Origin of the sequence: Streptomyces sp. NPDC051183, assembly GCF_040682455.1 — a bacterium.
In the GTDB taxonomy this organism is placed as follows: domain Bacteria; phylum Actinomycetota; class Actinomycetes; order Streptomycetales; family Streptomycetaceae; genus Streptomyces.
In genome coordinates this window covers 56,330-166,600 of the sequence record NZ_JBFBBA010000001.1, presented here as the reverse complement: position 1 = coordinate 166,600, position 110,271 = coordinate 56,330, and the positions used below count along the sequence as shown (strand labels likewise).

The 110,271-nt window shown below is 73.2% G+C and carries 107 protein-coding genes and 2 pseudogenes (2 of these 109 only partly in view); 53 read left to right on the top strand and 56 right to left on the bottom strand.

Features of this window, described 5'->3' with window-relative positions; all coding sequences use genetic code 11:
- Positions 1–566 carry the 5' portion of an SDR family oxidoreductase gene (locus tag AB0M99_RS00790; protein ID WP_365916057.1) on the bottom strand. It extends 178 nt beyond the left edge of the window, so the window shows 566 of its 744 coding nt (coding positions 1–566); its start codon is at positions 564–566; its stop codon lies beyond the left edge, outside the window.
- Positions 567–759: 193 nt separating this feature from the next.
- Between AB0M99_RS00790 and AB0M99_RS00785 the strand changes: the two genes are divergently transcribed.
- Positions 760–1,836 (top strand): RNA ligase (ATP), encoded by a 1,077-nt coding sequence (locus tag AB0M99_RS00785; RefSeq protein ID WP_365916055.1) that lies wholly within the window; start codon positions 760–762, stop codon positions 1,834–1,836.
- 23 nt (positions 1,837–1,859) lie between these two features.
- Complete coding sequence (locus AB0M99_RS00780; protein ID WP_365916053.1) at positions 1,860–2,450, top strand: HD domain-containing protein; 591 nt, start codon at positions 1,860–1,862, stop codon at positions 2,448–2,450.
- 157 nt (positions 2,451–2,607) lie between these two features.
- Here AB0M99_RS00780 and AB0M99_RS00775 read toward each other — a convergent pair whose 3' ends face one another.
- Positions 2,608–3,921: an ROK family transcriptional regulator gene (locus AB0M99_RS00775; protein ID WP_365916051.1), complete on the bottom strand. Its 1,314-nt coding sequence runs from the start codon at positions 3,919–3,921 to the stop codon at positions 2,608–2,610.
- Between the two features lie 182 nt (positions 3,922–4,103).
- Here AB0M99_RS00775 and AB0M99_RS00770 point away from each other — a divergent pair, with 182 nt between their 5' ends.
- From AB0M99_RS00770 to AB0M99_RS00750, 5 genes are all read left to right on the top strand, one after another.
- A complete protein-coding gene (locus AB0M99_RS00770; protein WP_365916049.1) occupies positions 4,104–5,423 on the top strand; it encodes a sugar ABC transporter substrate-binding protein in 1,320 nt (439 codons plus the stop codon).
- A gap of 10 nt (positions 5,424–5,433) precedes the next feature.
- A complete protein-coding gene (locus AB0M99_RS00765) occupies positions 5,434–6,405 on the top strand; it encodes a sugar ABC transporter permease (RefSeq protein ID WP_365916047.1) in 972 nt (323 codons plus the stop codon).
- The gene (locus tag AB0M99_RS00760) at positions 6,398–7,282 is read left to right on the top strand and encodes a carbohydrate ABC transporter permease (RefSeq protein ID WP_365916045.1); all 885 of its coding nucleotides are present in this window, start codon (positions 6,398–6,400) and stop codon (positions 7,280–7,282) included. Before AB0M99_RS00765 ends, AB0M99_RS00760 begins: the two co-directional genes overlap by 8 nt.
- A complete protein-coding gene (locus tag AB0M99_RS00755) occupies positions 7,279–8,670 on the top strand; it encodes a GH1 family beta-glucosidase (RefSeq protein WP_365916043.1) in 1,392 nt (463 codons plus the stop codon). The genes AB0M99_RS00760 and AB0M99_RS00755 overlap by 4 nt, the downstream gene beginning before the upstream one ends.
- Positions 8,671–8,779: 109 nt before the next feature.
- Entirely contained in the window at positions 8,780–9,721 is a 942-nt protein-coding gene (locus tag AB0M99_RS00750) for an NADP-dependent oxidoreductase (protein WP_365916041.1), read from the top strand.
- A 52-nt stretch (positions 9,722–9,773) separates the two neighbouring features.
- Here the strand turns inward: AB0M99_RS00750 and AB0M99_RS00745 are convergent, their stop codons facing one another.
- From AB0M99_RS00745 to AB0M99_RS00715, 7 genes are all read right to left on the bottom strand, one after another.
- Positions 9,774–11,930 (bottom strand): discoidin domain-containing protein, encoded by a 2,157-nt coding sequence (locus AB0M99_RS00745; RefSeq protein WP_365916039.1) that lies wholly within the window; start codon positions 11,928–11,930, stop codon positions 9,774–9,776.
- 299 nt (positions 11,931–12,229) lie between these two features.
- The gene (locus AB0M99_RS00740) at positions 12,230–15,172 is read right to left on the bottom strand and encodes a poly(A) polymerase (RefSeq protein WP_365916037.1); all 2,943 of its coding nucleotides are present in this window, start codon (positions 15,170–15,172) and stop codon (positions 12,230–12,232) included.
- Complete coding sequence (locus tag AB0M99_RS00735) at positions 15,172–16,938, bottom strand: RNA ligase family protein (protein WP_365916516.1); 1,767 nt, start codon at positions 16,936–16,938, stop codon at positions 15,172–15,174. Before AB0M99_RS00735 ends, AB0M99_RS00740 begins: the two co-directional genes overlap by 1 nt.
- A 123-nt stretch (positions 16,939–17,061) precedes the next feature.
- A complete protein-coding gene (locus tag AB0M99_RS00730) occupies positions 17,062–17,724 on the bottom strand; it encodes an NAD(P)H-binding protein (RefSeq protein WP_365916035.1) in 663 nt (220 codons plus the stop codon).
- Positions 17,725–17,841: 117 nt separating this feature from the next.
- Positions 17,842–18,339 (bottom strand): hypothetical protein, encoded by a 498-nt coding sequence (locus AB0M99_RS00725; protein ID WP_365916033.1) that lies wholly within the window; start codon positions 18,337–18,339, stop codon positions 17,842–17,844.
- Positions 18,340–18,437: 98 nt separating this feature from the next.
- Complete coding sequence (locus AB0M99_RS00720) at positions 18,438–19,730, bottom strand: DUF418 domain-containing protein (protein ID WP_365916032.1); 1,293 nt, start codon at positions 19,728–19,730, stop codon at positions 18,438–18,440.
- A 25-nt stretch (positions 19,731–19,755) separates the two neighbouring features.
- Positions 19,756–21,390 (bottom strand): VanW family protein, encoded by a 1,635-nt coding sequence (locus AB0M99_RS00715; RefSeq protein WP_365916514.1) that lies wholly within the window; start codon positions 21,388–21,390, stop codon positions 19,756–19,758.
- A 382-nt stretch (positions 21,391–21,772) separates the two neighbouring features.
- On the opposite strand from AB0M99_RS00715, the gene AB0M99_RS00710 reads away from it, so the two are divergent.
- The 3 genes from AB0M99_RS00710 to AB0M99_RS00700 all read left to right on the top strand — a co-directional run bounded on the left by AB0M99_RS00710 (position 21,773) and on the right by AB0M99_RS00700 (position 24,238).
- Positions 21,773–22,795, top strand: coding sequence for an NUDIX hydrolase (locus AB0M99_RS00710; protein ID WP_365916030.1), 1,023 nt, complete (start codon positions 21,773–21,775; stop codon positions 22,793–22,795).
- 80 nt (positions 22,796–22,875) lie between these two features.
- A complete protein-coding gene (locus AB0M99_RS00705) occupies positions 22,876–23,406 on the top strand; it encodes an SRPBCC family protein (RefSeq protein ID WP_365916028.1) in 531 nt (176 codons plus the stop codon).
- Positions 23,407–23,503: 97 nt separating this feature from the next.
- A complete protein-coding gene (locus AB0M99_RS00700) occupies positions 23,504–24,238 on the top strand; it encodes an SDR family oxidoreductase (RefSeq protein WP_365916026.1) in 735 nt (244 codons plus the stop codon).
- 41 nt (positions 24,239–24,279) lie between these two features.
- On the opposite strand, the gene AB0M99_RS00695 is transcribed toward AB0M99_RS00700, so the two are convergent.
- Positions 24,280–24,681: a hypothetical protein gene (locus AB0M99_RS00695; protein WP_365916024.1), complete on the bottom strand. Its 402-nt coding sequence runs from the start codon at positions 24,679–24,681 to the stop codon at positions 24,280–24,282.
- A 240-nt stretch (positions 24,682–24,921) separates the two neighbouring features.
- Between AB0M99_RS00695 and AB0M99_RS00690 the strand changes: the two genes are divergently transcribed.
- From AB0M99_RS00690 to AB0M99_RS00680, 3 genes are all read left to right on the top strand, one after another.
- Positions 24,922–25,908: an XRE family transcriptional regulator gene (locus AB0M99_RS00690; protein ID WP_365916022.1), complete on the top strand. Its 987-nt coding sequence runs from the start codon at positions 24,922–24,924 to the stop codon at positions 25,906–25,908.
- Between the two features lie 64 nt (positions 25,909–25,972).
- Positions 25,973–26,479, top strand: coding sequence for a hypothetical protein (locus AB0M99_RS00685; protein ID WP_365916020.1), 507 nt, complete (start codon positions 25,973–25,975; stop codon positions 26,477–26,479).
- A gap of 62 nt (positions 26,480–26,541) precedes the next feature.
- Positions 26,542–27,444: an alpha/beta hydrolase gene (locus tag AB0M99_RS00680; protein WP_365916018.1), complete on the top strand. Its 903-nt coding sequence runs from the start codon at positions 26,542–26,544 to the stop codon at positions 27,442–27,444.
- 70 nt (positions 27,445–27,514) lie between these two features.
- Here the strand turns inward: AB0M99_RS00680 and AB0M99_RS00675 are convergent, their stop codons facing one another.
- Both AB0M99_RS00675 and AB0M99_RS00670 read right to left on the bottom strand, forming a co-directional pair.
- Complete coding sequence (locus tag AB0M99_RS00675) at positions 27,515–29,014, bottom strand: DEAD/DEAH box helicase (protein WP_365916016.1); 1,500 nt, start codon at positions 29,012–29,014, stop codon at positions 27,515–27,517.
- An 87-nt stretch (positions 29,015–29,101) separates the two neighbouring features.
- Positions 29,102–29,596, bottom strand: a complete 495-nt coding sequence (locus AB0M99_RS00670) for a MarR family transcriptional regulator (RefSeq protein WP_365916014.1) — start codon at positions 29,594–29,596, stop codon at positions 29,102–29,104.
- 120 nt (positions 29,597–29,716) lie between these two features.
- Here AB0M99_RS00670 and AB0M99_RS00665 point away from each other — a divergent pair, with 120 nt between their 5' ends.
- The 3 genes from AB0M99_RS00665 to AB0M99_RS00655 all read left to right on the top strand — a co-directional run bounded on the left by AB0M99_RS00665 (position 29,717) and on the right by AB0M99_RS00655 (position 31,090).
- Complete coding sequence (locus tag AB0M99_RS00665) at positions 29,717–30,085, top strand: HGxxPAAW family protein (RefSeq protein ID WP_365916012.1); 369 nt, start codon at positions 29,717–29,719, stop codon at positions 30,083–30,085.
- A gap of 171 nt (positions 30,086–30,256) precedes the next feature.
- The gene (locus tag AB0M99_RS00660; protein WP_250739345.1) at positions 30,257–30,463 is read left to right on the top strand and encodes a cold-shock protein; all 207 of its coding nucleotides are present in this window, start codon (positions 30,257–30,259) and stop codon (positions 30,461–30,463) included.
- A gap of 96 nt (positions 30,464–30,559) precedes the next feature.
- On the top strand, positions 30,560–31,090 hold the full coding sequence (locus AB0M99_RS00655) for a kinase (RefSeq protein ID WP_365916512.1): 531 nt from the start codon (positions 30,560–30,562) through the stop codon (positions 31,088–31,090).
- Here the strand turns inward: AB0M99_RS00655 and AB0M99_RS00650 are convergent.
- Together AB0M99_RS00650 and AB0M99_RS00645 are read right to left on the bottom strand one after the other, a co-directional pair.
- The gene (locus AB0M99_RS00650; RefSeq protein WP_365916009.1) at positions 31,087–31,662 is read right to left on the bottom strand and encodes a TetR family transcriptional regulator; all 576 of its coding nucleotides are present in this window, start codon (positions 31,660–31,662) and stop codon (positions 31,087–31,089) included. The two genes, AB0M99_RS00655 and AB0M99_RS00650, sit on opposite strands and share 4 nt — an antisense overlap.
- Positions 31,659–32,012: a DUF1304 domain-containing protein gene (locus AB0M99_RS00645; RefSeq protein ID WP_365916007.1), complete on the bottom strand. Its 354-nt coding sequence runs from the start codon at positions 32,010–32,012 to the stop codon at positions 31,659–31,661. The genes AB0M99_RS00650 and AB0M99_RS00645 overlap by 4 nt, the downstream gene beginning before the upstream one ends.
- Before the next feature lie 121 nt (positions 32,013–32,133).
- Here AB0M99_RS00645 and AB0M99_RS00640 point away from each other — a divergent pair, with 121 nt between their 5' ends.
- Entirely contained in the window at positions 32,134–33,141 is a 1,008-nt protein-coding gene (locus AB0M99_RS00640; RefSeq protein ID WP_365916005.1) for a DUF4872 domain-containing protein, read from the top strand.
- 78 nt (positions 33,142–33,219) lie between these two features.
- Here AB0M99_RS00640 and AB0M99_RS00635 read toward each other — a convergent pair whose 3' ends face one another.
- The 3 genes from AB0M99_RS00635 to tnpA all read right to left on the bottom strand — a co-directional run bounded on the left by AB0M99_RS00635 (position 33,220) and on the right by tnpA (position 35,312).
- The gene (locus tag AB0M99_RS00635) at positions 33,220–33,414 is read right to left on the bottom strand and encodes a ferredoxin (RefSeq protein ID WP_365916510.1); all 195 of its coding nucleotides are present in this window, start codon (positions 33,412–33,414) and stop codon (positions 33,220–33,222) included.
- 14 nt (positions 33,415–33,428) lie between these two features.
- Positions 33,429–34,679: a cytochrome P450 gene (locus tag AB0M99_RS00630; protein ID WP_365916003.1), complete on the bottom strand. Its 1,251-nt coding sequence runs from the start codon at positions 34,677–34,679 to the stop codon at positions 33,429–33,431.
- A 216-nt stretch (positions 34,680–34,895) separates the two neighbouring features.
- On the bottom strand, positions 34,896–35,312 hold the full coding sequence (gene tnpA / locus AB0M99_RS00625; RefSeq protein WP_365916001.1) for an IS200/IS605 family transposase: 417 nt from the start codon (positions 35,310–35,312) through the stop codon (positions 34,896–34,898).
- Between the two features lie 26 nt (positions 35,313–35,338).
- Here tnpA and AB0M99_RS00620 point away from each other — a divergent pair, with 26 nt between their 5' ends.
- On the top strand, positions 35,339–36,493 hold the full coding sequence (locus AB0M99_RS00620; protein ID WP_365915999.1) for a transposase: 1,155 nt from the start codon (positions 35,339–35,341) through the stop codon (positions 36,491–36,493).
- 126 nt (positions 36,494–36,619) lie between these two features.
- Here AB0M99_RS00620 and AB0M99_RS00615 read toward each other — a convergent pair whose 3' ends face one another.
- Positions 36,620–36,961, bottom strand: a complete 342-nt coding sequence (locus AB0M99_RS00615; protein ID WP_365915997.1) for a thioredoxin domain-containing protein — start codon at positions 36,959–36,961, stop codon at positions 36,620–36,622.
- A 78-nt stretch (positions 36,962–37,039) separates the two neighbouring features.
- Between AB0M99_RS00615 and AB0M99_RS00610 the strand changes: the two genes are divergently transcribed.
- Both AB0M99_RS00610 and AB0M99_RS00605 read left to right on the top strand, forming a co-directional pair.
- Positions 37,040–37,309 (top strand): hypothetical protein, encoded by a 270-nt coding sequence (locus AB0M99_RS00610; RefSeq protein ID WP_365915995.1) that lies wholly within the window; start codon positions 37,040–37,042, stop codon positions 37,307–37,309.
- Between the two features lie 83 nt (positions 37,310–37,392).
- Positions 37,393–38,013 (top strand): hypothetical protein, encoded by a 621-nt coding sequence (locus AB0M99_RS00605; RefSeq protein WP_365915993.1) that lies wholly within the window; start codon positions 37,393–37,395, stop codon positions 38,011–38,013.
- Between the two features lie 35 nt (positions 38,014–38,048).
- On the opposite strand, the gene AB0M99_RS00600 is transcribed toward AB0M99_RS00605, so the two are convergent.
- A complete protein-coding gene (locus tag AB0M99_RS00600; protein ID WP_365915991.1) occupies positions 38,049–38,426 on the bottom strand; it encodes a hypothetical protein in 378 nt (125 codons plus the stop codon).
- 248 nt (positions 38,427–38,674) lie between these two features.
- Between AB0M99_RS00600 and AB0M99_RS00595 the strand changes: the two genes are divergently transcribed.
- Both AB0M99_RS00595 and AB0M99_RS00590 read left to right on the top strand, forming a co-directional pair.
- On the top strand, positions 38,675–39,031 hold the full coding sequence (locus AB0M99_RS00595) for a YciI family protein (protein WP_365915989.1): 357 nt from the start codon (positions 38,675–38,677) through the stop codon (positions 39,029–39,031).
- A gap of 65 nt (positions 39,032–39,096) precedes the next feature.
- Positions 39,097–40,332: an RNA polymerase sigma factor gene (locus tag AB0M99_RS00590; RefSeq protein WP_365915987.1), complete on the top strand. Its 1,236-nt coding sequence runs from the start codon at positions 39,097–39,099 to the stop codon at positions 40,330–40,332.
- A 21-nt stretch (positions 40,333–40,353) separates the two neighbouring features.
- Here AB0M99_RS00590 and AB0M99_RS00585 read toward each other — a convergent pair whose 3' ends face one another.
- The 6 genes from AB0M99_RS00585 to AB0M99_RS00560 all read right to left on the bottom strand — a co-directional run bounded on the left by AB0M99_RS00585 (position 40,354) and on the right by AB0M99_RS00560 (position 46,580).
- A complete protein-coding gene (locus AB0M99_RS00585; RefSeq protein WP_365915985.1) occupies positions 40,354–41,835 on the bottom strand; it encodes a condensation domain-containing protein in 1,482 nt (493 codons plus the stop codon).
- 79 nt (positions 41,836–41,914) lie between these two features.
- Positions 41,915–42,316 carry a hypothetical protein gene (locus AB0M99_RS00580; protein ID WP_365915983.1) on the bottom strand — a complete coding sequence of 134 codons (402 nt, stop codon included), beginning with the start codon at positions 42,314–42,316 and terminating at the stop codon, positions 41,915–41,917.
- Positions 42,317–42,386: 70 nt separating this feature from the next.
- Positions 42,387–42,626, bottom strand: coding sequence for a hypothetical protein (locus AB0M99_RS00575; protein WP_365915981.1), 240 nt, complete (start codon positions 42,624–42,626; stop codon positions 42,387–42,389).
- Positions 42,623–43,270 (bottom strand): TNT domain-containing protein, encoded by a 648-nt coding sequence (locus AB0M99_RS00570; RefSeq protein ID WP_365916508.1) that lies wholly within the window; start codon positions 43,268–43,270, stop codon positions 42,623–42,625. The genes AB0M99_RS00575 and AB0M99_RS00570 overlap by 4 nt, the downstream gene beginning before the upstream one ends.
- Before the next feature lie 254 nt (positions 43,271–43,524).
- Positions 43,525–45,834: an FtsX-like permease family protein gene (locus tag AB0M99_RS00565; protein ID WP_365915979.1), complete on the bottom strand. Its 2,310-nt coding sequence runs from the start codon at positions 45,832–45,834 to the stop codon at positions 43,525–43,527.
- Positions 45,831–46,580: an ABC transporter ATP-binding protein gene (locus AB0M99_RS00560; protein WP_365915977.1), complete on the bottom strand. Its 750-nt coding sequence runs from the start codon at positions 46,578–46,580 to the stop codon at positions 45,831–45,833. Before AB0M99_RS00560 ends, AB0M99_RS00565 begins: the two co-directional genes overlap by 4 nt.
- A 180-nt stretch (positions 46,581–46,760) precedes the next feature.
- Between AB0M99_RS00560 and AB0M99_RS00555 the strand changes: the two genes are divergently transcribed.
- From AB0M99_RS00555 to AB0M99_RS00545, 3 genes are all read left to right on the top strand, one after another.
- Positions 46,761–47,591, top strand: coding sequence for a histidine kinase (locus tag AB0M99_RS00555; protein WP_365915975.1), 831 nt, complete (start codon positions 46,761–46,763; stop codon positions 47,589–47,591).
- Positions 47,588–48,295 carry a response regulator transcription factor gene (locus AB0M99_RS00550; RefSeq protein WP_365915973.1) on the top strand — a complete coding sequence of 236 codons (708 nt, stop codon included), beginning with the start codon at positions 47,588–47,590 and terminating at the stop codon, positions 48,293–48,295. The genes AB0M99_RS00555 and AB0M99_RS00550 overlap by 4 nt, the downstream gene beginning before the upstream one ends.
- Before the next feature lie 103 nt (positions 48,296–48,398).
- Positions 48,399–49,052: a hypothetical protein gene (locus AB0M99_RS00545; protein ID WP_365915971.1), complete on the top strand. Its 654-nt coding sequence runs from the start codon at positions 48,399–48,401 to the stop codon at positions 49,050–49,052.
- On the opposite strand, the gene AB0M99_RS00540 is transcribed toward AB0M99_RS00545, so the two are convergent.
- Positions 49,036–49,926: a LysR substrate-binding domain-containing protein gene (locus AB0M99_RS00540; RefSeq protein WP_365915968.1), complete on the bottom strand. Its 891-nt coding sequence runs from the start codon at positions 49,924–49,926 to the stop codon at positions 49,036–49,038. The two genes, AB0M99_RS00545 and AB0M99_RS00540, sit on opposite strands and share 17 nt — an antisense overlap.
- Before the next feature lie 71 nt (positions 49,927–49,997).
- On the opposite strand from AB0M99_RS00540, the gene AB0M99_RS00535 reads away from it, so the two are divergent.
- Entirely contained in the window at positions 49,998–50,852 is an 855-nt protein-coding gene (locus AB0M99_RS00535; protein WP_365915966.1) for an NAD-dependent epimerase/dehydratase family protein, read from the top strand.
- A gap of 87 nt (positions 50,853–50,939) precedes the next feature.
- Positions 50,940–52,016, top strand: coding sequence for a DUF2330 domain-containing protein (locus AB0M99_RS00530; protein ID WP_365915964.1), 1,077 nt, complete (start codon positions 50,940–50,942; stop codon positions 52,014–52,016).
- 19 nt (positions 52,017–52,035) lie between these two features.
- On the opposite strand, the gene AB0M99_RS00525 is transcribed toward AB0M99_RS00530, so the two are convergent.
- The 3 genes from AB0M99_RS00525 to AB0M99_RS00515 form a co-directional block, all read right to left on the bottom strand.
- Positions 52,036–53,655: a carboxylesterase family protein gene (locus AB0M99_RS00525; protein ID WP_365915962.1), complete on the bottom strand. Its 1,620-nt coding sequence runs from the start codon at positions 53,653–53,655 to the stop codon at positions 52,036–52,038.
- A gap of 73 nt (positions 53,656–53,728) precedes the next feature.
- Positions 53,729–54,634 (bottom strand): 5'/3'-nucleotidase SurE, encoded by a 906-nt coding sequence (gene surE, locus AB0M99_RS00520; RefSeq protein ID WP_365915960.1) that lies wholly within the window; start codon positions 54,632–54,634, stop codon positions 53,729–53,731.
- A gap of 85 nt (positions 54,635–54,719) precedes the next feature.
- Entirely contained in the window at positions 54,720–55,976 is a 1,257-nt protein-coding gene (locus AB0M99_RS00515) for an MFS transporter (protein WP_365915958.1), read from the bottom strand.
- Positions 55,977–57,632: 1,656 nt separating this feature from the next.
- Between AB0M99_RS00515 and AB0M99_RS00510 the strand changes: the two genes are divergently transcribed.
- Positions 57,633–58,247, top strand: coding sequence for a phosphatase PAP2 family protein (locus AB0M99_RS00510; protein WP_365915956.1), 615 nt, complete (start codon positions 57,633–57,635; stop codon positions 58,245–58,247).
- A 188-nt stretch (positions 58,248–58,435) separates the two neighbouring features.
- Positions 58,436–59,443: a LacI family DNA-binding transcriptional regulator gene (locus tag AB0M99_RS00505; RefSeq protein ID WP_365915954.1), complete on the top strand. Its 1,008-nt coding sequence runs from the start codon at positions 58,436–58,438 to the stop codon at positions 59,441–59,443.
- Positions 59,444–59,519: 76 nt separating this feature from the next.
- On the opposite strand, the gene AB0M99_RS00500 is transcribed toward AB0M99_RS00505, so the two are convergent.
- Positions 59,520–60,320, bottom strand: a complete 801-nt coding sequence (locus AB0M99_RS00500) for a phosphatase PAP2 family protein (protein WP_365915952.1) — start codon at positions 60,318–60,320, stop codon at positions 59,520–59,522.
- A gap of 114 nt (positions 60,321–60,434) precedes the next feature.
- Positions 60,435–61,409 carry an alpha/beta hydrolase gene (locus AB0M99_RS00495; protein WP_365915950.1) on the bottom strand — a complete coding sequence of 325 codons (975 nt, stop codon included), beginning with the start codon at positions 61,407–61,409 and terminating at the stop codon, positions 60,435–60,437.
- Between the two features lie 241 nt (positions 61,410–61,650).
- Between AB0M99_RS00495 and AB0M99_RS00490 the strand changes: the two genes are divergently transcribed.
- Positions 61,651–62,154 (top strand): ATP-binding protein, encoded by a 504-nt coding sequence (locus tag AB0M99_RS00490; RefSeq protein WP_365915948.1) that lies wholly within the window; start codon positions 61,651–61,653, stop codon positions 62,152–62,154.
- A gap of 96 nt (positions 62,155–62,250) precedes the next feature.
- Here the strand turns inward: AB0M99_RS00490 and AB0M99_RS00485 are convergent, their stop codons facing one another.
- The 5 genes from AB0M99_RS00485 to AB0M99_RS00465 all read right to left on the bottom strand — a co-directional run bounded on the left by AB0M99_RS00485 (position 62,251) and on the right by AB0M99_RS00465 (position 66,988).
- Entirely contained in the window at positions 62,251–63,285 is a 1,035-nt protein-coding gene (locus tag AB0M99_RS00485) for a zinc-dependent alcohol dehydrogenase family protein (RefSeq protein ID WP_365915946.1), read from the bottom strand.
- 54 nt (positions 63,286–63,339) lie between these two features.
- Entirely contained in the window at positions 63,340–64,221 is an 882-nt protein-coding gene (locus tag AB0M99_RS00480; protein ID WP_365915944.1) for a DMT family transporter, read from the bottom strand.
- Between the two features lie 94 nt (positions 64,222–64,315).
- On the bottom strand, positions 64,316–65,131 hold the full coding sequence (locus AB0M99_RS00475; RefSeq protein ID WP_365915942.1) for an alpha-L-glutamate ligase: 816 nt from the start codon (positions 65,129–65,131) through the stop codon (positions 64,316–64,318).
- A complete protein-coding gene (locus AB0M99_RS00470) occupies positions 65,128–66,144 on the bottom strand; it encodes a hypothetical protein (RefSeq protein WP_365915940.1) in 1,017 nt (338 codons plus the stop codon). Before AB0M99_RS00470 ends, AB0M99_RS00475 begins: the two co-directional genes overlap by 4 nt.
- A gap of 55 nt (positions 66,145–66,199) precedes the next feature.
- Positions 66,200–66,988 carry a hypothetical protein gene (locus tag AB0M99_RS00465; RefSeq protein ID WP_365915938.1) on the bottom strand — a complete coding sequence of 263 codons (789 nt, stop codon included), beginning with the start codon at positions 66,986–66,988 and terminating at the stop codon, positions 66,200–66,202.
- Between the two features lie 161 nt (positions 66,989–67,149).
- Between AB0M99_RS00465 and AB0M99_RS00460 the strand changes: the two genes are divergently transcribed.
- Positions 67,150–67,881 carry a hypothetical protein gene (locus AB0M99_RS00460; RefSeq protein ID WP_365915936.1) on the top strand — a complete coding sequence of 244 codons (732 nt, stop codon included), beginning with the start codon at positions 67,150–67,152 and terminating at the stop codon, positions 67,879–67,881.
- 435 nt (positions 67,882–68,316) lie between these two features.
- Here the strand turns inward: AB0M99_RS00460 and AB0M99_RS00455 are convergent, their stop codons facing one another.
- From AB0M99_RS00455 to AB0M99_RS00445, 3 genes are all read right to left on the bottom strand, one after another.
- Complete coding sequence (locus AB0M99_RS00455) at positions 68,317–69,042, bottom strand: zf-HC2 domain-containing protein (protein WP_365915934.1); 726 nt, start codon at positions 69,040–69,042, stop codon at positions 68,317–68,319.
- Complete coding sequence (locus tag AB0M99_RS00450; RefSeq protein WP_365915932.1) at positions 69,039–69,629, bottom strand: sigma-70 family RNA polymerase sigma factor; 591 nt, start codon at positions 69,627–69,629, stop codon at positions 69,039–69,041. Before AB0M99_RS00450 ends, AB0M99_RS00455 begins: the two co-directional genes overlap by 4 nt.
- An 83-nt stretch (positions 69,630–69,712) precedes the next feature.
- The gene (locus tag AB0M99_RS00445) at positions 69,713–70,711 is read right to left on the bottom strand and encodes a DUF1996 domain-containing protein (protein WP_365915930.1); all 999 of its coding nucleotides are present in this window, start codon (positions 70,709–70,711) and stop codon (positions 69,713–69,715) included.
- Positions 70,712–70,883: 172 nt separating this feature from the next.
- Between AB0M99_RS00445 and AB0M99_RS00440 the strand changes: the two genes are divergently transcribed.
- From AB0M99_RS00440 to AB0M99_RS00430, 3 genes are all read left to right on the top strand, one after another.
- A complete protein-coding gene (locus tag AB0M99_RS00440; protein ID WP_365915928.1) occupies positions 70,884–71,633 on the top strand; it encodes a DUF1838 family protein in 750 nt (249 codons plus the stop codon).
- Positions 71,634–72,068: 435 nt separating this feature from the next.
- Positions 72,069–73,838, top strand: coding sequence for a S8 family serine peptidase (locus AB0M99_RS00435; RefSeq protein WP_365916506.1), 1,770 nt, complete (start codon positions 72,069–72,071; stop codon positions 73,836–73,838).
- A gap of 222 nt (positions 73,839–74,060) precedes the next feature.
- The gene (locus tag AB0M99_RS00430) at positions 74,061–76,823 is read left to right on the top strand and encodes a LuxR family transcriptional regulator (protein WP_365915926.1); all 2,763 of its coding nucleotides are present in this window, start codon (positions 74,061–74,063) and stop codon (positions 76,821–76,823) included.
- 3 nt (positions 76,824–76,826) lie between these two features.
- Here the strand turns inward: AB0M99_RS00430 and AB0M99_RS00425 are convergent, their stop codons facing one another.
- From AB0M99_RS00425 to AB0M99_RS00415, 3 genes are all read right to left on the bottom strand, one after another.
- On the bottom strand, positions 76,827–77,744 hold the full coding sequence (locus AB0M99_RS00425) for a glycoside hydrolase family 19 protein (RefSeq protein ID WP_365915924.1): 918 nt from the start codon (positions 77,742–77,744) through the stop codon (positions 76,827–76,829).
- 195 nt (positions 77,745–77,939) lie between these two features.
- On the bottom strand, positions 77,940–78,350 hold the full coding sequence (locus tag AB0M99_RS00420) for a rodlin (RefSeq protein ID WP_365915922.1): 411 nt from the start codon (positions 78,348–78,350) through the stop codon (positions 77,940–77,942).
- A 288-nt stretch (positions 78,351–78,638) separates the two neighbouring features.
- Positions 78,639–78,833 carry a DUF5302 family protein gene (locus AB0M99_RS00415; RefSeq protein ID WP_365915920.1) on the bottom strand — a complete coding sequence of 65 codons (195 nt, stop codon included), beginning with the start codon at positions 78,831–78,833 and terminating at the stop codon, positions 78,639–78,641.
- Between the two features lie 141 nt (positions 78,834–78,974).
- On the opposite strand from AB0M99_RS00415, the gene AB0M99_RS00410 reads away from it, so the two are divergent.
- Complete coding sequence (locus AB0M99_RS00410; RefSeq protein WP_365915918.1) at positions 78,975–79,361, top strand: hypothetical protein; 387 nt, start codon at positions 78,975–78,977, stop codon at positions 79,359–79,361.
- 38 nt (positions 79,362–79,399) lie between these two features.
- On the opposite strand, the gene AB0M99_RS00405 is transcribed toward AB0M99_RS00410, so the two are convergent.
- Positions 79,400–79,840: a MarR family transcriptional regulator gene (locus AB0M99_RS00405; RefSeq protein ID WP_365915916.1), complete on the bottom strand. Its 441-nt coding sequence runs from the start codon at positions 79,838–79,840 to the stop codon at positions 79,400–79,402.
- A gap of 137 nt (positions 79,841–79,977) precedes the next feature.
- On the opposite strand from AB0M99_RS00405, the gene AB0M99_RS00400 reads away from it, so the two are divergent.
- The gene (locus AB0M99_RS00400) at positions 79,978–81,510 is read left to right on the top strand and encodes an MFS transporter (RefSeq protein WP_365915914.1); all 1,533 of its coding nucleotides are present in this window, start codon (positions 79,978–79,980) and stop codon (positions 81,508–81,510) included.
- 111 nt (positions 81,511–81,621) lie between these two features.
- Here AB0M99_RS00400 and AB0M99_RS00395 read toward each other — a convergent pair.
- A pseudogene (locus AB0M99_RS00395) lies at positions 81,622–81,729 on the bottom strand (formate dehydrogenase accessory sulfurtransferase FdhD); the annotation flags it as partial.
- Between AB0M99_RS00395 and AB0M99_RS00390 the strand changes: the two are divergent.
- The 4 genes and pseudogenes from AB0M99_RS00390 to AB0M99_RS00375 all read left to right on the top strand — a co-directional run.
- Positions 81,719–81,823: pseudogene (locus AB0M99_RS00390) on the top strand (succinate--CoA ligase subunit alpha); the annotation flags it as partial. The pseudogenes AB0M99_RS00395 and AB0M99_RS00390 sit on opposite strands and share 11 nt — an antisense overlap.
- A gap of 138 nt (positions 81,824–81,961) precedes the next feature.
- Positions 81,962–83,506: an aldehyde dehydrogenase family protein gene (locus tag AB0M99_RS00385; protein WP_365915912.1), complete on the top strand. Its 1,545-nt coding sequence runs from the start codon at positions 81,962–81,964 to the stop codon at positions 83,504–83,506.
- Positions 83,507–83,563: 57 nt separating this feature from the next.
- Positions 83,564–84,490 (top strand): MerR family transcriptional regulator, encoded by a 927-nt coding sequence (locus AB0M99_RS00380; RefSeq protein WP_365916504.1) that lies wholly within the window; start codon positions 83,564–83,566, stop codon positions 84,488–84,490.
- Positions 84,491–84,563: 73 nt separating this feature from the next.
- A complete protein-coding gene (locus AB0M99_RS00375; RefSeq protein ID WP_365915910.1) occupies positions 84,564–85,169 on the top strand; it encodes a HutD family protein in 606 nt (201 codons plus the stop codon).
- On the opposite strand, the gene AB0M99_RS00370 is transcribed toward AB0M99_RS00375, so the two are convergent.
- Complete coding sequence (locus AB0M99_RS00370) at positions 85,150–86,988, bottom strand: galactose oxidase-like domain-containing protein (protein WP_365915908.1); 1,839 nt, start codon at positions 86,986–86,988, stop codon at positions 85,150–85,152. The two genes, AB0M99_RS00375 and AB0M99_RS00370, sit on opposite strands and share 20 nt — an antisense overlap.
- A gap of 220 nt (positions 86,989–87,208) precedes the next feature.
- On the opposite strand from AB0M99_RS00370, the gene AB0M99_RS00365 reads away from it, so the two are divergent.
- Complete coding sequence (locus AB0M99_RS00365) at positions 87,209–87,868, top strand: DUF4360 domain-containing protein (RefSeq protein ID WP_365915906.1); 660 nt, start codon at positions 87,209–87,211, stop codon at positions 87,866–87,868.
- A 280-nt stretch (positions 87,869–88,148) separates the two neighbouring features.
- A complete protein-coding gene (locus AB0M99_RS00360) occupies positions 88,149–88,367 on the top strand; it encodes an acyl-CoA carboxylase epsilon subunit (RefSeq protein WP_365915904.1) in 219 nt (72 codons plus the stop codon).
- Between the two features lie 81 nt (positions 88,368–88,448).
- Here the strand turns inward: AB0M99_RS00360 and AB0M99_RS00355 are convergent, their stop codons facing one another.
- On the bottom strand, positions 88,449–90,083 hold the full coding sequence (locus tag AB0M99_RS00355; RefSeq protein WP_365915902.1) for an FAD-dependent monooxygenase: 1,635 nt from the start codon (positions 90,081–90,083) through the stop codon (positions 88,449–88,451).
- A 273-nt stretch (positions 90,084–90,356) separates the two neighbouring features.
- Here AB0M99_RS00355 and AB0M99_RS00350 point away from each other — a divergent pair, with 273 nt between their 5' ends.
- The 7 genes from AB0M99_RS00350 to AB0M99_RS00320 all read left to right on the top strand — a co-directional run bounded on the left by AB0M99_RS00350 (position 90,357) and on the right by AB0M99_RS00320 (position 95,708).
- Positions 90,357–91,550, top strand: coding sequence for a SchA/CurD-like domain-containing protein (locus AB0M99_RS00350; protein ID WP_365915900.1), 1,194 nt, complete (start codon positions 90,357–90,359; stop codon positions 91,548–91,550).
- A gap of 77 nt (positions 91,551–91,627) precedes the next feature.
- Complete coding sequence (locus tag AB0M99_RS00345) at positions 91,628–92,071, top strand: cupin domain-containing protein (protein ID WP_365915898.1); 444 nt, start codon at positions 91,628–91,630, stop codon at positions 92,069–92,071.
- The gene (locus AB0M99_RS00340) at positions 92,068–93,339 is read left to right on the top strand and encodes a beta-ketoacyl-[acyl-carrier-protein] synthase family protein (protein WP_365915896.1); all 1,272 of its coding nucleotides are present in this window, start codon (positions 92,068–92,070) and stop codon (positions 93,337–93,339) included. The genes AB0M99_RS00345 and AB0M99_RS00340 overlap by 4 nt, the downstream gene beginning before the upstream one ends.
- The gene (locus AB0M99_RS00335) at positions 93,336–94,574 is read left to right on the top strand and encodes a beta-ketoacyl synthase N-terminal-like domain-containing protein (protein WP_365915894.1); all 1,239 of its coding nucleotides are present in this window, start codon (positions 93,336–93,338) and stop codon (positions 94,572–94,574) included. Before AB0M99_RS00340 ends, AB0M99_RS00335 begins: the two co-directional genes overlap by 4 nt.
- A gap of 30 nt (positions 94,575–94,604) precedes the next feature.
- A complete protein-coding gene (locus AB0M99_RS00330) occupies positions 94,605–94,859 on the top strand; it encodes an acyl carrier protein (protein WP_365915892.1) in 255 nt (84 codons plus the stop codon).
- A 1-nt stretch (position 94,860) separates the two neighbouring features.
- The gene (locus AB0M99_RS00325) at positions 94,861–95,340 is read left to right on the top strand and encodes an SRPBCC family protein (RefSeq protein ID WP_365915890.1); all 480 of its coding nucleotides are present in this window, start codon (positions 94,861–94,863) and stop codon (positions 95,338–95,340) included.
- 35 nt (positions 95,341–95,375) lie between these two features.
- Positions 95,376–95,708 carry a TcmI family type II polyketide cyclase gene (locus tag AB0M99_RS00320; RefSeq protein ID WP_365915888.1) on the top strand — a complete coding sequence of 111 codons (333 nt, stop codon included), beginning with the start codon at positions 95,376–95,378 and terminating at the stop codon, positions 95,706–95,708.
- Between the two features lie 94 nt (positions 95,709–95,802).
- On the opposite strand, the gene AB0M99_RS00315 is transcribed toward AB0M99_RS00320, so the two are convergent.
- Positions 95,803–96,216: an LPXTG cell wall anchor domain-containing protein gene (locus AB0M99_RS00315; RefSeq protein ID WP_365915886.1), complete on the bottom strand. Its 414-nt coding sequence runs from the start codon at positions 96,214–96,216 to the stop codon at positions 95,803–95,805.
- 177 nt (positions 96,217–96,393) lie between these two features.
- Here AB0M99_RS00315 and AB0M99_RS00310 point away from each other — a divergent pair, with 177 nt between their 5' ends.
- From AB0M99_RS00310 to AB0M99_RS00300, 3 genes are read left to right on the top strand one after another with little or no spacing between them, the layout of a single operon-like run.
- Positions 96,394–97,644: a histidine kinase gene (locus tag AB0M99_RS00310; protein WP_365915884.1), complete on the top strand. Its 1,251-nt coding sequence runs from the start codon at positions 96,394–96,396 to the stop codon at positions 97,642–97,644.
- Positions 97,632–98,288 carry a response regulator transcription factor gene (locus tag AB0M99_RS00305; RefSeq protein WP_365915882.1) on the top strand — a complete coding sequence of 219 codons (657 nt, stop codon included), beginning with the start codon at positions 97,632–97,634 and terminating at the stop codon, positions 98,286–98,288. The genes AB0M99_RS00310 and AB0M99_RS00305 overlap by 13 nt, the downstream gene beginning before the upstream one ends.
- Entirely contained in the window at positions 98,285–99,100 is an 816-nt protein-coding gene (locus AB0M99_RS00300; RefSeq protein WP_365915880.1) for a hypothetical protein, read from the top strand. The genes AB0M99_RS00305 and AB0M99_RS00300 overlap by 4 nt, the downstream gene beginning before the upstream one ends.
- Here AB0M99_RS00300 and AB0M99_RS00295 read toward each other — a convergent pair.
- The 8 genes from AB0M99_RS00295 to AB0M99_RS00260 form a co-directional block, all read right to left on the bottom strand.
- Entirely contained in the window at positions 99,079–99,879 is an 801-nt protein-coding gene (locus tag AB0M99_RS00295; protein ID WP_365915878.1) for a class I SAM-dependent methyltransferase, read from the bottom strand. The two genes, AB0M99_RS00300 and AB0M99_RS00295, sit on opposite strands and share 22 nt — an antisense overlap.
- Before the next feature lie 31 nt (positions 99,880–99,910).
- Positions 99,911–101,335, bottom strand: a complete 1,425-nt coding sequence (locus AB0M99_RS00290; protein ID WP_365915876.1) for a GH1 family beta-glucosidase — start codon at positions 101,333–101,335, stop codon at positions 99,911–99,913.
- A 64-nt stretch (positions 101,336–101,399) separates the two neighbouring features.
- Positions 101,400–102,239 carry a carbohydrate ABC transporter permease gene (locus AB0M99_RS00285; protein ID WP_365915874.1) on the bottom strand — a complete coding sequence of 280 codons (840 nt, stop codon included), beginning with the start codon at positions 102,237–102,239 and terminating at the stop codon, positions 101,400–101,402.
- Entirely contained in the window at positions 102,236–103,195 is a 960-nt protein-coding gene (locus AB0M99_RS00280; RefSeq protein WP_365915872.1) for a sugar ABC transporter permease, read from the bottom strand. The genes AB0M99_RS00285 and AB0M99_RS00280 overlap by 4 nt, the downstream gene beginning before the upstream one ends.
- A gap of 6 nt (positions 103,196–103,201) precedes the next feature.
- On the bottom strand, positions 103,202–104,509 hold the full coding sequence (locus tag AB0M99_RS00275) for an extracellular solute-binding protein (protein WP_365915870.1): 1,308 nt from the start codon (positions 104,507–104,509) through the stop codon (positions 103,202–103,204).
- Between the two features lie 237 nt (positions 104,510–104,746).
- Positions 104,747–105,790 carry a LacI family DNA-binding transcriptional regulator gene (locus AB0M99_RS00270; protein ID WP_365915868.1) on the bottom strand — a complete coding sequence of 348 codons (1,044 nt, stop codon included), beginning with the start codon at positions 105,788–105,790 and terminating at the stop codon, positions 104,747–104,749.
- A gap of 101 nt (positions 105,791–105,891) precedes the next feature.
- The gene (locus AB0M99_RS00265; protein ID WP_365915866.1) at positions 105,892–107,442 is read right to left on the bottom strand and encodes a glycoside hydrolase family 64 protein; all 1,551 of its coding nucleotides are present in this window, start codon (positions 107,440–107,442) and stop codon (positions 105,892–105,894) included.
- Positions 107,443–107,462: 20 nt separating this feature from the next.
- Entirely contained in the window at positions 107,463–108,920 is a 1,458-nt protein-coding gene (locus AB0M99_RS00260; protein ID WP_365915864.1) for a glycoside hydrolase family 16 protein, read from the bottom strand.
- Positions 108,921–109,252: 332 nt separating this feature from the next.
- Here AB0M99_RS00260 and AB0M99_RS00255 point away from each other — a divergent pair, with 332 nt between their 5' ends.
- A complete protein-coding gene (locus AB0M99_RS00255) occupies positions 109,253–110,089 on the top strand; it encodes a serine protease (RefSeq protein WP_365915862.1) in 837 nt (278 codons plus the stop codon).
- 48 nt (positions 110,090–110,137) lie between these two features.
- On the opposite strand, the gene AB0M99_RS00250 is transcribed toward AB0M99_RS00255, so the two are convergent.
- Positions 110,138–110,271, bottom strand: partial view of a hypothetical protein gene (locus tag AB0M99_RS00250; RefSeq protein ID WP_365915860.1) — the 3' portion only. The gene runs 58 nt beyond the window's last position; 134 of the gene's 192 nt are visible here — the last part of the coding sequence; its start codon lies beyond the right edge, outside the window — the gene reads right to left on this strand; the stop codon is at positions 110,138–110,140.

Genomic DNA, 110,271 nt, shown 5'->3' with positions numbered 1-110,271 from the left:
ATGATGCCCGGCGCCACCGCGTTGACCCGGATCCGGTCCGGCCCGAGCTCCTTGGAGAGCCCGATGGTCAGTGCGTCGGTGGCCGCCTTGGTCGCGGCGTAGTGGACGTAGTCGCCGGGGCTGCCGAGGGTGGCGGCCGCGGACGAGACGTTGACGATCGCCCCGCCCCCTGCCCCGGCCATGTCCCGGGCGGCCCGACGGCAGCACAGCAGGTACCCGAGCAGGTTCACCTCCACGACCCGCCGCAGGTCCTCGGTCCTGGCGTCGGCCAGCCGGCCCAGGGGCCCGGTCACCCCGGCGTTGTTGACCAGGCCGGTCACGGTGCCCAGTTCGGCTCCGGCGATGTCGAAGAGCCGCTCTGCGCCGCACTCGTCGGCGGTGTCCGCGCGTACGGTCACACACCGTCCGCCGGCCGCCCGTACGCGCTCGGCGGTGGCCCCGGCGGCCGCCTCGTCGTATACGTAGCCGAGCACGATGTCATGCCCGTCCCCGGCGAGCCGCACGCAGGTCGCCGCGCCGATCCCCCTGCTCCCGCCGGTGACGACGGTGACCGGTCGACGTGCCATGTGAACCTCCTGTGTGACGCTGTCCCCCTGCCGTGCCCGCGCCCATGATCGCGAGTCCCGACCTCGAACGCCAGCCCGGTCCGCTGTGGCGGCCGGGCGGAGATTAGCAGTGCGATAAACGCTGGACCAGCGGAAATGGCGGAATGCACAGTGGCATCGATGCCGACCACGAAGATGTCCGAGGAGCCTTTCCATGTCGACCCTGCGCGTCACCGCCGAAGAGCTGACCGTCCACGAGCACCCGAACGCCGATGCGTTGGAGCTGGCCCAAGTGGGCCTGTACCGAGCCGTCGTGGCCAAGGGGGCCTATACGACGGGTGAGTTCGCGCTCTACATACCGGAACAGGCCGTACTGCCCGCCGGTTTGATCGAGGAGCTAGGACTGACCGGACGGCTGGCGGGCAGCGCCGCCGACCGGGTCAAGGCCGTCCGGCTGCGCGGCGAGCTGTCGCAGGGACTCGTATGCCGGCCGGCGGCGCTCGCGGGGGTGGACCTGGCGCAGGCCGCCAAGGAGGGCACGGACTTCGCGGAGCTGCTCGGCATCACCAAATGGGCCCCGCCCGTCCCCACGACGATGAGCGGCGACGTCGCGGCCGCGCCCGACCTGCTGCCGTGGGTGGACATCGAGAACCTCCAGCGCTATCCGGACGTCTTCGAGGCCGGCGAGCCCGTCGTCCTCACCGAGAAACTGCACGGCACCGCCTGCCTGTTGACGTACGTCGTCGAGGACGGGCGGGTGCTGGTCTCCTCCAAGGGGTTCGGCTCCAAGGGGCTCTCGCTCAAGGAGGACGAGCGCAACCTGTACTGGCGGGCCGTGCGCGGCCACGGCGTCCCCGAGGTCGCGGCCCGGCTGGCGGCGCGGCTCGGTGCGACCCGGGTCGGCATCTTCGCCGAGGTGTACGGCAGGGGTGTCCAGGACCTGGCGTACGGAACCGACGTGCGCACGGCCGAGGCGGCGCCCGGGTACGCCGTTTTCGACGTCTCCGCCGAGATCGACGGCCAGGTCCGCTGGCTGGACCCGGCGGCGGTGCTGCCGGACGGCGAACTGCCGCTCGTACCCCGGCTGTTCGAGGGGCCTTACGCGCTGGACACCGTCCTGGAGTGGGCGAGCGGCCGCGAGACCGTGTCCGGGCGGGCCATGCACCTGCGCGAGGGGGTCGTCATCCGGCCCGCGGCGGAGCGGTACAGCCCGGTGGTCGGCGGACGCGCCATCGCGAAGGCGGTCAGCCCGGCGTACCTGACGCGCAAGGGCGGCACCGAGTACGAGTGAGGCGGGCGGGTTAGCCTGGCGGGATGATCGCGAACGACGCGCTGTCCCGCGCCCTCGACACCCCGGGGGACCCGCGGGTGCGCCCGCTGCCGCCGGAGGTGGCCGAACTGCTGCGCGTACTGGCGGACCCGCCCCGGCTCGCGGCGCACCTGCGGCTCGTGCACGACGTGGCGTACGAGCTGGCCGACTGGCTGACGGGGTACTGCCCGGGCCTGGCCTTCGACCGGGAGGCCGTGTTGTTCGGAGCGGCCACGCACGACGTGGGCAAGGCGGTGCACCCCGCCGAGCTCACCGGCCCCGGCTCCGCGCACGAGCCGGCCGGGCGGGACCTCCTGCTCGACCACGGGTTCGGCCCGGAGCGGTCCCGCTTCGCCGCGACCCACGCCGCCTGGGCGGAGCCGGACGTGAGCCTTGAGGAGCTGCTGGCCAGCACCGCCGACAAGGTGTGGAAGGGCAAGCGGGTACCGGAGTTGGAGGACCTCCTGATCGGCCGCCTGGTGGGGGTGGCGGGCGGTGAGCGCTGGGAGGTGTACCTGCGGCTCGACGAGCTGCTCGGGCGGCTCGCCGAGGGCGCGGACGCCCGCCTGGCCTTCCAGGCCGCGCACCCCGTCTGAGTCGGCCTCCGTCTGAGCTCCCTGTCTGAGCCCCCGTCTGAGTCGGCCTCCGTCTGAGCCCCCCCGTCTGAGCCCGCCCGTCTGAGCCCCCTGTCTGAGCCCACGGCCGAACCGGCCCGGCCGGGCGTCGCGGCACGGTGGGGCCCCGGTCGCAGCGCTACCCCCGCCGTGCGGTGGCCTCGCCCCGGGTGTTCAGGGCCGTGCGCCAGCCCGGTTGTTCCGCCGGCGGTTCGGGGCTGTGGCGGCGCCGGCCGCCCGTGGCGAAGAAGGCCGACAGCGGCAGTGTGGCCGCGCCGACGGTGACGGCGTCCGGGCCGAGGGAGCCCATGTCGATGGTGACCCGGGCGGCGGGATGCCGCAGGGCGTACCGGGTCGCGTGCTCCCGTACCGCCGGAAGGATACGCGGGCCCAGCATCAGGCCGGCCCAGCCGCCGATCAGGATGCGCTCGGGCTGGAACAGGTTGATCACGTCCGACAGGCCCGCGCCGAGGTACTCCGCCGTCTCGTCCAGCACCTCCCGGGCCACCGCGTCACCGGCGTCCGCCGCGGCCAGCAGGGCGGAGAGGGCCTCCTCCTCGTCCACCGCGGCCCCCGCGCCCCCGCCCCGTTCCGCCCATCGGGCCAGCAGGGACTCCGCGCCCGTGTACGCCTCCAGGCAGCCCAGCGCCCCGCACCGGCAGCGCCGCCCGCGTACCGACACGGTCAGGTGGCCCCACTCCAGGGGCGTGCCTTCGGTGTTGCCGCCCTCGGGGGAGCCGTCGGTGATCAGGCTCGCGCCGACGCCCGAGCCGAAGAGGACCACGACCGCGTCCCGGGCACCCCGGCCCGCCCCGAACCACATCTCCGCCTGGCCGAGCGTGCGCGCGCCGTTGTCGATGATGTAAGGGACCTCGGGCGGCACGGCTCCGGTGGCACGCAGCAGCGCCTCCAGGGGGACCGCGTCCCAGCCGATGGTCTGCCCGTGCACGACGGCGCCGCCGGGCGCGTCGCGGTCGACGATGCCGGGCACGCCCACCCCGACCCCCAGCAGACGCTCCGTGCCGACTCCGGCCTCGGCGAGCACGGTGGCGATCCCGGACCGTACGTGGTCCACGATCGGGCCCACGTCGTAGCAGCCGCGCGGCTTCAACGGCATCTCGGTGCGGGCGAGTTCGGTGAGCGTGAGGTCGAACAGCTCGACGCGGACCCGGGTTTCGCCGACGTCGATCCCGATCATGTGGGCGCTGCCGGGCGCCACGCGCAACAGGGTGCGGGGCCTGCCGCCGTCGGAGTCGACGACGCCGGCCTCTTCCAGGAGCCCGTCGGCGACGAGCTCGCCGACCACGTTGCTGACGGACCCGGAGCTCAGCCCGGTGGCGGGGCCCAGCTCCTGACGGCTCATCGGCCCGCCGAAATACAGCCGCTGCAGTACGGCGCTGCGGTTGCCGCGCCGCAGGTCCCGCACCGTACGTCCGCTACGCCCCGTGGTCATGTGGCTCCTTCCGTGCTGACATCGATCGCAACATACCCCTGCGCGACCCCTTGACGCGACCCTTTCCCGAGGCTTAACTCACGTCCTAAATTAAGGCCTGGATGTAACGGGGCGACCGAGCCCGGGTGCTCGGACCGCATCACCGGCCTTTCTCCCGACCCGCCGAAAGGGACCGAGCCGCCATGCGCAGAACCCGAGCCGCAGCCGCCGCCACCGCCGTCTCCCTGCTCACCGTCGCCGCCACCGCCTGCGGAGGCGGCTCCGCCGACAACGCGGGCGGCTCCAACACGGCCCCCAAGGAGCTCACTTACTGGGCCTCCAACCAGGGTCCCGACATCGCGGCGGACCAGGCGACCCTCGGCCCGGAGCTGAAGAAGTTCGAGGAGCAGACCGGCATCAAGGTCAAGCTGGAGGTGGTGCCGTGGTCCGACCTGCTCAACAGGATCCTCGCGGCCACCGCCTCCGGCCAGGGGCCGGACGTCCTCAACATCGGCAACACCTGGTCCTCCTCCCTCCAGGCCACCGGCGCCCTGCTGCCCTGGGACGCGAAGAACTTCGACGCGATCGGCGGCAAGGACCGGTTCGTCGACTCCGCCATCGGCTCGGCCGGCGCCCCCGGCAAGGACCCGGCCGCCGTCCCGCTCTACTCGATGTCGTACGCGCTCTACTACAACAAGAAGATGTTCCAGGAGGCGGGCATCGAGAAGCCCCCGGCCACCTGGGACGAGATGACCGCCATCGGCCGGCGGCTGTCCAAGGACGGCAAGTGGGCACTGGGAGCCGAGGGCTCGAACCCCTCCAACAACATCCACCAGGCCTTCGTCCTCGCCAAACAGCACGGTGCGGACTTCTTCGACGCGGCCGGCCGGCCCACCTTCGACACCCCGGCCAACGTCGAGGCGGTCAAGCAGTACGTCGACCTCATGGCCAAGGACAAGATCATCGCGCCCGGCAACGCCGAGTACGACAAGAACCAGTCCCTCCAGGACTTCGCGAACGGCAAGACCGCCATGGTCCTGTGGCAGAGCGCGGCCAGCAGCTTCAAGTCCCACGGGATGAAGGAGGGCGACTGGGGCGTGGCCCCCGTCCCGGTGCCCGCCGGCGGCACCCCCGGCACCGGCAGGAACACCAACTCCATGGTCGCCGGAATCAACATGGCCGTCTTCAGGAACACCGACAACATCGACGGCGCGCTGAAGTTCGTGAAGTTCATGACCAGCGACGAGGAGCAGAAGCTCCTCAACAAGACCTACGGCTCCATCCCGCCCGTCAAAGCCGCCCAGAGCGACCCCGCCTTCGCGAACGACGACCTCACCGTGTTGCGCAACACCCTCGCCACCAGCGCCGCCCCGCTCCCGCAGGTCCCCGAGGAGTCCCAGTTCGAGACCGCCGTCGGCACCGCCGTCAAGGAGCTGTTCGCCGACGCCGCGGCCGGCCGGCCGGTGACCGCCGAATCGGTCAGGTCGAGGCTCACCAAGGCCCAGCAGCAGATGGCGAAGTGAGCGCAGCCCCATGACATCCGCGACCGCGGGGCGGGTGCGGCGTACCGCCGCCCGCGCGCACCGCACCGGACGGGTACGGCGTACCGCCCTGCCCTACCTCCTGCTCCTGCCCGCCCTGCTCCTCGAACTGCTCATCCACCTCGTCCCGATGGCGATGGGCATCATGATGAGCTTCCGGGAACTGACTCAGTTCTTCATCCGGGACTGGTCCAGCGCCCCCTGGACGGGATTCGACAACTACGAACTCGCCGTCGACGTCAACAAGCCCGTCGGCGAGGCCCTGCTCGGCTCCTTCCTCACCACCTGCGCCTTCACCCTGCTCTCCGTCGGCCTGTGCTGGTCCGTCGGCACCGCCGCCGCCGTGTTCACGCAGGAGACCTTCCGCGGCCGGGGCATCCTGCGGGCGCTGTTCCTCGTCCCGTACGCTCTGCCCGTCTACGCGGCCGTCATTACCTGGGCGTTCATGTTCCAGCGGGACAACGGCCTGGTGAACCACGTCATCCACGACCAACTGGGCATCGGCGGCGCCGAACACACCTTCTGGCTGCTGGGCGAGAACAGCTTCTGGGCCCTGCTGACCGTGTCCGTCTGGAAGGGCTGGCCGTTCGCCTTCCTGATCGTGACGGCCGCGCTGCAGAACATCCCCAAGGAGCTCTACGAGGCCGCCGCGCTGGACGGGGCCGGCGTCTGGCAGCAGATCCACCGGATCACCCTGCCCTCGGTCGGCGCGGTCAACCAGGTACTGGTCCTCGTGCTGTTCCTGTGGACCTTCAACGACTTCAACACGCCCTTCGTGCTGTTCGGCAAATCGGCCCCCGAGGCCGCCGACCTCATCTCCATCCACATCTACCAGTCCAGCTTCGTGACCTGGAACTTCGGCACCGGCTCGGCGATGTCCGTCCTGCTGCTGCTCTTCCTGCTGCTCGTCACGTCCGGCTACCTGGCCCTCACCACCAGGGGACGGAGGAACGCCGATGCCTAGCACCGGGGCCGGGCGCGCGAGCAAGGCCCGCAACCCGCTCGACCCGCCCGCCTCCTTCAAAGCGATCCGAGCGGTCTTCCTGACCCTGCTCTCCGCCTTCGTGCTGCTGCCCGTCTACGTGATGGTCACCAGCTCGCTCAAACCGCTCAAGGACGTGGCGGGACAGTTCCGCTGGATCCCCAGCGAGCTCACCATCCGCCCCTACATCGACATCTGGCACACTGTGCCGCTCGCCAAGTACTTCGTGAACTCCCTGATCGTGTCGGGCGCCGCCACCGTCTGCTCCGTGGTGATCGCCGTCTTCGCCGCCTACGCCGTCAGCCGCTACCGCTTCCGCGGCAAGCGCCTGTTCACCGTCACCGTGCTCTCCACCCAGATGTTCCCCGGGATCCTCTTCCTGCTCCCGCTGTTCCTGATCTTCGTGAACATCGGCAACAGCACCGGGGTGGCGCTCTACGGATCCCGCGGCGGGCTGATCCTCACCTACCTCACCTTCTCCCTCCCCTTCTCCATCTGGATGCTCATCGGCTACTTCGACTCGGTACCCCGCGACCTCGACGAGGCCGCCACCGTCGACGGCTGCGGACCGCTCGGCGCGCTGCTGCGCGTCGTCGTGCCGGCCGCCGTCCCCGGCATCGTCGCCGTCGCCGTGTACGCCTTCATGACCGCCTGGGGCGAGGTCCTCTTCGCCTCCGTCATGACGAACGACACCACCCGCACCCTCGCCATCGGCCTGCAGGGCTACTCCACCCAGAACGACGTCTACTGGAACCAGATCATGGCCGCCTCGCTCGTCGTCAGCATCCCCGTCGTCGCCGGATTCCTGCTGCTCCAGCGGTACTTGGTGGCAGGACTCACGGCAGGAGCCGTCAAATGACCCTTTCCGAAAGCCTCACCGTGACCGAACGCGCCGCCGTCGAGAACGTCATCGACCTCGCCGCCCTGCCGCGCGACTTCGTCTGGGGCACCGCGACCTCCGCCTACCAGATCGAGGGCGCGGTGGCCGAGGACGGCCGCGGCCCCTCCATCTGGGACACCTTCTCCCACACCGCCGGCGCCATTGACGGCGGACACAACGGGGACACCGCCTGCGACCACTACCACCGCTGGCGCGAGGACATCGGCCTGATGCGCCGGCTCGGCACCGACGGCTACCGGCTGTCCGTCGCCTGGCCGCGCGTCCTGCCCGGCGGTGACGGCCAGGTCAACGCCAAGGGCCTGGACTTCTACGACCGGCTGGTGGACGGACTGCTCGCCGCGGGCATCGCCCCCTCCGTCACCCTCTACCACTGGGACCTGCCCCAGGCCCTCCAGGACCGCGGCGGCTGGCCCGAGCGCTCCACCGCCGAGCACTTCGCCGCGTACGCCGGCCTGGTCGCGGAGCGGCTCGGCGACCGGGTCACCCAGTGGGCCACGCTGAACGAACCGCTCTGCTCGGCGTGGATCGGCCATCTGGAAGGCCGGATGGCCCCCGGCTGGACCGACCTGGCCGCCGCCGTCCGCGCCTCCTACCACCTCCTCCTCGGGCACGGCCTCGCCACCCGGGCCGTTCGCGCCGCGGCCCCCGGCGCGCAGATCGGCATCGTCAACAACCTCTCCACCGTCGAGCCCGCCACCGACAGCGACGCCGACCGCGCCGCCGCACGCCGGATGGACGGCCACGTCAACCGCTGGTGGCTCGACCCCGTGCACGGCCGCGGCTTCCCCGCCGACATGCGCGAGGTCTACGGCGTGGACCTGCCCGAACGCCCCGGCGACCTCGACGCCATCGCCGAGCCGCTCGACTGGACCGGTCTGAACTACTACTTCCCGCAGGTGGTCACCGCCGACCCCGGCGGCCCCGCGCCCCACGCCCGCATGATCGAGCGGCCCGGCGTCCCGCGCACCGGCATGGACTGGGAGGTCGACGCCGACGGGCTGGAGACCCTGATCATGCGGCTGACCGAGGAGTACGGCGCCCGGCGCATCCACATCACCGAGAACGGCTCCTCGTACCCCGACACCGTGGCCCCCGACGGCAGCGTGCACGACCCCCGGCGCACCGCGTACCTGACGGCCCACCTGGCCGCCTGCGCCCGCGCCGCCCGCCGCGGCGCCCCGCTGGCCGGCTACTACGCCTGGTCCCTGCTGGACAACTTCGAGTGGGCCTACGGCTATGACAAGCGCTTCGGCCTGATCCACGTCGACTACGCCACGCAGCGCCGAACGATCAAGTCCAGCGGCCACCACTACGCGGACGTGATCGCCGCCCACAAGGCCCTGTAGCCCCCGCGCCGCGCCGTGCCCGCCCGGCTTCCCCGGGCGGGCACGGCCTTTCGTGGTGGGATGGTCCGGGGGCGGTTCCAGCAGCTCAGCTCACGGAGAGGCGAGGCGCATGTCCGAAGACACCGAGGGCACCATGCGGGCGATGGCGTACGAGACGTACGGCGGCTCGGAGGTGCTCTTCGAGACCCGGCTCCCGGTGCCCAAGGTCGGCCCCGGCGAGGTCCTCGTCCGGGTCAAGTGCGCCTCGGTCAACCCCGTCGACTGGAAGATCATGGCGGGCGGGCTCGACGGCCTGATGGACGTCGTGTACCCCGTCGTGCCCGGCTGGGACGTGGCCGGAACCGTCGAGATCGTCGGCATCGACGTGCCCGAGTTCACGGCCGGAGACGAGGTCGTCGCGTACGCCCGCAAGGACTGCGTGCACGGCGGTACCTTCGCCGAGTTCGTCACCGTGCCCGTACGCGCCCTGGCGCCCAAGCCGATCTCCCTCAGCTGGCAGGAGGCGGCCGGCCTGCCGCTGGCCGGGCTCACCGCGTACCAGCTGCTCACCCGCCTCGACACCGGCAAGGACGACACCGTGCTCATCCACGGAGCGGCGGGCGGAGTGGGCACCCTCGGCGTACAGATCGCCCGCGCCCTGGGTGCCCGCGTCATCGGCACGGCCTCCCCGCGCAACCACGACCGGCTGCGCGAACTGGGCTGCGAGCCGGTCGAGTACGGCGAGGGCCTCGCCGACCGCGTCCGCGAACTCGCCCCGGAGGGTGTCACGGTCGTCGCTGACTTCGTCGGCGGCGTCCTCGACACCACCCTGGCGGTCCTCGCCGAGGGCGGCCGCCACGCTTCCATCGCCGACCACACCGTACTCGGCGCGGACGGCCAGTGGATGTGGGTCCGGCCCGTCGGCAGCGACCTCGCGGAGCTGGGCGGACTCGCGGACAGCGGCAAGCTCACGGTCACCGTGGCCAAGACCTTCCCGCTCGCCGAACTCCCGGCCGCCTTCGACCTCAGCCGCGCCGGACACGCCGCCGGAAAGATCGTCATGGAGCTCTGAGGCGGCCCGCGGGGCGGCCGGTGGCCGCCCCGCGGGCCGGCGGAGGGGCGGGTCAGGGGAAGGAGACGACGGTGGAGGGGATGGTCGAGGTGCCCGAGGTCGGTGCGCCCGTGGCGTTGATGACGTGCTCGTACTGGCCGTTGCCGCCGAGCGAGACGACCAGCAGGTCGTGGAACTTCACGCCCGGCTTCACCGGCGCCTGGAAGCCGTGGTCCTGACGGATCGTCGGGTCGACGTTGTAGTAGCAGTAGCTGCCCAGGCCCCAGCCCTCGTGGGTGGTGACCGAGTCGGCGACCTTGTACGCCGCGTACCCCTTGACCGGACCGTTCTGGATGGCCGCCTGGTTAGGGGCGTCGTAGGCCTTCTCGTTCTGGAAGAAGACCGTGCGCCCCCGGTTGCCGTTCCACTCGACGTCGTACTTGTTGAAGTGCTCGACGAAGAGCCCGGTGGCCAGTACGTCGTCGCCGTTGACCCGGAATCCGTAGTCGGCGCGGTTGGTCTCCCAGCCCACCCCGTCGCCGTGGTCGGCGCGCCAGATCCAGGTGTGGTCGACGATCGTGTCGTGGTTGTTCACCACCATGCCCACGGTGGCCCTGCCGGCCCCGGCGCCGCCGACCCGGATGAACACGTCCTGGACGGTGGTCGGGTTCGCGGCGTGGTCCGCGGTGGTCCCGGCGGGTCCGACCTCCAGCAGGCTCGGCGAGTTGACGGTTCCCGCATCGATCAGGAACCCGGCGAGCTTCACGCCGTCCACATCGGCGACCTTCATCGCGGTCACCCCGTTGTCCGGGACGATCGTGGCGAGGCCGAGGCCCAGCACCACCGTGTCGGGGCGGTCCACCCGGATGGTCCGGTCGACGTGGTAGACGCCCGGGGTGAAGAGCAGGTGCAGGCCCTGGGCCAGTGCCTGGTTGATCGTGGAGGCGTCCGCACCCGGCTTGACCACGTAGAAGCGGTCGAGCGGGATCGAGGTGCCCTGCGGTGCGCCGTTGCCCCAGGAGGTGCCGCGGGCGTTCGTGCGCTTGGCCGGCACGAACACCCTGTAGTCATTGCCGTCCAGGTACAGGAACGGCTTCTCGCGTGAGACGGGCGTGGTGTCGAGCGTGGTGTAGGGCGGGTCCGGGAAGCCCTGTGCGGGTGCGCCCTGGACGCCGGAGAAGACCTGGTTCCAGACGCCGTTGCCCCAGCTGCCGATGGAGCTGTCGCGGGTGTACCACTGCTGCTGCGAGTAGTTGCCGACCTGGCCGTCGATCCGGGAGTCGGCGATGTAGCCGCCGGACGCCCAGCCGTAGCCGGTGGGGGCTAGGTTGAGGCCGCCCTTGACGTGCATGCGGCGGAACGGTGCGGCCTGCGAAACGGCCCAGCGGTCGGTCCCGTTGACCGGGTTGAGCGCGAGGTTCTCCGCCGAACGCCAGAAGTTCTGGGTGGCGTTGCCGTTGAACCAGCCCGCGTCGACGGTCACGTCACCGTTGATGGTGGTGTCGTCCGGGCTGAGTCCGAGGCCGGAGACGGAGGTGTAGAAGCCGATCTGGGCGTTGAGCCCGTTGTAGGTACCCGGCTTGAACAGGAACTGGTAGCGGCCGGTGCCGAACTGGGCGGACTCCTGCTGCCTGAACACCTCGTCCAGTCTGGCCTGGATGTTCGGCGTCGACGGGTCGAAGACGATCACGTTCGGGCCGAGGTCCCCGCCGCCGGGGAGGGTGGGGCCGGTGCCCGTGGTCCCGTAGACCTGGAACTCCCAGAGCGAGTAGCCGTAGACGGTGGTGCGCTGGGTCCCGTACATCCGCACGTAGCGGGCGGTGCCGGTGATGTCGTGCGTGGCGGTCCCGCCGGTGCCGGCGGTGGTCGAGTGGGCGGTGGACCAGGTGCTGCCGTCGGTGGACAGCTCGATCCGGTACGCCTTGGCGGCCGCGGTCTCCCAGCGCAGGACGACCTGGCTCAGTTGGGCGGCGGCCCCGAGGTCGACCTGTATCCACTGCGGGTCGGCGAACTGGCTCGACCAGCGGGTGCCGTTGTCGCCGTCCACGGCGGCGCCCGCGGGGGTCCCCGCGCCTTCGAGGCTGGAGGCGGTGGCGGGCCTGCCCTGCGAGAGGAGCGTGGGAGCGGCGGTGGCGGCGGTGCCCGGGAGGAGCACCAGCAGGGCCGCGACCAGTGCGGCGGCGAGCGCCGCGACGGGGAGCCGCGGCGGGCGATCGGAGAGGAGGGGCATGCGGGGCACTCCTGACGTCATGGATCCGGGGGATCGAAGCGTGAGTGAACTGGCCCTGCACGGGGGCGTCAAGGGTTTCGGCGTTCATGAACTGAAGATCAAACACCATGTCAAATAGGCGTCAGGCCTGTGAACTTGGGGTTCTTTCAATCCTTGTGAAAAGTATTGACGAAAAAAGATGGCGGGACTCTACTGAGGCTCTGACCGCTCCGTCCCGCCATGCCCGCTGCGGCGGGACGGAGCTCAGTCCCGGTTCGGGAAGTGTCCGACTCCTCGGCCCCGTCGCCGACTTGTGTTCGTTAGTCGGAGGTGAAGCGGATCGCGCCGCACTCCGCCCACGTCACCTCGACACCCGGAAGGGTGGCCGACCACGGCGCGGTCAGAGCGGCCAGCCGGGCCGCGTCCGGCGGGTTCGCGCCGAGGCCCGTGGCGTAGCGGGCCAGGGTGTCGGCCGACTCGAACGGCCGGGGCCAGGCGTGCGCGTCCGCGACCCCGGCCTCGGACAGGGTGCCCAGAAGGGCGCGCAGGCGGCCGCGCATCCGCCCCCGGGACTCCTCCAACTCCCTTGCGCCCCCCGCCCGTACGGTGACCACGGCCCAGGCCGCGTGCCGCCGGTGCAGGGCCGGGGCCGTGCGGGGAAGCAGTGCCCCGGGGTCGGCCTCCACGGCCTCCCAGGCCGCGTACAGCTCCCGCCCGAGCAGGTCCCGCAGCCCGGGGCCCACCTGGGCCGTGCAACTGCGGACCGGCGCGGAAGGGGTGAGGACGGTGACCGGATCCGCGTCCCCGTACGGCGCCTCCGCGCCCGGCGCCAGGCCGACCGGGACGCGCCAGTCCCACGCCGCCCACGTCCCGAAGAACTCCCGCCGCAGGGCCTCGGGGGAGAGGTCCGCGGCCTCGCGCACCGTGCGCGCGGCCAGCACGGTCCAGGCCAGGCCGGGCAGCCCGCCGCAGGGCGCGGAATCCAGCCCCCGGGCGCGGGCCCAGGCCTTCACCTCGCGCGCCAGCCCGGCGAAGGCGGCGTGCTCCGCGCCCACGAACTCCCGTACGGCATCGGCATCGCTCACCGCGCTCAGCGCCACCGCGGCCGCCTCGCCCAGCTCGGCCCGCCGGGCCACCGCCCGCGCCGGAGCCAGGCCGCCCGTGGCCACCACGACCAGGTCCACGTCCAGCCCGGCCACCCGCAGGCGCAGGCCCGGGACCCGCGCGCCCGTCACCTCCCGCAGCCGCTCGGCCTCCGGCAGCGCCGCCGCCACCGCCGCCCGTACCTGCGCCACGCCGGCGGCCGTGCCCGGCAGCGCCGCCACCAGGTCCAGATCGGCCCCGGGCAGCGCGCAGCCCATCCGGCGGGAGCCGGCCACATGCACCACGGCGTCCGGCAGCGCCGCCGCGATCCGCGCCAGGACCCGCTCGGCCGTGCCGTCCGGGGCCACCTCGGCGGTCCCGCCCACCGGCTCGTCCGTACCCTCCGGCTCGTCCGTACCCTCCGGCTCGTCCGTACCCTCCGGCTCGTCCGTACCCTCCGGCTCCCACCGGACCTCGCCCGTACCCAGCTCCACCGTCGCCCGTACCCGCATCGGCCCGTCCCCGTGCCGCGACAGCACCGCGAGCGACCCGACCCGTGCCCGGACCCCGCGACCGTCACCGCCGAGCCGAGCGGCGAACTCCCGCACCGCCCGCTGCGGGTCCCGGCTGCGCCCCAGCGTCAGGTGCGGGGTGTAGCCGCCGGAGCGGCCCCCGCACCCCGGGAAGCGCCGGGCCAGCGCGCGCCACAACTCCTGCCACGCGGCGCCCGCCCCCGCGCCCGTCCCCGTCTTCGTACCCGAGTCGGCCGCCGGGTCCAGCCAGATCGTGGCGTCCTCCCGGTGCCCGAAGCTGTGCACGCCGGACAGCCGCGCCGTGAACGGGGCCGTCCCCGCCGCCACTTCGGCCAGCAACGGCAGGGCCTCCCCGAAGGAGGACTCCGGCACGAAGCCGAAGAGCAGGTTCACGTGTGCGGGCCAGCGGTCCACCTGCGGGTCGTGCTCCCGCCGCAGGGCCTCGACCGCCGGATCGTGCGGCGCCAGCCATGCCACCGCCGTCCGCGCGGTCGACCGTACGTCGAGCACCGCGGGCCCCGCGTCGGACGGAGCCCCGAGGTCCAGCGTCGCCTCGACCCCGTAGTGGTCGGAGATGAACAGCCCCTCCGGCCCCGGGGAATCGCCGCGCAGGGCCGCCCGGTCCACCCGGGCCCGCGGCGACCGCAGCAGGATCCGGTCCAGCCGCCCCGCCCGCCCGGACAGCGAGCCCACCGCCGCCAGCGGATTGGCCACCGGATCGAAGGTCGGTGTCCCGTCCCGCTCCCCGTGTACGTCGTTCCAGGCATCCCGGAGCCCCAGCGCGGCCGCCGGCCCCGCAGGGCCGGTCCGACCGTCGTTGAAGTCGCCGAGCAGCGCCACATCGGCCTCGACGCCGCCCAGCCCCTCGGCCAGCCGGGCCAGTTCGGCCGTCCGCCGTCCGGCGCCGTTCTCGCTGTGGTCGCTGGTCAGGTGCGTGGCCGCGACCACCAGGGTTCCGGCCGAGGTGGCCACGGTGACGGCGCTGACCGCCTTGTGCGGGCCCAGCGAGTGCAGGCCCGCCTCCCGCACCGGCAGCCGGCTCAGCACCAGCAGCCCGCTCTCGGCGACGTCCTTGCCGCCGGGGTCGGTGCCCAGCGTGTACCCGGCCCGCACCCAAGGCTCGGCGAGCAGCATCCGGAGCAGCTCGGGCTCCACCTCCTGGAGCGCGATGACATCGGCGTCGGCGGCCGTCAGCTCGGCCAGCAGCAACGGCCTGCGCCGGGCGGTGGCGATGCGCGGGGCGTCGTACCGGTCCCAGAGCGTGTTCCAGGTCAGCAGCCGCACCTGCGCGGGGCCCGGCGCGGCGGGTGCCGCGTCGGCGGGCCGCCAGGCACCGCCGCCCGCCGGGTCCCACGAGTACGGGGTGCGGGCGGTGAAGAAGGGCGCCCGCAGCAGCCGCGGTTCGCGGACCCGCCCGGCCGGGGTGCTGTCGATCAGGTCCACGCCCGTGGCCCGGTCCCACACCAGCTCGCCGTCCGCCTCGACGAACAGCACCCGGTGCCAGGGGATGTCGCCGCCGGGTACGAAGGACGGCAGCGGCACGCGCTTGGGTGCGGCCCCGCGCTGGAGCAGCCCCAGCACGAAGCGGGCGGGGTCGAAGCGGGGGTCCCAGCGGACCTGGTGGTAGAGCTCCTCGCTGGTACGCATCAGCCGTTCCCGTTCCCGTCGAGGGATCCCGCCGTGTCCTCCACCGCGCCGCCCGCGCCGACGTACCAGGTGCGGTGCGCCTGTCCGGGGTACGGCGGGCTGAACCGGTGCAGTTGCGAAGCCAGCACCTGCGGCGGCACCGGGTGCGCGCGCACGGTGTTGCGCCGGAGCAGCTCCGCCTCGTCGACCAGCACCACGGCGTGGGTCACCAGCGCGTCGCGGCGCCGCGCGACCGCACCTGCGAGGCCGCGCTGCCGGCCGGTGAGGGAGGTGGCGTCCCACACCACCGTGCCGCCGGTCCGCGCGGCGGCGGCCAGGGCGGCGTCCAGCCGGTCCAGGCCCTCGCGGAGCACGTCCGCGTTGGCGCTCTGGTCGGAGCGGGAACCCCGGGCCGTGCGCAGATCGTCGAGACTGATGTACGCGCCGACTCCGGGCAGGCCCCGGGCATAGGTGCTCTTACCGCTGCCCGAGGGCCCGCACAGCTGCACCAGGCGGGGGAAGGACCCCTCGCGCCACCGCCAGGTCGCGGCCACCGCCTCCTCGGCCGTGGCCACCCGGCTCTGCCCGAAGGCGTCCCGCGCCTGGGCCCAGCAGCGGTCGGCCGCGTCCGCGTCCAGCCCGGCGAGGGCCTCCCGCAGCCCCGACCGCAGCGCACCCAGCGGATCGGGTACGAGCAGTCCCGCCTCCTCGGCGCACAGCGCGGACCAGTCCACGCACTCCCGCCCCTCGGAGTCCCCGGTGGCCGTCGTGCCCGCGGCGAGCGCGTGCAGCACCCCGAGGTCCGCCGCGGCGGCCAGCCGGACCAGCCCGGCCCGCCGCTCCTCCTCCGGGAACGGCCGCCGCAGGTGCGGGGCGAGCCCCACGAGGTCGGCCACCCGCCGGGCGGCCGGCATCCCGAGCGGCCCGGCGGCCAGCGACGGGGCGAGCCGGGTCCGGGGCCGCCGGTGCAGTACCGCGGCCAGGGTTCCGACCAGCCGGTCCTCGCCCGTCCGGCCCAACCCGTCCAGCCGCGCCACGACTTCGGCCACGGTCTCCGCCTCGACCGGCTCGGCGGCTTCCGCCGCCTCCGCCGCACCCGCCGCGCCCACGGCGGCCAGCAGCCCCGCCACGTTCGCCTCGCCCCCCGACCGCACCGCCCACAGCGGAGCGGCCGGGCCCAGCCCGTTCGGCACCACCGGCGCGTACATCCAGTGGGTGTCGGTCTGCACGTGGCCGCCCCGTACCCACTTGGCCACGTACCGCCCGAAGTCGGCACGCGGGAATCCGGCCACGGTCCGTACGACGTACCCCTCCTGGCGCGCGGTGTCGAGCCGCAGCTTGCGCAGCGCGCGCTCGTCGAACGTCCCGCGCCACAGCACGCGCGGGCCCGGTATCCCGAGGCCGTGCAGGAACCGTACGGTCCGGTCCCAGTCCAGGCAGTGCTCCCCGTCCCACACCGAGAACCCGTAGAACCAGGAGTCGAGTTCCTCGTACGCGAGGGAGTGGCGGGCGTACAGGTTCTCCCCGCACACCCGCCAGCCCGCCGGAATCCCGGCGCCGATGCGGCCCTGGAGCCCCTTGACCCAGGCCCGCGACGGATGGTGCCCCGAGTCCAGCGAGCGCGCGTGCAGCCCGTCGGCGTACAGGGTGGTGTTCTCCCCGTCGAGCTTCTCGGTGACCACCACCTCCCGCCCGGCCAGCCCGGCGAGTCCGCTGGTCCGCACGTCGTCGGGGGCCGCCCCGGGCGACCACGGCAGGTGCGGGGTCCGGGGGTAGTGGGTGCGCATGATCCGCTCCTGCTCGACGACGTGGTGCCTCGTCACTCTAGGTATGCGGAGCAGGGCCATCCACCCATTAACGGGTCCCCGGCCCCTCGGGCCGTGCGGCTCCCGACCATGCCAGTCTGCTTGTCAGTAGCCGATCGTGAACCTCTGGCCCGCGTGCGCGTCGCGCTCGATCTCGTCGACCAGGGCCACGGCGTAGTCCTCCGCCGAGATCAGACTGCGGCCCGCGTCGTCGACGATCAGGGCGTCGTGCCCCAGCCGGTACATCCCCGTCCGCTCGCCCGGAACGACCTGCGCGGGCGGGCTGAGGCTGGTCCAGCGCACCTCCTCCACCGGCACGGTCCGCAGGAAGTCCAGCGCCTCCCCGTGGGCGTGCATGACGGCGAGGACCGCTTCCGGGATCCCGGCCCCGTCCCAGACCGGCGGGCCGCCGGGGGTGCGCAGCGAGCCCGCCCCGCCGACCGTGATCACACGTGGCCGGGCTCCGTCCGCGCTCAGCATGCGCACCCCGCCGATCAGCGACTTCACGGCGCTGACGAGCGCGGCCGGGTCCCCGGTTCCCGGCCCGAACGCGCTGACCAGCACGTCCTGGCCGACCGCCGCCCGGGCCACGGATCCCGGGTCCAGGACGTTCCCGCGCACGACGGTGGCGGCCCCCGGTCCGCCGCCGGCAGCGAGCCGGGCGGGGTCGCGGACCACCGCGGTGACCGAGTGGCCGCGTCCGAGCGCCTCGTGCAGCACTCTGGATCCGATCGTGCCGGTCGCTCCGAAGAGTGCGATCTTCGCCATGGCGACTCCCTGGGGATGGGGGCGGTACGGGCCCGGGTCCGGCCGTGCTCCGCCCATCCAAGCGAACCGCGCCCACCGCGCCCGGCAGCCGGGCCGGGGCCAGTCGGATGATCCCCGTCAGCCGCACAGCGCCACGATGGACGGGGACACCGTCCCCCGGGCGGCCGCACACAACTGGGCCATGTCGTAGCTCCGTTGCGGCGCCGACCGGGGCCCCGGCTTCGCGGGCGGCCGCTTGCGGCGCTCCGGCGCGGCCGGCTGGGCGGCCTTCGCCCCGCGCGGCGCCCGGTTCCCGCTCTGCCCCGACCCTCCCCGGCGGTGACCGGGCGCCGACGGCCCCGCCGCGGGAGGCCGGGCGGCCTCAGCGGCGGGGGCGGCCGGGGACGACGGCGCCGGCGGGGCGGACGGCGACGCGGGGGACGCGGGCGACGGCAGCGGCCCGAGCGGCCAGGCCCGGACCTCCGGTTGCTCCCGGGCGGCGGTCCGGGTCGCCCCCGGCACCTGCCACCCGGGCTCCGGCGGCTGTGTCGGGTGCACGGTCACACACCCGGCGGTCGTCACCAGCACGGCAAGGACCAGCATCAGGGGCAGGGCTGTCAGGCGGCGGTACGGCATCCGTCCACCCTGCCGTACCCGGGGCCCCGGAACCTACGTGCCGTCACGCGGACGGGTGAGGCGACGGGTGAGGCCACCGGTCACGGCACCCCGCACGCTCAGGCCCCGGCGGGCCCGCGCGTCACCAGCCGCAGGGCGTGCTCCAACGGCCCCCGGCGCAGCGGGCTGTCCGCCCAGAACCGCTGCCACGCCCACGCCGCGCCCAGCCCCGCTCCCGCGAAGGCGGCCACCGCGCCCCAGGAAGCGGCCCCGTTGGCCGGGCCGGCCAGCACCAGCGCGTGGACGACGTACGCGCTCAGCGCCATCGCCCCGAGCGCGGTCAGCGGCCGCAGCAGCCGGGCGCCGGTCCGGCTCCGCGCGGCGAGCACGAACAGCCCGAGGAGGGCGCAGCCGACGCCCGCGTTGCCGAGGGTCTCCAGCGGGGTCTGGCTGTACGGGTCCGCCAGGAGCAGCCACTCCCAGGAGGTGCTCGGCACGGCGCCGAACTGCCGGCCCAGCACCTCCCGTACGGGATCGGCCGCGCCCACGGCGTCCGGGTGGCTGGAGGCGATCACGCCGAGCAGTCGCTCGCGGCCGCCGAACACATGGGTGGAGAGCCAGGCGGCGCCGTACCCGGCGACTGCCGCCGCCGCGCCCCAGCCCGCCATCCGCAGGGCGACGGAACGCTCCCGCAGGTCGCACAGCCGGCCGAGGGCCAGGCCGACCAGGACGTACGGGAAGTAGGTGGCGAGCGGATAGGCGCCGGTGAGGAGCAGTTCGCACAGCACCCGGCCCGCTCCGTCCCAGCTCGCCAGGGCTCCGGCTTCGGGCACCAGGCCGCGACCGGAGGCCTCGTAACCGAACAGCGGGCCCAGCAGGAACGACAGGAGCGGTCCGGCCACCACGGACACACCGGCGACGGCGGTGAGCACCGGGGTGGACAGCCGGGTGAAGGGCTCGGCGGCCAGGAAGTACACGGCGAAGAAGGCCAGGATGACCAGGATCCCCGGCCACAGTGCGGCCAGCCCCAGACCGAGCCCGGCCAGTACCGCGCAGCGGATCAGCAGCGGGCGGTAGCGCGACGCCCAGCCGTCCGGCAGTTCACCGGCGGAACCGAGGCCCCGCTGGGCGAGGGCCAGAGAGAACCCGGCGAGGAGGGTGAACAGGGCCGGGGCCCGCCCGTCGGCCGCCACGATCAGGTACCCGGCGCCCTCGGCCCGCGGGGCCGGCCCGACGTGCACGGCGAACATGCCGAGGACGGCGAGCCCGCGCACGGCATCGACACCGGCGAGGCGGCCACTGCTCCGGACGTTGCCGCTCGGGAAGTTGCTGCTCGGGAAGTTGCTGCTCGGGAAGTTGCTGCTCGGGACGTTGCCGCTCCGGACGTCGCCGCCCCGCGCGCCGCCGCTCATGCGTACCTCCGCCCGGCGGTTCGGCTCATCCACACGTCACCGTGTCGCGCGGCGTGTAGCGGGTCTTCATCGTCTCCCGCTTGACCTCCGCACCGCCCTTGACGAAGACCCGGTCCACGGCGACGTCGAAGCCCTCCAGCGGTGACTGCGGCTCGCACTTGGGCCCGCTGCCGGTCCGTGTCTGCGGCTGCTTGACGTTCGTCCGCGGCCCCTTCACCGCACGTATCTCGTCGTACTTCTTCGTACCGAGGAAAGTGATGGTGATCGAGGTGTCGGTGGCCTCGGCCTGGATGTAGAGCGCCTTGCCCGAGTCGTTGGCGAAGCGCAGGTCCAGGCTGCCCCAGGCGACGGTGGCCTCACGGCCCTCCGGGTAGCGCTCGATGTAGAAGGAGTGGGCCCCGTACTCGACCGGTTTGACGCCCGCGAAGAACATCGCGTTGAACACGGTGGTCGCCACCGCCGAGACCCCGCCGCCCGCGGCCTTCTCGTACTGGCCGTTGTTGATGATCAGGCCGTCCACGAAGCCGTTCTCCTTCGTGCGCTCCCCGACGCGGCGGTTGAAGCTCCACGTCTCGTCGGGCATCACGAGGGAGCCGTTGATCAGCTCGGCGGCCCGGCCGATGTTCGTCGTCCGGTACGGGGCCCGCTCGAAGTCGACGGTGAAGGAGGACACCCGCTCCTTGATCCCGAGCTCGCCGGCCGTCTCCCGCGACAGCTTCGGCCGGACCGCCTCGGTGGCGACCTCGCCGGTACGGGCGGCTTCGCCGCTGCCGGTCAGCAGCGGCAGCACCGCCTTGCCGAGGCTCTGCCCGGTGACCTGCCGGCCGGCCCGGCCCTCCTCGGTGACGGCGACCCGGCCGTCGCCGTCGAGCCGCAGCTTCGCCTCGGCCGCGCCCGGGGCGGCCTGGCGCAGCGGCCCGGCCAGCGCGGGGTCGGCGAGCAGCGCCTCGGCGTCGATCCCGGGGGCCAGCCGGCCCCGGCCGTCGTCCTTCATGCTGAGGTGTTTGGAGAGGACGGCCGGGCCGACGGGTATCCGCCTGCCGTCCACGGTGAGGGTGACGGGCGCCGACATCGCGGGCCCGGCGAACTCCTTCAGGGCGCGGTCGGTCTCCTGCTGCCCGACGCGCGGCTCCGTACGCCGCACCGGGAGGTCCACGGGGTCGCCGGCAGCCCGGGGATAGGAGGAGCGCAGCACCTCCACCGAGCGGTCGACGTCGAGTTCGGTGCCGGTGACCGGGGTCACGGCCGCCGCCTTGCCCTTCTCGAACGAGACCGAGCCCTCCCGCGCCTTCACGGCCGTCTTCTCGCCGAGCCCGGTGAGAGCGGCGCGGGCCGCCGCCTCGTCGAGCCGGACCACCGGACGGACATCGGGGTCGCCCGAGGAGAACAGCCGGCCGATCACGCTGACCGGATCGGCGCCGGAGCGCGCGGCACGCCCGGCCGTGGCAGCGGCGTCCAGGGACAGGCCGAGGGACCCCGGCCCGGCCTGCTCGGAGCGGTCGCCCACGCGCAGGTCCAGCGGGGCCGCGGCGGACGGGCCGAGCTCCCGGTCCAGGACCCGCGCGGCCTCGGATCGGCTCATCCCGCCTATGTCGACGCCGCGCACCTTCGTACCCGCGGCGAGGTCCTCGCCGGCCAGGAGCAGACCGGCGACGTACATCCCGCCGAAGCCGAGGGCCGCGGCGCCGCCGGCCACGCCCGCGACGACCGGCACGGACCACCGCTTTCCGGTGGCCGCCCGGCTGCCGGTACGGGAAGCGCGTCGCATGTCTGGGTCTCTCCTCGGTCCGGCCACGTGGTCGGACCGACGGTTTTCAGGCCGGCAGTCCGCGCACGGAACGTAGCAAGGACGACATAACCAGGTAATAAGGAGGTATAGGGGCGGCAAAGCGAAGGTCTGCGGCCGACCGGCCCGCGCGCCCGGTCCACCGCCCCGTCGGCAGCTCCGTCCCGCTGCCGGGGCGCCGTAACCCGGGGGCCGCACGCGCTGTTGCACAGGCGGCGCCACCCACGGCGAACGCCCCTACGGCGAATGGAGTCCGATGCCACAGCTGACCGACGAGGCCGTGACCGATGACCGCGAACGGCCGGGCACCTGGATGACCCCGCAGGAGTACGGGGCCTCGCGCGCCGTCCTGTGGACCGGCGCCGTCGTACTCGTCACGGACGGCGCCGGCCGGATCCTCGTCCAGAGCGTCGACTACCGCCCCGACCGGCTGCTCCCCGGCGGCGCCGTGGACGCGGGGGAGTCGCCGTCCGCGGCGGCGGCCCGCGAGGTGTCCGAGGAGCTCGGCATCGAGGGCCACTACCCGCGCGGCCTCGCCGTCGACTGGATCCCCGCGGACACCCCCGGTATCCCGCCCGAGATGGGCTTCCCCGGCGAGATCCTCCACGTCTACGACGGCGGGACCTGGAGCGCCGAGCGGATCGATGCCGTCCGGCTCCCGGACCAGGAGATCACCGGCATCCAGTTCGCCGAGCCGGCCGACCTGGCCGCCCTGATGGACCCCGGCGACGCCCGGCGCGCCCTGTCGGCCCTGCGGGCCAGGATCAACGGCGGGGGCGCCGCGCTGCTGGAGGACGGCCGGCCCACCGCCCCCACCGCCCTGGACCGGCTCGGTGTCCTGCGCACCCGCCGCAGCCCGGACCACGGCACCTGGCACGCCGGACCGGCCCCCGAGCACCTTCCCGTACGGGAACACACGGGGTGGCTCTTCGCCCCCGACGGCCGGGTCCTGCTCCTGGTCGCCCGCGCCACCGGCACCGTCCACCTCCCGCCCCCGACGGCCGCTCCCACCGCGGGCGCCGTCCCGCTCGGCTACCGGTACGACGCCCGGGGCGCCCACCTCCGTACGGCCGCCCGGCTCACCGCACTGCCCCCGGCCCCGGACGCGGCGCACGCGCGGCTGCTGGCCACCCCCGAACAGGTCCGTGAGCTCAGCGACTGGGGGCCGGCCGGGCACGACGAGCTCGCCTCGCTCCACGCGGCCCGCGCCCGGCTGTGCCTCCCCGCCGCGACCCGCACCCCGCTGACGGAACTCCCGGACCACGGAACCCGCTGGTGACCGGGGCGCCCGCCGGGTGCGGCGGGCGCCGCGAGGGGCAAATCCGGCGTGAGCGGGGGGCGGTCCCGCAGCATGGGGGGATGAGCGAGACTGCGATCACCTACACCCTCTACATCCAGGCCGACCCCGCCCGGGTGTGGCAGGCCCTGACCGAGCCCGCCTTCACCCGCCGGTACTGGGGGCTCAGCTTCGAGACCGACTGGGCGGTGGGTTCGCCGATGGACTGGGTGGAGCGCGGGGCGCGGACCAGTGATCCCGCGCAGGTGGTCCTGGAATGCGTTCCGCACCGCCGGCTCTCCTACGCCTGGCACACCTTCACCCCGCAGTGGGCGGCCTCGGCGGGCATCGGCGAGGAGCTGCGGGCCGAGTTGGCGCGCGAGCGGCGCACGAAGGTGACGTACGAGATCGAGCCGGTGGGCGAGACCCTCGCCCGGTTGACCATCCTGCACGAGGACTTCGAGCCCGGCGGCACCTTGATCGGGATGTGCGGCCGGGCCTGGCCGCTGCTCGCCTCCAGCCTCAAGACGCTGCTGGAGACCGGCGCCGCGCTGCCCGAACCCGGTCATGCCACCGAGCAGGGCCACGGCGGATACGAGGCGCACGGAGCCTAGGGGGTGGCAGGTGCGGCCGGGGCGGATCCGCCCCGGCCGCACGGCCGATCCCCGCGCCTGTGATCATGGTGGCCGGCCACGAACCAGGAGCCCTGACATGCAACTCCGGCACCACCGTGTCGTCATCACCGCCGCAGGCCGCGACTTCGGGCGCACCCTCGCCCTGCGGTTCGCGGCCCTCGGAGCCGAGCTCTACCTCTCCGCCCGCACCCTCGAAGCCGCCGACCGCGTCCGCGAGGAGATCCGCGCCCAGGGCCACGACGCCGCGCGGGTCCACGCCTTCGCCTGCGACCTCACCGACCCCGCTTCCGTACGGGAGTTCGCGGCAGCGGTCGCCGCGCGGACCGATCACGTCGACGTACTCCTCAACAACGGCTCCCGCTACCAGCACGGCCCGGACCTGCTCTCGGCGTCCGACGACGACGTCGTCGACACCCTCGCATCCGGCGCCACCGGCACCGTCCTCGTCACCAAGGCCTTTCTGCCGCTGCTCCTGAAGTCGGCCAAGCCGGACATCGTGACGATGGTCTCCGGGTGCGGCGACGCCGGCCACCACCGCTCCGACGCGCACGATGCCTTCTACGCCGCCAAGAGCGCCCAGGCAGGATTCACCGAGATCCTGTCGCGCCGCCTGCGCGACCAGGGCGTCCGCGTGATCTCCCTCTACCCGCCGGACTTCGACAACCACGACCCGCTGTCCGAGGCGTGGGAAAGCGCCCCGCGCACGGCCAAGGACCCGCTGACCGCCCAGTCGCTGGTGGACTGCGTACTCTTCGCCATCGGCCAGCCCCGGGACTGCTTCATCAAGTCCTTCCACTTCGAGCAGGTCTGACGGCACGGAACTGAGCGAGATTTACGGCTACGGTGTGTCCGTCAGCAGGGCTTGGTGATCGAGCTCGCGTCCGAGGTGACGTTGCCCGAGTAGATCCAGCCGTACGGAGCCTCGCCTCCGACGCTGACGTAGTACCACTTGTTTCCGGACTCGTTGTACGTGTAGCACCAGCCGCCGAGCCGCGTTCCCACGGGGAGCGTGTAGCCGCTGGCGTTGCCGCAGCCCGCGCTGGGTCCGGTCCTGAGCCAGATGGCGTTCTTCACGCTGGTTCCACCGGGACCGTTCGTGCCGGGGTCGTAATTGCAGGCCATGGCTCCCGCATCGGCAATGCCCGACGGGATCCAGTCCGGTGCTTCGTTTGCTGCGGACGCCGCGGGCACGCCGGCCGCGGAGATGGCTGCGGCGAGCGACAGCGCGGCGAGCGCCGAACGAACCTTGCTCATGGGTGTGTCTCCTTCGGTAGTCGGTCTGCGTTCGGCATCCGACGGTGCCAGGCGTCCGGACCGCCGTTCCAGGGCCTCCCGCCGTCCTGGACAGGGCGGCCGGTGTCCTCGCAGGTCACAGGGCTTGTCCCGGTCGTGTCCCGGACGGACCGCGGGCGGCCGGGAGTGAGCCGCGTGCCCGCCGTGCGACGACCTGATTCCTCCTGGCCCGGTCCCGCACGGGCCCGGGATGCTCGGGGCATGCACCCCACGACGCCTCTCCCGGACCCGGACGAGGCCCGGAACGCCGCCGAGTTCATCGCCCTCGTGCGGCAGTTGCGGGAGCGGTCCGGATTGACCTACCGAGATCTGGAGCAACGGGCGGACCACGTCGGCGAGGTGCTCCCGCGCAGCACCCTGGCGACGGCCCTGAGCCGGGACGCGCTGCCCCGGCCGGAGCTGCTGAGAGCGTTCCTGATCGCATGCGGACACGAGGGGCTGGTCGAGGAGTGGTCGGCGGCGCGCGACCGGCTGGCCGCCGTGAGCATCGACCCAGAAGCCGGTGCGACCGATACGGGGACCCCGCATCCGGAGCCGCATCCGCATCCGGAGCCGGAGTCCCGGCCGATGCTCCGCCTCGTCGTGCTCACCGCCGGATCCCTGGCCGTTGCGGCACTGGCCGTCGGCGGCCACCTGGCACAGGCCGGCACGGGGACGAGCGACCGAGCCGACCCCGTCGCCGGCCCGAGCGCATCTCCCGGGCCGGTCGAGCCGGGTACGTACCGGATCCGGGTGGCCGGCTCCGAGCTCTGCCTGTCGGAGTCGCCCCACCGGGACGGCGGAGGCGCCGTGGAGCAGTACGCCTGCCCGGCGAGCATCCCCGTCTACCTCCTGGAGCCCGCGGGCGGCGACCATTACACGATCCGCTCCTTGCACCCCGTCATGGGACACGGCTGCCTCGGTGTGGACTCCGGCTCGACAACGGACGGAGCCCGGCTGATGAACGACTACTGCGGCCGCCGGGGCACAGCCGAACGGTTCAGGATCCTCGCCGCGGCGGAGGACGGCGGGCGCACCTTCCGGATCGTGCCGGTGCACACCGGCGCCTGCGTGTCCGTCCCCGGCGGGAACAGCACCCCCGGCACGTCCGTCGTCCAGCTGCCGTGCACCGGAACGCAGTCCGGTCAGCTCTTCGCCTTCGATCCCGTACCGGCTCCCACCGCCATCCCCGACATCCGGTCCAACTAGCGGCGGCGGGCCCGACGGGACCCTGGGCACCGGTCGTTCACCGCTGTCGTGTGGAATGGTCGCCATGGGGAGACGCGAGAACCAGATACGCCCGGCCGAGCGGTCGAGCGCGCCCGAGTACTGGCGCTACGCCCGGCACCTGGATTCCCTGGCGGCCGTATCGGGTGGGGCGGTTGAGGCCGAGGCGGCCGAGGCCGAAGCGGTGGCCGCGGTCCTGCGCGACCCGGACCCGGTGATGGCGGAAAGTGCCGTCGTCACCCACCTGGACCGGCGGGCGGCGCAGCTGCTGGCCGACGGGGCGTTCCCCGCCTGGGCGCACGCCATGGGCGCCGCGCTCGGCGGGCGCACCTTCGCGGCCCGCCGGCTGCGCGAGTGGATCCTGCTCAGGTCCATCGCCCGGGGCGAGCCCTGGGCGGTCGCCGACCTCACCGCCGCCTCCGACTGGTGCCAGCGCACGGCCGCCCAGTCGCTGGCCTCGGACGAGGCGCTGAGCCTGCTGGCCGCCGCCGCCCGCAGCCACAGCGTCCGCAACACCGCGGCGCGGCGTCTGCTGCGGCGTGCGGCGGTCTGAGGCCGGCGGCTCTTCGCCGAATCCGGTTGCCACGGCCGCGACGTGATCGTGAGGATGGCGCCATGCCTGTCTTAAGCGCACCCGACGGAACCGAACTCGCCTACCACGTGGCCGGCGAGGGCGAACCACTGATCTGCCTGCCGGGCGGTCCCATGCGGGCCTCCACGTACCTCGGCGACCTCGGGGGAGTGTCGGAGCGCCGCCGGCTGGTCATGCTCGACCTGCGGGGCACGGGCGGCTCCGCCCTCCCGGCCGACCCCGCGTCCTACCGCTGCGACCGGCAGGTCGGGGACGTCGAGGCCCTGCGGCGCCATCTCGGCCCGGAGCGGGTCGACATCCTCGCCCACTCCGCGGGCGGCGACCTCGCCCTCCTCTACGCGGCCCGGTACCCCGAGCACGTCCGCAGCCTCGTGCTGGTCACCGCCCGGGCCCGGGCCATCGGCATCGACTTCACCGTGGAGCACCGCCGGGAGGCCATGGCCCTGCGCGCGGCCGAGCCCTGGTACGCGCGCGCCCGCCCGGCGGCGGAGGCCGTGTGGGCCGGTACTGCCACGGACGCCCAATGGGAGGCGTCGGGCCCGTTCCACTACGGCCGTTGGGACGCCGCCGCGCAGGCGCACGCCGCGGCCGAGGCCGGGCAGTCCAACGAGGAGGCCGGCGAGGTCTACGCCTCCGCCGGAGCCTTCGAGCCGGCGCTCACGCGCGCGGCCGTCGCCGCCCTTGAGGTGCCGGTGCTGATCCTGGCCGGCGAACTGGACGGCGGTCCCCGTCCGCGCGTCGCCCGGGCCATCGCGGAGTGGTTCCCCAGGGCCGAGGTGACCGTCCAGCCGGGCGCCGGCCACTACCCGTGGGTCGACGATCCCGCCGCCTTCGCGCGGACTGTACTGGGCTTCCTCGACGCGGAGGAGGAACGAAAGGCCGTGCTCACCCGGGCGGCTGCGGCCCGTAGGCGCCCGCGCGGCTGACCGTGGGCCCGGGGCAACGAGAAGGCGCCGGTCCCCCCGTGTGAGGGGGACAGGCGCCTTCACGTACGCGTCACTTGCCTCGGCGCACCCGGGCCGCGGCGCGGGCCGCGGCCGCCTGCCGGGCCTCCACGGTCTTGCGGGACTCCTTGCCGCGCCCCGGCCGCCCGGGCCGGGTGCCGATCCCGCGGAAGCCGAGGTCCGAGCCGGACGGCTTGCCCTTGGCGTCGGTCGGCGCCGCGCCCGCCAGCGGGACCCCGGACGGGGCCTTCGCGCCGGTGATGCGGCTGAGCGCGGCCTCGCCGGAGCGCACCTGCGTGATCGTCGGCCGGATCTTGGCGTCGGCCATCAGCCGCACGATGTCGCGGCGCTGGTTCGGCGTGACCAGGGTGACGACCTTGCCGGACTCGCCGGCGCGCGCCGTACGGCCGCCGCGGTGCAGGTAGTCCTTGTGGTCCGCGGGCGGGTCGACGTTGACGACGAGGTCGAGGTCGTCGATGTGGATGCCGCGCGCCGCGACGTTGGTCGCGACCAGGACGCCGATCAGGCCGTCCTTGAACTGCCCCAGGGTCCGGGTGCGCTGCGGCTGCGACTTGCCGCTGTGCAGGCCCTCCGCCCGTACGCCCATCGCCCGCAGGTGCTTCACGAACTGGTCGACGCCGTGCTTGGTGTCCAGGAACATCAGCACCCGGCCCTCGCGGGCGGCGATCTCGGTGGCCGCCGAGACCTTGTCGGCCGCGTGGATGTGCAGCACGTGGTGGTCCATCGTGGTGACCGAGGCCGCCGACGGGTCCACGGAGTGCGAGACCGGGTCCTTCAGGTAGCTCCGGACGAGCTGGTCCACATTGCGGTCCAGGGTGGCCGAGAAGAGCATCTTCTGCCCGGCGTGGTGCACCTGGTCGAGGATCTCGGTGACCTGCGGCATGAAGCCCATGTCGCACATCTGGTCCGCCTCGTCGAGCACCGTGATCTTCACGCGCTCCAGGTGGACGTCCCGCCGCCCGATCAGGTCGCTGAGGCGCCCGGGGGTGGCGACCACGACCTCCGCGCCGGTGCGCAGCGCCGAGGTCTGGCGGCCGATGGACAGACCGCCGACGACCGTGGCCATCCGCAGCTTCAGTGCCTGCGCGTACGGGGCCAGCGCTTCGGTCACCTGCTGCGCCAGTTCGCGCGTCGGTACGAGGACCAGCGCCAGCGGGCGCTTCGGATCGGCCTGCTCGCCCGCCGTGCGCGCCAGCATGGCCAGGCCGAAGGCCAGCGTCTTGCCGGAGCCGGTCCGGCCGCGGCCCAGGATGTCCCGGCCAGCGAGGGAGTTCGGAAGGGTCGCCGCCTGGATGGGGAACGGCTCCGTCACCGCCAGCTCGGCCAGCGTCCGCACCAGCTCCGGGGGCAGGTCGAGCTCGGCGAACGTCTTCACGGGCGGCAGCGCCGGAGTGGTGGTCGCGGGCATCGCGAACTCGCCCCGCAGGGGAGCGGTCCGCGGGCTCTTGCCGCCCGCCTTGCCACCGCCCCTGGGGCCTGCCTTGGCTCCGGCCTTGACGCCGAAACGCCCGTGAGGTGACGGGTTCTTCATGCAGAACCTTCCGTGAAGACGTGAAAGGAGGAAATTTTACCATCGGGCCCGCGTCGCGACGGGGGCCCGGGGCCGCGGGGCACCGGGCTACGGGGCCACCGGACCCAGTTCCCCGGCCCGCACCTGGGCGAGGTGGGCGGTGATCTCGACCGTCGCGCGCCCGAACCAGTCGGCGATGACGGCGATCTCGTCGGAGGTGTACTGGGCGAACACCGCGCCCAGCCGCGCGTAGAAGGGCTCGTACACGGCGAAGATCCGTGCGGCGGTGTCCGCGTCGGCCACGACCCGCACCCGGCGCCGGTCGGCCGGGTCGGGCCTGCGGCTCGCGTAGCCGGCCCGCTCCAGGCGGTTGAGGACTCCGGTGACCGCACCCGTGGTGAGCTTCGTCCGCTCGGCGAGTTCACCGGCGGTGAGAGGGGTGTCCCCGGCGCCCAGGATGTGGCCCAGGCACGTCAGGTCGGTGACGTTGATCCCGAGCAGCTGCGCCACTTCCTGCTGGCCGATGAGGCCCAGCGCGATGTAGCTGTCCATGCGCGAAAGCGCCTCCCCGGCCGTGGCCGCGGGGCGGGGCTTGCCCTGCACGCGAATACTCCTTAGGATCTAAGAGGCTTAGTTCGTGAGATGTTTATCTTGCTGAATAAGTCATCCCGTTTCCGTTCCGAGCCTACTGCGGCCCGCCCCACCGTCCTGCCAGGGAGAACCATGAGCGCGCACGGCGACGTCGACCTCGGCCACACCGTGGCCGGCTGGACCGGCACCATCCTCGCCCTGCTGGGCTGCACCGGAGCGGGCGTGGCGTTCTGCGCCGCCTGGACGCCCGGCATCTGGCTCGGCCTCGGTGTCGTCGCCGCGGCCGCCCTCACCACCTGGCTGCTGCACCTGGCCGGCTGGGGCAAGCCGAGCGGCCCCCGGGCGCCCGCGGACTGGGACTGGCGCGTCCGGGACACCGCCGCCCGCGACGGGCACCCCGACTGCCTGGGCTGCCGGCTCAGCGGCCCGCGGCGCGCCGCCGCGGCGGCCCCCCGGCCGCGCCCCGCCGTGTCGCTGCCGGCCGCGGACAGCGGCGCGTAACCCCTGCCGAGGGATGTCGATCCCCCGTTTCACGGACGTGGCGACCAAAGGTTCGATTCATTCCGTACGCCCCGGTTGGCCGCGCTTGGCGTGTGGCGGGGGTGACCTGTGGGCAGGATCGAGACGGCCGCACGTGCGGCCCGCGTGGAACGTTGAGAAGGATCAGCACAGATGGCAACAGGCACCGTGAAGTGGTTCAACTCGGAGAAGGGATTCGGCTTCATCCAGCAGGACGACGGCGGCCCCGACGTGTTCGTGCACTTCTCCGCCATCCAGACGACCGGCTTCAAGGAGCTGGCCGAGGGCGCGAAGGTCGAGTACAGCGTGACCCAGGGTCCCAAGGGTCCTCAGGCGGAGCAGGTGGTCACCATCGGCTAGCGCCGCTTCACGAGTCCAGCCCGTGAGGGTGGGCCCCGCCGGATCTCCGGCGGGGCCCACGCGCGTACGGCCCCGGCCGGTAGCGTGGCCCGCGTGATGACGGGCACCCCGGACACCCGGTTGATCGTGCTGCGCGGCAATTCCGCCTCGGGCAAGTCCTCGGTCGCGGCGGGGATCCGCGCGCGCCACGGACGCGGCATGGCGCTCGTGGCCCAGGACAACCTGCGGCGCGAGGTCCTGCACGAACGGGACACCCCCGGCGCCGCGAACATCGGGCTGATCGGCAGCGTCGCGCGGTACGGGCTGGACCACGGCTTCCACGTGATCGTCGAGGGGATCCTCTACGCGGACCGGTACGGCCCGATGCTCGACGCGCTGCGGCGGGCGCACCGGGGGTCGACCCACTTCTACTACCTGGACGTGCCGTTCGAGGAGACCCTGCGCCGGCACGCGACCAAGCCGCAGGCCGCCGAGTTCGGGGAGCCGGAACTGCGCGAGTGGTACAGGCCGCTGGACCTGCTGCCGGGCGACTGGGAGAGCGTCGTCCCGGCCGGGGACTCGCTGGAGGACACCGTGGACCGGGTGATGCGGGAGGTCGGCCTCGACGGCCGCACCGAGCCGGGCTAACCCGCCCGGTGCAGGGCCAGGAGCAGCGCCCAGAGCCGGTCCGCGAGCTCCGCGGGATCCGCCGGCACCAGGCCGTGCAGCCAGTCCGCGAGCACCCCCGTGAAGGCTGCGGCCACCGCCGAGGCGACCAGGTCGGGGCGCGGCGCACCGATCGCCGCACGCTCGGCGCGTGCGCGGGCCCGCAACTCCCGGTGCAGGCGCTCGCCCAGCGGGCCGCCTCCGCCCGGCAGGAGCAGGCTGCGGTACAGCGGGGCCCGTTCGGCCGTGCCACCGAGGAACTCGGCCAGGGCGGCCGGCGGCCGGGCCGGGGCGCGCGATCCGGGGCCCGTCTGCCAGGTGTGCAGAGCGTCGACCGCCGCGTGCACCACGTCGGCGCACGCGTCCACGGCGAGCGCGGTGAGGTCCTCGTAGTGCAGGTAGAACGTGGCGCGCCCGACGCCGGCCCGGCGGACCACCGCCGAGACGCTGACCTCGGCCAGCGCCCGGTCCGCGCACTCCGCGAGGAGGCCCTCGCGCAGCCGCGCCTTGGTGCGGGCGGTACGGGGGTCCGTACGCGGGTCCTCGGCGCTCATCCGGCGAGCAGCGCCGCACCCAGGGCGAGGGCGCCGGGCAGGGCCTGGGCGACCAGGATCCGCCGGTTGGCGGTCGCGGCCCCGTACACCCCGGCCGCGATCACGCAGACGAGGAAGAAGACCTGCGTGGCGAGCGAGTCGATGACCAGCGACCAGACCAGGCCGGCGGCGAGGAACCCGTTGTAGAGGCCCTGGTTGGCGGCGAGCGGAGCGGTGAGGCGGGCGGTGTCCGCGTCGAAGCCGGACAGCGCCCGGCCGGGCGGCCGCTGCCACAGGAACATCTCCAGCACCAGGATGTACGCGTGCAGTGCGGCGACGGCGCCGATGAGGACCTGAGCGACCGTGTGCACGGCCACCTCCCTTGGGTTCCGATGGGTTCCGGTAACGACTTCCTGGACAACTGTACAGGAAGTCGGCCGCCCGGCAGGGCGCCCGGCCGGGCGGCCGCGACGGCACGGATACCCTGACCGCATGACCGTGCTCGTTTACGAAGACTTCGGCGCAGGCCGCCACCGCGAGAGTTCGCTGATCCGCCACGCGCTCGGCAGCGCGCACGACGAGGTGCTGGTCGCGGGCCTCGCCGGCGGGATCGGCTTCATGTACTTCGTCTTCGAGTACGCCGGCCGGCCGCCGATCGCCACGATCGTCGCGCAGGCCCACCCGCACCCCTGGGTGCAGACGGCGCTCGGGCGGCTGCACGTCCCGTACCTGGCCACCACCAGCGCCAAGCCCCGCCTGAACCGGGTGTACGGCGCGCTCGACGCCGGGCTGCCCGTGTTCTGCGTCGTCGACCGGTCCCTGCTGCCCTGGCACGCGGCGGCGCAGAGCCCCGAGATGGCCTCCGCCGATCCGTACACCGTGGTCGTCGCGGGGTACGAGGGCGACACCCTGTACGTCGAGGACGGGGCCGCCACCCCGTACCGGATCGACCGGGAAGAGTTCACCGCCGCCTGGTCGGGGCACCGCAAGGGCCGCCACCAGATGATCGTGCCCACCGGGCCGCCCACCGACGAGCCGGACCTCGACGAGGCCATCGCCGCGACGGTGGCCCGCCTCACCGGCCCGGTGCTCGGCAACCACTTCGACGTGAACTTCGGCTTCTCCGGCATGGAGAAGTTCGCCGCCCAGCTGCGCGACACCCGTACCAAGACGGGCTGGGAGCGCCGCTTCGGCTCGTCCCCGGAGGCCCTGGGCGCGGGCATGGGCCGGCTCCACTCCTGCCTGGAGGAGGAGTGGACGGCCCCCGGTGCGACCCGGCCGCTCTACGCCGACTTCCTGGACCTCGCCGGCCGGCCCGAAGCGGCGGACCTCTTCCGGGACTCCGGCCGGCAGTGGTCGCGCCTGGCCGAACTGGCCCGTACGGCCGACCCGGCGGCGGACGCCGAAGGCCGCCGGGCCCTCTTCGACGGGTGCGCGGACCTGGTGGACGGGGCCCTGGCCCTGGAGCGGCGGGCCGCCGGGCTCCTGAGCGGGAGCTGAACCCCCGCTCAGGCGGCGCGTCTCACGGCCGGGCGGCGCGTCTCACAACCCGACTCACGGCCAGGCTCACGCCCCCGCTCACGGCCCGGCCACGGAGATCGCGGAGACCGGGCAGGCGCGCGCGGCTTCCCGCACGAGCCGGCTCCCCCGGCCGTCCTCGTGGCCCGGGACCAGCTCGCTGAACCCGTCGTCGTCCTGGGTGAACACCTCGGGCGCGGTGAGGGCGCACTGGCCGGCGCCGATGCAGACGGCCGTGTCGATGTCGATGCGCAGTGACGTCACGCCCCTCACCAGGCCACGGGGAGTTCGACCATGCCCTGGATGGTGTCCCCGGACTTGAAGGGGATCCGGTCCGGATCGGCCGCCAGCCGCAGTCCGGGCAGCCTCCGGAAGAGCGTGCCCAGGGCGATCTCCATCTCGGCGCGGGCCAGATTCTGTCCGAGGCACTGGTGGATGCCGAAGCCGAAGGCCAGGTGGTGCCGGGTGGACCGGTGCCAGTCCAGCGCGTCGGGGTCCTCGAAGACGTCCCCGTCGCGGTTGATCACCGAGGTGGAGAAGACCACCCCGTCGTCCGGGCGGACCGTGACACCGGCGATCTCGATGTCCTCGGTGGCCACCCGCAGCATCCCGTCGGCGATGGACAGGAACCGCATCAGCTCCTCCACCGCCGCCGGGAGGAGCACCGGGTCCGAGCGGAGCTCGGCCAACTGCTCCGGGTGGCTGAGCAGGGTGAAGGTACCGAGGGAGATCATGTTCGCGGTGGTCTCGTGCCCGGCGATCAGCAGGATCGCGGCCAGCGACACCAGCTCGTCGACATCGGTCTCGCCGGTCTCCAGTCGCTGGGTGACGAGCTCGTCCAGGAGCCCGTCGCCCGGCTCCCGGCGCTTGCGCTCGATCAGCTCGCGCAGGTAGCCGTTGATCCGGTCGCGGGCGTCCTCCACATCGGCCGCCTCCGGCCCGCGCAGCAGCCGGCGCGACTCTCCCTCGAAGAACTCGTGGTCCTCGTACGGGACTCCGAGCAGCGCGCAGATCACCATCGACGGCACCGGCAGCGCGAAGGCGCTGACCAGCTCCGCCCGCGGGCCCCGGGCGACCATCCCGTCGATCAGCCGGTCCACGGTCTCCTGGATCCGGGGCCGCAGGGCGGCGGTCCGCTTCAGGGTGAAGCTGGGGATCAGCATCCGGCGCTGGGCGTTGTGCTCGGGGTCGTCCACCCCGAGCAGGGCGGTGCGCCGGTCCTTGAGGCCGGAGAAGCGCTTGCTGGGGAGCGGGAAGGCGGCGTTCTGCCGGTCGGCAGAGAGCCGCCGGTCGGAGAGCAGGGCGCGCGCCTCGGCGTGACCGGTGACCACCCACACCGAGCGGCCGTCGAAGAGGGTGACCCGCGAGAGCGGCCGGCCCGCCCGCAGGGGGTCGTAGGCGGTCGGCGGGTGGTAGGGGCAGGTCCGGTCCTGCGGAAAGTCGACGGGTTCGGGGACAAGGGGTTCGGGGACAAGGAGGTCGGGAGCAATGGATTCGGTGGAGACAACGGGTTCGGACATACGAGCACCTCGCAAGCGATGGTTCCGTCTCGCCAGCCCTATTACATGCCCTAGGCACCTATCCCACCTATGCCACTTTCGGCCAGATCGGGCATGTTCGCCCGGAGGGCCCATCCGGCCCCCGGGCCGGGCCCCGCGCGCTACCGGGACTAATCGCAGTGCATCGGGCTTTGGCCCGGTGGTGAAGCGATTCTCAGGACTGCTCTGACCCGCGCGTCACAGCGGGCGATTCTGCTGCTCGATGTACTGACGGACCATCGACAACGGGGCCCCGCCGACTGACCCGGCAAAGTACGAGCCGGACCAGAGTCGTTGTGCCCGCCAGTAGTGGCGGGCGAGGTCGGGGAACTCCTGGCGGAGTCGGCGGGAGCTGACGCCCTTCAAGCTGTTGACCAGCTTGGACAGGGCGACCTTCGGCGGGAGGTTCACCAGGAGGTGGACGTGGTTGTTCTCGCCGTTGAACTCGACCAGCTCGACCTCGAAGTCTGCGCAGACGCTGCGCATGATCTCTTCGCACCGTGTGAGGTGCTGGTCGTTGAAGCCCTTGTGCCGGTACTTCGTCACGAAAACCAAGTGGGCGTGGAGGATGAAAGTGCAGTGCCGACCTGTGCGGATGTTCTGATAGTCAGCCATAAACCAACCGTAGTACGATCGTTGGTATGCAGCTGCGGTACTCCTTCCGCGTGTACCCGCACGCCACCCAGCGCACGGCGTTGGCAAGGGCGTTCGGGTGCGCCCGCGTGGTCTGGAACGACGGGCTGCGTCTGCGGCAGGACGCCTACAAGCAGGGCCTTGACCGGCCGAAGGCGGCGGAGTTGTCGAAGCGGTTCGTCACCGAGGCGAAGAAGACCGAGGAACGTGCCTGGCTGTCCGAGGTGTCGGCCGTGGTCCTCCAGCAGTCCCTGCGGGACCTGGAGACCGCGTACTCCAACTTCTTCGCCTCGAAGAACGGCACCCGCAAGGGCCCGAAGACGGGGCCGCCGAAGTTCAAGAAGAAGTCCAGCCGCCAGGCGGTCCGCTTCACCATGAACGCCCGGTTCTCCATCACCGCCGACCGCAAGCTCCGGCTCCCGAAGATCGGCGATGTCAAGATCCGCTGGTCCCGTGAGCTTCCCTGCGCCCCGTCGTCCGTGACCGTGATCAAGGACGCCTCGGGCCGGTACTTCGCCTCGTTCGTGGTGGAGGCCGAGGACGAGTCGTTGCCCGAGCTGGACCTGGACACGACCGAGACCGGTATCGACCTGGGCCTGTCCACGTATGCGGTCCTGCGCGGCCGGAAGATCAGCTCGCCGAAGTTCTTCCGCCGCCAGGCCAAGAAGCTCAAGCGGGCGCAGCGCAAGCTGTCCCGTGCCAAGAAGGGTTCGAACAACCGGCGCAAGGCCAAGCTCGCCGTAGCGAAGGTCCATGCCCGCGTCGCTGATCAGCGACGCGACTTCATCGAGCAGGAAACCACCCGGATCACGCGCGAGAGCCAAGCCGTGTACGTGGAGGACCTGAACGTGAAGGGCATGGGGACGGCCAAGGGCAAGCGCGGCAAGTCCGTCCACGACCAGTCCCCCGGCATGTTCGCCCGCACCCTCGAAGCCAAATGCGCACGGTACGGGCGTACCTTCGCCAAGGTCTCCCGCTGGTTCCCCAGCACGCAACTGTGCTCCGCCTGCGGATCGATCGAGGGACCCAGGGGACTGGAAGGACTCAAGGTCCGCCACTGGGTGTGCTCCTGCGGAGCAGTCCACGACCGGGACGAGAATGCAGAACTCAACCTCCGCCGCGAAGGACGGCGCATCGTGGCCGAGGGACGCCCGGACACGTAAAACGCCTGCGGAGCCCACGTAAGACCCGGCATGCCGGGCAGCGGGTGATGAAACAGGAACCACCACGCACCCGCTGGAAACAGCGGCGGCACGGTGGGAATCTCCCGCCTTCAGGCGGGATGAGCGTCAAAGGTGCGCGTTCAGGAACGCCCGGAACTCCTCGCGGGTCATCGGTCCCGCCTGGCTCGCCACCGCCTCGCCGTCCTTGACGAGGACGACGGTCGGGGCGCCCGCCACGCCGTAGCGCCTGGTCGGCCCGGGGCAGCGGGTGATGTCCGTACGGACCGCCGTCAGCCGCGTCCCGTACTCCTCGGCCAGCTCGCCGACGATCGTGTCCATCGCCCTGCACGCCTCGACCGCCTTGGGCCAGCTCCCGCAGAAGTAGGCGAGAACCGGCCCGCCGCCGGCCATCGTGAGGATGAAGTCGAACTCCTCGTTCTCCAGCGGCTGGTGTACCCGACGTGCCATGAGTGGTGCTCCTGCTCCGTGTGCGCGGTGATCCGTACGGCGGACTCCATTGTCAGTGCCCGCTGCCAAGCTGGGCGCATGGACGACAGGATGCTCCGGCGCCGGGTCTACGGCGCCGACCACGACGACCCCGACCCCGGCCCGCGCCCCGGCCACGTCTACGGCGAGCTCGTGGGCGGTCCCCTCGACGGGCTCCTCCTGGACATCACCGGCTGGAGCGGGCGCCAACTGGCCGAAGAAGCCCGGCTCCCCACGGAGATAGGGCGCTACGGCGCGGGCGGCCGGGCCCACTACCGCCGCCGCGCGGGCGACGAGGACCGCTGGGACTGGGCGGGCGACAGCCCCTGACCGGACCCTGCCCGTCCGGTCCGGGCGGGTGATCGCGATCATGGATCTTCCTCGTACAGAGCCATAGGGAAGGAACGGAGCCGATGGGGCACACCCTGGAGATGAGCACCGGCGACATGCGGGCGGTGATCCGGCTGCTGACGGCGGTGGAGCGGACGCCCGACCAGGAGCGCCGCCTGGGTCTCACGCGCGAGCGCTGCGCGCAGGTCGACGCCCGCTTCCGCGACCAGGGCATCGAGCTGGACGTGCCGGTCACCCAGGCGCTGGAGGAACTGCTGGAGGGCGCCCCCACCGCGGACATGGAGCCCGCCTACACCTACGCCTTCCAGGCCCTGGTCGCCGGGCACTTCTCCGACACCTACCACCTCGGCCACTGGCGCCGGCCGTCCTGGTTCCACACCGTCGACGCGGAGATGACGCGGCACGGGGTCCCGGCCGACCTCGCGCCGGCCGCGCTGCTCTTCGGCGGCCCGCCGGTGCGGCTTCCGCATCCGGGCGACGCCACCCCGTGGATGGGGACCTTCCCGGCTTCCCGGGCCGCCGAGCTCGTCGCGGCGTACGAGGCCGTCCTCGACCGGCTCGACGACGAGGTCCGGGAGACGGCCGAAGTGTTCCTCGAACCCATGCGGGTGGAGGCCGCGGAGTGGGAGGCGACCAAGAAGGCGGGCCGGACCCAGGACACCGTGTTCTTCTGGCTCTGCTGACGTCCCGCCAGGCCCGCGCGCCGGGCGCGCCCGGCTCAGCCGGCCGCCGCGCCGCGGCTGACGCTGCGGGCCCACAGGACGAGCGGGATCTGCAGGGGCAGCCGCCCGATCGTCGCGGCCCGCACGCCCGGGGAGCCGTGGCGCGCGTCCACGGCCATCTTGACGTTCGCCGGGAACACGCCGACGAAGAACGCCGCCGTCGCCAGCGCCGCCGCCCGGCGGGTGCGCGGGTGGGCGACCCCGACGGCCAGGGCCAGCTCCGCCACGCCGCTCGCGTACGTCCACTGCCGCGGGGTGCCGGGCAGCGAGCGCGGGACGATCGCGTCGAACTGCTTCGGCGCGATGGCGTGCGCCACCGCGGCCGTGGCGAGCAGGCCGGCGAGGAGCGCGGGGGAGGAGGGGGTGCGCGGCATCGGGAGTTCCTCTCTGAGGGCGTGGGCCCAGCGATCCTACTCGCCGGTAGCTACTGTGGGCAGGGGCAGGGGCAGGGGCAGGGGCAGGGGCAGGGGCAGGGGCCCGCGAGCGCCCGCGCCACCTCCGGGTGGCCGTCCCGCAAGATTCTTTGAAGAATTTCCCGGGGAGGCGTCGATCCGGGCGGCTCCCGTTCGACGCAGGGGTGAGAGGCAGGGAGAGCCCCCGCCCTCACGACCGAGGAGTCACCATGCCGCGCTTCCTGACCCTGATCCGCATCGACGAGCAGAACCTGCCCCCCGAGGAATTCCCCGCCGACTTCGAGCAGCGCATGGGCGCGCTGCTGGAGGAGATCACCAAGGCCGGCGTCATGCTCGACACCGCCGGGCTGCTGCCCACCTCCCAGAGCACCCGGCTCAGCTGGTCCGGCGGAAAGATCAGCTACACCGACGGCCCCTTCACCGAGACCAAGGAAGTCGTCGGCGGCTACTCCCTCACCCAGTGCAAGGACAAGGCCGAGGCCATGGAGTGGACCAAGCGGTTCCTCGAAATCCACCCGGCGAGCTGGAACGTCGGCGCCGAGGTCCGGGAGATCCAGGAGATGTGATCCGCGCTCCACGATCCGCGATCCGCGTTTGCCCTGCCGCGTCACGGCTGCTCTGATGGGTGGCCGTGACGGCAGCGAGTACGGCCCAGGCGGTCGAAGCGGTGTTCAGGATCGAGTCCGCCCGGATCATCGCGGGCGTGGCCCGGATCGTGCGCGACGTCGGCATCGCCGAGGAGATCGCGCAGGACGCCCTGGTCGCCGCCCTGGAACAGTGGCCGCACTCGGGCGTCCCCGACCGGCCCGGCGCCTGGCTGACGACCACCGCCAAACGCCGCGCGATCGACCTCGTCCGCCGTAAGGAGGCGTACGCGCGCAAGCTCGCCGAGGTCGGCCGGACCCTGGAGGACGTACCACCGCCCGCCGAGCCGGCCGACCCGGAGGACATCGACGACGACCTGCTCCGGCTGGTCTTCACCGCCTGCCACCCGGTGCTCGCCACCGACGCCCGCATCGCCCTCACCCTGCGCCTGATCGGCGGGCTCACCACCCCGGAGATCGCCCGCGCCTTCCTCACCACCGAGCCGACCGTCGCCCAGCGGATCGTCCGGGCGAAGCGGGCGCTGGCCAAGGCCGGGGTGCCGTTCGAGGTCCCGTACGGAGCCGACCGCGAGGAACGGCTCGCCTCCGTCCTGGAGGTCATCTACCTCGTCTTCAACGAGGGCTACTCGGCGACCGCCGGCGACGACCTCGTCCGCCCCGCCCTCTGCGAGGACGCGCTCCGGCTGGCCCGCGTCCTCGCCGCCCTCATGCCCGAGGAACCCGAGGTGCACGGGCTGGTGGCGCTCCTGGAGTTCCAGGCCTCCCGGATCGCCACCCGCACCGGCTCCGACGGCGAGCCGGTGCTCCTCGCCGACCAGAACCGGTCCAAGTGGAACCGCATGCTGATCCGCCGGGGAGTCGAGGCCATGCACCGCGCCGGCACCGGCCCGTACTCCCTCCAGGCCGCCATCGCGGGCTGCCACGCGGACGCCGTGCGCTACGAGGACACCGACTGGCGGACCATCGCCACCCTCTACGAGCGCCTGGTCGTACTGGTCCCGTCACCGGTGGTCGAGCTCAACCGGGCGGTCGCGGTCTCCATGGCCGACGGCCCCGGGCCTGCGCTCGCGCTGGTGGACGCGCTGGCGGCGGAACCGGCCCTGCGCGCCTACCACTTGCTGCCGAGCGTACGGGGAGACCTGCTGGAGCGGCTCGGCCGACGGGAGGAGGCACGGGCGGAGTTCGAACGGGCCGCCTCGCTCACGCGCAACGCGCGGGAACAGGCCCTGCTGCGCAGGCGCGCCGCCCGCCTCGACGGCTGACGCGCCTGCGGCCGCGTCCCGTCAGGCGCGCCGGCCGTACGCGGCCACGTCGAGCGGGGTGCGCACGGGCCGGCGCGGCGCCGTCAGTGCGATGGGCCGGCGCAGCGAGCCGTACCGGGCGATCTCACGGACCGTCAGCCGCAGCGCCTCCTGGAAGTCGTCCATGGTGCGACGGGCGACGGGCGTGTCCACGTACATGGAGTTCATGTGCAGCCCGTCCCTGTCCCGCTGGAACCAGGAGCAGGTGCCGTTGGCGCTCGCCGACCACACGTGGGTCGAGGGCCGCCAGTCCTCGTGCCGCTCGGCCCCCGGACACCGGCGCATGTCGATGTACGAGAAGAAGTTCACCGGGTAGGGCCAGGAACGGGCGCCGAACTCCTCAGGTGCCAGCAACTGCCAGGCCCGGACGAACGGTACGTCGATGTGCTCCAGCATCTCGCTGAAACCGGCCCGTACGGCGGCCACGACCTGGGCAAAGTCCCGGCCCGGCGAGGCGTCGAACTCGATGGGCATGGTGTTGACGAACCAGCCGACCGAGTCCGACCAGCCGGACCGGCCGCGCTCGCTGACCGGCAGGAACCCGCGGTAGACACCCGGTCCGCCGGCCTCGCGCAGGCAGACGGCGACGGCGGCGAGCAACCCCATGAAGGGCTTGCCGTCGACCGCCAGACAGGCCTTCTCGAACACCTCGGCCTCGCCGGCGTCCAGCAGTTGCGAGGCCTCGCTGACGATCGGGTACATCCGGCCCGGCTCCACACCGAGTTCGAGCGGGAAGCGCGGGAAGAACTCGCCGCCGCCGCGCGCGATGAACGCCTTCCAGTTGTCCAGCCGTTCGTCGGTGGCGTCGATGGACAGGTAGCGGCCGCGCTGCTCCTCGGCGAAGTCGAGATAGCTCGGCGCGGGCTCGACGACGTGCTCCTCGCCACGGCACAGGGCTTCGTACACGCTCTGCACGTCATTGACCACGACCGGCATCGACAGGCCGTCGCAGACGATGTGGTCGAAGGCCAGGTACACGGTCGCGGAGTCCTCGCGCAGGACGGCGCCCATCGTGAACAGCGGCCACGACAGGGTGTCGATGCTCCGCTTGAACCGTTCGACGAGGAAGTGCTTCAGGGCCCCGGACGTCTCGAAGGCGGTCACAGGCACGGAGTCGAGGGCGAGTTCGTCGGGAGCGATGGGCGCGCACGCCAGCTCGCCGGCCAGGCGGCGGAACTCGCAGCGCAGCACTTCGTGACGCTGCACGAAGGCCAGCAGGGACCGGGTCAGCGCGTCCTCGTCGAGTGCTCCGGCGACCTCGAAGGTGACCGCCACCCACGAGGCGATCGGGTCGCCGTCGGCGCGGCTCTCCTCGGCGACGGTGAAGTGCTTGTCCTGGTTGAAGGACGCCTGCCGGTCCGCCGCGTCGTCCGGCCCGCAGGCCTCCGCCGCCGTGGACCGCAACCGCCACTCGACGACCCGGCCGGGTGCCATGTGGTGCATCTCCAGAGGAAACTGCCGCATTCCGTCATCCCTTCGCCCCCAGAGTCAACCCCGAGGCCCTAACGACACCCGCCCCACGGAAGTGACGCCCACCTGGGGTTCACCGGCGCGGGAGCAGGGGGCGCAGGAGGCGGCGCAGTCGCGAGCCGGGGGTCGCGGGCCCGGAGCCGCGGGCCTCCGGCCGGCGCGTGCGGGCCTGCGGCCAGGGGTACTGGGATTCGAGTTCGTCGGCCACGCGAATCAGGAAGGCGCGGAACTCGGCCTCCCCGTAGGGCTGTTGGCCGGGATACGGCGTGAAGGCGGTGGTCAGCGGCTCGTCGTGGAGCGCGGCGGCGCGCAGGCCCGCCACCTGCGCGGGGATCGGCCGGTCGGTGACCGGCTCGACCTGGAGGGCGAGGGCGTACCGGCCGACCAGTTCGTCGCCCAGCTCCAGGCCGGTGCTGTGGTACATCGCGTTGTAGAGGATGCCGTTGACCATCCCCAACACCCACGGCTCGATCATCTCCGCGCCCCCTTGCACCCTCGTGCCACCCTTCCCCGCCGCACTCTAGTGCGCGTCCGGAGCCCGCGTTTCAGCAGCCCAGCAGGGTGCGGAGGTGGGCACAGGCCCCGGCCTCGGTGGTGTGCCCGGCGACGGGCTCGTACGCGCCCCGCTCGAACACCCCGGTCTCCCAGCTGCCGTCCGGCCGGGCGCGCAGGTACACGAAGTCCGTCGGGGTGGGCGCCGGTTCGTGGACGCCCTCGATCCAGTAGTGCCCGGCGGGCACCCCGGCTTCCCGGAGTGCCCGTTCGAGTTCCTGCCGGTGGCTCACGAGGGGACGGGGGCCAGATAGCCGTTGTCGAGCAGCCACTTGACGTTCAGGCGCTGACCCGCGCCCGGGTCGAGGAAGGCCGGGTCGAGCTTGATCTGCCGACCGCCGCCCGGCTGCTCGAACCAGGGGGCGATGGAGCCCTCCCAGACGGCGAACGCCTTGGTCACCCGGTACGCGTGGTAGTCGCACGGGAAGGCCGCGTCGCGGGTGTTGAGGTTCTGCGGGGGCAGCGCGCGCTTGGCGTACGCGTCACCTGCCGGGGCGAGGTACGAGCCGTACTCCGAGCCGAAGCGGTCCAGGAGCTCGCCCTCGTCCAGCACTTCCCGGGCCTTGTCGACGGTGCCGTTGACCTCGGCGAACCCGTCGTTCGGCGGGTACTTCCAGGTGCCCGTGTCGGCCGGCCCCTCCCAGTACTTCTTGAGGAAGTCGGCGGAGGAGAGCTTTCCGGTGCGGTGGTAGTGCTTGAGCAGGGGCCCGACCGGCTCCTGCCACTTGTGGGGCAGGTGCTTGGGGCCCAGCCGCTTGTCGCCCTCGAACTCCCCGGTGCAGGGGGCCTTCGCCGCGGCGGCGGCCGGGGGAGCGGCCGGCCCGGCCGGGGCCGCCTGGGCGGCGGGGGCGGCCGCGAGGGCGGCGGTGACGCCCATCGCGGCGAGGACGGCACGGATCCTCAGGTCGGTACGGCTGCGCTCCACGCGGGACTCCTCGGGGGTGACGACGGCTGTCGGTGCGCGGCACACAGTAATGAAAGATCGCCGGAGAGTGATCACTGTCGGGCGTGAACCGGCCATCCGTGTCGCGGCCGGGCGCAGGCCCCGAGCCGACGCCGTGGAGCGCCGGCTCCGGGGCCATGAGCGTCGTGGAACGGCCCTGAGCTGGGGCATTTCAGGCTCAAAACCGTCTACTCCGTGTGCAGGACCGAGGCGATCGTCAGCCGGGCCGCCGAACGGGCCGGGGCGAGGGAACCCAGGACGGCGATGGCGACGCCCGCGAGCAGCAGGGCGGCCAGTTGGGGTGCGTGCCACACGTCCTTCATGGCCTCCGGGAAGCGGACCATGCCGATGTTGTCCACGACCAGCCGGTGCGCGACGATCCCGAGCGGGATCCCCAGCATTCCGCCGACCGCGCCCACGCCCGCCACGGACGTCACCGTCATCACCACGACCTGGCGCGGGGTCATCCCGATCGACTTGAGCATGCCCAGGTCGCGGCGGCGCTCCCGGATGTTCAGGAGCACGGTGTTGAAGACGCCCAGCGAGGCGACGACGGTCAGCAGCACGGTGAACACCGACGAGAAGCCGACGACGGTGACGGTCGCGGTGTTCGCGGACTCCCCCGTCTCCGCCTTGAGGCCCGGATCGATCGCGTCGACCGCGTCGGCATAGGCGCGGGTGTCGGTGCCCGGGGCGAGGCGGACCCTGTAGTCGACTGCTCGGGTGCCGGGGGCGAGCAGTTCGAGGGTCTCCCAGGTGGAGTCCAGGCTCCGGGCATCGCCCTCGATCAGTTCCCCGACGATGGTCGAAGGTACCTGGCGGCCGTTCAGCGCCAGCGTCACCTTGTCGCCGACGGACAGCCCCCGCTCGGTCAGGAACTGCGGGCCGACCACGATCTCGCCCGCGCCCCGGGGCAGCCGGCCCGCCACGATCTGGCCGGCGGCCGGGGGAAGGTCCCCGCGGTAGAAGTTGGCGAAGGCGGGCTGCGTGTGCCCCACCAGGCTCACCTGCGAGAGCGCGCGGGCTTCGACCCGCTGCGCCCCCGGCAGGGAGCGGAGCCGTTCCTCGATCTGCGCGTCGCCGATCGCCGGTGGCCGGCCGCGGCCGTCGGGCGCGCCCGTCAGTACGTCGACCCGCGGGCCCCCGTCTCCCCGGGAGGCTTCCCCGTACGCGAGCATCGTGCTGGTCAGACCGGTCGCCAGGGTCACCGTCATGACACCGAGGACGATGGCGGCCATGGTCAGCAGTGTGCGGGCCGGACGGGCGAACGGCTGGCCCAGGCCCAGGCTGACCGAGCGCGGCAGCCGGGCCGAGGCGAGCAGGCGCTGGACGCGCAGCCCGCGGCCGGTCCTCGGCGCACCGCCGGTAGCGATCGCCTGGGCGGCCGGCAGCCGGTGCGCCCGCAGGGCCGGAACCAGCGCGGTGAGCAGGACGAGCGCGGGGATGCCCGCCAGGCAGAGGAGGTTGGTCCAGGGGGCGACCGTGGCGACGGCGGCCCGGCCGGTCTCGATGCCGGAGAAGGCGATCTGCAGGATGGGGCCGGCCAGCGCGTTGCCGAGCAGGGTGCCGAGCACGCATCCGACGACGGCGGGCACCGAGACCATCGCCAGGTAGACGGCGACGACCTGGCCCGGCGTGAAGCCCAGGGCCTTGAGCACACCGATGTGCCGGTAGCCGGAGACGACGGCGCCACTGACCACGTTGCCGACGATGAGGGCGGCGACGAGCAGGCCGAGGACGCCGAAGAGGGCCATGAAGGGGAGGTAGGCGCCGGCCCGCGCCGAGAAGGCCTTCTTGAGGGTGAGGTGGGACTGGGAGGCGGTCACCGCGTCCGGGGGCAGCGCGGCGGTGGCCCCGGCCAGCGAGGACTTCAGCCCGGCGTCCGTCGCGGAGTCCGCGAAGCGGTAGAGCATCTGCGCGGAGGACGGGTGCAGCGCCGCCAGCTGTCCGGGAGTCACCCACGCCGCGGCGGACTTGCTCATGCTGGTGGCGAACCCGACGACCGTGAGCGGCGGGACCCCGGGAACCTCCAGCTTCGTACCGAGGAGCCCGGCGTCGGGCGTGCCGTCGTAGGAGTTGTTGACGACGATCTCGCCGGGCGCGTCGGCCCAGCGCCCCAGCGTCAGCTCGACGCGGTCCACCGGACCGCCGGGGTCGGCCCGGCCCACTACGGTGAGCGGTCCGGCCGGCATCCAGAGCCAGTCCCCGGGTACGTCGATGACGCTCTGGTGGAAGGGCCCGGCGGCGGCCGCCACACCCGGGCGGTGGGCCGTATGCGCGAGCTGTTCGTCCGAGACCTTGCGGGTGTCGTACGTGACCACCGCGTGCGCCCCGCGCTGGGCGGCGTACGCCTTGTCGAAGGGGCCCGAGGAGGCGGCGAGCAGGGCCAGTGCGAGCAGCACGGTGGTGGTGGAGCACAGGACGACGAGCCCGATGACGAACGTCTGGAGCCGGCGGCGCCGGACGGCCGCGCGGGCGGCCCGCCACACGGCGCTCATGCCGTCACCTGGATGCCGCCGTCGGCCGACGCGGCGGCCGCACGCTCGTCCAGCGAGCGCTCGCGCGCCACCCGGCCGTCGGCCACCTCGACCAGGCGGCTGGCGCAGCGGGTGGCCAGCTTCGGGTCGTGGGTGACGATCAGCAGGGTCTGGCCGATCTGGTTCAGGTCGATCAGCAGGTCCATCACCTGCTCGCCCGAGCGGCTGTCGAGGGCGCCGGTGGGCTCGTCGGCCAGCAGCAGCGCCGGACGGTTCATCAGGGCCCGGGCCACGGCGACGCGCTGGCGCTCGCCGCCGCTGAGCGTGGCCGGGTAGTTGTCGCGACGGTCCGCGATGCCGAGCTCGTCGAGGAGTTCCAGGGCCCGGCGGCGGGCCTGCCGGGCGGAGGTGCCGGTCAGCTGGGCGGCCAGGGCGACGTTGTCGAGGGCCGGCAGATCGTCGATGAGGTTGAAGAACTGGAAGATCATGCCGACGTCGCGCCGCCGGAACAGCGCCAGACCGGTCTCGGTCAGCTTCCCCAGGTCCTGGCCGTGCACCTGCACCGTGCCCGCGGTCGGGCGGTCCAGGCCCGCGACCATGTTGAGCAGCGTGGACTTGCCGCAGCCGGAGGGGCCCATCACGGCGACCGCGTCGCCCTTGCGGATCTCCAGGGACAGCCCGTCGAGCGCCTTGGCGTCGCCGTACTCTTTGTGCACACCGTCGAGGCGCACGACCACCTGGCGGGCGCTGTCGTGATCAGTTGTCATGCCACGAACCTAGAAGGAGGTCCGGCGGTGTGCGTCAGCCCCCGGATGTAAGCAACGGGGCGGGTCATCCCGGGGATGTACGCGAGCAGCCCCGTCAGAGGGATGCGGACTACACGGGGGGCCTGCGAAGCTGGTGGGTGCGCGGATCTTGAGGCGGCACGGATCTTGAGGGGGGACGAAGTGGGATGGCTGATCGCAGCGGTGACGGCGGCCTGCGCGGCAACGCTCGCGGCATGCTGGCTGGGTGTCGCGCTCGTCCGCGCGCGCCGCGCCCACCGGACGGCGATCGAGGAGCGCGGCTGGCTGCTGGAGCGGGAGCGGGAGAGCGCGGCCCGCAGCGCCGTTGACGCCGAGCGGGCCCGCATCGCCGCCGAGCTCCACGACATAGTCAGCCACAACGTCAGCCTGATGGTGGTTCAGGCCGGGGCCGCCCGCGAGGTGCTGGGCACGATGCCGGACGAGGCCGCGGCCGCGATGGGCGCCGTGGAGAACGCCGGGCGCACCACGATGACGGAGCTGCGCCACCTGCTCGGCCTCCTCGCACCCGCGCAGGACGGCCGGGACGAGCCGTACGGCACGGCCGGGGAGGTGGAGCTGACACCACAGCCGAGCCTGAGCCGGCTCAGCCCCCTCATCGACCGGATCGCCTTCGCCGGCCTGCCCGTGGAGGTGCGGATATCCGGCGAGCCGCGCCCGCTGCCGCCCGGGATCGACGTCACGGCGTACCGGATCATCCAGGAGGCGCTGACCAACGCGCTCAAGCACGCGGAAGGGGTGAAGGCCGAGGTGACGGTGCGGTACGCGGACCACGCCCTGCGGGTGGAGGTGCTCAACGACGGACCCAGCGTCCTGTCGGGGGACCGCCCCGCGGGGATCAAGGCCGACGGCGCCGGGCGCGGGCTGACGGGCCTGCGGGAGCGCGTCGCCGTGTACGGCGGTGACCTCGACGCCCGCCGCCGCCTCGGCGGGGGCTACCGGGTCCGCGCCCGCCTCCCCCTGGACCGGCCGTGACCGGGCAGCCGGGGCCTGCCCCGGCCGCGGCCGGGGCAGGCCCCCGGGTGCTCATCGCCGACGACCAGGAGCTCGTGCGCACCGGGTTCCGGCTCATCCTGACGGCCCGTGGGATCCAGGTGGTGGGCGTGGCCGCCGACGGGGTGGAAGCGGTGTCCGAGGCGCGCCGGCTGCGCCCGGACGTCGTACTGCTCGACATCCGGATGCCGCGCATGGACGGGCTGGAGGCCGCCCGGCGGATCCTCGCGGAGTCCCCGGACTGCCGGGTGATCATGCTGACCACCTTCGACCTCGACCAGTACGTGTACGCCGCCCTCTCCGCCGGAGCCAGCGGGTTCCTGCTCAAGGACGTCACTCCCGAACACCTCGCCGCCGCCGTACGGCTGGTCGACACCGGCGACGCGCTGCTGGCCCCCTCGATCACCCGCCGTCTGGTGGAGCGCTGCGCGGCCACCGCACCGCGGACCGGCCGGGTCCCCGCGGCCCACCGGGAGCTGGAGGTCCTCACCCCGCGCGAGCGCGAGGTGCTCACCCTCATGGGACAGGGCCTCTCCAACGCCGAACTGGCCCGCGAGCTGACGCTCAGCGAGGCCACGGTGAAGACCCATGTGGCCCGCATCTTCGCCAAGTTGACCCTGCGCGACCGGGCCCAGGCCGTGGTCCTGGCCTACGAGACGGGTCTCGTCAGGCCGGGCACGCCCTGACGGAACCGGCGGACGGGTCCACGCGTCCCAGACGCGCCGGCCGGCACCGGATCTCCGAGGGGGACGAAGGACGATGCGCAGAACCACAGCCCAGTTCGCGTGCATGGCAGCTTTGACCGTCGCCGTACTGCTCACCGGCTGCGGCACCGCGACGAAGGAGGCCCCGACCGGCCGCGCGACACCGGCGGCGCCCGGAGATCCTCTGGCCGACCGGGCCCGGCCGTGCCCGGTGACCGATGCCGGAAGCCCGCAGAGCCCCCCGACCCTGATCGACGGCACCCCGGCCAACACCCCCGAGGGGGCGCGGCTCTCCCAGGCCGTCGGCGCGCAAGGACGCGGGGCCTTCGCCGACGTCTACTCCACCCAGATCACCGACCACCCCGGGGGACGCGTGGCCGTGTGCGTCACCGACCTGGACCGGGGCCGCCTCCTGGTGGCCGCGGCCCACCAGGCGGATCCGGAGGCCGACCCGGGCCGGGCCGACCTCTACCTGAGCCCGTACACGCACCGGGCCCTCGGCGCCGCGATGAACAAGGTGATGGCCCTCGACACCGCCCTCCCGATCCACACCTGCTCCGCGAGCCCCGGCGCCACGGGCCTGGAGGTGACCTCCTCCGCCGAGGGGGCGGCCTCGGCGGAGTTCAAGGAGCAGCTGGAGAAGGCTGCCGGCGGCATCCCGGTGACCGTCAAGGAGGGCACCCCGGTCGAGCCCCTGGTAGGCGCCCTCACCCCGCCCCCGGTCACGCCGAAGCACTGACCGCCGCGGTGAGGGCGGTGGTCAGTGCTTCGGCGTACGGCCGGGGGCGGCGGCGCAGGGGGGAGAGCACCCCGATGTGGCGGGCGGGGCGCGGGGGCTCGACCCGTACGGCGGTGGGCGCGGTGGCCGGCTCCAGGGACACGTGCGGGATCAGCGCGACGCCGACGCCCGCCGCGACCAGGCTCTGCGCGAAGAAGTAGTCGGAGGTGGAGGCCGCCACCCGCAGATCGAACCCGGCGAGCGAGGCGTACCGGCGCAGGTACGCCTCGGTCTTCAGACAGCCCAGCACCCAGCGCTCCCCGGCGAGTTCGGCGAGGCCGGCCGCTTCCCGGCCGGCCAGGCGGTGGCCGGCCGGCAGCACCAGCCACAGCGGATCGTCCATCAGCGGCAGCCAGTCCAGCCCCGCCCGCAACGGCAGCGGACCGTCGAAGTGGTACGTCAGCGCCAGATCGGCGGCGCCGGAGCGCACCATCGGCACCGCGTCCTCCGGCTCGGCCTCCACCACCGTCAGCTCCACGTCCGGATGCGCGGCCACGAACCGGGACAGCGCCCGCGGCAGCAGGTGCCGCCCCCCGCTGGAGAACGTGGCGACCGTCAGCCGCGGCCGGCCCGCCGTGAGCCGGTCGATCTCCTGGCGGACCTGGTCCAGTTCGGCGGAGATGTTCTCCGCCGCCTCCACCAGCAGCCGCCCCGGCTCGGTGAGGGTGACCCCGCGCGTGGAGCGCACCGCGACCGGGTGGCCGAGGCTGCGCTCCAGCGAGGCGATCTGCTGGGAGACGGCCGACGGGGTCAGGAGCAGGGCCCCGGCCGCCCGGTTGAAGCTCCCGTGCTCGGCCACCGCCCGCAGGATGCGCAACCCGTGCACGTCGATCATCAGTTTTCCTTACGACGGGATCAGCATCCGATCAGTACCGCTGGGGACGATACAGCGGCATCGTCGGACCCATGAAGCGAATTCTTGTCGTCGGAGGAAGCCGGTACTTCGGGAAGCGGCTGGTCACGCGGTGGCGGGAGGCCGGGCACGAGGTGAGCGTGCTCAACCGGGGCCGCGTCGCGCCCCCCGACGGCGTCGGCCACCTCGTCGCCGACCGCGACGACGAGGAGCGGCTCCGCAGCGCGCTGGGCGCCCGCACCTTCGACGCGGTCATCGACCAGGTCTGCTACACGCCCCGCCAGGCCGACATCGCCCGCCGCGTCTTCACGGGGCGCACGAGGAGGTACGTGATGACCTCCACGATGGAGGTGTACGACCCCGCGCCGCCCACCCCCGAAGCCCTGCGCTACGCCGAGGGCAAGCGGGAGGCGGAGGCGGTGTTCCTGGCCGGGCACCCGGGCGGCATGCCGCCCTTCGACTTCGTCACCGTCCGCACCGCGCACGTCCTGGGCGGCGGGCGGGAGGAGTTCACGGGCCGCCTCGCGCACTACGTCGAGCGGATCGGCGCCGGGCGGCCCGTGGCCGTGCACGAAGACCCGTACCCGACCTCCTTCATCCACCACCGGGAGATCGCGCGCTTCCTGCACTGGGCGGCGGAGCAGACCTTCACCGGTCCGGTCGACGCCGCCTCGCACGGCGCGCCGGACGTGCGCGAACTGTCCGAGCTCGTCGCCGCGCGCGTCGGCCGGCGGCCGCGGTACCGGGTGGTCGAAGACGGCGCCGTCGCCTCGCCGTTCTCCTTCGACCGGGCCTACGCCCTGGACAACGGGCGGGCCGCCGCGCTGGGCTTCGACTTCGGCCGGGTCGCGGACTGGCTGCCCGGGGCCATCGACGAGACGGCGGCCGCGGCGGACACCGCGTCCTAGTACCGGGACCGGAACCGGGACCGGCACCGGGACCGGGACCGGGACCGGAACCGGATGGCAGTGGCGGCCGTCTGAGGACCCGTGTGGATGAAAAGAAGAATCCTGGTACTGCTGTTCGCCCTGCTCACGACGCAGCTGGGCTCCCTGGTGAACCCGGCGTACGCCTGCGGCTGCGGGGCGATGATCCCCCCGGGCTACTCCCGGATCGGGGTCGAGCAGGAGACCTCCGTGGTGCGCTGGGACGGCCGCACGGAACAGATCGTCATGAGGTTCACCGTCCGGGGAGACGCGCAGCAGGCGGCCTGGATCATGCCCGTTCCGGGGCGGGCGACCGTGGAACTCGCCGACGGGGCCATGTTCGGCGAACTCACCTGGCTGACCCGGCCCGAGCGCAGGACCCGCCACCACTTCTGGCCGCGCGAGAAGGACTGGCCCTTCTCCTCCGGGTCCAGGGACATGGCCGGAGCCCCCGCGCCCGGCGCCGCCCGCTCGGTCGACGTCGTGGGCCGCGAACAGCTCGGTGACTTCGACGTCGCCCGGCTGACCGCGACCGACCCCGACGCGCTGCGGAACTGGCTGGAGGACAACGGCTTCAAGCTGCCCGACGGCCTCGCCGCCGAACTGAAGCCGTACGTCGACCAGAAGTGGGAGTACGTCGCCGTCCGCCTCGCCCCGCGACAGCAGGGCAAGACCCTGCAGGGCCACCTCGACCCGCTGCGGATCCGCTTCGACAGCGACCGGCTCGTCTACCCGATGCGGCTCTCCCGGCTGGCCAAGTCCCCCCAGTCCCTGAGCCTGTACGTCCTTGCCGACCACCGCATGGAGCCCGACTCCCCGATCGGCGGCGCAGCCCCGAAGGTGACCTTCGCCGGAACCATCACCCCGAAGGACTCCCTGGCCGGGCTCACCGGCGGCGAGCCGGCCTTCCTCACCGCCATCGAGCAGGAGTTCCCGGAACCGGGCCGCATCAACGGCGACCACGTACTGAGCGCCGACGCCTCCGACACCCCGTACCGCCGCGCCGTCTACCGCGACGAGCTGCTGACCGTCGCGGGTGGCATCCCGGTCTGGATCCTGACGGTGGCGGGCGCCGCCGCGGCGGCCGTGGCGGCGCTGCTCTTGGGACGGCGGCTGCGCAGCCGCCGCCGGAGCAGCGCTGCCTGACGACGCCGCTAGACACGCCCTAGCGCACCGGGCGGGGCTGCTGCGTTGCCCAGAAGCCGCACTGGTGGTCCGCCGAGAAGGCCGAACCCGCCCGTGTCGACTCGGGGTTGAGGATGAGGACCGTACCCCGGACGTCGGTCGCCGGCCACCGGGCCTGCCCCGGAACCGCCGGCGCACCGAAGCGGGCGAAGGCGCCCCAGTACCGCTTCATCCGGGTGCCCAGCGCGGTCTGCGCCGGGGTCAGCGGGCGATCGCCCATCGTGAAGTCGTGCAGATAGGCCAGCTCGGCGCTGTGCGCATTGGACTCGTCCAGGCCGGGCAGCTGCGCCCCGGCCAGCGTCGGCGAGTCCGGGTCGTCGAACTCGTAGGTGTACGTGGGTACTTGCGTGGCGAAGAGCTGAGCCGTCCACGCCGTGTGGCAGGCGAAGGTCGAGTCCGTCATCACGGCCGACATCGCCAGATACGGCGAACCGTAGGCGGACAGCGGATAGCGCGCGAGCACCTGCGGCCCCGAAGCCCCGTAACCCGCCAGGATCTGCGCGGTGTACTGCTCCGCCGTCAGGTACGGCTGCGACAGCGCGACGAACATCCGCGCCTCCGCGCGCGTGCTCCCGATCAGCACCGGCACCTTGTTCCAGGTTCCGGCCCCGATGGCGGCGGCCGGATCCAGCGGGAGCAGCCCGTCGCCCGACGCCGGACCCGAGGTGGGCAGCGTACGGGCCGCCTCGACCAGGGCGGGACCCGTCGCGGCACGCAGGCAGGCCGCGACCCCGGCGGGTTCGGCGCACCCGGCCCGGGCGGCGAAGGCCCGCGCCTCGGCCTCGGCCCGCGCACGGTCCGGCGTACGCAGCAGCGTGCACGGGCCGCTCTGCAACACGGCCCGGTGGAACAGACCCGCGGCGGACGGCGCGGCCAGCAGTGCGCAGACGGACCCGCTGCCCGCGGACTGCCCCGAGACCGTGACGCTGTCGGGGTCGCCGCCGAAGGCGCCGATGTTCTCCCGCGTCCAGCGCAGCGCCGCGGCCTGGTCCATCAGCCCGAAGGAGCCGGAACGCCGGTCGTTCTCCCCGGCCAGCTCGGGCAGGCCCAGGTAACCGAGCTGCCCCAGGCGGTAGTTGATGCTGACCACCACACTGCCGGTGAGCTCGGCCATCGTGCGGCCGCCGAACTGCGTGCCGGTGCCCTGGCTGTACGCGCCGCCGTGCAGCCAGACGACCACCGGCAGCCGGGACCCGGCGTGCGCACTGCGCGGCCGGTACACGTCGAGGTACAGGCAGTCCTCGCTGACGGCCTGCGGATCCCGCAGCCCGAACGGCGAGAACTGCAGGCACGCGGGCGCCTGCCGGGTCGCCTCCCGTACGCCGTTCCACCGCCGCGGCGGCTCCGGCGCGCGCAGCCGGGACTCCCCGACCGGGGGAGCGGCGTAGGGAACGCCGAGGAACTCCTGTGCCCCGTCGTGCGTCCGGCCGCGGAGCACGCCCTGGGAGACGGCGACCTGCGGGCGCGCGCCCTCGGGGCCGGTGGCCCGCGAGCCGGGCGATCCGGCGGACGAGGCCGCGGTGGGGGCCGCCGACGCCAGCAGCGCCGCCAGGGTAATTGCCGTACCGAGCAGGGGTCTTGCTGATGTGAACCGCTTCATCAGTCGTCCTGGGGTCGAGGCAGGCCGGGGCGGAGCCGGTGCGAGCTCCGCCCCGGCCTGCCGGTCGGGGAGGTTACGGCCGCAGCCCGGAGAGCAGTGCCGAGGTCACCGCTTGATCGGCCGGCGCCGTGTTCCAGTCGGCGTTGATCGGGCTGACGGCGATCCGGTCGGCGCTCACCGCCGCGATGTCACCACCCTTCGCGGCCGGCTGGGTGCGGAGCTGGACGTTCACCTTCCACGTGCCGTCGCCCGAGTCGGTGTAGTCCGCGCGCAGCGGTGCCTGGGGGTCCTGGAACGTCGTCGCGACGCCGCGCGCCGTGCCCTTGCCGTCGGCGCCGACGACCGGGTGGTTGACGTTGAGGCCGACGCCCTTGGGCAGCAGCGGGCCCGAACGGGCACGCGCCCGGAGCTGGTCGATCAGCTTGGCCGCGAAGTCGAGCGTGGGGTCCATGGCGTTGACCGTGGCCACCGGATCGGGCACGGCCATCCCGCCGGTGCTCAGCGCGATGGCGGGCACCCCGTACTCCAGCCCGGCGATGGCGCCGCCGACGGTACCGGAGTGGGTGGCGAGGGAGGCCAGGTTCGGCCCGAAGTTGGTGCCCGAGACGACGAGGTCGGGGGCGTTGCCCTCGAACACCTCGGCCAGGCCGAAGGACACCGAGTCGCCGGGGGTGCCGTCCACGGCCCACACCTTCGGCTCGGGGTGGCGGACGGTGACGGTGGGGGCGCTCGCCATCTTCGTGCCGGCGCCGCTCTGGTTGGTGAGCGGGGCGACGATCGTCACGTCGTGCCCGGCGGCGGTCAGGCGCTCGAAGGCCTTGCGGATGCCGGGTGCGTTGTAGCCGTCGTCGTTGGTGAGCAGGATCCGCAGCGGCGCCGGAGGTGCGGTCTGCGGGGCGGCGGCGGCCGGTGCCGTACCGGCGAGGGCCGGGGTGCACAGCATCAGCGCGGCCATCGGCAGAACTCGCTTGTGTCTCACAGGTTGCTCCTTGGAGGGGAGGTACGGGACGGGGTGGAGATCAGCGGGAGATCAGTGGGAGATCAGCGGGAGATCAGGGGGAGATTCAGCGCACGCTGCGGATCGGGAGGATGGCGAGCGCTCCGATCAGCGAGAGTGCGCCGCCGGCCAGGAAGAGCGGGGTGTATCCGCCCAGCCCGGTGACGATTGCGGAGGCCACGAACGGGGCGATGATCTGCGGCCCGGCGTTCGCGATGTTGAGGACGCCCATGTCGCGGGCGGCGTCCTCGGCCCGGGGGAGGACCAGGGTGACCAGCGCGGTGTCCACCGCCATGAAGCAGCCGAAGGCGAGGCCGTTGAGCGCGCTGAAGACGAGCATGCCGGTCCAGGTCGGGCTGATCACCGGTACCGCCATGACGAGGCCGGCCAGGGCGGCAGAGACGCCCACGAACACCTTGCGGCGGTTCCAGCGGTCGGAGAGCAGGCCGCCGACGACGGTGGAGACGGCCATCGCGACCATCGACACCGGGGTGAGGACGGCGATCGCGGCGGGCGGGGTGAGGCCGGCGGGCAGGGCGATGTGGTCGTCGAGGATGTACAGCTGGTAGCCGACGACGGAGAAGTAGCCGAGGACCATCAGGGCGCGGCCTATGAAGGCCCAGCGGAAGTCGTGGTGGGCCAGGGAGGAGAGGAACGCGGCCATCTGGGCGCCCTTGGGGCGGGGGGCGGCGGCCGGGGCGTGCTCGGTGCGGGGAAGGTCGCGGCAGAAGAGCGTCAGCAGCAGCGCGGAGACGGAGACGATCGCGCCCAAGACGAGATACCCGGTCCGCAGGTGGTCGACGGTCTGCGAGGCGACGAGCACGCCGACGGTGCCGCCGATCGGCAGACCCAGCCCGACCAGGGCGGATGCGGTGCCGCGCCGGTCGGCGGGGATGCGGTCCGGGACGATCGCGGTGACGGCGGCCTGGTAGACGTTCATGGTGGCCTGGATCAGGCACCATCCGATGCCCACGAGCAGTGCGGTGGCGACGTTGCCGAGGAAGGCCAGACCGGCGAGCGAGGCGAAGGCGCCGCCCAGGATCCAGGGGTTGCGGCGGCCGGTGCGGTCGGAGAGGGCGCCGGCGATCGGGTTGAAGGCGGTGGCGAAGATCGCGCTGATGCCGCCGATCAGTCCGAGCAGGGCGACCTTGTCGTCGGGGGCGATGGCGGCGATCTGGGTGGGCAGGAGGACGGAACCGACGCCCATGTAGACCGCCAGCATCGCGGAGTTGGCGACGAGCAGCAGGGGCAGGAGCCCGCGCTGGCGGGGCGGTTGTGCGGCGGCCGGCGGGGCGGCCGGGTGGGTGATCTCGTTCGTGGCCATGACGACTCCTCGGGGGACGGAGCGGGGAGAACGCAGGGGGATGGGGGAGGAGCGACGCCGTGCGGGCCGATGGGGGCTGATGTGGGCAGCGGGGTTGGCGGTCGCCCGGGATGTCGCGCGGGGCGCACTGGCCGACGTGACGTTGTTACACGTGTCACCAGTGGCGCTGGACACTGTGTAGCACCCATTTCTGGGCTCCGCCAGAGTTCACGGCGGGTCGATACGCAGATCGTGACCGAGTGGTGAGTTGCTGGTCGGGCACGTGTAACCGGCGAGTTGAGGCCACTGACCAGGGTGGTCGCGTCTGAAAACCCTCTTGCCCTTGTGGCGGTGGTCACGATTCCGCCATACTCCGTGCCGACCGGCTACCCGCCGGGAAGTGTGTGGCTCTCTGCCTTTGGCCTGGCCTGGCCTGGCCTGGCCTGGCCTGGCCTGGCTCTGGCTCTGGCCCTGGCCCTGGCTCCGGCGTACGGGGCTGGTGCCCCGGGCGTCGGGCCGCCGCCGTGACGGGCTGGCTCCGGGCGCGCGGTGCGGCTGCGCCGGGCGTTCCGTGTTCCCCGTTCGATGTTCCTTCGTTCCGAAATCCCCGCCCGGCGTTCCCCACTCCGGTTCTCCTGCTCGGCGTTCCTCCGTTCCGCGTTCCGCAGCTCAGGGTTCGCCCGCCTGGCGTTCCCCGCTCAGGCTTCCGCTGCGTAGCGGACCTCTGTTCCGTATCCCTGCCGACGTCCCTTCGTCGTTCAGCGCTCCCTCGCTCTGGGTTCGGCTGCTCGGTGTGCCTCTGTTTCGTATCCCCTGCCCAAGTTCCTTCGTTCTGCGTTCGCCCACCGGCGCTTCGCTCGTTCCGGGTTGAGCCGCTTGGCGTTCCCCGCTTGAGGTTCTGCTGCTCGGCCTACGTCCGTTCCGTGTTCCCCTGCCCGAAGTCCCTCCGTTCCGCGTCTCCCGCTCGGCGTTCTCCTCGCTCCGGTTCGCACGCACTGCGTTTCCCGCTTTGGGTTCCGCCGCGCGGCGTTCCACCCCTCCGGGGTCTCGCCCCGGGGCTCCACCGCTCGGGCTTCCCCCGCTGCTCCACCGCTCTGGGTCCCCCCCCCCGAGGGTTCCACCGTTCTGGATTCCCCCGGGGCATCGCTCCGGGTTCCCCCGGGGGGAGCGCTCGGGGTTCCCCAGCTGGGGAGCATCGCTCGGGCTCCGCCCTCCCGGGGGCACCGCTCCGGGTTCCCCCGGGGGAAGCGCTCGGGGTTCCCCAGCTGGGGAGCATCGCTCGGGCTCCGCCCTCCCGGGGGCACCGCTCCGGGTTCCCCCGAGGGGAGCGCTCGGGTTTCTCCCGGGGAAGCGCTCGGGTTTCTCCCGGGGGGCATCACCCGGGTTCCCCCCTTCCGGGGGGCACCGCTTCGGTTCCCCCCGGGAGGGCACCGCTCCGGGTTTCAGTCCCTTCGTCGCGCGGCGGCCCGCTGCCGGGCGGTTGCTTCGTGTTCCGGTTGTCCGTCGCTTCCCGGGGGTTTCCGCCGCCCGGGAGGTCTCCGTGAAAGGCCCGTCATGTTCTCCACGCCTTCCGTCACGCCGCCCCCGCCCCCGCCCCCGAGGCCGCACCGGCCGCCCCGGGCGGCCCGGGTTCGTGTTCCGGCGTCGCCCCCGCGCTGGGCCGCGGTCTGTGGGTTCGTGCTGCTGCTCGTCCCCCTGGCGGCCGGGCTGCTGCTCTCCGGCGGCGGAGCCCCGTTCTTCCAGGAGGTCGACGACCGCTGGGCGGCCTGGGTGGTCGGCTCCCCGCACGGCGCCGCCGCCGACTTCGCCACGGTCCTCGACCGGCTCGGCGGCCCGCTCGGTACGGTGCTGCCGCTCGTGCTGATCGGCTGCCTCTGTGTCTACGGGCGCTGGCGCTCGGGGCTGTTCGTCTTCACGGCCGCCATCCTCGCCAACATGCTGGTGGTCCTGCCCCTCAAGCAGCTCGTCGACCGGCCCCGCCCGCCGCACCCGTGGGTCCTGGTCAACGACGGTTCGTTCCCCTCGGGGCAGGTCTTCAGCGCCGTCACCCTGGTGATCGCGGCCGCGGTGGTGCTCTTCCCGCCGCGCGCCCGCCGCTGGTGGTGGATCCCCGGCGGCGCGTACGTGCTCGCCATGATGTGGAGCCGTACTTGGCTGCACGCCCAGTGGCTCAGCGACACCTTCGTGGGCGCGCTCGCGGGCGCCGGCACCTGTCTGCTGCTGTGGCGGCTGTTCGCGCGTCTACTGGATACCGAGGCGGAACGCGCGGCGACGAACAGCCTGTGGCTCTAGAACCGGAAAGCCGAAGGCGTATCGTGAATCATTTACGGTCGATGAATTGACGCAATATTCTCGATCGGGTCAGCGCGTGCCCGGCGCGCCGACCAGGAAGGATGACCAGCGGCGATCCGGCCATGTGATCTAACTCGTGTAACCTGTGGTTGACAGGCGCCGGTCGGCCACAGGGAGACGAGGACCAGATGCCCAGGCAGACACGCACCCCCGCGACGATCACCAGCGCCGATGTGGCCCGGCTGGCCGGGGTGTCACGCGCCACCGTGTCCTTCGTCCTCAACGACACCCAGGGCCACCGCGTCAGCGCCGGTACCCGTGCCCGGGTCCTCGATGCGGCCGCACAGCTCGGCTACGTCCCGCACGCCGGTGCCCGCTCCCTGCGCGCGGGCCGCAGCAACCTCGTCCTGATGCCCGCGTCGGTCACCGCGCTCGGCCGCCTCGTCAGTGACTGGGTGGACGACCTGAACACGGAGCTGGAGCGCCTCGGCTACACGGCCGTCCTCCACGCGGGCCGCTTCGCCGACCCGCTCGACGCCGCCCGTGCGTGGGCCGAACTGCGCCCGGCGGCCGTGGTCGCCCTGGACGGCGACCACTTCACCGGCCAGGCCGCCGAGCTGCTGCGCCGCGCCGGCGTACGGGCGATGCTGGCCTTCGCCGCCCGCCCCGTACCGGACGTCCACACCATCGGCTTCGACCACGCGCAGATCGGCGCGACCGCGGCCGAGCACCTCATCGCCCGCGGGCGGACCCGGATCGGCGTGGTCATGCCGCAGGAGCGCGGTCTCGCCACGCTCGCCGAACCCCGCCTCGCCGGCGCCGAATCGGTTGCCGCGCGGCACATGGCCACCGTCACGCCGGTGGAGCTCGCCTACACGCGGGAGTCCGCGACCGGCCTCGCCCGGCGCTGGGCGGACCTGGGACTGGACGCCGTCTTCGCCTACAACGACGAGTACGCCGCGCTCCTGCAGTACGCACTGCGGGCCGAGGGAATCGGCGTACCGGACGACGTGGCCGTCGTCGGCTGTGACGATCTGATCCTGTCCGCCCTGCAAGAGCCCCCGCTCACCACGGTCCGGCTGGACCTGCCGTCGGCCGCCCGGATCGCGGGGGCCCTCCATGACCTGGTCGAGTCCGGCACGGCGGAGCCGGTACCGCCGACCGAGACCGTCCTGGTCCACCGCGGTACGTCCTGAGTCCACCGCGGTACGTGCCGAGGGGCCGGGAACCCACGGCCCCCAGCCCCTCAGCCCCCGGCCCCCACCCCGGGCTTCAGTGCCGCGCGGGCTCCGGCGCGTCCGCGGCCGCCCCCCGACGGTCGCGTCCCGCCCGCACCCCCACTGCCCGGTGCCGCTCCGGGTGCCGGTCCCGCCGCCGGTCCCCTTCCCGGGCCAGCGCGGGGCCGAAGAGCCACCACGCGAGCAGCCCAGCCCCCGCTCCGGCAGCCGCCCCGGCGGCGGTGTCGCTGAGCCAGTGCGCGTGCAGCCACGTACGGCTCCACATCATGGCCAGCGTGAAGACCGCGCCCCCCGCCCACCAGGCCCGGCGCCGGGCGGCCGGCACCAGCAGCGCACCGATGATCACGACGAGCAGCGCCGCCCCGGCCGCGTGACCGGACGGGAAGGAGCCGTGGTCGACGCGGACCAGCGGATTCGCCGGACGCGGCCGGTCCACCAGGTGCTTGAGCCCCTGGACGACCAGCATGTTGCCGAGCAGGTACACGCCGAGCAGGAACCCGGCCGACACCCAGCGCCGGCGTACGAGCAGGAACCCCAGGAGGGCGAGCGGTACGACGGCCCCGAGCGGGCCGCCGAACCAGTTCAGGCCCGCGGCCACGACCGACGGGAGCCCCTCGTGCGGACCACCCATCCACGACAGCCAGCGGTCGTCGAAGCCCTGGAAGGGCGGGTTCGCGGTGTCCGGCCGGACGGCCAGGGCCGCCACCCCGGCGGCGGCGAGCAGCAGGAGCCCGAGCAGGAGCACGCCGGGGCGCCGCCCGGCGGGCGGTCCCGGTGCGGGTGCGGGCCCCGGTGCGGGTGCGGAAACGGGGGAGGTGACGGGATTCCTGGACATGAGTGCCTCTCGGGGCGCCGCGCCCGCACGCGCGGACGCGGCTCGTGGTGATCGACGTGCCCGTGGGGGCGGGGCCGGGCCGCGCCCCCACGGTGGAACGGGACGGGTCCCGGGTCAGGCCTTCGCGCCCAGGTGGCGGGCGAGGAACTCGACGCTCTCCCCGACGATGCGCACGATGTCGGGGGAGCCGAGGAATATGTGGTCGGCCCCGTCGACGGGGCGCAGGGTGACCTCGCCGCCGGCGCTGCCCAGTGCCTCGGCGAGGAGCTCGCTCTGGCTGTAGGGGACCAGCCCGTCGTTCGTCCCGTGGATCAGCAGGAACGGCGGCAGCCCCGGCCCGTCGGCGTACGTCACCGGGCTCGCGGCCCGTGCCAGCGCGGGCCGCTCGGCGTCGGTGCCGCCGAGCAGGGCTTCGTACGGGTCGGGGAACTCGACCTCGGACGGCATCGGCGGCATGGGGTGCTCGGCGACGGCGACCAGGTCGGAGACGCCGTACCAGTCCACGACGGCCTGCACTCCGGTCGCGCCGGAACCCACGCCCTGCGTGCCCTCCAGGGACTCGGCGCCCGCCGTGCCGGGGCCGACGACACCCGCGAGCGCGGCCAGGTGGCCGCCCGCCGACTCGCCCCAGACGCCGATCCGGTCCGCGTCGATGCCGAGGGCCTCGGCGTACGCGCGGACGTAGCGGATCGCGGCCTTCACGTCGTGCAGCTGGGCCGGGAAGGGCGCTTCCAGGCTGTGCCGGTAGTCGATGGAGACGAGCGCGAGCCCGGCGGCCAGGACCGACCCGTGCAGCAGTTCCACGGGCACGGTCGGCGGCGGGTAGCGCCGGTCGCCGTCCAGCCAGCCGCCGCCGTGGATCCAGACGACCGCCGGGAAGGGGCCCTCGCCGGCGGGCAGCTGCACGTCGAGCAGCCGGGGACGGTAGCCGGGCGTCGTGGCGTACGTGATCCCGTCGAAGCGGCGCACGCCGTGCTCGTCCGTCACGGACGGTACGGGGGGCCGGTAGGGCGGCGGCGGCCACGACATGTCGGCCGTGCCGGGGAGCCCCGCCATGTCGGGCGTGGCGGTCGGAGGAGATTGCGTCATTGCGGCCCTTCCAATTTCGGCGCGGCCCCAGTGGCCGGCGGGTCCGGTGCGGATCCGGGCTTCGTAACGTTTGTCCGAAATGCTTGCGCGGGGCACCGGGGGAGGCTTAACGTGTTACACGTGTAATCACAACTCTAGCGACGCGTTTCCGCTGACCACAAGCCCATCGGCGATCTGAGTTCCTCGCCAGTTACACGAGACATCAGTTGAAGCGTCGCCCTCCCCCCTCTGGGAGCACGCCATGTACACCGCCGTCACCCACTCCCCGATGGCCGCCTCGATCTCCCCGGCCGCCCCGGTCTCCCCGCCCTCCCCGGCCGCCCCTGCCGACCCGCCCCTGCACTTCGTCCGCTGGGCCGCCGAGCCCACCGCGGCCACGGTGCCGCTGCTCAGGTCCCGTATCCGCGCCCTGCTGGAAGGCTGGGAGATCGCCGCCGACACCGCCGACGTCATGCTGCTGGCCGTCAGCGAGCTCGTCGCCAATGTGGTGCTGCACGCGGCCGCGGCCCGCGGCAGGATGCGCGTCAGCGCACGGCTGAGCGGGGGCTGGCTGCAACTGGAGGTGGCCGACCGGGCTCAGGGGCTGCCGCGGGTGCCCGATCCCGCCGCGGAGGTGGACCCGGACGCCGAGACCGGACGCGGCCTGCTGATGGTGCAGCTGCTCGCGGCCGAGGTGGGCGGCCGGCTCGCCGTCATGGCGGACTCGTTCGGAACGACCGTGCGCGTGCGCGTGCCCGTGGCCTGACCCGGGCCGCCGCCCCGGCGGACCGCGACGCGGAGCAACGCGGCGCGGCCGCCCGCGGATCAGACGGCGGGTGATCGGGCGACCGGGCGACCGGGGTCAGGGGCGGATGATCGTGACCCCGCCGCCGGGAGCCGTGCCCATCGAAGCCAGGGCCGCGGGCGCCGCCTCCAGCGGGATCGTGGCGGTGACCAGCAGGTCCGGCCGCAGCGCCCCCGAGCGGACCAGTTCCATCATCGGCGGGTACGCGTGCGCCGCCATCCCGTGGCTGCCGAGGATCTCCAGCTCCCAGCCGATCACCCGTTCCATGGGCAGCACCGTCGTCCCGCCCGCCGCGGGCAGCAGCCCGACCTGTACGTGGCGACCGCGCCTGCGCAGCCCGGCCACCGAAGCCGCTGCCGTCACCGGCGACCCCAGGGCGTCGAGCGACAGGTGCGCGCCCCCGCCGGTCAACTCCCGTACCGCGGCCACCGGATCACCCGCCGCGCCGTCCACGCAGTGCGCCGCGCCGAACTTGCGCGCCAGGTCCAGAGCTGCGGGCGCCGTGTCGACGGCGACCACCCGGGCCCCGGCCGCCGCCGCGATCATCACGGCGGAGAGGCCGACCCCGCCGCAGCCGTACACACAGACCCACTCGCCCGGCGCCGCCCGCCCCTGCGCGACCACCGCCCGGAAGGCCGTCGCGAACCGGCACCCCAGCCCTGCCGCCGTCGCGTACGACAACTCCTCCGGCACCGCCACCAGGTTCACATCGGCCTGCTCCAGGGCCACGTACTCGGCGAAGGACCCCCAGTGCGTGAAACCGGGCTGCGTCTGGCGGGCGCACACCTGGTGCTGTCCGGCCGCGCAGTCCGCGCAGCGACCGCACGCGCAGACGAACGGTACGGTGACCCGGTCGCCGGGCCGCCAACCGGTGACCCCGGAGCCCACCGCCTCGACCACGCCGGCCAGTTCGTGCCCCGGGACGTGCGGCAGCACGATGTCCGGATCGTGTCCCATCCACCCGTGCCAGTCGCTGCGGCACAGCCCGGTCGCCTCGACCCGCACCACGACGCCGCCGGGTGCCGGACTCGGGTCCGCCACCTCCCGGACCTCGGCCTGCTCCCCGTACCGCTCGAAGACCACCGCACGCATGCCGCTCACCCTCCGCCCGATCGCCCGCCCGTCTGCCCTCCGGCACGCTAACCCTCACACCGCGCCCGCCGGTAGCGTCCTGCCCTCCGCGTCGGGCGGGATCCGGGCCAGGGACAGGACGCCGGCGCAGATCAGGGCCACGCCCAGCAGTTGGGGGACGAGCCACCAGCCCGCGCGCAGATCCTCCTCGTACAGCAGCACGCCGAGCGCCACGCTCACCGTCGCGTCGCCCAGCGTCAGCGCGGGCTGCGAGGCGACCAGCGGGCCGCCCTGCATGGCGTGTTCGAGCATCAGCAGGGCGCAGATGCCCGTGGCGGCGAAGGCGTACGTCTGCCAGGTGGTCAGGAACGCCCCGATCCCGTGGTCGGTGAGGACGAGCACGGCCGACTTCATCAGGGCGGCGGTGAGCGCGTAGCAGAGGGCGGTGGCAGCGCCGAAGCAGCCCGCCCGGGCCCTGCCCGGCGGCCGCCGCGACCCGGCCGCGGCCAGGAGCACCACCGCGGCCACCGCCGCGGCCAGCGCCGGCAGCCACCGGTCGAGCGGGACGTGCGTACGGTTCCCCGACGGCGACGCGGCGGCCATCGCCACGCCGAGTCCGAGCACCACGGCGGCCACAGCCCGCCACAGCGCCACCGGCAGGCGCCGCCGCGAGGCCAGCGAGGCGATCAGCAGGGCGAGCGGCAGCTCGAGTACGAACAGCGGCTGTACGAGGGCCAGCGGGCCGGTCGCCAGCGCGGCGGCCTGCCCCGCCCCGGCGGCGATCACGGCCACGATCCCGGCGACCCACACCGGCCGCCTCAGCAGGTCGAGGACCAGCCCGGGCCGGAACCGGTCGCTCTGCGGCACGGTGAGCGCGGCCCGCCGCTGGAGCACGGTGGCCAGGGCGTTGCTGAGCGCGGCGAAGACCGCGAGGAGGACCGGCACGACGACGCCCATCCCCCGATCCTCCCCGCGGCGCCCGCCCGGCGCCGCGGCGACACCGCGCGTTAGCCCGTCCGGGCCAGGGGCGGTGTGCGTCCGCTGTGGGTCGCTACCCCTTGCCCCGGCGCAGGGCCAGCTCCGCCAGGGCCTCGGGGGCGCCCGGCTGGTCGCGGATGCCGGGGAAGGCGTTGATGTCGACGATCAGGGGGGCGCCGTCGGCGGTGGCGATGATGTCCACGCCGTAGACGTCCAGGGCGAACACCTCGCCGACCCTGAGCGTCAGCTCGGCCCAGCCCGCCGGAGGCCGCGGGAGGGGCAGGGTCGGGCCCCGGCCCTCGGGGGAGAGCTCGGAGCGGCGCAGGGCGGCGAAGACGCGGTCGCCGATCGCCCAGAGCTTGTGGTCCCAGCCGCTGTTGGGGGCGAACGGCTGGACCACCACCGGTTCGTCCGCCCAGCGGTCCGCCAACGCCCGCAGCCCCGCGGTGTCGTCGGCGCGGGCGACCAGGTCCCGGCGGCGGTTGTGGCGGCTCTTGACGACCACGGGGGAGCGGAGCGAGGCCCCTGCGGCCCAGACGCCGAGGGCGTCGAAGGTACGAGTGGCCGCGAACGGCAGCCCGGCCCGCACGGCGAGCCCGGCCATCTCCGTCCGGTCCTGGCACAGCGCGGTCGCGGCGGCCGAGTTCACCACCGGCGCCCCGCGCCGCTCCAGCTCCCGCGCGAGGTCCAGCGCCCGCGGGGTGTGCGCCTTCAGCAGGTATACGTCGGCCAGGCCCCGCACGACTTCGTCCCGTGCGGCTCCGCCCGGCGCGGCTTCCTCCGGCGCGCCCGGATCCACCACCTCCACCCGGTGCTCGGGGGCGAGCAGCGCGGTGGCCGCCGCCAGGAGCGGGTGCCCGGGGTTGTCGGTGATCAGGCCGATCCTCACGCGCCGTCCCCCGACCCCGCCGCGACCTGGAGCGGGACGGCCGACGGCAGCCCCTGCTGCCGGGGCAGGAACGCCGGGTCCGCGCCGCCCCCGGAGGCGGATCCGACCGCACCGCCCTGGCCGCCCGCGGAGGCGAATCCGCCCGCACCGCCCTGGCCGGCCGCGGACGCGGATCCGCCCGCACCGCCCGCGATCCCCGAGCCGCCGGTCCGCGCCAGTTCCAGCACCGCCCGGGCCACCCGCGCCGCCGCGTCCGGCACCTGACGGAAGCTCGGGAAGTCGTTCACGTCCACCACCACCGGCCCGTCGGGGCCCAGCAGCACGTCCACTCCGTACAGGTCCAGCCCGTACACCGCCCCCACCTGCGAGGCGATGGCCGCCACCTCGGCCGACAGCGGCACCCGGCGCTCCCGGACCGCGGAGTCCGGGTGCAGCGGGGAGCAGCGCTCGGTGGCGAACAGTTCCCCGCCGACCGCGTACACCTTGATGTCGGTGCCCGGGTTGGGCACGTACGGCTGGGCGATCAGCATCCCCTCGCCGGACAGTTCGGGGAGCATCGCGAGCAGCCGCTCGGGCGAGGACACCAGGTGCACGGCCCGCCCCGAGCTGCCGTCGGCGGGCTTGACGACCAGCGGGTACTCCGAGTCGGGTATCTCCGCCAGCAGCTCCGGCCGGGCAGCCGCGTACGTCGGCGGCAGCGGCAGTCCCCGGCCGCGCCCGATGGCCGCGGCCAGCGCCTTGTCCCGTACGCCCCGGATCGAGCGGGCGTCGTTGACCGTGGTCGTCCCGGCCGCCGCGGCCGCTTCGAGCAGGGTCAGACCGGGGCCGCCGGAGACGGTTTTGAGCACCCAGGCGTCATGCGTGCCCGCGTCCACCACCTCGGCCATGCGCAGCAGCGAGCCTCCGGGCCGCACCACGTCCACCCGGTGACCCCATGCCAGCAGTTGCCGGACCACCTCGTTCGGCATGCCGTCGTGGCGGTAGTGCTCCTCCACCAGGAAGCAGAGCCTCATCGACCTTCCCCATATTCCCCGGACGTCCGCCGATCCCGTCCGGCGAGTTGTGACGTCACAGGATGTCATGGACCGCAATGTGATGATCGGTCCGCGACGGGTGGAGTCGTCTCCGTGAGGTCAGGTCACTCGTGGTGCGTCGTCGCCGACACCGCGGCGTCCCGTACTTCCAGCTGGGGGTGGCGCCGCAACTCCCGCAGCAGCTCCCGCCACTGTGCCGGCCAGCCGTGACGCCGACCGACGGCCTCGGTGAGCGCGGCCGCGAACAGGCCGTGCGCGTACCCGCCGTCCGCCGCGAGCTCGCGTGGAGCACCGGGCCGGGGTGGCGCCGGCCGAGGCGCGCCCAGTCGGTGACGGAGTCCGCGAGCCGCGGCAGCGTCCGGGCGGTGAACTCCTCCGAGCAGGCGGGGAGCAGGGCCGCGGCCTCGCGCTCCCCCCACTCCTCGGCCAGCCGCAGGACGAGCCGCTCGGCGAGGGCGGTGAGCGCCCCGGCCCGGATGACGTGGGCCAGTTGCCACCGCACCTCGGCGGAGGCGTCCGCGTACACGGCCTCGATCGCCCCGTCGGGCAGCGGCAGCGTCCGGGCGGCCCGCAGTGCGTAGGAGCGCACGACCGGGTCCGGGTCGGCGAGCCGCGCGGCCAGGTGCTCCGCCTGCCGCCCGGCGAGCGCGCCGAGGGCCGCCAGGCGCCGCTCGTAGCGGCCGCGGCCCTCCAGGTCTGCCAGTACGGGGGCCAGTTCACCGGTGGCCGCGAGGTCCCGGGCGGTGGTGGCCGTGAGGCGCAGTCGGGCCCGGTGGTGGAGGGGGTCGAGAGCGGTGAGCAACTGTGCGGCTGTGCGTGGCATCCGGTCAGTGTGCGAGGCGGGGCGCCGGTGGCGAAACGAATTTCCGGGCGGCGGAAGGCCGGTGTGCGCCGCGGAGCGGGTCCGCACCGGGGAGCGGGCCGGCCGCGAGCCCGGCGTTAATTCGGATGTGGTGTCGTTCCGGGGGCTGTTACGTTCACCGGGTGCCGAAGCTGAATCAGATCATCGCAGTGGAAAAGGGCGTAAAGTCCAAGTCCCTCCAGGAGCTCACCCAGGCTCACCACGACGTCCAGAAGCCCGCGTTGCTGGCGGGCATCTCCCGGACCTACCAGCCCAAGGACGAGGAGGGCGAGCAGCTGCCGCCCGAGTCCACCCGGGTGCAGGTCAAGGCCGAGGACGTGCTGCGGGCCACCGCGGGGACGCTGACGCGGCTGTTCGACGTGACGGCGACGAAGGACTGGGCGAACCGCACCGCGGCCGCGGACGTCGTCGTCGACGGGACGGTCCTGCTGGCGCAGGTGCCCGTGCCGTACCTGCTCTTCCTGGAGAAGCAGCTCACGGACATGCACACCTTCGTGCGCAAGCTGCCCGTGCTGGACGCCTCCGAGTCCTGGAACCTGGACCCGTCCACGGACTCCTGGAAGACGGAGCCGGTACGGACCATCCGGACCAAGAAGGTGCCGCGCAACCACGTCAAGGCCGAGGCCACGGAGAAGCACCCGGCGCAGGTCGAGGTGTACTACGAGGACGTCCCGGTCGGGTACTGGACGACGGTGAAGTTCTCCGGCGCACTGCCCGCCCGGCGGGTCAACGAACTGCTCGACCGCGTGGAGAAGCTCCAGCAGGCCGTCAAGTTCGCCCGCGAGGAGGCCAACAACACCGAGGTCACCGACCAGCGGATCGGCGACGCGGTGTTCGGCTACCTGTTCCGGTAGCCCCATGATCGCCCCCCGTACGAGCGGGGGGTGCGCGAGAGCGCAAGCTGAAACTGATGTTGAAGCTGACCGAGGGGTGTCAGTTGGGGGTTCGAATCCCTCCCCCGGCACTACGGGCCGGGGTGGCCCAAGCCTGGCAGAGGCGGCCCCGTAAAACTCAGATTCTCGCTCCAGTCTCAGTATTCGCCGCCGAACACCGGATCGACCGAGTGCGGACGAACACCGACGGATGAGGGTTCAAGTCCCTCCTGCGCCTCTCCTCGTGGCGCGGTAGTTCAAAGGCAGAACACGTCGGTCTCACACTGATCCGCGACTCTTAAAAGCCGCCGGTGTGCGCAATTGGGTGGCAAGCAGGGGCCCGGGAGCTGGACATGCTCCCGGGCCCTGTCACGTTCCGGCCCCGGCCCCGGGCCCACCGGCCCGCGGCCCACCGGCCTACACGGGCACGGACACGAACTGCCGGCCCGCCTCGTTCTCGACGAGGACCGCCTGAACGTTCGCCGGGTCCACCGCCGCCGTGCCGTCCAGCGCCGCGCCCTTGGACTCGCCGTTCTCCTGGCCGCCCACGACCCAGCCGCCCGCGATGGTGCGCGTGCCGTCCTTGGACACCACCACCAGCCGGCACCGCTCGCCCGGCGGCACCCCGGTCACCGCCGCGTGCACCCGTACCCACTTCGCTGCCGGAGTCACCTGTACGGTCATCCGCGCGCGCGTGCCCGGATCCGTGGCCGAGGCCACCCGGGTCCCGGCCGGCGGGGGGCTCGGCTGCGCCGAGACCGTCGGGGACGGCTGCGGGGGCAGGGCCACCGGTCCGCCGTCGCCTCCGCCCACCTGCGCCCCGGCCCAGAACACGGCCGCCAGCGAGGCCGCGGCGGCCAGCACGGCCACACCCCGGCGGCGCCGCCGCTCACCGGCCACCTCGCCCCGCACCTGCCGCAGCGTGCGCTGGAGCAGCAGGTCCCCGCCCTGCGGCGGCCCGTCGAGGAACGCCTCCGCGGGCACCTCGCCCAACGCGGCCTCCATCTCGCGCAACGCGGTCACCTCCTCCCGGCACTGGACGCATCCCGCCACGTGCTCCTCGACCCGGTGGACGTCGGCGTCGTCCAGGACGCCCAGAACGTACGGGCCGAGCAGTTCCTCCTCGTGCCGCTGCCCGTTCATGCCACCACCTCCTGCATTCCGGCGGCCTGCTGGGGAGGCCTGCCCGGTCGGTTCGCGCCGGCGCCGTCCCTGAAGACCTGGCGCAGCGCCTTGAGCGCGTAGTGCGAGCGCGATTTGACGGTGCCCGCGGGGATGCCGAGACTGTCCGCGGCCTCGGCGACGCTGTGCTGGCGGTAGTACAACTCCGTCAGCACGTCCCGGTGTTCCGGGGACAGCTGGTCCAGCGCGCCCAGCACGGTCATCGTGTCGACCACGGAGTCGGCGTGGTCCGCCTCCACCGGGGGAGTGGCCGGAGAACCGGAGACCTCCGGCGGCCGGGCGGCCTTGGCGCGGTACCGGTCGGTGATGATGTTGCGGGCCACCGTGAGCAGCCAGCCGCGCACCGAGCCCTTTCCGTTGACCAGGACCTCGGAATGCCGCCAGGCCCGGATCAGGGTCTCCTGTACGACGTCCTCGGCCGCGGCCCGGTCCCCGGTCAGCCGGGTGGCGTACGCGAGCAGGGCGTGGCCGTGCTCCTCGTACACCGACCTGATCAGTGCCTCATCGGTCGAGCCCCGCCGAGTGCGGGGCCACAGTGGTCCGGCCATCTCACCCTCTCCGTCTTCCTCGCTTGCCTGGTGCGGTCGGAACACGCCCTGCGGGCCCCGGCGGTTCATGTGACCTGCGTCACTCAGGCGCGGCAGGTGCGGCCCTGGTTGAGGCAGTCCACGAGCCGGGACATCTGCGCCTCGGTCATCACGTTCACGAACATCGCGTGGTCCGTCTTCGGGCTGTGCCGCTGCTCGGGGAAGGAGTCGAGTGCCAGGGGTACGCCCGGGGGCACCTCGTAGCCGAGGGAGACGCGCAGCTCGGGCACCGGGAAGGTGCCCTGCGGGCAGACCCCGTTCGCCGCGGGGAAGCGCAGGTGGGAGCGGTGCCCGGCGCTGGCGGTGTCGAGGCCGTTCCAGCAGCTGGGGAAGACCAGCGTACGGGTGATCCGGTCGCCCTCGGGGCAGCGCGGATAGCCGGTGGTGGACCGGTCGGGGAGGCCCGAACAGCCCCAGCGGGCCCGTACGTCGGCGTCGCTGCCCGCCGTGTACGCCACCGCGTCGCCGGTCATCCCGCGCAGGAACCGCGGCATCGCCACCACCTTGCCCACCGGACTGCCGCGGAACTCCACGGAGACCGAGGCCTCGGGCAGGATCTCGCCGGTGTTGCCGTGCCCCGCCGAGCTCTCGTGCGGGCGCGCGGAGGGCCGGTCCACCCGGCGCAGCACCGGCCAGTAGTACGTCGATCGGTCCCCGCCCCGGCAGCTCGTGGCGGCCGCGTCCAGGGAGGCGTCGTCGGACATGGCGTCCGTGGACACGTTCCCCACGTACCCGTGCGTGTGGTGGGCGCCCGAGCGCAGCCCCGGCGACACCACCAGGTTGTCCTCGTTGTAGTGCCCCTCCTCGTTGCGGCCGCAGTCCACGGAGACCGAGCCCGCCGAGGCGTCCGGACCGGCCGCCGCGGCCCCGGCCGGGCCGCGCGGGACCTCGCGCACGTCCACGCGGTCATCGGGCCCGGGGTGCGCCGAAGCCGCCCCCGCCCGCGGGCCGGCCGCCCGCGAGGCCCCCAGCACGGCGGCGGCGAGGCCGCCGCCCAGGACCAGGCAGATGAGCAGCGTGAGCAGCCGGTGTTCGTTCACCATGCGGAGCACGTTTGCCGGTGGCCGCCGCACTCGTCAACCGGGCGTCCGAGGGGCGGGCACCCCGCCGTGACCGCTGTGAAACCGGGGGCCGCAGTGAATCCGCCGCGCTGCCCGGCGAGTTGGCCGCGACGCTCCTTGCCGACCCGGACGGCGACCGCGCACAGTACGCGGTATGACTCCCGCCGAACTGCTCCAGGCCCTCGCCCGCACCCGTGCCTCGCTCGACGGCGAGGAGGTGACCTTCTGGTGGACCGGCGACGTCTACTCCTGGGGCCCCGGCGAGCCCTACCAGCGCCTCTTCGGCTTCGAGGGGATCAACGTCGCCCGCCTGGCGGCCCCCGCGGACGAGCCCCCGGGCACGTACCAGCTCCTCACCCGGGAAGCCGCGTTCTACCTGGACCCGCAGAGCCGCGAGATCCTGGAGACCTGGCAGGACAAGCCGGTGGTCCACGTGTGGAACGATCCGGCCAACCAGCGGTGGCGGGCGTTCCCGGTCCCCATGACCGAGCTCGGCGACCAGGTCTGCTTCAGCCTGGAGGTCCCGCTCGCCCACCCCTCGCCGCTGCCGGTCGCCGAATTCCCGGACAATTCGGCGGACGACACCTACCGGGCGCTGGAGCTGTTCCAGTTCTTCGCCCCCGCGTCCGTCCTCACCACCGACGCGCCCAGCGTTCCCTCGACCATGTCCTGGACGCGGATGTCCCCGTGGCTCCCCTGGATGGAACAGGGGCAGCGCCCCGGGGGCCTGGCCTTCCACTGCCGGGGCCGCAAGCTGTCCTCGTACGCCGAGGTCCCCGAGCGCACCCGCGCGTACGTCGCCGCCCACCACCCGCAGTTCGCCCACGCCCCGGAGAAGTGGAGCGAGCCGAACGAGACGAGCTGGACCTACTTCCGCAAGCTCGCCTCCCCGCCGCCCCGGTAACCGGCGGTAGGTGCCGTCGAGGGGGCCACGGCGGAGGCGCGCAGGGGGAGCGCACGGGGGCCGCCGCGGGGGAGCGGAGGGGTGCCGCAGGGGGTGGACAAGGGTTTTCCCCGTATCGCGTTCATCCCCGTGTTGCCTACTGTCTGCCCACCGGCGATCTTCTCCTCCCCAACTGCCCCCGTGCCAACCCCACATGGTGCGAAGCAGGACGGCGGCGTTCCTCGCCGGAAAGCCGTTGCCCCGCTCCGACGTCGCGGCCGGGCAACGAGGCGAGCAGCGGTGGCCGGGACGGGTTCGACCAGCCCGTCCCGGCGCCGTGGTCGCCGACACACCTCCCACACAGCACCAAACCGGCCGCTCCGGCCTGCCCGGGAACGGCCCGCGAAGGGGAACACCGTGCACGCATCCAGACGTAGGCTCATATCGGTGGTGGCGATGTCCGTCACCCTGCTCGCCGGCACCGCCACCACCTCCATGGCGCTGGCCACCGCGGACCCCGCCCCCGCCGCGGCGACCGCCGCTGCCGCGACCGCCCCGGTCGAGAACCTGATCGTCGGATACAAGTCCTCGGCGACCGAGGCCAACTCCAACGACGCGGCCGCCGCCGACGCCGCCGCAAAGGGCAAGAAGGCGGGCAAGAAGGGCGCCGACAAGACCCGCTTCGAGCGCCGCCTCGGCACCGGAGCCGCCCTCGTCACCCTCGGCGCGCCGCTCGCCGCCGCCGACGCGGCCGACGTGATGGCCCAGTTCCGCGCCGACCCGGACGTCGCCTACGTCGAGCCGGACTCCCGCGCCTACGCGCTGGCCACCCCGAACGACACCGAGTACGCCAAGCAGTGGGACCTCTTCGAGCCCACCGCCGGCATGAACGTCCCCGCCGCCTGGGACAAGACCACCGGCAGCGGCGTCACGGTCGCCGTGATCGACACCGGTTACGTCGCCCACTCCGACGTGGCCCCGAACCTCGTCGCGGGCTACGACTTCATCAGCACCTCCAGCGCCGCCCGCGACGGCAACGGCCGCGACAACAACCCCGCCGACCAGGGCGACTGGAGCGCGGCCGGCGAGTGCGGCATCGGCTCCAAGGCCAGCGACTCCTCCTGGCACGGCACCCACGTGGCCGGCACCATCGCGGCCGCCGCCAACAACGCCAAGGGCGTCGCGGGCATCGCGTACAACGCGAAGATCCAGCCCGTCCGCGTGCTCGGCAAGTGCGGCGGCGCGACCTCGGACATCGTCGACGCCATCACCTGGGCCTCCGGCGGCTCCGTCTCGGGCATCCCGGCGAACGCCACCCCCGCCAAGGTGATCAACATGTCGCTCGGTGGCTCCGGTGCCTGCACCGCGACCTACCAGAACGCCATCAACGCCGCCGTCGCCCGCGGTACGACCGTCGTCGTCGCCGCCGGCAACAGCAACGCCGACGCGGCCGGCTTCTCGCCCGCCAGCTGCAACAACGTCATCAACGTGGCCGCCAGCAACCGCACCGGCGACCGCTCCTTCTACTCCAACTTCGGCGCCATCATCGACGTCGCCGCCCCGGGCGGTGAGACCCGCCGCGCCACCGACACGCCCGGCACCGTCACCACCCCCGAGAACGGCATCCTCTCCACGCTGAACGGTGGCACCACCACCCCCGGCGCCGAGATCTACAAGCCGTACCAGGGCACCAGCATGGCCGCCCCGCACGTCGCGGGCCTCGCCGCGCTCCTCGTCGCCGCCAAGCCCTCGCTCACCCCGGCGCAGGTCGAGTCGGCCATCAAGAACAACGCCCGCCCGCTCGCCGGCACCTGCACCGGCGGCTGTGGCACCGGCCTCGCCGACGCCGCCGCCACGGTGACGGCCGTGACCTCGACGCCGACCACGCCGTCCTTCGAGAACACCGCGGACTTCTCCATCGGTGACAACACCACCGTGGAGAGCCCGATCACCGTCACCGGTGTGACCGGCAACGCCCCGGCCACCCTCAAGGTGGGCGTCAAGATCGTGCACACCTACGTCGGCGACCTGAAGGTCGACCTCCTCGCCCCGGACGGCACCGTGTACACGGTGCACAACCGGACCGGCGGCAGCGCCGACAACATCAACCAGGAGTACACCGTGAACGCCTCCTCGGAGGTCGCCAACGGCACCTGGAAGCTCCGCGTCAACGACAACGCGGGCGGCGACACCGGCTACCTCGACTCCTGGAGCCTCGGCTTCTGAGCCGACCCTCGCCAACCCGGCCTGACGGGCCGATAGTACGGACCAAATGAACCCGCGGGCCTGCCGATACACCTCGTATCGGCAGGCCCGACGGGTTTTCCTGTCGCGTGACTGAATTCTGCGTCACAATCCGGGCCCGCCGGGCATCGGACCTCGTATTGTCGCGTCTCACAAGAAGGGCACAGGAACTGGGGCTGGAGACCGAGAGGCTGGTGGCTGTGCGTGGTGGCGGCGACGGGGCACGCTGACACGACCGTCGGACACGGTGAGCTGGTCAAGGCGGTCGACCGCGCCCTGACCGGGTACGGGCGGGCCCTGCTCACCGGCCCCGCCGGGGCGGGCAAGACCGAGGTGGTGCGCGCCCTCGCGGCCGCCGCCGAGGCCCGCCAGGACAGCGTGCTGCGCCTCGCCCCAGAAGCCGCCGACCGGTGGATCCCGGAGGCCTCGGCCGCCGCCCTCCTCGCCTCCGTCCCCGCCGCCGCACTGGAGCGGCTCTCCGGCCCCCAGCGCACCGCCATCGCACTCCTGCGCCGCGAGACGGACGCGCCCCGGGCCGGCCGCGACCACGTCGCGCTGCGCCTCGCCGTCGTCGAGGTGCTGCGCGCCCTCGCCGCCCGCAGCCCCGTCCTGCTCGTCCTGGACAACGCCCAGTGGCTCGACGCCGAGAGCACCGACCTGCTCCGCTTCGCCCTGCGCCTGACCCCGCCGGGCGTACGGGTCCTGGTGGCCGAATGCGTCCAGGGCGGGGCCCCCGTCGCCGAACCCCTCTGCGGCCCCGGCACCCCCGAGATACGCGTCCCCCCGCTCGGCGCCGACGAGGTGGCCGAACTGCTCGTCCGCCGGGGCCTGCCGGCCCGCCTCGCCGGCCGGATCCACCAGGCCAGCGGAGGCAACCCGCGCCTCGCGCTCGCCCTCGGCCACTCCCTCGCCGAAGCCGCCGGGACCCGTGACGGCGGAGCCCACCACGCCGACCCGCTGCCCGTCTCCGGCCAGGCCCGCGAGGTCGCCCGACGGCTCCTCGCCGCGGTCCCCGTCGAGGCCCGCCGCACCCTGCTGCTCGCCGCGCTCGCAGCCCGCCCCACCACCGCCCTGCTGCGCCGGGCCGGGCGCCCGCACGCCGAGGCCGAACTGGCCGTGGCCGAGCGGGCCGCGCTCGTCACCGTGGGCGAGGACGGCGCCGTCGCCTTCTCGGCCGGCGCACTGCCCACCGCCCTGGCCGCCGACGCCGGCTGGCCCGAACGCGCCGCCGGGCACGCCGCCCTGGCCGCCGCCGTCGCCGACCCCGTCCAGGCCGTACGCCACCGGGCGCTGGCGGTGGACACCCCCGACCAGTGGCTCGCCGCCGAGATAGCCGACGCCGCCGCGTCCTGCCGGCGCCGCGGCCAGCGGGCCCTCGCCGCCGAACTGGGCCTCCTCGCCGCCGAGCGCACCCCCGCCCACCTGCAGGGAGAGGAAATGGCCCGCCTCGTCGGGGCCGCCGAGGACGCGGGCTGGGCCGGCCGCGCCGACCTCGCCCGCCGCGCCACCCGCGCCGTACTGGCCCGCGACTCCTCGCCCGCCGACCGGGTACGGGCCCGGCTCGCCGTCATCGACGCCGCCGGACAGGCCCTCGCCGACCTCGACGAGACCTTCGCCTACGCCACGGCCGACGCCGAGGGCGACCCCGCGCTCCAGGCCGCCGTACGGCTGCGGGTCGCCTGGAAGCGCAACCTCAGCGACGGCGACCCCGTCCGCTCCCGTGATGCTGCCGCCGAGGCCGGGGCGCTGGCCGCCACCGGAGGCGACCAGGTCGCCGAAGCCATGGCCCTGACCGTACGGGCCCGGATGGGCCGCATCCTGGGCGACCCGGACGCCGAGGAGATCCTCGCCGAGGCCCTGGCCCTGCCCGCCCCCGAGGTCCCGCTCGGCATGCGCAACGCCCCGCAGTACCTCGCCGTGCGCCACGCCCTCTTCGACGACCGGCTGGGCGACGCCCGAAGACAGCTGCTGGTCCTGCTGCCCGCCGTCCAGCGCACCGGCTCGGCCGAGGACGTCTTCGAGGTGCTGCGCAGCCTCACCGAAGTAGAACTGCGCCGGGGCAGGTGCGCGGCAGCCTCCGCGCACGCCCGCCGCGCCCTGGAACTGACCATCGAGGCGGGCCTGTCGCCCGGCCCCGCCTGGTACGTCGCGGCGATGGCCGAGACCATGGGCGGCAGCTTCGCGCGCGCCGCCGGATACGCCCGGCGCGGCATCCAGGCCTCCGAGGAGGAACGCGACCAGGTTTTCCTCTCGCGCAGCCTGCACGCCCTCGGCCTGGTCGAACTGGCGACGGGAGAGGCCGCGAAGGCCGTGGCCACGCTGCGCCGGGTCGCCGAGCTGGAGGCCGCCCAGCAGGTCGTGGACCCCTCGATCCTGCGCTGGCACGGGGAGCTGGCCGAGGCCCTGGTCGCCGCGGACGCCCCGGACGAGGCCGCCGAACTCCTCGCTCCGGTCCGCGCGACCGCCCTCGCCCTCGGCCGCACCAGCGTGGTCGCCGCCCTCGACCGGGCCCGGGGCCTGTGCCTGTCGGCGCGGGGCGAGGCCGAGCCGGCGGTCAGCCTCCTTCAGGAGACCGAGCGCCGGCTCGCCGAGCTCCAACTCCCGCTGGAGCGGGCCCGTACGCTCCTCGCGCTCGCCCGCGTGGAGCGGCGCCGCCGCCGGCGGGCGCCCGCCCGGGACGCGCTGCGGGCGGCGGCCGAGGCGTTCGCCCAGGCCGGGGCGCACCCCTGGGCGGAGCTGGCCCGGGAACCGTCCCCCGCCGAGACGGGCAGCCCGTACGCGCTGGCCGCCCTGACGGAGGCGGAAACCCGCCTGGCGCTGCTCGTGGCCGACGGGGCCAGCAACCAGGAGGCGGCCGCGAAGCTCTTCGTCAGCGTCAAGACCGTGGAGGCCAGGCTGACCCGGATCTACCAGAAGCTCGACGTGCGCTCCCGGGCCCAGCTGGCCACCACGCTCCGCACCCGATGACGGTCAGCAGCCGAGGTTGTTCCCGGGCGTGACGCCGAGGAGCTGGGTGAAGCGCTGGTACGCGTTCACCCGGCTCTGCACCTGGGCGGGGTTGCCGCCGTTGCATTCGAGCGAGCCGTTGATGGAGCGGATGGTCTCGCCGAAGCCCGCGCCGTTGACCATCGCGGCGTGGGCGGTCATCGTGCCCGGCCCGTTCTGCGTGTTCCAGTACCAGAGGGCCGTCTTCATGGCGATGGCCGGATCCCGTTCCACCAGGTAGGGGTTGGCGAGGAGGTTGATGCCGAGTGCGTCGCCCGCGGCCTTGTAGTTGAAGTTCCAGCTCAGCTGGATCGGGCCGCGGCCGTAGTACGCGGCCTGCCCGGCCGGGCAGCCGTACGGCTGGCTCGCGTCGCAGTAGTGGGGGTAGTTCGCGGTGTTCTGCTCCACTATGTGGACCAGGCCGCCGGTCTCGTGCGAGACGTTCGCGAGGAAGGCGGCCGCCTCGCGCCGCTTCACGGTGTCGTCGCCGGTGTTGGCGAAGCCGGGGTACGCCGACAGGGCCGCGACCAGCCCGTTGTACGTGTAGAAGGGGTTCCGGTTAGGGAACATCTGGTTGAACTGGGCCTCGCTGACGACGAATCCGGACGGATTGCCGGGATCCGGGTCCTGGCCCCCGCCGGTGCCGCAGGCGCCCTGGTCCGACCAGACGCCCCACTGCCCGGTGGTGCCGGGCGTCTCGCCCTGGGTCCACCACTTGGCCTGCCAGTTGCGGCCGCCGTACGAGGCGCTCATGCCGTTCGTGTACACGGCCGAGGAGGTCCAGGCGCCGGCGCAGGCCGGGGCCGCGGCGGCGGGCGAGGCGGGAAGGACCAGGGCGAGACCGGCGGTGACGGCCGCGGCGGCGGCCAGGGAGAGGGCGCGGCGGCGTAGTGCACGCATCATGTAACTGCTCCTTGAGTGGGGGGAATTGCCGTGGGGGAGGCAATTACCGCCACTCAAGCGAAAATGGTCTGGACCTGTCAAGGTCTAGACCAGGCCGGATCTGGGCCGGGTCCCCCTGTGCATGCGGACGGAACGCACCGACGCCGGTGCGAGGCCCGAAGGGCTCGCACCGGCGTCGGCGCGGTGTGCGGCAGGTCAGCTGCCGGCGGAGAGGTTGCCCGAGAGGACCGGGATGTTGCTGAGGATGTGCGAGGCCGAGTCGTCGCCCTTGGCCTGGGTGGAGTTCTCGGTGCACTGCTGGTTCTGCGGGTTGGCGAGGACGTTGATGTCCTGGACGCCGACGTTGACCAGGGCCAGCACCGACTGGACGTTGACCTTCGCGGGGACGCCGGCGCAGAGCTTGTTCAGGGAGCCCTGGATGACGCTCATCTGCGGGCTCATCTTGCCGCCGGTCTCCTGGTTGCCGTAGATCTGCGCGGCGCCGTTGCCGTTCACGGTGTTGATGCCGTTGTCGTTGCCGATCGCCATCGCCGGTGCGGCTACGGCGGCACCGGCGCCCAGAACGGCGGCGGTGGCGGCTGCGGTGGCCATGAACTTCTTGAACATGTGGGGGATTCCTTCGGTCGCACTGTCGCAATGGGATGGCTGCCCTCGGCGGGACGGGCTGCTCAACTCCCGTGAGCGCCCGGGGTTATCGCCCGTCACCCGACTGGCCGAGCGGTGCACCCCCACGGGGAGCGCGGCCATCGGCCGATTGACCCACTGTGCGACTGGCCGCTGTGCGACTGCCCTGCTGTGCGGCCTGGGAGCCGCCCTCGACCGGACCGGACCCGACCCGTGAACGTCCGGACGGCGGTCCCGTCGAGGCCGGCTGCTGCGATCCGGCGACCGCGGTCAGCCGGTCTTGCGGCGGACCTTCTTGTTCTTGCCGCCTGGACCGTTGCCACCCTGGCCCTGGATCTTGGCTCGGCTCTGGTGGGACTGCTGCGACTGCACGTTGCGGGCGTTGCGCTCCAGAGCCTCCTTGAACTTGCGCTTGGCCTCCTCGGCCGGCGACTCGTCCTTCGGGGTGTCCGTCTCGTCCGACATGTGTGTCCTCCTGTGTGGTCTGAAGCCGTTTCAGTCTGTCAGGTGGCGTTCCCCCTGGCCAGCGGCTTCCGGGGGAGGGGCCGCGGGGCGGGTGCGGCGGATCGCCTGTGTGCTCGGGGTCGCGCCGATACCGTGGCGGCCATGAGTGCCGATGAGCTGAGCCCCGAGGACGTCTGGCCGGTGCCTCCGTCCTGGATGTTCGGCTGCACCACCTGCGCCCGGCTCTACCGTTCGATGCGGGAGATCCAGGACGCCATGGCGGAACTGTTCCTCACGGGGGAGCGGGGCGTGGACTGGGACCCCATGGACAGCGGGCCCGGCTCCCGGATCCGACTCGCCCGGCACATGGCCACCGAGCACCTGGACCTGCTCCCCGACTGGTCCCCGGGGTGCGAGCGCTGCGGCGACCACCGGCTCCGCCTCGCCCGCAGCGCGAAGTCGCAGCTCTCGGCCGGTACCGCCCTGGTGGCCGCGGAGCACCGGGCGGCGCACCTGTTCGTCCCGCCGCGCGGACTCGGACTCGCATGACGGGCGCTTGACGGGCGCTTGACGGGCGCTCCGTACGGTCAGGCGTCCTTCTCCATGGCCGGGCGCAGGCGCTCCAGCAGGGCGTAGAGGGTCGCGCTCTCGGCTTCGTCCAGGGTGTCGAGGGCGCCGTGCGTGGCCTGCATCTCGGCGCGCACGCGGCGGATCACCTCGCGGCCCGCGTCGGTCGCCACGACGTTCTTGACGCGCCGGTCGGCGGGGTCCTGCTCGCGGCGCACCAGGTCGCGGGCCTCCAGGCGGTCCACGATGCCCGTGACGTTCGAGGCGTCGCACACCAGCAGGGTGGCGAGGCCGCGCATGGGCAGCGGTCCGTTGAGCTGGGCGAGGACCCTGGCCTGGGTGGAAGTGAGGCCGTGGTGGGCCGCGGCGGCCGCGAAATCGCGCCACTGGGCCGTGCCGATGGCGGCGAGCAGCTCCAGGAGCTCCAGTTTGGTGGGGGCGTACGGGGTGGTGGCGCTCATGCTCGAAGAGTACTCAAGGTGTTTGACATTATCAACCTTTTACTTGACCACCTTAACTATTGAGGACTACCGTCTGTGGAGTTACTTGATGACATCAAACATCTGTGGTCTGAAGCACTAAGAAGGTCCTCCCTGCCATGAGCCCCACCACCTCCACCCCGGACACCGGCACCAGGAACGAGACGGTCATCGTCTTCGCCCTGAGCCTGGCCGCCATGGTCGTGTCGATGATGCAGACCCTCCCCGTCCCGATCCTGGGCCTGATCCGCAACGACCTCGGCACCACCACCGCCAACGTCAGCTGGGTGACCACCGCCACCCTGCTGTCCGCGGCCGTCTTCACCCCGCTGCTCGGCCGGTTCGGCGACCAGCACGGCAAGAAGCCGACTCTGGTGGCCGTACTCGGCGTCATGGTCGCGGGTTCCGTCGTCGCCGCGCTGGCGTCCTCGCTGCCGCTGCTGATCCTGGGCCGGGTCCTGCAGGGAGCCGCCACCGCGATCTTCCCGCTGGCGCTCTCCGTGCTCCGCGAAGAGGTCCGCCCGCAGAAGCTCCCCGGTGCGATGGCCCTGGTCAGCGGCACCCTCGCCTTCGGCAGCGGCCTCGCGCTCGTCGCCACCGGCCTGCTGACCTCCGGCGCCGACGCCGACTACCGCAACGCCTTCTGGATGGCGACGGGCTTCGCGGTCCTCGCCCTGCTCGCCGTCGTCTTCCTGGTCCCCGCCACCCGTCACAAGACCGGCGGCCGCACCGACGTCCTCGGCGCGCTGACCCTCGGCATCGCCCTCCTGCTGCTCCTGCTGCCCATCTCCCAGGGCCACGAGTGGGGCTGGGCCTCGGCCCGTACGCTGGGCAGCTTCGCCGGCGCCGTCGTGATGACCGCGGTGTGGGTCCTGGTCGAGCGCAAGGTGCGCGAGCCGCTCGTCGACATGAAGATGTTCGTCCACCGCCCGGTCCTCATGGCCAACCTGGCCGGCATCCTCGTCGGCTTCGGCATGTTCGCGAACTTCCTGGGCGTCTCCTACCTCGTCCAGATGCCCCACGAGCTCACCGGCTACGGCTTCGACGCCTCCATCCTGCGGGCCTCGGTCGAGTTCCTGCTGCCCGGTGCGATCGTCTCGCTCCTCGCCTCCCCGGTCGGCGGTCAGCTGGTGCGCCACCGCGGCCCCCGTGCCGCGCTCGCCCTGGCCGCCGCGCTCGGCGCCGCCGGCTTCGGCTGGCTCGCCGTGGACCACAGCCACTCCTTCTCGGTGATCGGCGCCGGCCTCATCGTCGGTGCGGCCGTCAGCTTCGGCTACGCGGCCATGCCCGCCGTGATCATGTCCAGCGTCCCGCACCACCAGAGCGGCATCGCCAACGGCATCAACTCCATCTCCCGCTCCACGGGCAGCGCGATCGGCAGCGCCATCGTCACCACGATCCTGGCGTCCCAGACGATCGAGCACCTGCCGCCGGGCGTTCCGGCCCTGCCCGCCGAGTCCGGTTTCACGTTGACCTTCGTGATCGGCGCCGCGGCCTTCGCCCTGGTCGCGCTGATCAGCTGGATCGGTCTGCGCGGACAGCACGGGCCCCGGGTCGTCGAAGCGGCCCCGCAGGCGACGGCGGCCGAGGCGCCGGAGAAGGCCGACGCGCCCGAGAAGGCCGACCTGCCCGAGAAGGCCGACGCGGTCTGAGCGACCCCGGCCCGACCCGCCCCCGCGTGCGCGCGCGGCAGAAGGGCCCGCCGGCGCAGGGGGCGCTCCCCGCCGGACCGGGCCCCCGCCGCCGTGTCGCGGGCGCCGTCGTCAGGCCGTCGGCCCGACGCGGTGCTCGCCCGCGTACACGTTCATGGAATCCCCCCGCAGGAATCCGACCAGCGTCAGCCCCGCCCCGGCGGCCAGGTCCACGGCCAAGAAGCAGGCCCTGGAGGCGGCCGGCGTGGCCGTCGGATCGACCCCGACCGAGACGGCCCGTCTGGTCCTCAAGCGACTCGCCGTCCAGAAGTGAGATCGTTCATGCCTCCCGGCCCGTACTTACGGCCGGCCCGCGCGACCGCATAGCCTCGCCAGTACGGCCGCCCGGTGCGCGGGCGGCCGTACGCGAGCCACCTCATGCCCCGCCCACCCACTGAGCGGAGAACCGCAGATGGCACACCCCACCCTCGCCCTCAAGCCCGGCACGGCCTGGTCCGATGCCTGGCAGCGCGCCCTGGCAGCGGCCCCCGAGGCCTTCCAGGAGGACCGCGTCCTGAACCTCTGGGGCGGCTCATGGCATTCCGACGGCCGCGCCCTGCCCGCCACCAGCCCCGTCGACGGCAGCCCCATCGCGGGCCCGCCGCGCCTCGACTCCGCCGCGGCCGCACAGGCCGTACGGGCGAGCCTCGACCAGCACCGCGCCTGGCGGCACATCCCGCTGCCCGAACGCCGTTCCCGCGTCAGCGCCTCCCTCGACGCCCTGACCGAGCACCGGGAACTGCTCTCCCTCCTCCTGGTCTGGGAGATCGGCAAGCCCTGGCGGCTGGCCCAGGCCGATGTGGACCGGGCCATCGAGGGCGTCCGCTGGTACGTGGAGAACATCGAGGCCATGCTCGACGGCCGCACCCCGCTCGAGGGGCCCGTCTCCAACATCGCCAGCTGGAACTACCCCATGTCGGTGCTGGTGCACGCCATGCTCGTGCAGGCGCTCGCGGGCAACGCCGTCATCGCGAAGACCCCGACCGACGGCGGCCTCGCCTGCCTCACCCTCGCCTGCGCGCTGATCCGCCGCGAGGGCATCCCCGTCACCCTGGTCAGCGGCAGCGGCAGCGAGCTCTCCGAAGCCCTCGTCCGCTCGCCGGAGATCGGCTGCGTCTCCTTCGTCGGCGGCCGCGACACCGGCGCGCGCATCGCCACCGCCGTCACCGACCTCGGCAAGCGCCACATCCTCGAACAAGAGGGCCTCAACACCTGGGGCATCTGGGAGCACACCGACTGGGACGCGCTGAACGCCGTCATCCCCAAGCTCTTCGACTACGGCAAGCAGCGCTGCACCGCCTACCCCCGCTTCGTCGTCCAGCGCACCGCCTTCGACGCCTTCCTCGCCGCCTACCTCCCCGCCGTCTCCGCCATCCGTACGGGCCACCCCCTCGCGGTCGCGCACCCCGACGACGCCCTGCCCGAACTGGACTTCGGCCCCCTCATCAACGCGGCCAAGGCCAAGGAGCTCACCGACCACGCCGCCGAGGCCGTCGAGCGCGGCGCCGTACCGCTCTTCCGGAGCTCCCTCGACCCGGCCCGGTTCCTGCCCGGCCAGGACACCTCCGCCTACGTGGCCCCGCTGACCCTGCTCAGCCCGCCGGCCTCCTCACCGCTCTACCACGCGGAACCCTTCGGCCCCGTGGACACCATCGTCCTCGTCGACACCGAGGCAGAGCTGCTGGCCGCCATGAACGCCTCCAACGGCGCGCTGTGCGCCACCCTCTCCACCGACGACCCGGCCACCTTCTCCCGCCTCGCCCCGCAGATCCGCGCCTTCAAGATCGGCCACGGCAAGCCCCGCTCGCGCGGCGACCGCGAGGAGCTCTTCGGCGGCTTCGGCGGCTCCTGGCGCGGTGCCTTCGTCGGCGGTGAGCTGCTGGTCCACGCGGTGACCAACGGCCCCGAGGGCGAACGCCTGCCCGGCAACTTCCCCGAGTACCAGCTGATGCCGTGACCGGCCCGGCCGACCCGGCTTGAGTCTCCCGTAGGGGGAGGCGGCAGGGTGGTGGACATGAACGGCGACGCGCTCTACTCGATCGGAGACCTGGCCCGGCGCACCGGGCTCACGGTCAAGACCATCCGCTACTACTCCGACTCGGGGATCGTGCCGCCGACCGATCGCAGCCCCGCCGGCTACCGGCTCTACGACATCGACGCGCTGACCCGCCTCGACCTGGCCCGCACCCTGCGCGACCTCGGCCTCGATCTGGCCGCCGTACGCAGGGTGCTGGACCGGGAGGCCTCCGTACCGGAGGTCGCGTCCGCCCATGCCGACGCCCTGGACGTGCAGATACGCACGCTGCGGCTGCGGCGGGCCGTGCTGCGGGCCGTCGCCCGGCGGGGCGCCGACCACCTGGAGACCGCTCTGATGCACCGACTCGCCAAACTCTCCGAGGACGAACGCCACCGCCTGGTGCACGAGTTCATCGACGCCACCTTCGGTGACCTCGACGCCAACCCCGAGTTCGTCGCCATGATGCGCTCGGCCATGCCCGAACTGCCCGACGACCCCACCTCCGAACAGGTCGAGGCCTGGGTGGAGCTCGCCGAGCTCTGCCAGGACCCCGGCTTCCGGACCTCCGTGCGCCGCATGGCCGAGTTCCAGGCGGCCGACCGCTCCGGGGGTGACACCACCGGCCTGCACCACGACCTCACCGAAGCGGTCCGGGCGCGCGTCGGTGAGGCCCTCGCCGCGGGCATCCTGCCCGCTTCCGCCGAGGCGGCCCCCTTCACGGGGTCGCTGACCGCGCTCTACGCCCACGCCTTCGAGCGCGCGGACGACGGGGACCTGCGCCGCTGGCTGCTCGCCCGCCTGGAAGTGGCGTCCGATCCGCGGGCCGAGCGGTACTGGCAGCTCCTGTCGGTGATCAACGGATGGCCCGTGCCGCCCGCTCTGGCCCCGGTGTTCACCTGGTTCACCGCCGCGCTCCGCGCCTGAGGCCGCCCCCGCGGGGCGGCCCGGATAGGCTCGGCCGGACCCGGGGTGTACCCGGGTCCGGAAGGCGGACGGAATGAGCGGCGCGGACACGGTCCGGATCCTGCGGGCGGCCGACCGGCAGGCGGCCGGCTGGAAGAACGGCGGGGGAGTCACCCGGGAGATCGCCGCCTGGCCCGAGGGCGCGGGCATGGACGACTTCGCGTGGCGGATCAGCCTCGCCGACGTCACCGCCGACGGACCGTTCTCCGCCTTCCCCGGGGTCGACCGTACGCTCACCCTCGCCGAGGGCGCCGGGATGGACCTCGCGATCGACGGGGTACGCCGCCTCGTGGACCGGCGCTACGACCCCCAGCGGTTCCCCGGCGACCGGCCGACCGACTGCCGGCTGCTCGCCGGCCCGATCGTGAACTTCAACGTGATGTACCGCCGCGACTCCGTGACGGCCGATACCGCCGTGGTCCGCGGCGACCTCCTGCTCGCCCTCCCGCCCGGCGAGGCCCTCGTGGTCGTGGCTCTGGAGGGTGCCGTGCACCTGGACGACCACGACGCCGAACTGGGCCCGTACGACGCCGCCTTGGTGACGGGTACGGCCCTCTGCCGGGTACGCGCCCCCGGCCGCGCGGCGGTGGTCCGCCTCGGGTCCCGTCTCCGCTCCGGGGTCAGCGGACGCCCAGCTTGATCCACTTCGCGGTGCTGGGGACGCCCTTCGCGTCGAGCAGGAACAGCATGTAGTACCCGGGAGGGGCGTCGGCCGCGGTCGCCGGTGCCCGCAGGCCGATCGTGCTGCCGCGGACCCCGGTCACCGCGAGGTCCAGATGGCGCTGGCTGGTGTTCACCGAGTGGGTGACCGTCGTCGGCGCCAGCAAAATGGCGCGGGTGACAGCTGCGGCGGTGGAGCTCGTGACCTGGAAGGCGGCGCCGTGGGCGAGTTCGCCCGCAGGGGCACCGTCGAGCGCCGGCCGGGCGCCCCGGTGCAGGTAGGCGGGCTCGTAGAGCTCGATGCTGCCGTCCATCCGGTCATTGATGTCGGGGTCGTTGGCGATCTGCTGGAGTTCGTCGCCGGTGACCATCATCCGGCCGTCCGGCAGGACCAGGGCGTTGGAGTGGTACCCCCGGGGCAGCCGCTGCACCGGCCCGAGCCGCCAGTGGCCGTGTCCGTCGCGCAGTTCGATCTGCCGGTACTTGAGATCGGCCTTCGGGTTGAACGGCCCGTACCCGTAATCGCGGGTGTCGAGCGCTCCGTTGACGGTCAGCAGCGTGCCGTCCGGCAGGATCAGGGTGTTGTCCTGCGTGCGCCCGAAGGCCCGCGGCTCCTGGGTGGTCCACGTCCCGCCCGACAGCCGGTACGTATGGGGGTCGCGCGGGTCACCGCCGAGGACGAGCACCGAGTCGGGGCCGCGCAGGCCCGCTGGCAGCGGGACGGCGGAGCCGTAGCCGCGGAAGTCGGCGGGCCGCCGGGGGAGGTCCGTACGGGTCTGCCCGACCAGGTCGAAGAGCCACTGCTGGTCCGCGTCGCGCCCGAGGCCGTAGACCTTGCCGTCGCGCAGCGAGAACAGGTGCGGGTAGTCGTTGCGGAACGGCGCGTCGGCGCGGAAGCGCTCCACCGGGACGTCCAGCGGGATGTCGTACCGCCCCCAGGGCACCGGCCGGCCGAGCGCGGGGAACCGCTCGACGACCGGGGTGGGCGTGCCCGTACCCCGCTCGGACTGGCCGGACATGACGATCTGCCGCCCGTCCGGGCCGGTGACGACCGAGGGGTACCAACGGCCGACCGCCATGTCGCGGTTGCGGTACCAGGTCTCGGTCCACGGATCGAACACGAAGGACAGCTTCGCCCCGCTGCCGCCCTTGCCGCCGGTGTTGCCGCCGAAGACCCCGAGCATGCCGTTGGGCAGGAAGGAGTGTCCGGCGCAGAAGAACGGCGCCGGGCGCGGGGCGTGCGTACCGTCGGGCATCAGCACGATCGGCGGCGTGACCTTCTTGAACGCCCGCGCCCCGGTGCCCTTGGCGGGGTCCCACAGGTAGGCGCGGCCGGCGTTCGTCCTGCCGATCCGGTCGGTGGGCCCGGTCTCCTTGGTGGGGTCGACCTCCACGCGCTCGAAGGAGAAGAGCAGCACCTTGCCCGTGGGGAGCAGCGTGGTGTGCACGCCGAAGTCGGGAGAGGGGAAGTAGTCGGTGAACCGGCCGGACCGCGCCGCGTCGAAGCCCGAGTTGGCCTCGCGCTGGGAGGCGCGCAGCGACTCCAGGCTCGTGGTGCGGGTCGACTGCGGGTACCCGCCGGCGCCCTTGACCGCGAGCCGCAGCCGGGCGTGCGCCCGGGCGTGGTCCTCGCCCAGTACGACGGCCTCGCCGGAGCCGGAGCCGGAGCCGGAGCTGTGGCCGGAGTCGTGGCCGGAGTCGTGGCCGGGGGCGGCGGACGCCGCCGGGGCGGCCGAGGCGATCAGGGCGGCGGCGACCAGGCCTGCGGTCAGCAGGGCGGGCCGGTGCAGGCGGCGCATGGGGGCTCCTCCCCGCAGGTCCTTCCTGCGAGCCGCCCATATTAGGAAGAAAGCGGATGAATTACCCGCATGGCACGGTCCGGCTCCCCGCCGTCTGGGCCGTTCGGAGCATCGACAACGGGTGCAGATACGTTTCTGCCGGTGAATCGGCGCGGCCATCGGAGTGAGCGGGCGCACCCGGTCACGCTCCGGGCCCGCCGCGGACCGTATCCATGGCCTTGTGATCACATCGCTCCGCGCTGCGTTCAGCGCCGCCGCCGTGACCGGAACCCTCCTCAGCCTCGGCCTGGCCCCCTCGGCCGTGGCCACCACCCCCACGGCGCCCTCGGACAGGGTGACCGTGGACGTCAAGAGCATCAACGGCTCGGGCTGCCGCCCCGGCAGCGCCACCGTCGCCGTGGCCCAGGACAACTCGGCCTTCACGGTCACCTACAGCGAGTACGTGGCCCAGGCCGGCGGGGGCGCCCCCACGGTCGAAGGCCGGAAGAACTGTCTCCTCTCCCTGCTCGTCAACGTCCCGCAGGGCTACACCTACGCCGTGGCGCAGGTCGACTACCGCGGCTTCGGCAGCCTGCAGGAGGGCGCGATCGGCACGCAGAAGGCCAGCTACTACTTCCAGGGCATGAGCCAGACCGCGTACCGGACCCACAAGTTCAACGGCGCGCTCGACGACAACTGGCAGGCCACCGACACCACGGGCATCGAGGCCCTCGTCTTCGCGCCCTGCGGCGCGCAGCGCAACTTCAACATCAACACCGAGCTGCGCGCCGAGGTCGGGACCTCCGACCCGGACAAGACCAGCTTCATGGCGCTCGACTCCACGGACGGCAGCATCAACAGCGTCTACCACTTCTCCTGGAAGAAGTGCCCGGCCCGCTGAGCCGCCCCGAACCCTGACGGCGCCCCCCCCGCGGGGGGGCGCCGTCAGGCGTTCCCGCGGGCCCGCACCACTCCGACGGCCCAATGCCCCGCCCCCGGCGCGGCCCGGGCGGCGGCCCGCCCGGGCTCCCGGACCATGCCTCTGACCTGGGCGGATGTCCCGCGCGGAGTCGAGGCTCCGGTGTGCCGGGGGCGGCGCCCGCTTGTAGCGTCGGCTGCGTCCGGAGTCCTTGTGACCCGACGAGGACCCGTGCGAACTCCCCGTAGGAGGAGCCGTGTCGATGCTCAAGGATGGCGCCGACGTACCGATAGCCAGCCTGCTCCGGGTGGAGCGGGGACTGGCCGCGCCGGAGGAGCTCGCCGCCATCGCGGTCGTGGTCGCCTGTCTGGCACGCCGGATCGGCGGCGATCCGGCCCCGGGAGTGCACACCCCGCCCCGCCGCCCCCGGCACGCGCACCGCAACGCGGGCTGCTGGGCGGGCTGTTGGGCCTGCGCCTGAACGAGACCCCGCCCGGACGCGCCCGCCCCTCGGCCGCGGCGGCGCGGCCGACGGGCGGGTCACCGGGCCCGGGCCGGCCGCTCAGGCCCGCCGCAGCACCTGCGACATGACGTCCGCCAGTACGGCACCGGGATCGGCCACCGCGCCCTGCGAGCGCCACGCCACGAACCCGTCGGGGCGTACGAGCACCGCCCCCGCGGCCGTCAGCTCGTGTACCGCTGCCCAGTCGGCCCCGTCCTCCTGGACCAGGTCGGCCGCGGCGGAACCGATCGAGTAGGAGTCCAGCCGCACCGGCAGCTGCCGAGCCACCTCCTCGCCCGCTGCCCGCCACGGCGCCCCCTCGCCGCTGAGCAGCACGAACGAGCTCTCGTACAGGTCCAGGGTGGAGATCCGCCCGCCACCGCGGCACCTGGTCAGCCACATGTGCGGGGCCCGCGTACCGACGTCGCCCTTCAGGCGCAGGTCAACGGGGATGACCGGCCGTCCGGCGTCGCCGCCGACGCTCGCCCCCTCCGGGTAGCAGTAGCCCATCGCCGTCGTGAGCATCCCGCTGCCCGGCCCGCCGCCCATCGTGGGCGGCGGCACGTAGCCGGGGTGGCTGTGCTCCGCCGAACGGGCCGAGGCCCGCTCGGCGGTCGCCAGGGCCACCGGCAGCCGCTCGGCCTCGTACGTGTCGAGCAGTTCGATGCCCGCCGAGCCGTCCAGCACCGCAGCGATCTTCCAGGCCAGGTTGTGCGCGTCCTGGATGCCGGTGTTCGAGCCGAACGCGCCCGTCGGGGACATCTCGTGCGCCGCGTCACCGGCCAGGAACACCCGCCCGGACGAGTACCGCACCGCCACCCGTTCGGCCGCGTGCCAGGGCGCCTTGCCGCCGATCTCCACGTCCAGGTCCGGTACGCCGATCGCGTTGCGGATCTGCTCCACGCAGCGCTCCTCGGTGAAGTCCTCCAGGGTCTCGCCCCGGTCCGGGTGCCACGGCGCGTGGAAGACCCACTGCGTGTCGTTGTCCACGGGCAGCAGCGCCCCGTCGGCGCCCGGCTTCATCAGGTAGCACACGATGAACCGCAGGTCGCCCAGCGCCTCGACCAGCCGCTCCGAGCGGAAGGTGATGCTCACGTTGTGGAACAGCTCGCCGCTACCCGTCTGGGGGATCCGCAGCTGTTCGCGTACGGGGCTGCGCGGGCCGTCCGCCGCGATCAGGAAATCGGCGCGCACGGTGGTGTGCTCGCCCGTCTGCCGGTTCTTGACCAGGGCGCTCACCCCGGTGGCGTCCTGGTCGAAGCTCATCAGCTCGGTGGAGAACCGTACGTCGGCGCCCTGCTCACGGCTCTGCGCGGCCAGGATCGGCTCGATGTTGTTCTGGCTGCACACGCACCAGCCCGTCGGGCTGAAGCGGCTCAGCGCGCCCGATGGGTCGATCGCCTTGACCAGCCACTTGTGGTCGTCGCCCATGAGCGACTCCGTCTGGAGGATGCCCATGTTGTTCTCCAGCAGCGACGCCGCCTTGCGGATCGCGTCCTCCGCCCCGGCCGTGCGGAACAGCTCCATGGTGCGGGCGTTGATCCCGCGGCCGCGGGGGTGGTCGGAGGTACCCGAGTGCTTCTCGACGACCATGTGCCTGACGCCGTGGCGGCTCAGGAACAGCGAGGTCGACAGGCCCACGAGGGAGCCGCCCACGACGAGAACCGGTACGCGAACATCGGCGTTGTCTTCCATCAGCTGAGGGCTCCTGTTTTCTGTGTGGGGGAGTGGACTCTTTATGCCCCCGATCGACGGCCAGGCCCAGGAGATTCGCCGGTTGTCACCCGCTTGATCCGGAGATGTAGCGGTAGATGGCCACCCGGATGACGATGAGCGACAGCGGTTCCCCCTGAGACACGCCGGCCTGCCGTTCCCGACGGATGCGGCCGCCGGCCGGGCGGGGCACCACCGATGGCGGACGAGGGTCCGTACGCGATGGAACCCCACGCCCTCATGAAGGAGTGAGCAATGACAACCACCCTGTCCGAACGGGTGTCACAGTCGGCCTTCGACGGCTCCATGCTCCGGGTCGTCCTGCTGATGGACCTCCACGAGGGGGCCCAGCAGCGGTTCTTCGAGGCGTACGAACAGCTTCGGCACGACATCGCGGCCGTCCCCGGGCACATCAGCGACCAGCTCTGCCAGTCCTTCGAGAACCCCTCGCAATGGCTGATCACCAGCGAGTGGGAGAGCGCCCCGCAGTACCTCGCCTGGGTCAACAGCGAGCACCACGCCGAGCAGGTACGGCCGCTGGGCGCCTGCGCCCGCGCCATGCGCCCGCTCAAGTACACGGTGCTCCGCGAGACCGGCCGGGCCTACGACGGCGCCGTGCGCCCGGGAGCCGCACGCCTCCAGGGCGCGCCCCGCCTGGGCGCCGGCATCGTCCGCCACGCCCTGACCTTCACGGTCAAGCCGGGCAGCGAGGAGCAGGTCGCGGCCATCCTCTCCAGCTACGCCTCACCGGCGGCCCGGGTCGACGACCACACCCGGCTGTGCCGCACCTCGCTGTTCATGCACGGCAACCGGGTCGTCCGGACGGTGGAGGTCCGCGGCGACCTGATGGCGGCGCTGCGGCACGTGTCGGAACAGCCCGAGGTGCGCGCCGTCGAGGAGGCCATCAACCCGTACCTGGAGCAGGACCGGGACCTGGGCGACCCCGAGTCGGCCCGGATGTTCTTCATGCGCGCCGCGCTCCCGGCCGTCCACCACATCGCCGCGGACGCGGCGGACGGCGAGGACGTACGGCGCCACGCGCTCTTCTACCCGGCCAAGCCCGGCTGCGGTCCGGCGCTCGCCCGGTTCCTGGCCCGGCAGGACGAAGCCGCGGCCCACCGGAAGGGCAGCGCCACCGTCAGCAGCAGCATCTTCCAGCGCGACGACATCGTCGTACGCCTCATCGACGTGCGCGGCCCGCAAGGCGCCGACCCCGAGACCGCCTTCGGGGTGCACGGGCCGCGCAAGGCGGGCGTGCTCGCCCGCCTGATGGCCGAGCCTGACGCCGGGCCCGGCAAGTCCGCGAGCTCCGGCAGGTCCGCCGGCTCCGGCAAGTCCGCGGGGCCCGGCAAGCCCACGCGGCCCGGCAAGCCCACGCGGCCCGCGGACGCCGCGGCCCGCCACACCATGAGCCTGATCACCGACCGCCGGGCCCCCGCCGAGAGCTGATCCCCGTCGGCCCGCCCCGGACACCACCACCCCCACCAGCCCCGTCCAGGCTCCCACCCGCCAGGAGGAACCCCGCCATGACCAGACATCGCCCACGCATCGTGGACCTCAGCCAGACGCAGCCCAACACCAGGCGCGGCGGAGACCTGAGGGCCGTGCTCACCCCGACCTCGGTGGGCAGTACCAGCGGGTTCATGGGCCTGGCGATCATGGCCCCCGGCGAGCACATCGCCGAGCACTACCACCCGTACTCCGAGGAGTTCGTGTACGTGGTCAGCGGGCACCTGGAGGTGGACCTCGACGGCGAGTCCCACCCGCTGCGCACCGACCAGGGCCTGCTCGTTCCCCTGAACGTGCGCCACCGCTTCCGCAACATCGGCGACACCGAGGCCCGCATGGTCTTCCACCTCGGCCCGCTCGCCCCGCGCCCGGAACTGGGCCACGTCGACACCGAGGAAGCCGTACACCCGGAGGGTTCCGCATGGGAGAGGCCGCCGGACCGCACGGGAGCGGTCTCGTGACCCGCCGGCGGGTGGCCGTCACCGGAGTCGGCGTCGTGGCTCCCGGCGGGATAGGCGTCCCCGCCTTCTGGGACCTGCTGTCCAACGGCCGTACGGCGACGCGCGGCATCACCCTCTTCGACCCGACCGGCTTCCGCTCCCGGATAGCCGCGGAGGTCGACTTCGACCCCGCCGAGCACGGCCTGACCTCCGACGAGGCGGCCCGGGCGGACCGGTACATCCAGTTCGCCCTGGTCGCCGCGCGGGAGGCCGTACGCGACGCGGGTCTCGACCTCACCACCGACGAGGCCTGGCGCACCGGAGTCTCCCTCGGCACCGCCGTGGGCGGCACCACCCGCCTGGAGCACGACTACGTCGCCGTCAGCCAGTCCGGCGCCTGGTGGGACGTCGACCACCGGCTGGCCGGAGCGCACCTGCACCGGGCCTTCACACCGGCCACCCTCGCCTCCGCGGTGGCGGAACAGACGGGCGCGCGCGGCCCGGTGCAGACCGTCTCCACCGGCTGCACCTCCGGACTCGACGCCATCGGGTACGCCGTCCACTCCATCGCCGAAGGGCGGATGGACCTGTGCATCGCCGGAGCCTCGGACTCACCTGTGTCGCCGATCACCGTGGCCTGCTTCGACGCCATCAAGGCGACCTCGCCCAACAACGACGACCCCGCGCACGCCTCCCGGCCGTTCGACGCCAACCGCGACGGGTTCGTCCTCGGCGAGGGCGGCGCGGTCCTCGTCCTCGAAGAGCTGGAACACGCCCGTGCCCGGGGCGCGACCGTGTACTGCGAGATCGGCGGCTACGCCACCTTCGGCAACGCCCACCACATGACCGGACTGACCGCCGAGGGCCTGGAGATGGCCCGCGCGATAGAAACCGCCCTCGGCCAGGCCGGGATCGACGCCACCGAGATCGACTACGTCAACGCCCACGGCTCCGGGACCAAGCAGAACGACCGCCACGAGACGGCGGCCGTCAAGCGGGTCCTGGGCGAGCACGCCTACAAGACGCCGATGACCTCCATCAAATCCATGGTGGGGCACTCCCTCGGCGCCATCGGGGCGATCGAACTGGCCGCCTGCGTCCTGGCGATGACCCACCAGGTCGTGCCGCCGACGGCCAACTACGAGACCCCCGACCCCGAGTGCGACCTGGACTACGTACCGCGCACCGCACGGGGTCGCAAACTGCGCAGCGTGCTCTCCGTCGGCAGCGGTTTCGGCGGATTCCAGTCCGCCGTCGTCATGACCCAGCCGAAGGAGGCCGTCTCGTGAACAGCCCTACGGTCATCACGGGCATCGGGGTCGTCGCCCCCAACGGCATCGGCGCCGAAGCCTTCTGGAAGGCGACCGAGTCCGGGACCTGCGTGCTCGGCCGCGTCACCCGCCAGGGCTGCGAGCACCTCCCGCTGCGCGTCGCGGGAGAGGTCCGCGGCTTCGATCCGGGCACCCTGATCGAGGACCGCTACCTCGTCCAGACCGACCGGTTCACCCACCACGCCCTCGCCGCGGCCGAACTGGCCCTCGATGACGCCCGGCTCGGCCGCGCCGACTACGAGGACGAACCCTTCTCCGTCGGCGTCGTCACGGCCGCCGGCTCCGGCGGCGGCGAGTTCGGGCAGCGCGAGCTGCAACGATTGTGGGAGCAAGGCCCCCGCTTCGTCGGCCCGTACCAGTCGATCGCCTGGTTCTACGCCGCGAGCACCGGCCAGATCTCCATCCGCCGGGGCCTTAAGGGCCCCTGCGGGGTCGTGGCCAGCGACGAGGCGGGCGGGCTGGACGCCTTCGCGCACGCCGCCCGGGCGATCCGCCAGGGCAGCCGGGCCATGCTGGTCGGCGCCACCGAGGCGCCGCTGGCCCCGTACTCCATCGTCTGCCAGCTCGGCTACGAGTCGCTGAGCACGTACGACGACCCGGAACGGGCGTACCGGCCCTTCACCGAGAAGGCCTGCGGCTACGTGCCGGCCGAAGGCGGCGCGATGTTCCTCGTGGAGGACGAGGCGGCGGCCCGCAGCCGAGGCGCCACCGTCCGCGCCGTGCTGGCCGGCCACGCCGCGACCTTCACCGGACCGCGCAACCCCGACGCCTCCGGTGAGGGCCTGGCCCACGCCATCCGCGGCGCGCTCCGGGACGCCGGCTGCGCACCCGAGGAGATCGACGTGGTCTTCGCGGACGCGCTCGGCACGCCCGAGGCCGACCGCGCGGAGGCGGCGGCCATCGCCGACGCCCTCGGCGTGCACGGGCGCAAGGTGCCGGTGACGGTGCCCAAGACCGGTACCGGCAGGGCGTACTGCGCGGCGCCCGCCCTCGACACGGCCGCCGCGGTCCTCGCCCTGGAGCACGGCATCCTCCCGCCCACGCCGAACGTGTTCGACGTGTGCCACGACCTCGACGTGGTGACCGGCAGCGCCCGCCCGGCGGAGCTGCGCACCGCGCTCGTCCTGAGCCGGGGCCTGATGGGCTCCAATGCCGCGCTCGTCATCCGAAAGGGCCCCGCAGCCCCCATGTAGCAGTCCCCTCGTAGGAAGTGAGACGCCACCATGTCCGACCGACTGACCATGGAAGAGCTGGCGGCCCTGATGAAGACCGCCGGAATCACCGTCGACCCGGGCGAGATGTCGAACCGGCCGGAGTCCGCCTTCGACGACTACGGCCTCGACTCGCTGGGCCTCCTCGGCATCGTCGGGGAACTGGAGAACCGGCGCGGCCGGGCCCTGCCCACCGACGCGGACCGCTGCAAGACGCCGCGGGAGTTCGTCGACCTCGTCAACAACAGCCTGATGACCGGAGCTTGAGATGGCAGGACACACCGAGAACGAGATCACCGTCGGCGCGCCGGTGGACGTCGTGTGGGACGTGACCAACGACCTCCCCGGCTGGCCCCGGCTGTTCAGTGAGTACGCCTCGCTGGACATCCTCGACCAGCAGGGCGACACCACCCGCTTCCGCCTGACCATGCACCCCGACGAGAACGGCAAGGTGTGGAGCTGGGTGTCCGAGCGGACCGTCGACCGCAAGGGCCTCTCGGTCCGCGCCCGGCGGGTGGAGACCGGCCCCTTCGCGCACATGGACATCCACTGGCAGTACTCCGAGGTGCCGGGCGGCACGCGGATGAAGTGGACCCAGGACTTCGCGATGAAGCCGGACGCCCCGGTCGACGACGCCTGGATGACCGACAACATCAACCGCAACTCCAAGATCCAGATGGCGCTCATCCGGGACAAGATCGAGCAGCGGGCGTCCGAGAACCTCACGCCCGCCGCCAGCCGCCCCTAGGGCGCACCGCCCCCGCAACGAAAGGCAACATCCGGATGCACCGAGCCCTCATCGTCGCCCGCATGGCGCCGCAGTCGGCACCCGACATCGCCGAACTGTTCGCCGCCTCGGACGCCGGCGAACTGCCGCACCTGGTCGGGGTGACCCGTCGCAGCCTGTTCCAGTTCGGCGACGTGTACCTCCACCTGATCGAGTCCGACCGGCCCCCGGGCCCGGCCATCGCGAAGGTGACCGGCCACCCGGAGTTCCGGGACCTCAGCGACCGGCTCACGGCCTACGTCAGCCCGCACGACCCGGAGACCTGGCGCAGCCCCAAGGACGCCATGGCCCAGGAGTTCTACCGCTGGGAGAACCCCCGGACGGGGTGACCCGGCCCGACCGGCCACGGGCCCCGCACACGGTGTGTGCGGGGCCCGCCGCACGCCGCGGCGCCGCCTCGGAGAGGCGCTGTCCGGGCCCGGCTCACTGTGTGCGCCGCGCCGCGACCACCGCGCACACCACCGCCAGCGGCACCTCCGCCGCGAACGCCAGCAGCAGTGCCGTCCCCTGGCCGCCGCTCCCGGCCGAGGTCGTGACGTCGAACCAGGCGTCCATCACCAGCAGCGCCGCCGTCGCGGCCGCCACCGGAGAGACCCTCGGGTCCCGCTTGCGCAGCAGCGCCCCGGTGCCCGCCAGCCCCGCGGCCAGCATCACGTCCAGGCCGATCCACGCCGTGGCCCAGTTGGACACCTCCGCCGTCTGCGGCACCGTCTTCGCCAGCACCAGCATCCACGGCACCAGCGCCACCCCGGCCCCGGTCAGTACGGTGGCCAGTGCGGGCAGGCGCCGGACGGCCGGGCTGCGGCGGACCCGGTACTGCGGGGCGACGAGGGACATGGTGGCGGTCTCCTTCCGGCCCGGCGGTCCGTCCCCCGGGGCACACCACAAGACTCGCTTCGCGGGGCCGCGAGATCAGTAGCTCCACCGTCCGAAACGGGGGTGGTGCTGGGTACACCCCCCTGCGGGCACCAGGGTGGTGGCGCCCACCCCGACCAGTGCGATTACCGTACGCACATGGCAAGTCCTGGCGCGCTGCGGCGTACTTACACATGGATCGCGTCGCACGGCCCCTGGTCGGCCTGGGCCTGGCGCAACACCGCCTTCACGGCGGCCGCGATCCCGCTCGCCCTGCCCCTCCTGCTCGGCCTCGTGTTCCTGGTCGCGGCGCCCGGGCACAGCCCGGTGCCCCTGCTCCTCGTCATCGTGCTGTGCCCCCTGCTCACCACCCTCCAGCGCAGCCGCTTCTGGTCGCTGCTCGGCCTCGACGTTCCCGAGATCGTGCACGAGCACCCCTGGGCGAGCGTGCGCGGACTCCTCGAACGGCTGCGCTCCGAGGCGACCTGGCGCCAGGTCGGCTACCACTTCCTGGTCAGCCCGCTGGCCGCCGCCGCCGGCGGACTGCTCGTACTCGCCTGGGCCGCGGGCGCGGCCGGCGCCGGCGTGTACGCCTGGTCCTGGACCGTCCCCCCGGACACCGTCGGCCCCGGCTGGACCCAGGACCACGACCTCGTCACCGTCGCGGGCGCCCTGCTGCTGCTCACCGCGCCCTGGCTCGCCGCCCTGTTCACCCGGCTCGACGCCGCGGCCGCGGCCGCCCTGCTCGGCCCCAACCGGGCCCGGGAACTGGAGCGCCGCGTCGAGGACCTCGCCGAGAGCCGGGCCGGCGTACTCGACGCGGCCGACCTCGAACGCCGCCGCATCGAACGGGACTTGCACGACGGCGCCCAGCAGCGCCTCGTCGCCCTCGCCATGAACCTCGGCATCGCCCGCGCCACCCTCCCGGGCCTCCCGCCGGAGGCCAAGGCCGTCATCGACGAGGCCCACCGCGAGGCGAAGGAAGCCATCGAGGAACTCAGCAACCTGGTACGCGGCCTGCACCCGGCCGTACTTGAGGACCGCGGCCTCGACGCCGCGCTCTCCGGCATCGCCGCCCGCGCCCCCCTGCCCGTCGAACTCACCGTGGACATCGGGACCAGACCGGGCCCCACCGTGGAGGCCGTCGCCTACTTCGTCGTCTCAGAAGCCCTCGCGAACGTCGCCAAACACGCCCGCGCGAAACGCTGTTCGGTCCGCGTCACCCGGACCGCACCGGAGCTGCTGCGCCTCACCGTCACCGACGACGGGGTGGGCGGCGCCGACCCGGGCGGGGGCACGGGCCTGGTGGGCCTGCGCAAGCGCGTAGGGTCGGTCGACGGAACCATCATGATCGACAGCCCCGTCGGGGGCCCGACGACCGTAACCGTGGAGCTGCCGTGCGCGCCGTGATCGCCGAGGATTCCGTCCTGCTGCGCATCGGACTCGTCAAAGTCCTCGAAATGGCCGGGTTCGAGGTGGCCGCCGAGACCGGCGACGCCGAGGCCCTGCTCGCCGCCGTCGAGGAACACCGCCCCGAGCTCGCCCTCGTGGACGTCCGGATGCCGCCCGGCTTCACCGACGAAGGCGTGCGGGCGGCCCTCGTGATCCGGCAGCAGAGCCCCGGCACCGCGGTGCTGCTGCTGTCCCAGTACGTCGAGGAGCGCTACGCCGCCGACCTGCTGGCCGGCCGGAGCGGCTCCGGCATCGGCTACCTGCTCAAGCAACGCGTCGCCGACGTCGAGGAGTTCATCGACGCCCTGCGCCGCGTCGCGGCCGGCGGCACCGCACTCGACCCGCAGGTCGTCGCCCAGCTCCTGCTGCGCCGCGGCGGCGGCCCGGACCCGCTCGAACGCCTCACCCCGCGCGAACGCGACGTACTGGCCCTCATGGCGGAAGGCCGCTCCAACGCGGGCATCGCCGCGCAACTCGTCGTCAGCGAGAGCGCGGTGGCCAAACACATCAACAACATCTTCGCCAAGCTCGACCTGCCCGTGGCCGACGGCGACCACCGCCGCGTCCTCGCCGTCCTGCGCTTCCTGGACGGTACGCCGTGACGCACAACGGCGCCGACCGTCCCCGCCGCCGCGCCGCCTGGACGATGGCCGCCCTGCTCGGCGCGGTCCTCGTCGTCGTTCCGGTGCTCTGGCAGGCGAGCGCGTACGGCACCACCCGCAGCGGAGCCCTCCGCGGCGGCAGCGACGGCCGCCTCGTGACCGCCCTGGAGATCGAGGCCGGCGCCGCGAACGTCACCGTCACCCCCCGGGCGGACCAGGAGGTCGGCTACCGCGCCGAAGTGAGCTGGTCGCTGCGGACGCCCACGATCGAGGAGAGCTGGCACGGCGACACCCTGCGGCTCACCCCCCACTGCCCCGCCGAGGACTCCTGGGTGACCTCCGGCCTCGGCTGCTCCGTCCGGCTCGGGGTCAGCGTGCCCGTCGGCATCCCGGTCAAGGTCACGGCCGGCTCCGGGAGCGTGCACATCAGCGGCCTGGGCGGCAGCGTCGATGCCGAAGTCGACTCCGGCCGGATCAGCCTGACCGGGCTGCGCGGCCCGCTGCGCGCCCACGTGGGCTCCGGCACCCTGCAAGCCACCGCCCTCACCTCACCCGAGGCCGACCTTCGCGTCGGCTCCGGCCATGCCGCCGCCGACTTCGTCGCTCCGCCGGACCGGGTGACCGCCGAGGTCGGGGAAGGCCGCCTCGCCCTCACCGTGCCGGAGGCCACCCGGTTCCGGGTCGCCACCCGCACCGGCTGGGGCCGCTGCGACGTGGCCGGGGAGCTGACCGACCCGGCGTCCCCGCGCGTCCTGGACCTCTCGGTGGCCGCGGGCCGGATCGCGGCGGGCTACCCGGACCTGATGCCCTGAACGGACCAGGCCCGCAGCGAGAGCTCCACCGCCCCGTTAGGCCGGACGGGCAGGTCCGCACGCAGCGCCTCGCGCAGCCGCTGCCGTACGGGCGGAGCGAGGGCGGCGACATAGCCCGGAGCGGGCCCCTGCCCGGCGAGGAAGGGCTCCCACAGGTCCGCGAACCCGGCGAACACGGCGGGCACCTCGATCGGCTCCACCACCACCCCGGCCAGCCCCGCCGCCGCCCACAGCGCCCGCAGCGGCTCGGGACGGCACACCGGGAACCGGCGCCCCTCGTCCAGCGCGCCCGCCGCCGGATCCACGCGGAGCGCGGCGTCCCAGAAGCGGCGCAGGAACCCCATGCCCCCGCCGTAGTCCCACACGTACGCGGCGACCGTCCCGCCCGGGCGCACCGCGCGCACCGCCTCGGCCACCCCCGCGGCGGGCGAGGGCAGGAAGTTGAGCGAAAGCCCGCTCACGACCACGTCCAGGCTCCCGTCGCGCACCGGCAGGGCCAGGGCGTCCGCCACGGCGAAGGACGCGGGACCCGGGACGAGCCCACGGGCCGTGGCGACGTAGCCGGGCGAACGGTCCACCCCCAGCACCGACCGGGGCCGCCGCCGCTCCGCCACCCGCCCGGTCAGGGCCCCGGTCCCGCAGCCCACGTCCAGCCAGCGCAGCCCGTCGGCGCAGCCCAGCCGGTCCGTGAACTCCCGGGCGACCAGTCGGCTCCACCGCCCCATGTAGCGCTCGTAGGCCGCCCCCGCCGCCCACATGCCGTCTCCCTGTTCCGCCATGCCACCACCATGCCCGGTGGCGGCCCGCGGGTCACCGCGGCAAGCCGCCCCGGGCGATGACATCGGCGTACCAGTGCGCGCTGTCCTTCAACGTACGGCGCTGCGAGGCGAAGTCGACGTGCACGATGCCGAAGCGCTTGCTGTATCCGTACGCCCATTCGAAGTTGTCCAGCAGGGACCACAGGAAGTACCCGCGCACGTCCGCCCCGTCCGCGATGGCCCGGTGCACGGCCGCCAGATGCCCGTGCAGATAGGCGATGCGCTGCGGATCGTGGACATCGCCCTCCGGGTCGGCGTAGTCCTCGTACGCCGCCCCGTTCTCGGTGACCAGCACCGGCACGCCGGGCAGCTCGTCCCGCAGCCGCGTCAGCAGCTCGTACAGGCCGTCCGCGTCCACCGGCCAGTCCATGGCCGTACGGGGACCCGGCGCGGGCACGAAGCGCACGCGCCCCTCCGCGCCCGGCCACGGCGACGGCTCCCCGGCGGCCGACGCGGCAGGCGGGCCCGGATCGGCGGCCGCGACCAGCGTGGGGGAGTAGTAGTTCACCCCCAGCCAGTCCACCGGCGCGGCCGCCACCGCCAGGTCGCCGTCCCGTACGAACGCCCAGTCAGTCAACCCGGCGGTGTCGCGGACCAGGTCCTCGGGGAGCCGCCCGTGGAAGACCGGGTCGAGGAAGATCCTGTTGCCCAGCGCGTCGATCCGGCGCGCCGCGTCCAGATCCGCCGCGGAGTCCGTCAGCGCCCGTACCGCGTGCAGGTTGAGGGTCAGCGAAACCCCCGCCGACCGCGGGAGCACCGAGCGCAGCGCCTGTACGCCGAGCCCGTGGGCCAGGTTGAAGTGGTGTGCGGCGCGCAGCGCGGCCGCCGGATCGGTGCGGCCCGGAGCGTGGACGCCGGACGCGTACCCGAGGAAGGCGGCGCACCAGGGCTCGTTGAAGGTGGTCCAGTCGGCCACCCGGTCCCCGAGCGCCCCGGCCACGTGCCCGGCGTACTCCGCGAACCGTTCGGCTGTCCCGCGCAGCGGCCAGCCGCCGAGGTCCTCCAACTCTTGCGGCAGGTCCCAGTGGTAGAGGGTGGCGACCGGCCGGATCCCCGCGTCGAGCAGCCGGTCCACGAGCTCGCGGTAGAAGTCCAGGCCGCGCTGGACGGCGGGCCCGCGCCCGGTGGGCTGCACCCGGGGCCACGCCACCGAGAAGCGGTAGTCGCTCACCCCCAGCCGCTTCATCAGGCCCACGTCCTCGGCCATCCGGTGGTAGTGGTCGGCCGCGGTGTCCCCGGTGTCCCCGTTGAGGACCTTGCCGGGCGTACGGCTGAAGGTGTCCCAGATCGAGGGCGTACGCCCGTACAGCGAGGCCGCGCCCTCGATCTGGTACGCGGCGGTCGCCGTGCCCCAGCGGAACCCGGCGGGAAAGCGCGCCGCCGCCCCCGTGGCGGGGGACGCGTCGATGGTGGTCATGGACAGACTCCCGTTGGGGTGGAGGAAAGGCCCGGCCGCGCCCGACCGTGCTCGTGTCGGCACTTCATCCCTTGACCGCGCCCTGCATGATGCCGCCCACGATCTGGCGGCCGAGCAGCCCGAAGACCAGCAGCACGGGCAGGGTCCCGAGCAGCGTGCCCGCCATGATCACGGACTGGTCGTGGACGTAGCCGCCGCCCAGCTGGCGCAGGGCGACCTGCACGGTCGGCTCCTGCGAGGACAGGGCGACGACCGGCCAGAAGAAGTCGTTCCAGGCCGTCATGAAGGTGAGCAGCCCGAGCACCGCCATGGCCGGCCGGGCCACCGGAACGACGATCGACCAGAAGATCCGGGCGTACGAGGCCCCGTCGACCCGGGCCGCCTCGATCAACTCGTCCGGGAGCGACTGCGCGAGGAACTGGCGCATGAAGAACACCCCGAACGCGGAGACCAGTCCGGGGAGGACCACGGCCTGGAGCTGGTTGACCCAGTGCAGTTCGACGATGAGCATGAAGAGCGGGATCACGCCCAGCTGCGGCGGGATCATCATGGAGGCGACGACCACGCTCAGCAGCGCCCCGCGCCCCCGGAAGCGCAGTTTGGCGAACGCGAACCCGGCGAGGGTGGAGCACAGCACCGTGCCGACCGTGATCGAGACGGACACGATCAGGGAGTTGACGAGGGCCTTGCCGATCTCCGCCTCGTCCAGGACGGCCTGGAGGTTGTCCAGCAGGCGTGGACCGGGCAGCAGGGTGGGCACCGGCCGCGCCAGCTCGGCGTTGGACCGGCTCGCCGCGACCAGCGTCCAGTACAGCGGGAAGGCCGAGACCACTACGGCGCAGACCAGTACGGCGTAGGTGAGCCTCCCGCCGCGGTGCCGGGCGGCGGTGACGGAAGCGCTCATCGGGCGGCCCCCTTCCCGGTGCCCGACCCCGACCGCGTCCGGGTGCCGGACCCGGAACGGCGGCGCGCGATCAGGGCGTTGACCCCGACCAGCGCCACGATCAGCAGGAACATGACCCAGGCGATGGCCGCCGCCCGGCCCAGGTGGAAGAAGCCCCAGCCCTGCTCGTACATGTACAGCCCGAGGGTCTGGTACTGGTGTGAGATGCCCCCGGACATCGAGCCCTCGAAGAGCAGCGGCTCCCCGAAGAGCTGGGTGGCGCCGATCGTCGAGACCACCACGGTGAAGACGATCGTCGGGCGCAGCCCGGGCAGGGTCACGTGGACGAACTGCCGCAGGCGCGAGGCCCCGTCGACCTCTGCCGCCTCGTAGAGCTCGCCCGGGATGGTCTGCATGCCCGCCAGGTAGATCAGCGCGTTGTAGCCGGTCCAGCGCCACACGACGATGGACGACACGGCGATCTGCGAGGCCGCCGTGCCGCTCTGCCAGTCCACGGGATCGAAACCGACCAGTGCGAGGAGGTGGTTGACGAGCCCGAAGTCCCGCCCGAAGAGCTGCGCGAAGATCAGCGAGGCCGCGGCGACCGAGGTCGCGTACGGCAGCAGCAGCGCCGTACGGAAGAACGTCCGGGCCCGCAAACGGTAGTTGAGGACATGGGCGAGCCCGAGGGCCATCAGCAGCTGGGGCACCGTGGAGAGCACCCCGATGGTGAAGGTGTTGCGCAGCGCCGTCCAGAAGAACGTGTCGGTGAAGAGCGCCGTGTAGTTGCCGAGGCCCCGCCACTCCGCTTCGCCGGGGGTCTGGAGCTCGACGCGGTACAGGGAGACGTAGGCCGTGTAGATCAGCGGGAACAGCCCGAAGGCGGCGAACAGGGTGAAGAACGGCGCGAGGAAGGCGTACGGGGACAGGCTCCCCCGCCGGCCGCGCCGGGGGAGCGGCTGTGCGGTCAGGGTCACGGCGGCTCAGCCCAGGGCGTTCTTGATGGCCTTCTTCGCGTTCGACCAGGCCGCGTCCGGCGGCGTGCCCTTGCGCTCGACCTCGCCGAGCGCGTTGGCGATCTGGTCGGCGATGTCCTTGTCGTGCAGTCCGAGCACCTGGACGGGGGCCTTCTCGGCGGCGTCGCCGAAGATCTGCCCGATCGGGGCGTCCGAGAAGTACGGGTCCTTGGCGTCCGCCACCTGCGCGATGGCCTTGGTGCTGGAGGGGAAGTTGCCCTGCTTGCGGAAGAGCTTGGTCTGCTGTTCGGGCGCGGTGAGCCACTTGACCAGCTCGTACGCCTCCTTCTTGTGCTTGGCGGCGCGGGGGACCGCCAGGTAGGAGCCGCCCCAGTTGCCCGCACCGCCGGGCAGCTTGGCGACGTCCCACTTGCCCCTGCCCGCCTCCCCGGCCTGGCCCTTGATGTAGCCGAGCATCCAGGCGGGGCAGGGCATGGTGGCGAAGGAGCCGGAGGAGAAGGCCTGGTTCCACGGCGGCGACCACTGGTCCAGCTTGGCGCTGAGCCCGTCCGCGGCGGCCTTGGCCGAGGCGTCCCAGGCCGCCTTGACCGCCGGGCTGCTCTCGTAGACCAGTGCGCCCGAGGCGTCGTAGTACCGCTCCTTCTCCTGGCCGGTCATGATCGCGTTCAGGCTGCCGACGCTGTCCAGCCAGGCGCTGCCGGCCGGGGCCTTCGCCTTGTACTGCCTGCCGAGTTCGAGGTATCCGTCCCAGGTGGCCCACCGGGCGGCGAGTTCGGCGCGGTCGGTGGGCAGGCCCGCCGCCTTCAGGAGGTCGCTGCGGTAGCACATGGCCTCGGGGCCGACATCGGTGCCGAGACCCAGCACCTTGCCGTCCTTCGTGGTCGCGGCCGACCACTTGGCGGGGGCGAACTCCTCCTTGAGCGCGCCGGCCCCGAACTCGGCGAGGTCCACGAACTTGTCGGACTGCTTCTGCGTGACCGAGGCGATGCGCCCGACCTCCAGGCCCTGGACGTCGGAGAGCCCGCCCCCGCCGGCGAGCCGGGTCTGGAGCGCCTTCCAGTAGTCCTGTTCGTCCTCGGTGTCGGTCTGTTTGATCCTGATGTTCGGGTGGAGCTGCTCGTACTCGGCGTAGAGCCCGGCCTCCTGGTAGCCGAACGCACCGAACAGGTCGACGCTCAGGGTGATGTGGCCGCCCGCGCCGTCGGAGGAGTCGGCGTCCGGCCCGGAGGCTCCGCAGGCGGCCAGGAGGGCTCCGGCGAGGGCGACGGCGCCGAGGCGGATCGTGGCTCTCTCGACGGCTCGGGGTATGGACATGCAACGGCCTCCTCGGCATCGGCGCGCTCGACTGCTTGAGAGCGCTCTCAGAACGCGACTGGAGCGTGCACCCCATGACGGGCCCCCGTCAAGAGGTCGGCGTGCTCCGGGCGGGCCCCGGAAAGCCCTGCTCCGGAAAGCCCTGCTCCGGAAGACCCTGCTCCGGAAGACCCTGCTCCGGAAGACCCTGCTCCGGAAGACCCTGCTCCGGAAGACCCTGCTCCAGCCTCGGCCGAGTCAGGCCGAGGCGCGGCGCACCAGGGACGTCGGGGTGATCACCGAGCCCGGGACGCTGCGCCCGACCTGCGCCTTGTCGAGGGTGCGCAGCAGCAGACGGGCCATCAGACGGCCCATGCCCTCGATGTCCTGGCGTACGGTCGTCAGCGGCGGATCGGCGGTCTCCGCCACCAGCTCGGCGTCGTCGAAGCCGACCAGCGCCACGTCGTCCGGCACGGCCAGGCCGCGCTCGCGCAGCACCTGGAGCGCGCCCGTCGCCATCAGGTCGTTCGCGGCGAACACCGCGTCCAGCCCCGGACAGCGCTCCAGCAGCTCGGCCATCGCCCGCGCCCCGCCCGCCGTGGTGAAGTCCCCTTCCGCGATCAGCGCCGGATCGGCGTCGAGCAGGACGTCCCGGTAGCCGTCGAGCCGGTCGGTCGCCGAAGTCTGGTCCAGCGGCCCGGCGATGTGCGCGATCTGCTGCCGCCCCCGGGACAGCAGGTACCGCACGGCCTCGCGCGCGCCCCCGCGGTTGTCCGCGTCCACGTACGCCACCCCGCCGTGGTCCCCGCCGCCGCCCGTCCATCCCGGGCGGCCGCCGTACACCGTGGGCATGCCGATCCGGCGGGTGATCGCCGGCAGCGGGTCGTCGGTGTGCAGGGAGAAGGCCAGCGCCCCGTCGACGTGGCCGCCGGCCAGGTAGCGCTCGATCCGGTCGTAGTCCCCGGTGTCCTCGACCAGCAGCAGCACCAGCTGGGTGTCGTGCGCGGTCAGCTCCTTGCTGATTCCGCGGACCTGGCGGGAGAAGAAGGGGTCGGAGAAGATCCGGATCTCCGGCTCGGCGATGATCACCGCGACGGCCCCGGTGCGCCGGGTGACCAGGGTGCGGGCCGCGTGGTTGGGCACGTAACCGAGGTCCCGGACGGCCGCGCGCACCCGGTCCGCCAGCTGCGGGCGCACGCCCTCGCCGCCGTTGACCACGCGGGACGCGGTGGCCCGGGACACTCCGGCGCGCTCCGCGACCGCCTCCAGCGTGGGGCGGTTACCGGGAAGCTGTTCGGGCACGTGCGCTCCTCATGCGTGTCCGCGGGCGGATGCCTCGCCGGACAGCAGGGTAACCCGTACGGCCGGGAGGGCTGAGAGCGCTCCCGGCCGCACGAGCCTGTTCACCAGCCGATGCCGAGCGTCAGCCCGGTCGGCGGGTTCGGGTTGCCGAGGATCTGCACGGAGGACTGGTCGTTGACGTCGTCGTAGGGGAAGCCGTAGGCCCGCCGGTCCAGGCCCACGGTGTGGAAGAAGGCGGAGTAGTCGTTCTTCGCCGCGCCCCCGTAGTACGCCGCCGGGGTGTACCAGGACCCGGTGTCCAGGGCGACACCGCGGTTGAAGGCGGCACAGAACTCCGCACCGAGCTGTTTCTCGACGTCGTTGCCCGAAGCCAGGGCACCCGCGCAGGCCAGCACGTCCGGCGACGTCGGCTTGCGCAAGGTGTAGGGGCCGGCCCCGTTCTTGGTGAAGGTGAGGACGGATCCGCTGACCCGCCCGGAGAAGGTCTCGCCGAGGCGGCCGAGCGTGAAGGGGTGGGAGGTGAAGTGGGCCCAGGTCCGGTCGATGTACGCGGTCAGGTGGTTCTGCTGCGCACCGCCTTCGAGGAACAGGTCGGAGGAGCGCGGCGCCACGATCCGGTAGCCGTTCTGCAGCGGCCTGAAGGCGGCCCCGACGGACGCCGCGTACTGCTGCATGACCTCGGACCGGGTACGGGTGATGCCCCGGGTGGTGTCGTGGCCGCTGGAGGCCTGGTGCAGCCGGGAGGTCATCGGGAAGCCGAACTGGTCGACCTGGGTGGTGTTCCCCCCGAAGGCGACCTGGCCGTACACGTACGTGTACTCGTACCAGTCGTAGTACACGTCGCTGTTCGGGTCGGCCGGATTGCGCGGGTCGGGTCCGCCCCAGCCCTGGTCGTCGGGGGAGACCGGGATGTAGAGCGGCGAGCCGAGGGAGACGTAGATCCGGCCGCCTCGGATCGAGGGCGGGGAGGGTACGGTCCCGCCCACCTGGGCGAGGGTGAAGGACATGTTGGGGTAGGAGACCCCCTTCTTGGCCAGGTGGCCGGGCGCGGAGGCGTCGAGGTGGTTGATGCGGGCCATGGAGCCGTCGGGCTTCATGTACGACCACTGGCCTGGGGTCACCTGACCGAGGACGGTGACGTGGATCTGAGCGTCGCCGTACGCGCCGCGGGTGTTGTTCTGGAAGGAGATCGGGAAGCTGCCGGTCCCGCCTCCGCCTCCACCTCCTCCGCCGCCCCCGGTTCCGTCTTCGGTGGCGGTGAAGTGCGGGGTGTCGTACAGCGGCCCGCCCTTCTCGTACGTGAACCAGTACTCCAGCGTGGACCCGGCGGTCAGCCCCGTGACGTCCTTCTGCCAGGTCCCCGCGTTGTCGGCCATCCGGAAGTTCTGCTGTCCGAGCCCTCCGCCGGGCAGGTAGTGGACGTCCACCAGGCCGGCCGGGCCGGTCGGCCGGAACCAGATCCGGACCGAGCCGGAGCCCTGCCCGGTGACCCCCTGGGTGTAGTCCGCGGCGGCGGCGCCGACCGGCGCGGGGGCGGTCAGGACCGCCCCCAGCAGGGTGAGCAGAGCGGCCAGCAGGACCAGGGGGACCCGGCCCGCGCGGAGGAGCGGATGCGGACGCTGCCTCGGCTGCCTGCGATGCGGTGTGTTCATGAGCGCGCTCCTGGGTCCGTTCAGTGCCCGAAGTCGAACCAGTTGACGTTCACGAAGTCGGCCGGCTGGCCGCTGGTGAAGGTCAGGTAGACGTCGTGCGTGCCCGTGACGCCCGTGATGTTCGCCGGCACCGTCCGCCAGCTCTGCCAGCCGCCGGTGTTCGCGACGGAGAAACTGCCGACCGGTGCGCTCGTACGGCTGTCGAGGCGGACCTCGACGAGCCCGCTCACCCCGCCGGCCGCACCGCTGGCGACGCGCCCGTAGAACTGCCCGGCCGCGGCCGTGCCGAAGTTCACGCCGCGGTACAGGGCCCAGTCGCCGTTGGCTATCGCGTTGACGTCCTGGCCGCCGCCCGTGTCGGTGGTGGTCTCCTTGGCCAGCCCGGACTGGTCGTCGTAGGACTCGGCCTGGATGGCGGAGTACGCGTCACGGTTGCCGGTCGGCGGGGTGGTCGGGGGAGTGGTGGGAGGAGTCGTCGGCGGGGTGGTCGGAGGCGTCGTGGGAGGAGTCGTCGGCGGGGTGCTGCCGCCCGACGAGCGCAGGACGGAGACGTAGTCCACGACCATCGGGTGGCCCGGCTCGGTGCCCGCGTCGGGACCGCCGCCGAAGGCCGCCGGGAACTCCCCGCCCATGGCGACGTTCAGGATGATGAAGTAGCCGTGGTTCGTGGCGTTGGCCCAGGTCGCGGCGTCCACCTGACTCGCCCGTACGGTGTGGAAGTTGACCCCGTCGAGGTAGAACCGCATCTCTTCCACGGCGGTGGACCGGTCCCACTCCAGGGCGTAGGTGTGGAAGCCGCCCTGGCAGGTGGTGCCGGTGCACGCGCGCTGGCCGCCGATGCCGGACTTCTCGTTGCACGGACCCCCTGGGCTCGTGCCGCAGTGCATCGTGGCCCATTCGTTGTTGATGCCCTGGACGTTCTCCAGGATGTCCAGCTCGCCGACCCCGGGCCAGTTCCACCAGTTGCCCCGGTAGGGGGCACCCAGCATCCAGAACGCCGGCCAGTAGCCCTTGGCCGCGGCGCCCGTGACGTCGGGCATCTGGATACGGGCCTCCGTGCGCAGCTTGCCGCCCGCCGGGGCCTGGAAGTCGGAGCGCCTGGTCTCGACGCGGCCGGACGTCCAGTTCCCGGCCGCGTCCCGCCGCGGGGTGATCCGCAGGTTTCCGGCGCCGTCGAGCGAGACGTTGGCGGGGTCCGAGGTCATCGTCTCGACCTCGCCGGTACCGAAGGCGGCGGGTCCCCCGGGGTAGCTGGTGCCGGTGGTGTACTGCCAGTCGGCGGTGTTCACCCCGGAGCCCGAGGCCCCGTTGAAGTCGTCCAGGAACACCTGGGACCAGCCGGCCGGAACCGGCGGGGCGACGGCGCTCGCGGGCAGGGTGACGGCCGCGGCGGCCGCCGCGGCCACCGCCATCGTGCTCAGCGCGGCGATGACGGCCCGTCGGGCGGGCCGGCGTTTTCTGCCGGGTGTCAGACGCATGGGGGACGACCTCTCTGAGGCGCCGTGGGGCGCGTTGCGGGGGGAGCGCGGGCCGGGGCCCGCAGATTTGAGAGCGCTCTCAAGCATGCGTTGGCCACTGTGCTCCCCGCCCCCGGGGCCGTCAAGGGATCTGCAGGCAAAGGCGATCGGCCTCGCGCGCGCGGGCGGGCCCCGTACCGGCCGCTATGCGGAACCCGCAAGCCGGAATACGGCCGTAGTGGACGGAACGCCAACTGAACATGCCCTCTTGTGAGTTGGGGCCGAGATCCCAACAATGCGCATGACAACCGGAGGATCTTCGGTTCGGATCGTCATCAGAGGGGAACCCCCACATGAACAAGCCTCTCGCCGGCGCCGTGTTCTCGCTGCTCCTGATAGGAGCGGCGGCAGCACCGGCCGCGGCCTCGGCACCCCAGGGCCCGCCCGCGCAGGCCGTCGCGGTCAACTTCGCCGGCACGGTCGCGCTGAGCAACTGCTCGGGCTCCGTCGTCCGCGCGCCCGGCTCCCAGCCGGGCGACCCGGCCCTCGTCCTGTCCAACGGCCACTGTCTGGAGACCGGCTTCCCGGCGGCCGGCGAGGTCATCAAGGACCAGGCGTCCAGCCGCTCCTTCTCGCTGCTCAACGCGTCGGGCTCCAAGGTCGCGACGCTGCGGGCCAGCAAGATCTCGTACGCGACGATGACCGACACGGACATCTCGATCTACCAGCTGACCAAGACGTACGCGCAGATCCAGAGCCAGTACGGCATCAGCGCGCTGACCCTCAACGACGCCCACCCGGCGCAGGGTTCGGCGATCAAGGTGGTGTCCGGGTACTGGAAGCGGACCTACAGCTGCAACATCGACGGGTTCGCGTACCGCCTGAAGGAGGGCGAGTGGACCTGGAAGGACTCGGTCCGCTACACCTCGTCCTGCAACACCATCGGCGGCACCTCCGGGTCGCCCGTGATCGACACGACGACCGGCAAGGTCGTCGCCGTCAACAACACGGGCAACGAGGACGGTCAGCGCTGCACGGACAACAACCCGTGCGAGGTCGACGAGAGCGGCAACGTGACGGTCCGCCGGGGCATCAACTACGCCCAGGAGACGTACACGATCGTCCCGTGCATCGCCCCGGGCAACAAGATCGACCTGGCCCGCCCGGGCTGCACCCTCCCGAAGCCCTGACGCCGCACCCGGCGGCCGCCCGCCCCTCGGGCGCGGGCGGCCGCCGGGTCACCGGCGCTTCACCAGGGTGTGCAGGGCGAGCAGAACCAGCACGCCGACGGTGAGGGCCGCACCGAATGCCGGATTGCGGTAGGCGACGTACACGGTCGCGGCGGTCAGTGCGAGCAGGACCAGGCCGTAGA

Bases quoted from the DNA above. Each gene is read 5' to 3' on its own strand.
- AB0M99_RS00785 (WP_365916055.1), top strand. From the start codon at position 760: ATGTCGACCCTGCGCGTCACCGCCGAAGAGCTGACCGTCCACGAGCAC.
- AB0M99_RS00780 (WP_365916053.1), top strand. From the start codon at position 1,860: ATGATCGCGAACGACGCGCTGTCCCGCGCCCTCGACACCCCGGGGGAC.
- AB0M99_RS00775 (WP_365916051.1), bottom strand. From the start codon at position 3,921: ATGACCACGGGGCGTAGCGGACGTACGGTGCGGGACCTGCGGCGCGGC.
- AB0M99_RS00770 (WP_365916049.1), top strand. From the start codon at position 4,104: ATGCGCAGAACCCGAGCCGCAGCCGCCGCCACCGCCGTCTCCCTGCTC.
- AB0M99_RS00765 (WP_365916047.1), top strand. From the start codon at position 5,434: ATGACATCCGCGACCGCGGGGCGGGTGCGGCGTACCGCCGCCCGCGCG.
- AB0M99_RS00760 (WP_365916045.1), top strand. From the start codon at position 6,398: ATGCCTAGCACCGGGGCCGGGCGCGCGAGCAAGGCCCGCAACCCGCTC.
- AB0M99_RS00755 (WP_365916043.1), top strand. From the start codon at position 7,279: ATGACCCTTTCCGAAAGCCTCACCGTGACCGAACGCGCCGCCGTCGAG.
- AB0M99_RS00750 (WP_365916041.1), top strand. From the start codon at position 8,780: ATGTCCGAAGACACCGAGGGCACCATGCGGGCGATGGCGTACGAGACG.
- AB0M99_RS00745 (WP_365916039.1), bottom strand. From the start codon at position 11,930: ATGCCCCTCCTCTCCGATCGCCCGCCGCGGCTCCCCGTCGCGGCGCTC.
- AB0M99_RS00740 (WP_365916037.1), bottom strand. From the start codon at position 15,172: ATGCGTACCAGCGAGGAGCTCTACCACCAGGTCCGCTGGGACCCCCGC.
- AB0M99_RS00735 (WP_365916516.1), bottom strand. From the start codon at position 16,938: ATGCGCACCCACTACCCCCGGACCCCGCACCTGCCGTGGTCGCCCGGG.
- AB0M99_RS00730 (WP_365916035.1), bottom strand. From the start codon at position 17,724: ATGGCGAAGATCGCACTCTTCGGAGCGACCGGCACGATCGGATCCAGA.
- AB0M99_RS00725 (WP_365916033.1), bottom strand. From the start codon at position 18,339: ATGCCGTACCGCCGCCTGACAGCCCTGCCCCTGATGCTGGTCCTTGCC.
- AB0M99_RS00720 (WP_365916032.1), bottom strand. From the start codon at position 19,730: ATGAGCGGCGGCGCGCGGGGCGGCGACGTCCGGAGCGGCAACGTCCCG.
- AB0M99_RS00715 (WP_365916514.1), bottom strand. From the start codon at position 21,390: ATGTACGTCGCCGGTCTGCTCCTGGCCGGCGAGGACCTCGCCGCGGGT.
- AB0M99_RS00710 (WP_365916030.1), top strand. From the start codon at position 21,773: ATGCCACAGCTGACCGACGAGGCCGTGACCGATGACCGCGAACGGCCG.
- AB0M99_RS00705 (WP_365916028.1), top strand. From the start codon at position 22,876: ATGAGCGAGACTGCGATCACCTACACCCTCTACATCCAGGCCGACCCC.
- AB0M99_RS00700 (WP_365916026.1), top strand. From the start codon at position 23,504: ATGCAACTCCGGCACCACCGTGTCGTCATCACCGCCGCAGGCCGCGAC.
- AB0M99_RS00695 (WP_365916024.1), bottom strand. From the start codon at position 24,681: ATGAGCAAGGTTCGTTCGGCGCTCGCCGCGCTGTCGCTCGCCGCAGCC.
- AB0M99_RS00690 (WP_365916022.1), top strand. From the start codon at position 24,922: ATGCACCCCACGACGCCTCTCCCGGACCCGGACGAGGCCCGGAACGCC.
- AB0M99_RS00685 (WP_365916020.1), top strand. From the start codon at position 25,973: ATGGGGAGACGCGAGAACCAGATACGCCCGGCCGAGCGGTCGAGCGCG.
- AB0M99_RS00680 (WP_365916018.1), top strand. From the start codon at position 26,542: ATGCCTGTCTTAAGCGCACCCGACGGAACCGAACTCGCCTACCACGTG.
- AB0M99_RS00675 (WP_365916016.1), bottom strand. From the start codon at position 29,014: ATGAAGAACCCGTCACCTCACGGGCGTTTCGGCGTCAAGGCCGGAGCC.
- AB0M99_RS00665 (WP_365916012.1), top strand. From the start codon at position 29,717: ATGAGCGCGCACGGCGACGTCGACCTCGGCCACACCGTGGCCGGCTGG.
- AB0M99_RS00660 (WP_250739345.1), top strand. From the start codon at position 30,257: ATGGCAACAGGCACCGTGAAGTGGTTCAACTCGGAGAAGGGATTCGGC.
- AB0M99_RS00655 (WP_365916512.1), top strand. From the start codon at position 30,560: ATGACGGGCACCCCGGACACCCGGTTGATCGTGCTGCGCGGCAATTCC.
- AB0M99_RS00650 (WP_365916009.1), bottom strand. From the start codon at position 31,662: ATGAGCGCCGAGGACCCGCGTACGGACCCCCGTACCGCCCGCACCAAG.
- AB0M99_RS00640 (WP_365916005.1), top strand. From the start codon at position 32,134: ATGACCGTGCTCGTTTACGAAGACTTCGGCGCAGGCCGCCACCGCGAG.
- AB0M99_RS00630 (WP_365916003.1), bottom strand. From the start codon at position 34,679: ATGTCCGAACCCGTTGTCTCCACCGAATCCATTGCTCCCGACCTCCTT.
- tnpA (WP_365916001.1), bottom strand. From the start codon at position 35,312: ATGGCTGACTATCAGAACATCCGCACAGGTCGGCACTGCACTTTCATC.
- AB0M99_RS00620 (WP_365915999.1), top strand. From the start codon at position 35,339: ATGCAGCTGCGGTACTCCTTCCGCGTGTACCCGCACGCCACCCAGCGC.
- AB0M99_RS00615 (WP_365915997.1), bottom strand. From the start codon at position 36,961: ATGGCACGTCGGGTACACCAGCCGCTGGAGAACGAGGAGTTCGACTTC.
- AB0M99_RS00610 (WP_365915995.1), top strand. From the start codon at position 37,040: ATGGACGACAGGATGCTCCGGCGCCGGGTCTACGGCGCCGACCACGAC.
- AB0M99_RS00605 (WP_365915993.1), top strand. From the start codon at position 37,393: ATGGGGCACACCCTGGAGATGAGCACCGGCGACATGCGGGCGGTGATC.
- AB0M99_RS00600 (WP_365915991.1), bottom strand. From the start codon at position 38,426: ATGCCGCGCACCCCCTCCTCCCCCGCGCTCCTCGCCGGCCTGCTCGCC.
- AB0M99_RS00595 (WP_365915989.1), top strand. From the start codon at position 38,675: ATGCCGCGCTTCCTGACCCTGATCCGCATCGACGAGCAGAACCTGCCC.
- AB0M99_RS00585 (WP_365915985.1), bottom strand. From the start codon at position 41,835: ATGCGGCAGTTTCCTCTGGAGATGCACCACATGGCACCCGGCCGGGTC.
- AB0M99_RS00580 (WP_365915983.1), bottom strand. From the start codon at position 42,316: ATGATCGAGCCGTGGGTGTTGGGGATGGTCAACGGCATCCTCTACAAC.
- AB0M99_RS00570 (WP_365916508.1), bottom strand. From the start codon at position 43,270: ATGGGCGTCACCGCCGCCCTCGCGGCCGCCCCCGCCGCCCAGGCGGCC.
- AB0M99_RS00565 (WP_365915979.1), bottom strand. From the start codon at position 45,834: ATGAGCGCCGTGTGGCGGGCCGCCCGCGCGGCCGTCCGGCGCCGCCGG.
- AB0M99_RS00560 (WP_365915977.1), bottom strand. From the start codon at position 46,580: ATGACAACTGATCACGACAGCGCCCGCCAGGTGGTCGTGCGCCTCGAC.
- AB0M99_RS00545 (WP_365915971.1), top strand. From the start codon at position 48,399: ATGGCAGCTTTGACCGTCGCCGTACTGCTCACCGGCTGCGGCACCGCG.
- AB0M99_RS00540 (WP_365915968.1), bottom strand. From the start codon at position 49,926: ATGATCGACGTGCACGGGTTGCGCATCCTGCGGGCGGTGGCCGAGCAC.
- AB0M99_RS00535 (WP_365915966.1), top strand. From the start codon at position 49,998: ATGAAGCGAATTCTTGTCGTCGGAGGAAGCCGGTACTTCGGGAAGCGG.
- AB0M99_RS00530 (WP_365915964.1), top strand. From the start codon at position 50,940: ATGAAAAGAAGAATCCTGGTACTGCTGTTCGCCCTGCTCACGACGCAG.
- AB0M99_RS00525 (WP_365915962.1), bottom strand. From the start codon at position 53,655: ATGAAGCGGTTCACATCAGCAAGACCCCTGCTCGGTACGGCAATTACC.
- AB0M99_RS00515 (WP_365915958.1), bottom strand. From the start codon at position 55,976: ATGGCCACGAACGAGATCACCCACCCGGCCGCCCCGCCGGCCGCCGCA.
- AB0M99_RS00505 (WP_365915954.1), top strand. From the start codon at position 58,436: ATGCCCAGGCAGACACGCACCCCCGCGACGATCACCAGCGCCGATGTG.
- AB0M99_RS00500 (WP_365915952.1), bottom strand. From the start codon at position 60,320: ATGTCCAGGAATCCCGTCACCTCCCCCGTTTCCGCACCCGCACCGGGG.
- AB0M99_RS00495 (WP_365915950.1), bottom strand. From the start codon at position 61,409: ATGACGCAATCTCCTCCGACCGCCACGCCCGACATGGCGGGGCTCCCC.
- AB0M99_RS00490 (WP_365915948.1), top strand. From the start codon at position 61,651: ATGTACACCGCCGTCACCCACTCCCCGATGGCCGCCTCGATCTCCCCG.
- AB0M99_RS00485 (WP_365915946.1), bottom strand. From the start codon at position 63,285: ATGCGTGCGGTGGTCTTCGAGCGGTACGGGGAGCAGGCCGAGGTCCGG.
- AB0M99_RS00480 (WP_365915944.1), bottom strand. From the start codon at position 64,221: ATGGGCGTCGTCGTGCCGGTCCTCCTCGCGGTCTTCGCCGCGCTCAGC.
- AB0M99_RS00470 (WP_365915940.1), bottom strand. From the start codon at position 66,144: ATGAGGCTCTGCTTCCTGGTGGAGGAGCACTACCGCCACGACGGCATG.
- AB0M99_RS00465 (WP_365915938.1), bottom strand. From the start codon at position 66,988: ATGCCACGCACAGCCGCACAGTTGCTCACCGCTCTCGACCCCCTCCAC.
- AB0M99_RS00455 (WP_365915934.1), bottom strand. From the start codon at position 69,042: ATGAACGGGCAGCGGCACGAGGAGGAACTGCTCGGCCCGTACGTTCTG.
- AB0M99_RS00450 (WP_365915932.1), bottom strand. From the start codon at position 69,629: ATGGCCGGACCACTGTGGCCCCGCACTCGGCGGGGCTCGACCGATGAG.
- AB0M99_RS00445 (WP_365915930.1), bottom strand. From the start codon at position 70,711: ATGGTGAACGAACACCGGCTGCTCACGCTGCTCATCTGCCTGGTCCTG.
- AB0M99_RS00440 (WP_365915928.1), top strand. From the start codon at position 70,884: ATGACTCCCGCCGAACTGCTCCAGGCCCTCGCCCGCACCCGTGCCTCG.
- AB0M99_RS00435 (WP_365916506.1), top strand. From the start codon at position 72,069: ATGTCCGTCACCCTGCTCGCCGGCACCGCCACCACCTCCATGGCGCTG.
- AB0M99_RS00425 (WP_365915924.1), bottom strand. From the start codon at position 77,744: ATGATGCGTGCACTACGCCGCCGCGCCCTCTCCCTGGCCGCCGCCGCG.
- AB0M99_RS00420 (WP_365915922.1), bottom strand. From the start codon at position 78,350: ATGTTCAAGAAGTTCATGGCCACCGCAGCCGCCACCGCCGCCGTTCTG.
- AB0M99_RS00415 (WP_365915920.1), bottom strand. From the start codon at position 78,833: ATGTCGGACGAGACGGACACCCCGAAGGACGAGTCGCCGGCCGAGGAG.
- AB0M99_RS00410 (WP_365915918.1), top strand. From the start codon at position 78,975: ATGAGTGCCGATGAGCTGAGCCCCGAGGACGTCTGGCCGGTGCCTCCG.
- AB0M99_RS00405 (WP_365915916.1), bottom strand. From the start codon at position 79,840: ATGAGCGCCACCACCCCGTACGCCCCCACCAAACTGGAGCTCCTGGAG.
- AB0M99_RS00400 (WP_365915914.1), top strand. From the start codon at position 79,978: ATGAGCCCCACCACCTCCACCCCGGACACCGGCACCAGGAACGAGACG.
- AB0M99_RS00385 (WP_365915912.1), top strand. From the start codon at position 81,962: ATGGCACACCCCACCCTCGCCCTCAAGCCCGGCACGGCCTGGTCCGAT.
- AB0M99_RS00380 (WP_365916504.1), top strand. From the start codon at position 83,564: ATGAACGGCGACGCGCTCTACTCGATCGGAGACCTGGCCCGGCGCACC.
- AB0M99_RS00375 (WP_365915910.1), top strand. From the start codon at position 84,564: ATGAGCGGCGCGGACACGGTCCGGATCCTGCGGGCGGCCGACCGGCAG.
- AB0M99_RS00370 (WP_365915908.1), bottom strand. From the start codon at position 86,988: ATGCGCCGCCTGCACCGGCCCGCCCTGCTGACCGCAGGCCTGGTCGCC.
- AB0M99_RS00360 (WP_365915904.1), top strand. From the start codon at position 88,149: ATGCTCAAGGATGGCGCCGACGTACCGATAGCCAGCCTGCTCCGGGTG.
- AB0M99_RS00355 (WP_365915902.1), bottom strand. From the start codon at position 90,083: ATGGAAGACAACGCCGATGTTCGCGTACCGGTTCTCGTCGTGGGCGGC.
- AB0M99_RS00350 (WP_365915900.1), top strand. From the start codon at position 90,357: ATGACAACCACCCTGTCCGAACGGGTGTCACAGTCGGCCTTCGACGGC.
- AB0M99_RS00345 (WP_365915898.1), top strand. From the start codon at position 91,628: ATGACCAGACATCGCCCACGCATCGTGGACCTCAGCCAGACGCAGCCC.
- AB0M99_RS00330 (WP_365915892.1), top strand. From the start codon at position 94,605: ATGTCCGACCGACTGACCATGGAAGAGCTGGCGGCCCTGATGAAGACC.
- AB0M99_RS00325 (WP_365915890.1), top strand. From the start codon at position 94,861: ATGGCAGGACACACCGAGAACGAGATCACCGTCGGCGCGCCGGTGGAC.
- AB0M99_RS00320 (WP_365915888.1), top strand. From the start codon at position 95,376: ATGCACCGAGCCCTCATCGTCGCCCGCATGGCGCCGCAGTCGGCACCC.
- AB0M99_RS00315 (WP_365915886.1), bottom strand. From the start codon at position 96,216: ATGTCCCTCGTCGCCCCGCAGTACCGGGTCCGCCGCAGCCCGGCCGTC.
- AB0M99_RS00310 (WP_365915884.1), top strand. From the start codon at position 96,394: ATGGCAAGTCCTGGCGCGCTGCGGCGTACTTACACATGGATCGCGTCG.
- AB0M99_RS00295 (WP_365915878.1), bottom strand. From the start codon at position 99,879: ATGGCGGAACAGGGAGACGGCATGTGGGCGGCGGGGGCGGCCTACGAG.
- AB0M99_RS00290 (WP_365915876.1), bottom strand. From the start codon at position 101,335: ATGACCACCATCGACGCGTCCCCCGCCACGGGGGCGGCGGCGCGCTTT.
- AB0M99_RS00285 (WP_365915874.1), bottom strand. From the start codon at position 102,239: ATGAGCGCTTCCGTCACCGCCGCCCGGCACCGCGGCGGGAGGCTCACC.
- AB0M99_RS00275 (WP_365915870.1), bottom strand. From the start codon at position 104,509: ATGTCCATACCCCGAGCCGTCGAGAGAGCCACGATCCGCCTCGGCGCC.
- AB0M99_RS00265 (WP_365915866.1), bottom strand. From the start codon at position 107,442: ATGAACACACCGCATCGCAGGCAGCCGAGGCAGCGTCCGCATCCGCTC.
- AB0M99_RS00260 (WP_365915864.1), bottom strand. From the start codon at position 108,920: ATGCGTCTGACACCCGGCAGAAAACGCCGGCCCGCCCGACGGGCCGTC.
- AB0M99_RS00255 (WP_365915862.1), top strand. From the start codon at position 109,253: ATGAACAAGCCTCTCGCCGGCGCCGTGTTCTCGCTGCTCCTGATAGGA.